General features: G+C 41.6%; 72 protein-coding genes and 6 pseudogenes. 48 read left to right on the forward strand and 30 right to left on the reverse strand.

Annotated features, from left to right (window positions below):
• A pseudogene (locus tag Q0541_RS15945) lies at positions 1 to 187 on the forward strand (hypothetical protein); the annotation flags it as partial.
• A 26-nt stretch (positions 188 to 213) separates the two neighbouring features.
• Here Q0541_RS15945 and Q0541_RS15950 read toward each other — a convergent pair.
• A complete protein-coding gene (locus Q0541_RS15950; RefSeq protein ID WP_298911722.1) occupies positions 214 to 465 on the reverse strand; it encodes a hypothetical protein in 252 nt (83 codons plus the stop codon).
• A 247-nt stretch (positions 466 to 712) separates the two neighbouring features.
• Here Q0541_RS15950 and Q0541_RS15955 point away from each other — a divergent pair, with 247 nt between their 5' ends.
• Together Q0541_RS15955 and Q0541_RS15960 are read left to right on the forward strand one after the other, a co-directional pair.
• Entirely contained in the window at positions 713 to 937 is a 225-nt protein-coding gene (locus Q0541_RS15955) for a ferredoxin family protein (protein ID WP_298911724.1), read from the forward strand.
• 77 nt (positions 938 to 1,014) lie between these two features.
• Positions 1,015 to 1,743 (forward strand): ABC transporter ATP-binding protein, encoded by a 729-nt coding sequence (locus Q0541_RS15960; RefSeq protein WP_298911726.1) that lies wholly within the window; start codon positions 1,015 to 1,017, stop codon positions 1,741 to 1,743.
• Positions 1,744 to 3,913: 2,170 nt separating this feature from the next.
• Here Q0541_RS15960 and Q0541_RS15965 read toward each other — a convergent pair.
• Positions 3,914 to 5,236: a hypothetical protein gene (locus Q0541_RS15965; protein ID WP_298911728.1), complete on the reverse strand. Its 1,323-nt coding sequence runs from the start codon at positions 5,234 to 5,236 to the stop codon at positions 3,914 to 3,916.
• 759 nt (positions 5,237 to 5,995) lie between these two features.
• On the opposite strand from Q0541_RS15965, the gene Q0541_RS15970 reads away from it, so the two are divergent.
• Both Q0541_RS15970 and Q0541_RS15975 read left to right on the forward strand, forming a co-directional pair.
• The gene (locus Q0541_RS15970; protein ID WP_298911730.1) at positions 5,996 to 6,718 is read left to right on the forward strand and encodes a carbonic anhydrase; all 723 of its coding nucleotides are present in this window, start codon (positions 5,996 to 5,998) and stop codon (positions 6,716 to 6,718) included.
• A gap of 607 nt (positions 6,719 to 7,325) precedes the next feature.
• Positions 7,326 to 8,834 (forward strand): UbiD family decarboxylase, encoded by a 1,509-nt coding sequence (locus Q0541_RS15975; protein WP_298911732.1) that lies wholly within the window; start codon positions 7,326 to 7,328, stop codon positions 8,832 to 8,834.
• Between the two features lie 88 nt (positions 8,835 to 8,922).
• On the opposite strand, the gene Q0541_RS15980 is transcribed toward Q0541_RS15975, so the two are convergent.
• Positions 8,923 to 9,804 (reverse strand): TauD/TfdA family dioxygenase, encoded by an 882-nt coding sequence (locus Q0541_RS15980; RefSeq protein WP_298911734.1) that lies wholly within the window; start codon positions 9,802 to 9,804, stop codon positions 8,923 to 8,925.
• Between the two features lie 287 nt (positions 9,805 to 10,091).
• Between Q0541_RS15980 and Q0541_RS15985 the strand changes: the two genes are divergently transcribed.
• The 7 genes and pseudogenes from Q0541_RS15985 (at position 10,092) to Q0541_RS16015 (ending at position 15,934) form a co-directional block, all read left to right on the forward strand.
• Positions 10,092 to 10,631 carry an SH3 domain-containing protein gene (locus tag Q0541_RS15985; RefSeq protein WP_298911736.1) on the forward strand — a complete coding sequence of 180 codons (540 nt, stop codon included), beginning with the start codon at positions 10,092 to 10,094 and terminating at the stop codon, positions 10,629 to 10,631.
• Positions 10,632 to 10,701: 70 nt separating this feature from the next.
• Entirely contained in the window at positions 10,702 to 11,487 is a 786-nt protein-coding gene (locus Q0541_RS15990) for a DUF4058 family protein (RefSeq protein ID WP_298911738.1), read from the forward strand.
• A gap of 15 nt (positions 11,488 to 11,502) precedes the next feature.
• Positions 11,503 to 11,766, forward strand: a pseudogene (locus Q0541_RS15995) (DUF4058 family protein); the annotation flags it as partial.
• Positions 11,767 to 12,120: 354 nt separating this feature from the next.
• The gene (locus Q0541_RS16000; RefSeq protein WP_298911740.1) at positions 12,121 to 12,264 is read left to right on the forward strand and encodes a hypothetical protein; all 144 of its coding nucleotides are present in this window, start codon (positions 12,121 to 12,123) and stop codon (positions 12,262 to 12,264) included.
• A 102-nt stretch (positions 12,265 to 12,366) separates the two neighbouring features.
• Positions 12,367 to 13,467, forward strand: coding sequence for a tetratricopeptide repeat protein (locus Q0541_RS16005; protein WP_298911743.1), 1,101 nt, complete (start codon positions 12,367 to 12,369; stop codon positions 13,465 to 13,467).
• 164 nt (positions 13,468 to 13,631) lie between these two features.
• Positions 13,632 to 14,075, forward strand: coding sequence for a hypothetical protein (locus Q0541_RS16010; RefSeq protein WP_298911746.1), 444 nt, complete (start codon positions 13,632 to 13,634; stop codon positions 14,073 to 14,075).
• A 221-nt stretch (positions 14,076 to 14,296) separates the two neighbouring features.
• Positions 14,297 to 15,934 (forward strand): tetratricopeptide repeat protein, encoded by a 1,638-nt coding sequence (locus tag Q0541_RS16015; protein ID WP_298911749.1) that lies wholly within the window; start codon positions 14,297 to 14,299, stop codon positions 15,932 to 15,934.
• Between the two features lie 129 nt (positions 15,935 to 16,063).
• Here the strand turns inward: Q0541_RS16015 and Q0541_RS16020 are convergent, their stop codons facing one another.
• Positions 16,064 to 17,974 carry an acetate--CoA ligase family protein gene (locus tag Q0541_RS16020; protein ID WP_298911752.1) on the reverse strand — a complete coding sequence of 637 codons (1,911 nt, stop codon included), beginning with the start codon at positions 17,972 to 17,974 and terminating at the stop codon, positions 16,064 to 16,066.
• Between the two features lie 316 nt (positions 17,975 to 18,290).
• On the opposite strand from Q0541_RS16020, the gene Q0541_RS16025 reads away from it, so the two are divergent.
• The 4 genes and pseudogenes from Q0541_RS16025 (at position 18,291) to Q0541_RS16040 (ending at position 22,109) form a co-directional block, all read left to right on the forward strand.
• Positions 18,291 to 18,494 carry a hypothetical protein gene (locus Q0541_RS16025; protein WP_229483945.1) on the forward strand — a complete coding sequence of 68 codons (204 nt, stop codon included), beginning with the start codon at positions 18,291 to 18,293 and terminating at the stop codon, positions 18,492 to 18,494.
• A 333-nt stretch (positions 18,495 to 18,827) separates the two neighbouring features.
• Positions 18,828 to 19,682, forward strand: a complete 855-nt coding sequence (locus tag Q0541_RS16030; protein ID WP_298911761.1) for a cyanophycinase — start codon at positions 18,828 to 18,830, stop codon at positions 19,680 to 19,682.
• Positions 19,683 to 19,975: 293 nt separating this feature from the next.
• Positions 19,976 to 20,450: pseudogene (locus Q0541_RS16035) on the forward strand (NADAR family protein).
• Between the two features lie 576 nt (positions 20,451 to 21,026).
• Positions 21,027 to 22,109, forward strand: coding sequence for a tetratricopeptide repeat protein (locus Q0541_RS16040; protein WP_298911764.1), 1,083 nt, complete (start codon positions 21,027 to 21,029; stop codon positions 22,107 to 22,109).
• 278 nt (positions 22,110 to 22,387) lie between these two features.
• Here the strand turns inward: Q0541_RS16040 and Q0541_RS16045 are convergent, their stop codons facing one another.
• A complete protein-coding gene (locus Q0541_RS16045; protein WP_298911769.1) occupies positions 22,388 to 23,086 on the reverse strand; it encodes a phosphoribosyltransferase in 699 nt (232 codons plus the stop codon).
• A gap of 188 nt (positions 23,087 to 23,274) precedes the next feature.
• Between Q0541_RS16045 and Q0541_RS16050 the strand changes: the two genes are divergently transcribed.
• Together Q0541_RS16050 and Q0541_RS16055 are read left to right on the forward strand one after the other, a co-directional pair.
• Positions 23,275 to 23,955 carry a uracil-DNA glycosylase gene (locus tag Q0541_RS16050; protein WP_298911914.1) on the forward strand — a complete coding sequence of 227 codons (681 nt, stop codon included), beginning with the start codon at positions 23,275 to 23,277 and terminating at the stop codon, positions 23,953 to 23,955.
• Positions 23,956 to 24,145: 190 nt separating this feature from the next.
• Positions 24,146 to 24,280 (forward strand): hypothetical protein, encoded by a 135-nt coding sequence (locus Q0541_RS16055; RefSeq protein ID WP_298911772.1) that lies wholly within the window; start codon positions 24,146 to 24,148, stop codon positions 24,278 to 24,280.
• Between the two features lie 133 nt (positions 24,281 to 24,413).
• Here the strand turns inward: Q0541_RS16055 and Q0541_RS16060 are convergent, their stop codons facing one another.
• From Q0541_RS16060 to hetZ, 3 genes are all read right to left on the reverse strand, one after another.
• Entirely contained in the window at positions 24,414 to 26,813 is a 2,400-nt protein-coding gene (locus tag Q0541_RS16060; RefSeq protein ID WP_298911775.1) for a DUF3488 and DUF4129 domain-containing transglutaminase family protein, read from the reverse strand.
• A 314-nt stretch (positions 26,814 to 27,127) separates the two neighbouring features.
• Entirely contained in the window at positions 27,128 to 28,099 is a 972-nt protein-coding gene (locus Q0541_RS16065) for a PatU (protein ID WP_298911777.1), read from the reverse strand.
• On the reverse strand, positions 28,092 to 29,297 hold the full coding sequence (hetZ, locus tag Q0541_RS16070) for a heterocyst differentiation protein HetZ (protein ID WP_273768474.1): 1,206 nt from the start codon (positions 29,295 to 29,297) through the stop codon (positions 28,092 to 28,094). The genes Q0541_RS16065 and hetZ overlap by 8 nt, the downstream gene beginning before the upstream one ends.
• A gap of 205 nt (positions 29,298 to 29,502) precedes the next feature.
• On the opposite strand from hetZ, the gene Q0541_RS16075 reads away from it, so the two are divergent.
• Entirely contained in the window at positions 29,503 to 29,976 is a 474-nt protein-coding gene (locus tag Q0541_RS16075; RefSeq protein WP_298911791.1) for a hypothetical protein, read from the forward strand.
• 303 nt (positions 29,977 to 30,279) lie between these two features.
• Here Q0541_RS16075 and sds read toward each other — a convergent pair whose 3' ends face one another.
• A complete protein-coding gene (gene sds, locus Q0541_RS16080; RefSeq protein WP_298911794.1) occupies positions 30,280 to 31,251 on the reverse strand; it encodes a solanesyl diphosphate synthase in 972 nt (323 codons plus the stop codon).
• 947 nt (positions 31,252 to 32,198) lie between these two features.
• On the opposite strand from sds, the gene Q0541_RS16085 reads away from it, so the two are divergent.
• On the forward strand, positions 32,199 to 32,396 hold the full coding sequence (locus Q0541_RS16085) for a hypothetical protein (protein WP_298911797.1): 198 nt from the start codon (positions 32,199 to 32,201) through the stop codon (positions 32,394 to 32,396).
• A 315-nt stretch (positions 32,397 to 32,711) separates the two neighbouring features.
• On the opposite strand, the gene murI is transcribed toward Q0541_RS16085, so the two are convergent.
• The 5 genes from murI to Q0541_RS16110 all read right to left on the reverse strand — a co-directional run bounded on the left by murI (position 32,712) and on the right by Q0541_RS16110 (position 40,790).
• On the reverse strand, positions 32,712 to 33,578 hold the full coding sequence (gene murI, locus Q0541_RS16090; protein WP_298911916.1) for a glutamate racemase: 867 nt from the start codon (positions 33,576 to 33,578) through the stop codon (positions 32,712 to 32,714).
• Positions 33,579 to 33,707: 129 nt separating this feature from the next.
• Positions 33,708 to 35,609 (reverse strand): N-acetylmuramoyl-L-alanine amidase, encoded by a 1,902-nt coding sequence (locus Q0541_RS16095; RefSeq protein ID WP_298911800.1) that lies wholly within the window; start codon positions 35,607 to 35,609, stop codon positions 33,708 to 33,710.
• 733 nt (positions 35,610 to 36,342) lie between these two features.
• On the reverse strand, positions 36,343 to 38,220 hold the full coding sequence (locus tag Q0541_RS16100; RefSeq protein ID WP_298911803.1) for an N-acetylmuramoyl-L-alanine amidase: 1,878 nt from the start codon (positions 38,218 to 38,220) through the stop codon (positions 36,343 to 36,345).
• A gap of 594 nt (positions 38,221 to 38,814) precedes the next feature.
• Positions 38,815 to 40,293 (reverse strand): cation:proton antiporter, encoded by a 1,479-nt coding sequence (locus Q0541_RS16105; protein WP_298911806.1) that lies wholly within the window; start codon positions 40,291 to 40,293, stop codon positions 38,815 to 38,817.
• 83 nt (positions 40,294 to 40,376) lie between these two features.
• Positions 40,377 to 40,790, reverse strand: coding sequence for an EVE domain-containing protein (locus Q0541_RS16110; protein ID WP_298911809.1), 414 nt, complete (start codon positions 40,788 to 40,790; stop codon positions 40,377 to 40,379).
• A 377-nt stretch (positions 40,791 to 41,167) separates the two neighbouring features.
• Here Q0541_RS16110 and Q0541_RS16115 point away from each other — a divergent pair, with 377 nt between their 5' ends.
• A complete protein-coding gene (locus Q0541_RS16115; RefSeq protein WP_298911812.1) occupies positions 41,168 to 41,908 on the forward strand; it encodes an SIMPL domain-containing protein in 741 nt (246 codons plus the stop codon).
• A gap of 105 nt (positions 41,909 to 42,013) precedes the next feature.
• Here the strand turns inward: Q0541_RS16115 and Q0541_RS16120 are convergent, their stop codons facing one another.
• On the reverse strand, positions 42,014 to 42,376 hold the full coding sequence (locus Q0541_RS16120) for a single-stranded DNA-binding protein (protein ID WP_298911815.1): 363 nt from the start codon (positions 42,374 to 42,376) through the stop codon (positions 42,014 to 42,016).
• Positions 42,377 to 42,748: 372 nt separating this feature from the next.
• On the opposite strand from Q0541_RS16120, the gene Q0541_RS16125 reads away from it, so the two are divergent.
• The 4 genes from Q0541_RS16125 (at position 42,749) to Q0541_RS16140 (ending at position 48,466) form a co-directional block, all read left to right on the forward strand.
• Positions 42,749 to 43,756: a rod shape-determining protein gene (locus Q0541_RS16125; protein ID WP_273769527.1), complete on the forward strand. Its 1,008-nt coding sequence runs from the start codon at positions 42,749 to 42,751 to the stop codon at positions 43,754 to 43,756.
• Between the two features lie 100 nt (positions 43,757 to 43,856).
• Complete coding sequence (gene mreC / locus Q0541_RS16130) at positions 43,857 to 44,666, forward strand: rod shape-determining protein MreC (protein ID WP_273768485.1); 810 nt, start codon at positions 43,857 to 43,859, stop codon at positions 44,664 to 44,666.
• Positions 44,667 to 44,692: 26 nt separating this feature from the next.
• A complete protein-coding gene (gene mreD / locus Q0541_RS16135) occupies positions 44,693 to 45,310 on the forward strand; it encodes a rod shape-determining protein MreD (protein ID WP_298911819.1) in 618 nt (205 codons plus the stop codon).
• A 603-nt stretch (positions 45,311 to 45,913) separates the two neighbouring features.
• Positions 45,914 to 48,466 carry a calcium-binding protein gene (locus Q0541_RS16140; RefSeq protein ID WP_366941888.1) on the forward strand — a complete coding sequence of 851 codons (2,553 nt, stop codon included), beginning with the start codon at positions 45,914 to 45,916 and terminating at the stop codon, positions 48,464 to 48,466.
• Positions 48,467 to 49,405: 939 nt separating this feature from the next.
• Here Q0541_RS16140 and msrB read toward each other — a convergent pair.
• Positions 49,406 to 49,900, reverse strand: a complete 495-nt coding sequence (gene msrB / locus Q0541_RS16145) for a peptide-methionine (R)-S-oxide reductase MsrB (RefSeq protein WP_298911822.1) — start codon at positions 49,898 to 49,900, stop codon at positions 49,406 to 49,408.
• Between the two features lie 97 nt (positions 49,901 to 49,997).
• Between msrB and Q0541_RS16150 the strand changes: the two genes are divergently transcribed.
• Positions 49,998 to 50,165 (forward strand): hypothetical protein, encoded by a 168-nt coding sequence (locus Q0541_RS16150; protein ID WP_298911825.1) that lies wholly within the window; start codon positions 49,998 to 50,000, stop codon positions 50,163 to 50,165.
• Here Q0541_RS16150 and Q0541_RS16155 read toward each other — a convergent pair.
• Positions 50,125 to 51,394: pseudogene (locus Q0541_RS16155) on the reverse strand (FAD/NAD(P)-binding protein). The gene Q0541_RS16150 and the pseudogene Q0541_RS16155 overlap by 41 nt on opposite strands.
• A 302-nt stretch (positions 51,395 to 51,696) precedes the next feature.
• Between Q0541_RS16155 and ssuD the strand changes: the two are divergent.
• Genes ssuD through ssuE form a run of 3 tightly spaced genes read left to right on the forward strand, consistent with a single transcriptional unit; the run spans position 51,697 to position 54,086 of the window.
• Positions 51,697 to 52,857 (forward strand): FMNH2-dependent alkanesulfonate monooxygenase, encoded by a 1,161-nt coding sequence (gene ssuD, locus Q0541_RS16160; RefSeq protein ID WP_298911827.1) that lies wholly within the window; start codon positions 51,697 to 51,699, stop codon positions 52,855 to 52,857.
• Between the two features lie 27 nt (positions 52,858 to 52,884).
• Positions 52,885 to 53,502, forward strand: a complete 618-nt coding sequence (locus Q0541_RS16165; protein ID WP_298911830.1) for a carbonic anhydrase — start codon at positions 52,885 to 52,887, stop codon at positions 53,500 to 53,502.
• Positions 53,503 to 53,519: 17 nt separating this feature from the next.
• Positions 53,520 to 54,086, forward strand: a complete 567-nt coding sequence (gene ssuE / locus Q0541_RS16170) for an NADPH-dependent FMN reductase (RefSeq protein ID WP_298911833.1) — start codon at positions 53,520 to 53,522, stop codon at positions 54,084 to 54,086.
• 499 nt (positions 54,087 to 54,585) lie between these two features.
• Here the strand turns inward: ssuE and Q0541_RS16175 are convergent, their stop codons facing one another.
• Together Q0541_RS16175 and Q0541_RS16180 are read right to left on the reverse strand one after the other, a co-directional pair.
• On the reverse strand, positions 54,586 to 55,206 hold the full coding sequence (locus Q0541_RS16175) for a TenA family protein (RefSeq protein ID WP_298911836.1): 621 nt from the start codon (positions 55,204 to 55,206) through the stop codon (positions 54,586 to 54,588).
• A 56-nt stretch (positions 55,207 to 55,262) separates the two neighbouring features.
• Positions 55,263 to 56,033 (reverse strand): pentapeptide repeat-containing protein, encoded by a 771-nt coding sequence (locus Q0541_RS16180; protein ID WP_298911838.1) that lies wholly within the window; start codon positions 56,031 to 56,033, stop codon positions 55,263 to 55,265.
• Positions 56,034 to 56,490: 457 nt separating this feature from the next.
• Between Q0541_RS16180 and Q0541_RS16185 the strand changes: the two genes are divergently transcribed.
• The gene (locus tag Q0541_RS16185) at positions 56,491 to 56,757 is read left to right on the forward strand and encodes a type II toxin-antitoxin system HicA family toxin (protein WP_298911840.1); all 267 of its coding nucleotides are present in this window, start codon (positions 56,491 to 56,493) and stop codon (positions 56,755 to 56,757) included.
• On the forward strand, positions 56,741 to 56,953 hold the full coding sequence (locus Q0541_RS16190; RefSeq protein ID WP_298911843.1) for a type II toxin-antitoxin system HicB family antitoxin: 213 nt from the start codon (positions 56,741 to 56,743) through the stop codon (positions 56,951 to 56,953). Before Q0541_RS16185 ends, Q0541_RS16190 begins: the two co-directional genes overlap by 17 nt.
• 303 nt (positions 56,954 to 57,256) lie before the next feature.
• On the opposite strand, the gene Q0541_RS16195 is transcribed toward Q0541_RS16190, so the two are convergent.
• Together Q0541_RS16195 and Q0541_RS16200 are read right to left on the reverse strand one after the other, a co-directional pair.
• A complete protein-coding gene (locus tag Q0541_RS16195; protein ID WP_298911846.1) occupies positions 57,257 to 57,427 on the reverse strand; it encodes an NblA/ycf18 family protein in 171 nt (56 codons plus the stop codon).
• A gap of 980 nt (positions 57,428 to 58,407) precedes the next feature.
• A complete protein-coding gene (locus Q0541_RS16200; RefSeq protein ID WP_298911849.1) occupies positions 58,408 to 59,469 on the reverse strand; it encodes an L-histidine N(alpha)-methyltransferase in 1,062 nt (353 codons plus the stop codon).
• Positions 59,470 to 59,815: 346 nt separating this feature from the next.
• Between Q0541_RS16200 and Q0541_RS16205 the strand changes: the two genes are divergently transcribed.
• From Q0541_RS16205 to Q0541_RS16220, 4 genes are all read left to right on the forward strand, one after another.
• Positions 59,816 to 61,603, forward strand: a complete 1,788-nt coding sequence (locus Q0541_RS16205) for an ABC transporter ATP-binding protein (protein WP_298911852.1) — start codon at positions 59,816 to 59,818, stop codon at positions 61,601 to 61,603.
• A 395-nt stretch (positions 61,604 to 61,998) separates the two neighbouring features.
• Positions 61,999 to 63,792 (forward strand): ABC transporter ATP-binding protein, encoded by a 1,794-nt coding sequence (locus Q0541_RS16210; protein WP_298911855.1) that lies wholly within the window; start codon positions 61,999 to 62,001, stop codon positions 63,790 to 63,792.
• A gap of 45 nt (positions 63,793 to 63,837) precedes the next feature.
• Entirely contained in the window at positions 63,838 to 64,092 is a 255-nt protein-coding gene (locus tag Q0541_RS16215; RefSeq protein ID WP_298911858.1) for a TIGR03643 family protein, read from the forward strand.
• A gap of 167 nt (positions 64,093 to 64,259) precedes the next feature.
• Positions 64,260 to 64,793, forward strand: a complete 534-nt coding sequence (locus Q0541_RS16220; RefSeq protein ID WP_298911861.1) for a dihydrofolate reductase family protein — start codon at positions 64,260 to 64,262, stop codon at positions 64,791 to 64,793.
• Between the two features lie 144 nt (positions 64,794 to 64,937).
• Here the strand turns inward: Q0541_RS16220 and trxA are convergent, their stop codons facing one another.
• Positions 64,938 to 65,291 (reverse strand): thioredoxin, encoded by a 354-nt coding sequence (gene trxA / locus Q0541_RS16225; protein ID WP_298911864.1) that lies wholly within the window; start codon positions 65,289 to 65,291, stop codon positions 64,938 to 64,940.
• A gap of 241 nt (positions 65,292 to 65,532) precedes the next feature.
• Positions 65,533 to 65,844, reverse strand: coding sequence for a hypothetical protein (locus tag Q0541_RS16230; RefSeq protein ID WP_298911867.1), 312 nt, complete (start codon positions 65,842 to 65,844; stop codon positions 65,533 to 65,535).
• A gap of 727 nt (positions 65,845 to 66,571) precedes the next feature.
• Between Q0541_RS16230 and Q0541_RS16235 the strand changes: the two genes are divergently transcribed.
• The gene (locus Q0541_RS16235) at positions 66,572 to 66,784 is read left to right on the forward strand and encodes a hypothetical protein (RefSeq protein WP_298911870.1); all 213 of its coding nucleotides are present in this window, start codon (positions 66,572 to 66,574) and stop codon (positions 66,782 to 66,784) included.
• 775 nt (positions 66,785 to 67,559) lie between these two features.
• Here Q0541_RS16235 and Q0541_RS16240 read toward each other — a convergent pair.
• Entirely contained in the window at positions 67,560 to 67,883 is a 324-nt protein-coding gene (locus Q0541_RS16240) for a hypothetical protein (RefSeq protein ID WP_298911873.1), read from the reverse strand.
• 566 nt (positions 67,884 to 68,449) lie between these two features.
• On the opposite strand from Q0541_RS16240, the gene Q0541_RS16245 reads away from it, so the two are divergent.
• Positions 68,450 to 70,120, forward strand: coding sequence for an ABC transporter ATP-binding protein (locus Q0541_RS16245; RefSeq protein ID WP_298911876.1), 1,671 nt, complete (start codon positions 68,450 to 68,452; stop codon positions 70,118 to 70,120).
• Between the two features lie 82 nt (positions 70,121 to 70,202).
• On the opposite strand, the gene Q0541_RS16250 is transcribed toward Q0541_RS16245, so the two are convergent.
• Positions 70,203 to 71,144 carry a hypothetical protein gene (locus Q0541_RS16250; RefSeq protein ID WP_298911879.1) on the reverse strand — a complete coding sequence of 314 codons (942 nt, stop codon included), beginning with the start codon at positions 71,142 to 71,144 and terminating at the stop codon, positions 70,203 to 70,205.
• Positions 71,145 to 72,160: 1,016 nt separating this feature from the next.
• Between Q0541_RS16250 and Q0541_RS16255 the strand changes: the two genes are divergently transcribed.
• The 4 genes from Q0541_RS16255 to Q0541_RS16270 all read left to right on the forward strand — a co-directional run bounded on the left by Q0541_RS16255 (position 72,161) and on the right by Q0541_RS16270 (position 76,247).
• Positions 72,161 to 72,892, forward strand: coding sequence for an alpha/beta hydrolase (locus tag Q0541_RS16255; RefSeq protein ID WP_298911881.1), 732 nt, complete (start codon positions 72,161 to 72,163; stop codon positions 72,890 to 72,892).
• 94 nt (positions 72,893 to 72,986) lie between these two features.
• Entirely contained in the window at positions 72,987 to 73,565 is a 579-nt protein-coding gene (locus Q0541_RS16260; protein ID WP_298911884.1) for a hemerythrin HHE cation-binding protein, read from the forward strand.
• A 475-nt stretch (positions 73,566 to 74,040) separates the two neighbouring features.
• Positions 74,041 to 75,897: an FAD-dependent oxidoreductase gene (locus Q0541_RS16265; RefSeq protein WP_298911887.1), complete on the forward strand. Its 1,857-nt coding sequence runs from the start codon at positions 74,041 to 74,043 to the stop codon at positions 75,895 to 75,897.
• Between the two features lie 107 nt (positions 75,898 to 76,004).
• Complete coding sequence (locus Q0541_RS16270) at positions 76,005 to 76,247, forward strand: hypothetical protein (protein WP_298911892.1); 243 nt, start codon at positions 76,005 to 76,007, stop codon at positions 76,245 to 76,247.
• An 822-nt stretch (positions 76,248 to 77,069) separates the two neighbouring features.
• Here Q0541_RS16270 and Q0541_RS16275 read toward each other — a convergent pair.
• Positions 77,070 to 77,969, reverse strand: a complete 900-nt coding sequence (locus tag Q0541_RS16275; RefSeq protein WP_298911894.1) for a ferritin-like domain-containing protein — start codon at positions 77,967 to 77,969, stop codon at positions 77,070 to 77,072.
• Between the two features lie 376 nt (positions 77,970 to 78,345).
• Between Q0541_RS16275 and Q0541_RS16280 the strand changes: the two genes are divergently transcribed.
• The gene (locus tag Q0541_RS16280; protein ID WP_298911897.1) at positions 78,346 to 78,546 is read left to right on the forward strand and encodes a hypothetical protein; all 201 of its coding nucleotides are present in this window, start codon (positions 78,346 to 78,348) and stop codon (positions 78,544 to 78,546) included.
• A gap of 121 nt (positions 78,547 to 78,667) precedes the next feature.
• On the opposite strand, the gene glnA is transcribed toward Q0541_RS16280, so the two are convergent.
• Positions 78,668 to 80,089, reverse strand: a complete 1,422-nt coding sequence (gene glnA, locus Q0541_RS16285) for a type I glutamate--ammonia ligase (RefSeq protein WP_298911900.1) — start codon at positions 80,087 to 80,089, stop codon at positions 78,668 to 78,670.
• Between the two features lie 359 nt (positions 80,090 to 80,448).
• Here glnA and apcB point away from each other — a divergent pair, with 359 nt between their 5' ends.
• From apcB to Q0541_RS16315, 6 genes and pseudogenes are all read left to right on the forward strand, one after another.
• Positions 80,449 to 80,958, forward strand: coding sequence for an allophycocyanin subunit beta (gene apcB / locus Q0541_RS16290; RefSeq protein ID WP_298911902.1), 510 nt, complete (start codon positions 80,449 to 80,451; stop codon positions 80,956 to 80,958).
• Positions 80,959 to 81,354: 396 nt separating this feature from the next.
• Complete coding sequence (locus Q0541_RS16295; protein WP_298911904.1) at positions 81,355 to 81,573, forward strand: hypothetical protein; 219 nt, start codon at positions 81,355 to 81,357, stop codon at positions 81,571 to 81,573.
• 83 nt (positions 81,574 to 81,656) lie between these two features.
• Positions 81,657 to 82,076: pseudogene (locus tag Q0541_RS16300) on the forward strand (element excision factor XisH family protein).
• Positions 82,064 to 82,399, forward strand: a pseudogene (locus tag Q0541_RS16305) (XisI protein). Before Q0541_RS16300 ends, Q0541_RS16305 begins: the two co-directional pseudogenes overlap by 13 nt.
• A 141-nt stretch (positions 82,400 to 82,540) precedes the next feature.
• Positions 82,541 to 82,975 (forward strand): DUF29 family protein, encoded by a 435-nt coding sequence (locus Q0541_RS16310; protein WP_298911906.1) that lies wholly within the window; start codon positions 82,541 to 82,543, stop codon positions 82,973 to 82,975.
• On the forward strand, positions 82,976 to 83,794 hold the full coding sequence (locus Q0541_RS16315; RefSeq protein ID WP_298911908.1) for a TlyA family RNA methyltransferase: 819 nt from the start codon (positions 82,976 to 82,978) through the stop codon (positions 83,792 to 83,794). It begins immediately after the preceding gene.
• Here the strand turns inward: Q0541_RS16315 and Q0541_RS16320 are convergent.
• The 3 genes from Q0541_RS16320 to Q0541_RS16330 all read right to left on the reverse strand — a co-directional run bounded on the left by Q0541_RS16320 (position 83,791) and on the right by Q0541_RS16330 (position 86,281).
• The gene (locus Q0541_RS16320) at positions 83,791 to 84,051 is read right to left on the reverse strand and encodes a Calvin cycle protein CP12 (RefSeq protein ID WP_298911910.1); all 261 of its coding nucleotides are present in this window, start codon (positions 84,049 to 84,051) and stop codon (positions 83,791 to 83,793) included. The genes Q0541_RS16315 and Q0541_RS16320 overlap by 4 nt on opposite strands.
• Before the next feature lie 460 nt (positions 84,052 to 84,511).
• A complete protein-coding gene (locus Q0541_RS16325) occupies positions 84,512 to 85,930 on the reverse strand; it encodes a GTP-binding protein (protein ID WP_298911921.1) in 1,419 nt (472 codons plus the stop codon).
• A 99-nt stretch (positions 85,931 to 86,029) separates the two neighbouring features.
• Positions 86,030 to 86,281, reverse strand: coding sequence for a hypothetical protein (locus Q0541_RS16330; RefSeq protein ID WP_298911912.1), 252 nt, complete (start codon positions 86,279 to 86,281; stop codon positions 86,030 to 86,032).
• Positions 86,282 to 86,431 lie beyond the last annotated feature (150 nt).

Raw genomic sequence — 86,431 nt, forward strand, 5'->3', positions numbered from 1 at the left:
TCGTCCCCCTCATCTCCCCCGGCCTCCCTCACTCCTAAATCCCCAGCTACGCGACTCAGAAAATACGATAATTTTAGAAACTGCTATAGCAGCTAATGCCGAAGTTATTGTAACTGGCGATTTAGATTTATTGATGCTGACAGAATTTAACAAAATTCCCATTTTGACATTTTGGCTAATAAGCTAGCTATCCGAATACTTTATTGATTTATCCTAAGCAGCAAAATCATACACTGGCGTTTCAACAATGCAGACAGGCTCTTGTTGGTTGTAAATAATCTGCTGCAACCGTTCTACCGTAGACGGTGAGAAAAATTGTTCTCCTGTCTCTGGATTTACTCGTGCAGGTACATTTTCAATTAAGTAAAATTTGCCATTCATCTGTAGTGTGTAGGTTACTGTTTGCTCTATTAGTGTCTCATTGGAGTTACTGCTCATCATTGCTTCTCCTTCGGGTAAAGTCATTGTTCCATAGGTTTGAGTTAGGCTCGTAAACGGTAATAATTTTGATTAAGGAGCGAGACGGATAGCTACATTGAACGTGAAGAGGTCGGTTTGCTTGCGTCAATTTGAAAATTCCGAGTTCTGAGCTAGTAATGAATAAAAATTGCAGTCTCATCCAGACTCACCTTGACAGCGGTATCTCCAATCTCCAGTCCCACTCCCCTGCTAGGCTAGAAATAGCCGATACAGAAAAGAGGGAATCGAGAACATGCCGCATACAATTGTTACAGAAGTCTGTGAAGGCGTAGCTGACTGCGTAGATGCCTGTCCAGTAGCTTGTATTCATGATGGCCCAGGCAAAAATGCCAAGGGAACTGATTGGTACTGGATTGACTTTGCCACTTGCATCGACTGTGGCATATGTCTCCAAGTTTGCCCAGTAGAAGGGGCGATTGTTGCAGAAGAACGACCAGAGTTGCAAAAAACTCCGTAATAGTCCATAGTCAACAGTCAATAGTCAATAGTTATGTTTGACTTGACTGTTGACCAATGACAAATGATAAATGACAAATGATAAATGACTATTTACTAGATATTCAAAATGTCCACGCTGGATACATCAAAGATGTAGATATTCTGCAAGGTGTAAATTTCCGGGTTGCACCAGGGGAATTGGTAACAGTGATTGGCCCCAATGGTGCGGGTAAATCTACTTTAGCAAAAGCAATTTTTGGGCTTTTAATCCCCCACACAGGCACAATTACCTTCAAAGGTGAAAACATCGTGGGGCTAAAGTCCAATCAAATCGTCCAACGAGGAATGTGCTACGTACCGCAAATCACCAATGTCTTCCCCTCTCTCAGTGTTGAAGAGAACTTGGAAATGGGTGCTTTTGTGCTTAACGTTCCCCTGAAACCAATCAAAGATAAAATATTTACTATGTTCCCCAGACTGAGCGATCGCCGTCGTCAACGCGCTGGTACTCTCTCTGGAGGAGAACGCCAGATGCTAGCGATGGGCAAAGCTTTGATGTTGGAACCTACTTTGCTGATTTTGGATGAACCATCTGCTGCTTTATCCCCTATGTTGGTGACACAAGTCTTTGAGCAGATTAAACAAATTAATCAGGCGGGTACTGCGATCGTACTAGTGGAACAAAATGCCCGTAAGGCTTTAGAGATGGCTAATCGTGGCTATATACTGGAGTCGGGACGCGATGCGATCTCCGGTTTTGGTCAAGAACTGTTGAATGACCCGAAAGTGGGTGAGCTATATCTGGGAGCAGGTAAGAGACATTAAATTGTTAGAGTGAACCAAAAAGCATGTTGACAGTAGTGCTTTCAGGTGTGCCGTCAGTGGCTGTAAGAGTAAATACCCGTAACTGGAATGTCCGAATGTCAATTTTACCGTTAACAATTTGACCATAACACCAGTTTAATAAGGGAACTTCACCAAGCGATAGCGATCGCTATCTATAACTTATTACCCAAGTTGCTAGTTATCGGACTCCAGGGTGCAAAGAGTCGAATGCGATGCCTGCGGTGGTCACTGAGCGGCTGGTGAGCGCACTTGTACTGAGCTTGTCCTGAGCGTAGTCGTAAAGCCTACGGCATAGCTACGCCCTAAGCGCCAGCCTCTTCAAGAGTTGGGCGCAGCCGAAGTAGTCGAACCATGCCCAAGTGCGGGCTGTTCGGTATCGCACGCAACTAGATGTACAGTTAGCGCTACGCACAACTGCAAATCAGACTCAATCAAACACTCCAGTAATGAATTATTAATTAGCATTGAGATACCGTGTAATCTGTGAGTAAATTATGATTTATCTCACACATGAGGGCTAAAATTGTAGTCTTTTAGATAGCAGCAAGCCTTATCATGGTTACCATCAAAGAACATTGCAGCACAAACAGCCGTTGTAATAATTTCTGCATTGCTCATCTCTATAAGACAATCTTCATGATCAGCGACGCCGAATAGCCCGCTGTAGGCATCGCCTTCTCTTCTCTACGAGAGGCTACGCCCTAAGCGAAGCTATGCCGCAGGCTTTACGAGACGCTACGCGAACAAGAGATCATCAGTAATAGCATAGACAGTAATTATTTCATTTAACATATGCCCCTCCTAATTTTCTGACTGGAGGGGATTTTATTACTTAAGTGACCTGAAGTGATCGCTTGGCAGCATAACTAGCATACTTGGGTTAATGCAAAAGCTATAATAATTCCTGCCACTGCCGCGACCGTCGTTTTCGATGCTCAAAGAATTCTCCCCAATAATCCTTGCGTTTCTAATCACATCTACAGCGAGTAAAAAGGTAAAACAGGACATTCATTCAGGAAAAAGTGACCAGAACGTGAATTATCGGGATCTGCCAAAACCCTCATTAAAGAAAAATGCATAGTGAGCTTCCTATATATAAATAGGACTTATGCAGAAGAGATCCCCTAACCCCCTTAAGGGACTTCCAAATAAAAAAATAATCAATCGTTTTGGTAAGCAGGGGGAGCAGGGGGAGCAGGGGGAGAAGAAATCGGATAGTCGTATTGGATTTCTTACATGAATCAAAAGCCCTCACCCTAAATCCCTCTCCCAAGCTTGGGAGAAGGACTTTGAAATTGGCTCCCCTTCTCCCAATTTTGGGAGAAGGGGTTGGGGGATGAGGGCGAATTTTGCATTTATGCAAGAGGTCTATTGGATTACAGGAATTGAGTAATTTAATTTTTGGAAGTCCCTAAAAAGTTGGCTTTTAAGATCCCCCTTTTTAACGGGAGCCACTTACTCAGAGGGGTTTCCTCAAGTGGACGATCGCGTGGGCGGGTCTTTTGACTTAAGCGGACTGGCATCAGAGTGCGCGAAGCGCACGCTACGCGAACGAGGTTTCAGGTTTTCAATGCGTAAGTTTTGATAAAGCTCTGCATCAATTTTTGATGTACTGCTGAGTCACAACAACTCCTGCAAAGCTGCGCTAGAGGAAACCTTGGGCGTTTTTGCATGGGATAAAAACGCCTATATTTCCTCTAATCAAAATTGATTGAGTGCTTTTGGCAATTTGGCATCCAAAATTTTTCTATTGCAGTTTTAATTGAGATATCAGCAGGGTTACTGGGACATTGAGAAAGTTCTACAAGGGATCGATTCCCGTCTCAAAAATCCCACCCAATGGCCAGTTGTTGACTTTTGCGCTCTGTGAACTACCCTTTTAGGGTGGATGCAGTAAACAAGCAGAGCGAACGTCACCGCTTCACCACAACTGGCTAGAAATCAAACAGAAAACACATAGTTAGGCAATCAGATCATACCAATACCGCAAGGCGGAAGTCAAAAATCAAAAGGAGCCAGTGCGTTGGGCGGCTCTGCCGACTTGAAGCAACTGGCGTTCAAAAGTCAAAAGTATTATGGAATAAGCTCTTTAGAGATTTTAAATGGTTGCTCTATTTACGCCGTAGCATACCAAAGCGATCGCCACCATTTATTGAGCCTCAAGCTGCCTTAGTTTATTATTTGCCGACACTAATAGCTTTTGAGCTTTCAGATAGGCTGTTGTGCCATTTTGCACCTTTTCTAATTGATTAATAATACTTTGCAATTGGCTCAACCCACGATTGCGCTCTCCATTATCAGCATTAGCAGGAATTGAAGCCAGCAAACTTTCGATTTCTCGTTGCGCTAATTCCATTGCCTCCACAGCATCTGCCTCAGATTGCCGCCTAACCTTAACTTGACCTAAATTAGCCTGATAAATTGCTAGTAATTTCTGTGCCTCGGTATAACCCGCCACGTCTTTTGCAGGAATCTCTTTAAGCCGCTCAATTGCCTCTATCCACAAATTTTCTATCTGTTGCCATTCAGTTACGGTGTGCGGCGGATTTTGACCAGCTTTGGCAGCTTGCCAGGAAAACTGCCGGGCTGCGGTGATTAAGGCACTGATGCGATCGTTCCCAGCTGCCAATCCAACAACTTCCTGAAACTCATGCTTATAAGTATCTAGTTGATTTTGTACAGTTTTTCCTGCTAGGGTTTGACCAGGAATCTGCTCTAATTGATTAAGCGCCGTCTGCCAAGCAACTGTTGCAGTCTGTTTATCAGTTGCTGTTGCAGCCCGTTCATATTGCTGTTTTGCATTTAAGAGGGTCTGCATATTATCGGTAAGCAAGGACTGAGCATTCTTTTCCTGAAAAACCTTAGCTTCTAGCTGCCCAACTTTACTCCGAAATGCATTAAAACCGTAGATACTAAAGCGCGAGTCGTACCACCAATATCTGTATTCTGACCAATCGTTGACAAAGGAAGTTGGCAACTGATCTAGATGTTTTTGTGTTTCTTGTAGCTTCTGTTCTCCCAAAGCCAAATCTGCTGGACTAGTAGCTTTTTCAATCAATTGTTCAGCTTGCTCGACTGATACCAACGCCTGTCGATAGTGATTATCCATGCTGATGTAGCTGGGTAGCAACAAAAAAGGCGCATGGAGCATCACCGGACGGCGAATTACCGGGTAAGGCTGGTTCGCCATCCAAATTACACCAACGGGAATGCCTATAAGTATTGCTATCCAAATAAGTCTACTACCTATACCTCGCTTGGCTTTGGTATGCAGTTGCTGAGGGGAGGTTTTGAGAACCCGCCTCTCTAACTCCATTTCATGCTCTAATTCAGCAAGGTTTTTGGGGGTTGATGGTGTTGTAGGTTTCTTCTGCACTACAGGTTGAAGGCTTGGGGCAGACGGATCTATCCCAGAGCTATTTTGAGAATTTTTACGTAGTAAATTCCAGTTTATTTTGTTTAAAAAAGTCATATCTATAGCCAGTACTATGTTAAGTATTCCCAAAAAATATAGGAAATACAAACAATAGCTCGTTTTGGCTTTTGACACGAATTATACTCTTTCGTAACCAGAAGATAATGTGTTGGAAAAACTATCTTAGTTATGACTCAATACCTTAGGTTAGTGATACTTTGCCCAGGAAGATCCCCCCAATCCACGCCACTTGCTCATGAGGGAAACCCTCTTCTCTACGAGACGCTCCGCGTTGGCGCTAGTACGCTACGGCGTAAATAGAGCAACCATTTAAAATCCCTAAAAAGTCCATTCCATAATACTTTTGACTTTTGAACGCCAGTTGCTACCCTGCGGGAACGCTAAGAGCGAACAAGTCGGCACCGGACGCCAGTCGCTCATGGGGGAAACCCCCTTGGCGCTAGCCTCTCCCTTTGGGAGAAGACCGCGCTGGCTCCCCAACGCACTGGCTCCTTTTGAATGCATGACTTCCGCCTTGCGGTACTAGCCTCTCCCTTTGGGAGAAGACCGTAGTGGCTCCCCTTAAAAAGGCTTGCTCTAATTTAAGGAGGGTTAGGCTAACTCTAGCTTTAAATTTGACAGATGATATCGAATTTACTTGATACACATAATAGTCAATATGTACAGTGTATAACTTCTAAATTCTGATGCAAGGTGAAGATTAAATGACTCTTAAATCGTGTAAAAGAGTACTCTTACATCTTGCTTAAGTCTGATATCTTCCGGAGAACAGCTTTGTTGTTGTCAGGTAGATTGATGAGTCGAATTAATGGATTTGTAGGGCGACGTGATTTCTTAAAATTCGCAAGTGTGGTAGGTATTGCGGCTACTGCTTTTGGTGATAGTTTTGGGAATACAGAGCAAACTGCTGTTGCTGATATTCATCTAGTTAACCCTAATCTAATCAGTCCTAATGAAGCTATCAGACGCTTGCTTGATGGTAATCAAAGATTTATCCATCAAAAACGTAAATACCCCGATCAATCATTAGAACATCTGCGATTAGTTGCTAAAGCTCAGTATCCCTTTGCCGCTATATTGGGCTGTGCAGATTCCAGAGTACCAGCAGAAATCGTCTTTGATCAAGGACTTGGAGATTTATTTGTCGTGCGAGTTGCTGGTAATGTCGTCAGTGATACGGTTATAGGTAGTCTGGAATACTCTACAGCAGTATTGGGTTCGCAGTTGATTGTGGTTTTGGGTCATAAAAGATGCGGTGCAGTAGCAGAAGCAATCAAAAATGAACCACTTCCTGGCAGAATTGGTTTGATTATTGAGGGCATTAAACCATCTGTAGAAAGAGTAAAGTTAAGAACGGGTGATAATATGCAAAATGCGGTTATAGCTAATATTCAATATCAGACTGAAAAATTGCAGGAAAGCTCAACGATTTTAGCTAGATTGCTCCGTGAAGATAAACTAAAAATTGTTGGCGCTTGTTACGATATTGACACTGGTAAAGTCAACATTATTACTTGAACATCTCACACTTTTTGAGCGTAGTATTCTGAATTTAATGATGTTGCAAAAAATTATTATTTATTATCAAATATTTTTTATTAATAATCTTGAAAAATAATCAAATTAATTGCTCAACTTAAAAGACTATTTCTTATACCATTTTACAAAATACCTGTAACATATACATTGGTAAGGGTGTACAACTGTACGCTCCTACACTTAGGCTACGCCAACGCAAACTCACAAAAATCCAGAAAAATCTAAAAGCAAAATACAGATCAAACTTGTAACAAATAAACCCAGCAGGGGACATATAACAAGCCCGCCTGCCAGGAAGGTATAGTATATTCTGGCCATGTTTGATCAGGTTAACGCTTATTTGTAAAAATAATTGCGTATCCCTAGATACAATAACTAAATACTTTGGAAAACACAGTTAAGAAAAGTTACTAAATAGGTTAATTTCCAATTAAAACCAACAATTTCCCAAATGGGAAGATGAGGGGACAAGGGGGACAAGAGAGAATTATTGAATAAGTTTCTTCCTTATCTCTTCCCAATACCCAATGCCCCATAATATAAGAAAGCGCTTCACACTTCTTAAATAATCAGCTTTATTAGAACAATGGCGAGAGACTTGCGGGGATTCATTAAAATTTTGGAAGAAAGAGGACAATTACGGCGGATTTCAGCTTTAGTTGACCCAGATTTAGAAATTGCTGAGATTTCCAACCGAATGCTACAAAAAGGTGGTCCAGGGTTGTTGTTTGAAAACGTCAAAGGCGCTTCCTTCCCGGTGGCGGTGAATTTGATGGGAACTGTGGAAAGGATTTGCTGGGCGATGAATATGCAGCATCCAGAGGAGTTGGAAACTCTGGGGAAAAAACTGGGTATGCTGCAACAACCAAAACCGCCGAAGAAGATTTCCCAGGCGATAGATTTTGGAAAAGTACTGTTTGACGTGGTAAAGGCGAAACCAGGACGGGACTTTTTCCCTGCTTGTCAGCAAGTTGTGCTTCAAGGTAATAATTTAGATTTACATAAGTTGCCCTTGATACGTCCTTATTCTGGTGATGCTGGCAAGATTATCACGCTGGGACTGGTAATTACCAAAGATTGTGAGACGGGTACTCCAAATGTAGGTGTGTATCGCTTGCAACTACAATCTCAGAAGACGATGACGGTTCACTGGTTATCGGTGCGGGGTGGGGCGAGGCATTTGCTAAAAGCGGCCGAACGTGGGAAGAAATTAGAAGTTGCGATCGCACTTGGTGTAGATCCTCTAATTATCATGGCAGCTGCCACACCCATTCCTGTAGATTTATCAGAATGGTTGTTTGCTGGACTTTACGGCGGTTCGGGTGTGCAGTTGGCAAAATGTAAAACCGTAGATTTGGAAGTTCCCGCAGATTCCGAATTTGTCTTGGAAGGAACGATTACACCAGGGGAAGTTTTGCCAGATGGGCCTTTTGGCGACCATATGGGTTATTACGGCGGCGTGGAGGATTCGCCGTTGATCCGCTTTGAGTGTATGACGCACCGCAAAAATCCGATTTACTTAACAACATTTAGCGGCCGTCCACCTAAAGAAGAAGCGATGATGGCGATCGCACTAAATCGTATTTATACGCCCATTCTGCGGCAACAAGTATCAGAAATTGTCGATTTCTTCCTCCCAATGGAAGCTTTGAGTTACAAAGCGGCGATTATTTCTATTGATAAAGCATATCCAGGACAAGCGCGACGGGCAGCTTTAGCGTTTTGGAGTGCTTTACCACAATTTACATATACCAAATTTGTCATTGTTGTGGATAAAGACATAAATATTCGCGATCCGCGTCAAGTTGTGTGGGCGATTAGTTCCAAAGTTGACCCAGTGCGGGATGTCTTTATATTGCCGAATACACCTTTTGATACGTTGGATTTTGCCAGTGAAAAGATTGGCTTAGGTGGACGCATGGGAATTGATGCGACTACAAAAATTCCGCCGGAAACAGACCATGAATGGGGTTCACCTTTAGAATCTGACCCAGATGTGGCGGCGATGGTAGAGAGGCGATGGGCGGAATATGGTTTGGCAGAATTACAGTTGGGAGAAGTAGACCCGAATTTGTTTGGCTATGATATGAGGTAACGTGTTAGATAGAAACTGGTAAAAATCTCTGCTGGCTATCAACTTAACTGATTTTTATCAGTCAAACTTACCCAAAAGTAACAAAATATTATAATGAAAAAGCTGGAGAACATAGCCTGATATAAATATCTCTTTGATCATCAGCAAAACCTCTTCTACCATGAAGTATTCTTGTATTATCAATCATTAAAATATCCCCTTTTTGCCACGAAATTTCCGTGGTTATTTTTTCAGCAATTTCATTAAGTTCAGAGACAACCTCTTCAGGAATTTCTGAATCATCCTCAAACTTAAGTATTTTTGGACTTAACTGCTTTGTGGGCAATAGACTATTAATAAATACTTGATACTTTCCACATCTGCTGGGGATAATGGCTGAAGAAATGTATTCAAGTATAATTGATTGATCATTATTTACTGTCAGATGTGTATTATTCTTCTGACACATCTCTTGTAATGTATTCAAGTTATTGGTTTGGTATTTTTTCTGCCAATCCTCTTTAGATATCCGAACAGTAAATTTTAACTTCTTTTTGCTGAATAACTCTTTGGTTGAACTACTAATTTCATTAAAAAATTGTCTGCCATCACATACCGTAGTTTCACCATCTTTTAATGGGGGATTAGCACAAAAAAACCACAGCATAAGTGGGATATTCTGCTGATAATACATTTCTCCGTGCAACTTAATTTCAGACTTAAAATCATTTACGCTTAAAAGAGTCTGATCTCCATTAATTACCCTTCTAGTGAATGCACCACCAGCAGAATTTATAAAATCGATACTCAAGAGATTAGTAAATGCTTTAAAAGTGTCAGTATCAACATCAAACCCTCTAAAAAGTAAAATCCCATTAGCTTTAAATAGGCTAATAATTTCTTGTTTGTCTAATTCTAAAATACTGACATTATCGAGATTAATAATCTCTTGACCTATGGCATCTGATATAGGCTGTATCTTGGTATTCATATAACTTAATAAAAGTTTGTCTAAATTTGAACTCCCTGTTGGCGTTAACTACACCATATACTGACATTTTAATACTCAATATGTTATTGTGTTGCATCCATCTGCGTAGGCGTAGCCCGTCGTAGACATCGCAATACTAAATTTTGTAACATTAAAAATGTTATTACAGTACTAAAATCCCTTTTAAAGAATTACGTTACAAAGTTAATCCTAATTTCTTTGGGTAGATTCTGAGAGAGAAATAAGACTACAGCCTTAGTTACTGATGCCAAAAAATTAGAGAAATTATGACAAAAAAAGTGAAAAATCCAGCATCAAAGTTAGTGATAAGATTAACATTCAGTTGTATTAGTGTGATACTCAATACAGGCATAGCTCATCAAATAGGTTTAGCAAAATCAACTAATCCTCAAAAGTGCAATATTCTTGCCTACGTCACCGATACAGATCCGCAAGGTTTAAATGTGCGGAGTGGTGCAAGTACAGATAACACAATTATAGGGCAAATACCCATCAACGAAACAGTTCAGGTTATTGGTGCTGCTGGAGATTGGGTACAGATTACTAATGCTAGTGATGGTTTTCAAGGAACTGGATGGGTATTTGTGCCAAAATTAGGCTTAACAACGCGGGGCTATGGTACTAATGGCGTGGATTTATATGCTAGTACCAGTCAACAAAGTCTAAAAGTGCGAAGAATTCCTGCTAATACGGCTGTCAAATTGTTAGGCTGTCAGAAAGATTGGGCGCAGGTAGAATATCAAGGTGTTAAGGGTTGGTTAACAAGGGAAGATCAATGTGGTGCAGCCCTTACCAGTTGTTCTTAGAACCCCACCCCGCTCTTCGAGAGGGGGCTATGAGAATTACTTTTAAAATTTTGGTTTTGAGATGTTTGTTATGGCTTATCCATTTCCAGGAATGAACCCGTATTTAGAAGATCCTGAATTATGGCCAGGAGTACATGGGAGACTAATAGTAGCGATCACAGATTATCTTTCTCCTCAACTACGTCCCAAATATTTTGTCGCCATTGAAGAACGAATTTATCAAACTACTGGCAATGATAAACTCTTGATTGGTATTCCTGATGTAATAGTACAAAATTCACAGACAACAATAAATTCTAAGATACCGAATATAGCTGTAGCTACACCTGCCGTTCAACCTAAAACGGTGACAGTTCCCATATCTGAGATAGTGAAGGAGAGATATTTAGAGGTGCGAAAGGTAGGAACAAAAGAAGTAGTGACAGTGATTGAAATTCTCTCACCTAAAAATAAACGTACAGGAGAAGGACGCAACGCATACGAAACTAAGCGACAACGAGTATTGGGAAGTTCAACACATCTGGTTGAAATCGATTTCTTGCGTGCTGGGGAACCAATGTTAGTTTTTGGAGATGGTACGCAAAATGATAATCGGATTTTGGTTAGTCGGGCAGAAAATCGCCCCCAATCTGATTTATATTCCTTTGATTTGCAAGATGTAATTCCCTCATTTCTTTTACCTTTACAAACTGGTGATAGTGAACCCTTAGTAGATTTGCAGAGTTTATTAGCTGGGATTTATGACCGTGCCAGTTATGATTTGGTAATAGATTACAGTCAAGAGCCAGTGTCACAATTGTCAGAAGAGAATGCAGTTTGGGCAAACGCTTTGTTACGGGAGAAAGGACTCCGTTAAAAAAGAAGTCACTATCAAATTGTAGTTTGTCGTGGCGATCGCCGTCCTTATGCTGACTTATATGCTTTTAATTTACAAGATATAATTTCATCTTTTCCCATACCTTTGCGTTCTGGAGATACGGAACCAGCTATAAGTTTGCAGACATTGTTAAATGAGGTATATGACATCTACGGCTATGATTTGGTAGTAGATTACAGTCAACAACCAGTATCAGGTTTGTCAGAAGCTGATGCAGCTTGGGTGGATGCGCTATTGCGGGAGAAGGATTTACGGTAGTGCGATCGTTTATAGGAATTTGTAGATTTATGTTGATTGATTGGGAATACTAACTTTGGATTCCTAATTAGATAAAATCAAATTCCTACAAAAATGGACTGGATAACTACACTTAGGGCACAACAAGCTGACTTTATCGAAAGACTAAAATCTGGTTGCTTATTATATTGTGACAAGGAAGGTCAACACAGTGAATTAACTGTCATCTCCGGGGAGAGATTAGAGAGACTACGGCATTTTTGCTGGCAGATGGCTGAAAAGTATAAGAAAACCTCTTCAGTCCGTAATGTTTTTATTAATAACTTAAAAGGAAAACTGGGTGAATAAGTTGTTAAAGACCGTTTAGGAAAGTTGGTGACAGAAATTGATTATGAAAAAAGACTTAGTGGAGATGGCAAAGTAGATTTTACTCTAAATTATAACCCATCTGTGGGTATTCAAGTAAAAGCTCGTCATGGCAGTATTGACAAGGTGAAATGGTGGATTAGCAAAGAGTAAATTGAGAAAAATACCATTTTAGTATGTATTTAAATTCGAGAATCAGTCAATGAAGCGCAGCCTAAGTATAATTTGGTATCGGCTGGTTTTTTGCCTACCACTATGATTGATGTTACTAATGATACAGCTTCATTAGGAATAGATGCATTGCTATATATTAGTGGTTTACACAGTTATATATCAAGCTTGAATTCTCCTAAAGATAAAGTTATTTTGCCAGCCAATAAATTCACAAAAGACAAAAGTGAAAAGGAGCAGACTGAGGATCAAAAAAATATCAATAAAAAATATATAGAATATCAAACTATTAGCTTAGTAATTGATTACTTGCTGCTTGGCAATTCATGTTTAGAACAATATGATTATCAAGGTGCATTAGTTAACTATAATCAAGTTTTACAACTTAATCCAAATATAGCTGATGCTTATCTAGGTCGTGCTTGTACTCGTTGTAGGATAGGTGATATTCAAGGTGCTAAAGATGATTTTGAGCAGGCAATTTTAATTAATCCGGTTGATGCTCAATTGTACTTTAATAGAGGAAGTTTTCACTATGATACAGGAAACATTAATGATGCTATTGAAGATTATAATCAAGGTATAAAAATTAACAATAATAATTTTTATGCTTTTTTTATGCGTGGTAATATATATTACGAGCTAGGAAATAAAAAAGCAGCTATTGAAGATTATACTCAGTCACTAAGAATTAATCCCAAATCGGCCGAAGCTTACTTTAATCGAGGGTTCCTCCATTATCAGACTAGAGATACACAAAAGGCAATTGAAGATTTTACTGAAGCAATAAGCATTGACAATAAGAAAATTGAAGCTTACTTTTGGCGTGGAATTGCTCGTTATGATAGACGAATAGATAAAGGAGCTATTATAGACTTTACTCAAGTAATAAAGCTAGACCCTAATCAAGCTTCGGCATATGTGAGAAGAGGTATTGTTTTTGATCAGATAAGGGAATACGAAAAGGCTATTGAGGATTTTGATTCAGCACTGATAATTAATCCTAACTTTGCTGAAGCATATGAAAATCGAGGGGCTGTTTATCGTCAGTTAGGGCATATGCCATATGCAATTAGAAATTTGCAAAAAGCTGCTAATTTTTACGACAAACAAGGTAAGGACGAAGCTTATCAAAGAGTACTAGATATGCTGAGGCAAGTTTATGAATTACAAAATTTCTTATAATTAATCATTACAGTTTTGATCACCCCACATGGAAATCAAATCAGTTCAGCGATGAACTATGGGGTTGCGAAGTCAAATTCAAGTTTCCCATTGTAAAATTACTTGAATATAGCCAAGAATGGACAGAATTAGAAGCAAGTTATAACCCATTTGCTACAGTAGTTATGGCTCATTTGAAGGCAAAGGAAACACGCCAAGATGACCAAGGGCGCAAACGGTGGAAGCTTGATTTAACAAAACGACTTTACGAAAAAGGTTATCAGCGCGAAGATATAATCAACCTATTTCGGTTTATCGATTGGGTGATGAAATTACCTGAAGAATTAGATAACAGTTTTTGGCAAGAAGTAACTCAATATGAGGAGGAAAAGAAAATGCCGTATATTACCAGCGTAGAAAGAAGGGGTATTGAACAAGGTATTGAACAGGGAAAAAGAGAAGGACTCCTTGAAGGTATTGAAATAAGTTTAGAACTAAAATTTGGCAGAGAAGGGTTAACAATATTACCAGAAATTGTCCAAATACAGAACGTAGAGATATTAAGGGCTATTCTCACTAGTATCAAAACTGTGAATTCTCTAGAAGAACTCCGGCAAATCTATCAATAATTTACTACTCATATTCAACCGTAAAAAGTAGCGATGTCTGACGAGAGGCTACTATGTCCTAATACACTGCCTTTCTGCAAAAGTAATTGCGTTAATTTAAATTAAGATATAATATATAATATTAAGCAACTTTTGGGAATATCACCCAAGCTAATTAAAAGGTTTACGCCGAATGGATATTTTAATAGAATAATCTCATCAAAAGATTCGCAGAAACATAAATGGACTGGATTACACTACTGCGATCGCTACAGTCTGATTTTATTAAAAGGTTAACATCTGGTTGTCTGCTTCATTGTGAAACAGAAGGTCAATATAGTGAATTAACTATAATCTCTGGAGAGAGATTAAAGGCACTACGGGAATTTTGCTGGCTGATGGCTGAGAAATATAAGCGTGTTTCGCCAGTGCGTGACGTTTTTATTAGCTATCTCAAAGGGAAGTTGGGTGAGGAAGTTGTCAAAGAACGTTTAGCTGATTTTATTACCGAAGTCGATTATGAAAAGCGATTCGGCGGCGATGGTAATATAGATTTTACCTTGACTTCTGACCCATCTATTGGTATAGAAGTTAAATCTCGTCATGGTCAGATTGATAGAGTTAGATGGTCAATTAGTTCTGAAGAGGTTGAAAAAAATGCAGTTGTAGTTTGCATTTTGATTCAAGAAGATGTGAGTGAAGCACAATCTGAGTATCACCTTTTTTTGGCTGGCTTTCTGCCAACCCAGATGATTAAGTTGAAGACTGGTAAAATTTCATTTGGGATAGAACAATTACTGTATGGTGGTGGTTTATGGTGCTATCTAGAACAGTTGCAATCTTCTATAAATAATTCTTCTAAGCAACAACCATCAATTTACAAATATCTCCCGAAGCCGGAAATTGCATTTAAGCCAACTAATAATCAGTTGCTCAAATCTTCCTTTCAACCTGAATTAGAGAACTCTTTACAATATCGTGATGAAGATTTAAATATACTTTATGTAAAATTAGGTGATGAATGTTTTGAAAAAGGAGAATATCCGAATGCGATCGCCAACTATAATCAAGCCTTACAAGTTAAATCTAGCGATGTTGATTTATATTATAAACGAGGTTTAGCTCACTATCAAATAGGAGATTATGAAGCTGCGATCGCAGATTATTCTCAGGCAATTCAGATGAATCTTCATGATGCTAAATCTTATAATAAACGAGGTTTAGCTCTATCTCAACTGGGGCGATTAGAAGAAGCAATTCATGATTATACTCAGGCCATCAGAATTAATCCTAACGTTGCCGTAGCTTATAAAAACAGGGCTGAAGCTCGTTCTCATGTAGGAGATAACCAAGGAGCAATTGAAGATTATACCGAGGCTATTAAAATTAATCCCGATTATGCTGATGCTTATAAAAACCGTGGAATTGCTCGTTATTTATTAGGCTCTCAACCGGGATTTCCTCAAGCAATCAAGATTAATCCTAAAGATGCCATCGCTTATAAAAAACGTGGTAATGCTCGTTCTGATTTAGGAGATTTTGAAGGAGCAATTGAAGATTATACTCAGGCAATACAGATTAATCGTAATTATGCCGATGCTTATTACAACTGTGGGAATGCTCGTTCTGATTTAGGAGATTTTCAGGGAGCAATTGAAGATTATACTCAAGCAATACAGATTAATTTAAATTATGCAGATGCTTATTACAATCGTGGCAATATCCGTTTAGAAATAGCAGATAAACAGGGAGCAATTGAAGATTTTCAAAAAGCGGCAGATATCTATCGTCAAGAAGGTAAACTAGAAGCACTCAAAGATACACGAGAAAGAATATTAGATTTAGAAATAGAAGAATCATTAGATATTTTAAAGTTTTAGAAAATCGATGAATTCAGATAATTAGCAATTTTTAGGTAGACTCAAGATCCCCGACTTCGTAAAAGTTATCGGGGATCTAACTTTTCAGTTAAATTCAGAAATATTGGGTTGAGCGCCTATTTACTTAGCTTACAAAATCGCTCCACTTTCTTTCAAATAAACCCGTGTAAATGGTTCATCTTCAGCCAAAGTATAATCTTCAATCAACCCTTTACGACGCACAGAAATGTCGTTGCCTTTTCTAATCACCACAGTAGAACCATCGAAGACATCCCGCACTAGGATCATCTCAGTTTCGGTGGGATTATCCAAAACTACGATATTACTACTCCGGTAAAACATGCCCTCTTCATTTAGGATGTCTTCCGCATACTCAGCAATCAGCAAATCAAGTTTTGGATGACGCAGCAAAGTTTGGACGTTGCTGTTGTAATTTTTGCTTAATACTTTTTTCGAGCGATTTACAAAAACTGCATCACGACAAACAGCGCCTATTGTCCAGTCAGGATGTTGTAAAAGGATATGGTCAATCGTTGCTTGCAGTTCTTCAACCGAGATTTTATTAAAGGTAATAATTGGTATCCTAGCATCTGTACCCGACTCAAAAAAGGTTTCTAAGATATGGGAAGGCACATCAACGCTTTCACCAACAGAAGGTTTTAGATGCATTAAAACGCCTGGTGCAGCGTTGATTTCCAAGATGGCAAAGTTACTGGACTTCCAAGATTCTGAGAGACTTTTGGTAATCACATCAATACCAAGGCAAGTCAGCTGGAAATATTGGGCAATATCTTGCGCCAAGATAATATTGTCATCATGAACTGTCTGGGTTGCATCGATGCTTATACCTCCGGCTGAAAGATTGGCGACTTTACGCAAGTAAACAGTGCGTCCCTTCTCAATCACACTGTCTAATGATAAGCGCTGTTCGTTTAGGTAGAGTTCCATCGCTTCATCTATCTGAATTTTACTCATCGGCGAGGTGGGTGAGTCTAAACGTGCAGGTTTGCGGTTCTCTTGGCGAATTAATTCTGCAAGCGTTAAATACCCATCACCGACAACCGATGCTGGACGGCGTTCTGTGGCGGCGACGAATCTACCATTGACACACAACAAGCGAAAATCTGATCCGGAAATACTTTTCTCAACAATTATCCGAGTTAGCTGGTCTTCGGGAATCGCTGCCAGTGCTCTATTATAAGCAGATAGCAGTTCTTTTGAGTCTTGTATGTCAGCCGTAACACCAATTCCTTTGTGACCAACCACTGGCTTAACTGCCACTGGGTAACCAATTTGTCTTGCTGCCGCCAAGGCTTCCTTTTCAGAAAAGACGATATTGCCTTCAGGGACTGGGAAACCCAAAGTTTTTAAAAATGCCTTGCAGTCATCTTTGCGGGTGGTAAACTCCGAATCTAGATGACTATCACAGTTAAATGTTGTTGCTACCCCCCGGACATGTTTTTTTCCCAAGCCGTACTGCATCAATCCTTCTTCCCACAAATAAAAGGCCGGAATACCTTTTTCGTAGGCTGTTCGCAATAGAGCGTAAACCGTGGGGCCACCATAGACAGATGCGCGAAATCTATTTTGCAGCTTCACTAACTGCTCATCAAAGGTAAAGTCTTCGTCTTGAGTAATGGCTTCAAACCAATCCCAAACAAAATAAGCTACTTCTCTAGTTGTGCGTTCATGTAGTGATTGGACACTAATCCGCACCAAATCTGGATATGGCTTAACACTCCAATGGTTAAGGTGCAAATCCATGTCCAGTTTTCCAACTTCGGATACAACTTGGGCAAATAAATGAGCATAAGATTCATAGGTTTGGCTGCCCAAGTGTGGATAGCGATCGCCAATCCTTGTAATATAATCTTCAATGGGCAAAGGCTCTCTAGAGTCAATTAGAGCAAAGTCAAATACCAGCGCCCCTGTATCTAAATAGGGGTTGGGCCCAACATAATGCTTGAAGTTGAAAATATCGAATACATCCGTTCTTCTAGCATTAATGCGGACTAAATCACTGCTTTTTTGTAGAACCATTGATTACGAACCTTTGGCTAAACACCCTGAAATTTAGATGCTGAGTTATGGTTACTCAGACTTATTGATTGTAGATTGATTCAGATTAATTTTGAAGAGTGATGGCAAAGCCATTGATCTAATCAGAACCCACCCTAACCCTATCAGTAAGCATTTTCAACTATCCCAAGGCATAATTAAACCCCCGTTCCTCAGTAAAGAATAAAGAACAGTCTATTCATCCTCATGATGAGTCAAAAATATAACCTTTGAAAGGTGCAACACTCACCAAATTATTTGTATAATTAAATCTGCGGTATCGAAAAGACAGCAAAGTATGAATAGCACACAAGCTGCTCTAAGAGATGAAATTCGAGAACTTGCTGAGGAAGCTTTTCACCAAAAGCTGATCTCTGGGCATGGTGATGGCCCGGACATGAATGAGTATCAAATTGTCTACCAAGGCAAACCCAGGCATCTCCCACTAGAACAAGCACGTTTTTTCTTAACTAACTTGCTTTACAGAAGTCGCATTCATTAGGACTTGTCATTAGATATCTAATTGTACCCAGCTAGAGTTAATACCAAATACTCATAATTGCACGATAAATTTCCAATCGGCAATTAGCAGAATAGTCAACAATGCCTCTAGAAGATTTCTCTAGAGGCAGTTGGTGTTCTGGGTTTTATTTAGTAAGGGAAAATTAATTTTGATGATAGTTATTTTTTAGGTAATTTTCCGGAAAAATCTTTTGGTCTAATTGCGCTTGCAAATTTTAATACTACTTCTATCAGCTAATCTACCAAAGGGATACTTGTATAATTTTAATTGTCATGGTTTAGTGAGATTTATTAACTCAAATCAGGGGGCATTATGGTACAGAGTAATATCAAACGGCAGTTGGTAATTATTGGGGGAGCTGAAGACAAAGAAGGAGATTCCATAATTCTGCGAGACTTTGTGCGACGCTCTGGGGGTATCAAGGCGCACATTGTGATTATCACGGCGGCGACAGAATTACCAAAAGAAGTGGGAGAAAATTATATTAGAGTATTTGAGCGGCTGGGAGCCGAGAATGTTCGCATTATTGATACAGAAACGCGCGAAGATGCATCTTCATCTACCGCATTAGAAGCAATTAATAAAGCAACTGGGGTATTTTTTACTGGGGGAGACCAAGCTCGGATTACCAGTATCCTCAAAGATACCGAAATTGATGCAGCGATTCACAAACGGTTCTCTGAAGGTGTAGTTATCGCAGGCACCAGCGCGGGTGCTGCCGTGATGCCAGATGTAATGATTGTGGAAGGCGACTCAGAAACACATCCAAGGATTGAAGCTGTTGAAATGGGTCCTGGTCTAGGCTTTTTACCAGGGGTGGTAATTGACCAGCATTTTTCCCAGCGCGGACGCTTGGGACGCTTAATTTCAGCTTTGATACTACAGCCTGCTGTTTTGGGATTTGGTATTGACGAGAATACCGCTATGGTAGTGATAGATAACCAAATTGAAGTGATTGGCCAAGGCGCTGTCACTATTGTTGATGAATCAGAAGCTACATACAACAATATGGGCGAAATTTTGAAGGATGAGTCTTTGGCGATTTGCGGAGCAAAGCTTCATATTTTGCCACATGGCTTCAAATTTGACTTGAAAACTCGCCAGCCCATCCTAAATAATGGCTCTGTTGCAAATCTCTCTGTACCTGTTGGTGCAACCAACACTTAACTTTTAGCAAGTGCATTTAAATTGAGTAAGTAATTAAGACTTGAAGATTAGTGACATTTATCTCTTGAATATCCTCCCAATTACTCTCAGAAATAGCGGACATAGCGCCGCTTTTTCTGGAGGAAAGGGGGGATTAATTATTAATACTATTTATCTTAACTTCAGCAAACTTTTACAACTAAGCAAGCAAGAATTAATTAAACTATGTGACGAATGTAAAATTACCTAAACTTGCTTGTAGTAAGGGCTGAAGCTCTTACAAATTAAGTAAATTCAAAGTGGTATCAACTTCTATGACAATCTATTTTTATAGCACTCGTGAAGAATATGGCTGTTTCTCTAACTTTTCGCCCCACGGCTTTGAATTAGATCGATTGTATTGGCCAACTAGCGAACACTACTTTCAAGCGCAAAAGTTTGTTTGTGGGTACACCTCATATAGAACAAATCCGCCTAGTTAAAACACCTAAAGATGCGGCAAGAATGGGGCGTGAGAAAACCCGTCCCTTACGTAAAGATTGGGAACAAGTTAAAGACGACATCATGCGGCAAGCTGTGCTATGTAAATTTAAAACTCATAGAGATATCAGGGATATCTTACTTTCCACAGGCAATGCAGAAATTGTTGAAAACTCGCCGATCGATTTTTACTGGGGTTGCGGGGCCGATGGTAGTGGTAAAAACATGCTAGGAAAAATTTTAATGGAGGTGCGAGAAATCCTGCACCATACATACAGCGCAGATGTTGATAATAGAACTGTTAAATAATATTGTTGCTATGAATGCTTGCCCCAGTATCGACTCCTATAATCCAAATTGAAGGAGAGATAGGCAATTAAAGGCGTGAAACTAAGATTACTAGGCTCAAACTTTTAGTAGTACATTGCGTTGAAAAAATATTTTTATATCTTCTAGTTTTAAAGACACTAAAGACACACTCGCCTAAACTTCTGAAATGTAGATTATTGTTGAATAGGTTACAGCAGTTTTCATGTATTTGAACCACATCTGTCGTAAGGGCACAGCAATGCTGTGCCCCTACCGCGTGGTCTATTTACCTGAAAATAGCTGTAAAAGCAGCATTTCTTCACAGGATTGACACTCTGCGGTCTAAAGACGTATTTATCTTTAAAAGTTGCCTATTGGCTAACTGACAACTATAGTTATTACTCTTCATGAGTCGTAATCTCAAAGCCTCGATCAACGATTCAATAGCAAAGCGATCGCTTCATTGATCAACTCTCACCCCTGCTTAACCTACGCTGTGCTAAACCAACCTGATGAAAGATGCCTTCTGGTTTTGGGAACACTAGATTTACCAGCAGACTTAACAGGAAGGGGTTGATGTCTAAAGGCGAATGGAATAACAGATCGAAAAATATAGTTCCCCTGCAATTACCTACAACATACCTAAAATCAGTGAAGCGTAATACAATTACCCATGAATTTGACTCTGGTTCACAAGCAGAAATACTACCTTCACAGGAAAGTGACGACAATTTATCGGAAGCGTCCAAGCTACTACGGCAAGGAATGCAACAGCAGCAAGCTGGTGAATTCCTTACGGCGATAAAATCTTTACAACAATCCTTGGGGTTGTTTCAGGCAATTGGGGATTTGCAAAAACAGGCACAGGTGCTTTGTTTTTTAGGATTGGTAACTTACAGCGCCGGAGACTACAGGGGTGCTATCTCTCACTCCCAACAGTGTTTGTCTTTGCTCAACAACACCTCAGATTTAGCATTGCAAATGCAAGCACTTTCCCATTTAGGCAATTCATACCGCCACCTAAATGACCATAACAAGGCTATTGAGTTTCTGGAAAAGTGTTTGAAAATAACGCAACAGCTGCAAGATAAACGGAGTCAATTGGCTGCACTGAATAATTTGGGATTGGTTTATAAAGCTTTAGGTAACTTTATACAGGCAATTGAGTATCAGCAACAAAGCCTAGAAATTGTACGGGAACTCAAAGATAATTGGGGTGAGGAACAGGTACTCAAGAATTTGGGTAATGCTTGGTATGCTTTGGACAATTACCCAAAAGCGATCGCCTGCTATGAGCAATGTTTAATAATAGCACGCTCCTTAAAAAATGTTCGTAGTGCTTCTCAGGTGCTAAAGAATCTAGGTAATGCTTGTTATGCCTTATATGATTATGTCAAAGCCATTAAGTATTATGAAGAGCGGTTGCAATTAGCTAGAGAAATTCAAGACAACCGTAGCGAGGAACAGTCTTTAGGTAGTTTAGGAGTTGCTTGTGAAGCTTTGGGTGACTATAACAAAGCAATTACATATTATGAAGAACGTTTACTGTTAGCTAGGAGTATGAAAGATCGGCGCAGTGAAGAAGAAGCTCTTGCTCGTTTGAAAGCTGCTTGCTATGCCTTGGGCGATTACGCCAAAGCTATGCAATACCCTGGTTGACTGACAAATATGAATGTGTTGCACCCTAACTCGCCCTGCAATCAATTAATTGCTTATAGCTCCAGTCCACTAAAGTGGACTAGATATGCTTTTGAGTCTACTAAAGTAGACTTAAGCTATTAACTTGGGAATTGATTCCAAGCTGGATGAAAGCGAAAGGACAAAACTTTGAGGACTTTTGTCAGTCAACCAGATGCAATACCAGTAAGGAAAATCTCCAAATAATTAAAAAGGAAGAAAGGGAAACAATTTAAAGTTTACTCATTTAAAATTTAAAATTACTCGCACAGATCCATTCCCCCCATTGTCTTTTGTTGCTGGAGATATCGGATAACTTCTAATGTATCTACTTGAGGAAATTGGGCGTAAAAATTACTCACACTCCAGAAGGGTTCCGGTGTTTCCAAGACAATTGTGCGATCGCCCCACTGTTCTAACCAGGGTAGCAATTTTTGTGGCGCTACTGGAGTACATAGCCAAACTGCTGCTGGAGAAAGCGCTTTCATGGCAGTTGCCGCTACCGCTATTGTCATACCTGTGGCAATGCCATCATCAACTAAAATGAGCGTAGCATTCTCGGCATTCACCTGCGGACAAGCAGGAATTAATTGAGCTTCAAGAGATTTAGCTTGATTGATGGCTTTATTTAAAGCTACTTCCCGCCACCGCGCATCATGTTTAGGGCGAAATAGCTTTTGATCAGTCCAAAGAACATTTCCAGAAGTAGTTACTGCACCAATTGCTAACTCTGGATTTTCTGGATGGCTAATCTTTTTCGCCACAATGATTGTCAACGGACAATCCAAAAGACGGGCTATTGGTGCTGCTAATGGGACACCCCCTCTTGGCAAAGCATAAACAATTGGTACAGGCTTTACCCCAGAATCAATAGTTTGCTGAGTTAAAACATCATGAATCACTCGCGCCAATTTCTCACCCGCATGGGTGCGATCGGCAAAAAGTGGGGTATGTGACATGGTTTCCCCCAGCATCTTAGGACGGCACTACTTTTATCATGACTGAATTTTGTCTCAAATTAACTGATACAATAAGATTTGTATAAATAATAAGTAATCAGCAAAAGTCTATTTATTCTGATAAATCTGCAACAAAAGCGGTATTTAACTCAGATATGACAGGTGCTAATACCAAAATCCTGATTTTCATGAGCAGCGAAACACAACTCAGCCTCTTCGACGACTCAACCTTTAGCCAGCAAGAACTGATTCCCACGGACGCTAAAATTCCGATCGCTCCGGGAACATATTCTGGCATCACGGAGTTGACACAGGATTGCGATCGCTGCCACCGTTGTGCATTGGGAGACACTCGGACTCATGCTGTTGTCGGACGCGGTAATCTCAAAGCACCAATCATGGTTATAGGAGAAGCGCCTGGTCAAAATGAAGATGAAACGGGTTTACCATTTGTAGGCAGATCAGGGCAGTTGCTAGAGAAAATTTTGGCATCTGTAAATCTGATTATTGAGCAGGATGTATACATTGCCAATATCAATAAATGTCGCCCACCAGATAATAGAGTTCCTACTCCTGTAGAAGTGGCGGCTTGTCTACCCTATTTACTAGAACAAATTCGCCTAGTTGACCCCAAAATAATTCTGTTAACCGGTGCAACTGCTGTCAAAGGGATCACTGGCGATAAGCGGGGAATTACGAAAATTCGCGGCCAGTGGCTGGAGTGGGAAGGGCGTTTATGTATGCCAATTTTTCATCCTTCCTACTTGCTGCGTAATCCTTCCAAGGAAAGAGGCGCGCCAAAATGGTTGATGTGGCAGGATATCCAGGCAGTGCGGGCCAAGTTAGACGAAATCCAAAACAACAGCTAATATTTAATTTCCTCCTTTTAAGGCTTGTCATTAGCAGCATCTTTTCAATTACTCGCTTCGTTGCTATCCTGCTTGGGAATAAATTCCAAAGCTAATAGCTAAAGTCCTGTCAATAGGACTAAATACAAGATTTGAAGCGATGTAGATGACTAGACTCTGTGAAAGAAAAGAGAAAATTTCAGTCCACTAATTGCGATCGCTATCTTTGATTTATGCTGTGCTAGCAGTGGCTGGATTAACTACCGTGCTATTGGTTGGTGCAGGTGTGTTCAACCACGGTTTGCGTCGCTACTCCTCAGGAAATTTGATGCAGATGCCAGGTTAGATTAAATGTTGGCAAACCTTCAACATTCCAAGAAGTTGTCGTTGGTAAGGTTCGTTTGTATTTTTCAGCGACGGTAAGATTCAGTAACGCCAGTAATTTATGCGAAGTCTTAGAATCTACTTAGCAGTTTTTTTCATCCCTTGCCATCGGGAGCATCCCAATTGTGCAAAAATAAAGAAAGGAAAATCATTCGCGAGATTTCATCGCGAATATTTTTGGCTTCTCCCCCTCTTTTTGCACAATTGGGATGCTCCCCTTGCCATCTTTCTCGCAATCGCTTCAAGTTAGGAACATGACCACCATAACGCCAACTAACATAGGCTTGGCTAATCTCATCTATTACCTCAGCAGTTGCTGGGGCATGATGCTGGTATGATCCTCTGGCATACTCTAAAGGTGTTTGTGCTGGATGTTTGCCTAAACCTTTTTGAGTTGTCCATTGCAGCATTTGTTGATAAAGGCTTTCCATTGCTGGCAATTTCTTTAACCATCGGCGGTTGCGCCACTCTCGCCACTGACCCCAACCCAGCCAACCGAAGAAAGCTGCTGTAGTTGTCAAGATTAAGCCAATTAATACACCAAACCAACCTTGAGAGAATAAAGCTAGAAACCAAGCAATCGCTCTAATCACCCACCTAAATATTGTCTCAAATACATTATTCAACAAACCTGTCACTGGAGAAGGTAACCATCCAGCAACCCAGTGCCACAACTGGCGCAAGACACTAAAAGTCTGAGTATCTTCTACTGATGGAGGTATCAGGGGATGATTGGGAATGGGGTCAAAGGCAAACCAGCCATATTTCGGAAAATATACTTCCGTCATCGCATAAGCGTCAGTATTACGGACAACATATAACCCTGTAAATGGATTAAATTCTCCTGCACTAAACCCCGCTACTAACCGCGCTGGGATACCAATGGAACGTAGCATTACCGTAAGAACTGTTGAGAAGTGGTCTGGATAACCACCTTTATATTTGAATAAAAAAGCCTCTACTAAGTCATCTTTTTCTCCCAAATAAGGCAAATCTAAGGGATTTTGGGGAATAGAATAGTGTTGCTTCAGGTATTGAGCTAAGTAGAGAGCCTTTTCATAAGGTGAATCCAAACTTTTAAAAGACTTTGATACCCCTTCCCGATTGTAGTTAGCGAGAATCTCTTCGGTACGTTGTCGGACTTTTTCGGCAATTTCGGGAGGGATTTGCAGATAATGCTTCTTAATCTGTTGTGGATATTTAGTAGAAGCTTCACCTAACAAAGTGCGATCACGGTATGGTACTCCAGAAATTACTGTGTAGGTGAATCCTTCTGATAATTCCACAGGCGATCGCAATCCATTTTCTGTATCAACCGCGATTATTGGTGTCGGAAAATAAATCTCTTTAGGATAAGCCATCGCCGGAATTAGGTTAGGCAAATCCGCCACTACTGTATAAGTTTGTACTATCTCTTGGGTTTTACCTCTAATCAGAGGTTGGTTCAGGAAAATTTGGTAAGACCAAGGCGATCGCTTCATGGTCATAACATCTTCATTACGAGAAACTTCCCATCCCTTACCTGTATAACGGTCAAATCCTAGCACTCGCCAAAAACCCTCAGCTTGCGATCGCACCCGCATCACAACTTTAGGTTTCATCTCGCCCCGCAGGTTTTGGTTAATCTGACTATTAAAACCGTAATAAAAGTTATTATCTAATTTCCCTGGTTGACCAGTTTGGTTTTGTCCCGTACCACCGCTACCACTACCTTGATTATTACCTTTACCTTGGCGGGCATAACCAGGATTGATGATACTACGACCTGTAAAATTGCCTTTTAACTCGATAGGAGAACTTACAGGAAAATTCCGTAATTGATAGCCAGGGAATCTGGGTAAAAGTGCAAAAATTGCCAGCCCCAGACCGACAATTAGCAAAAAATTCAGAATTAAAAATTTAAAATTAAGAGTTGAGGAATTCTGATTGAGTTTTTCCTTTTGAGTTTTTAATGGCTGCAAACCCAAGCGTGAGCGATAATCTAATACTAAAGTTGGCAGAGCGATCGCTAAAAATAACAGCAACACAGGTGCAAATGCTAAAGTCTGACTTAGCGTTGCCGCTACACCCAATAAAATCAGTCCTATGACAATCGAATAGCCCAAATTTTTGCGGCGGGGTGTATCAAAGCTGTGCAACACCTGGAGTTGAATTAATAACTCCGCCAAACCCAACCGCGTATCATTCAACTCTCCCACTAACCGCCCAAAGAAAGCACCCAGTGCTACTAACATTCCGATAGCGATGCAAAACTTAACTGCAACATTGGCATCATGGCGACGATAGTAACTCCAAATTCCACCCAATCCACTCAGGGGTAACGCCCAAAAACTGAATGAAGTCTCGGCGGCGATATCCGTCGCCACAATTCCCAAAATAACCAACGCTAGCACCAGCACCCGCAAGGAAATTGAATCTTCTACTTCTATTAAAGGCGACCCCTGCATATTTTGCCGCCAGAAATTACCTACAGGGAGACGCCAAAACCGATTCATCCTGGATAAGTTAAACATTTGAGTTTAAGCGAAGCAATGATGTAGATGCAACGAACACAATCGGGGGGATGTAATTAACTACCCTACTACTGTGTCAAAGAAATAATCGATAGCGGAAGATGCGGCCAGAGACGTAAAGACACGGAGAAATTATCAAATACTTTCTCCGTGTCCCCGTATCTTTGTAATAACTGCTTCTCGTAGACACCCTAATGACCACTTGTTGAAAAATAGGATAAGCTTCAAAACCAGGAAAATCCTCTTAATATATATCGGCGTTGATCGACGTAGTGTCCTAGCGCTGGCAATTTAAACTAAATCGTGGGACTAATCACGAACAACAATGGCTGTTGGTCTATTTCTGTAAACTCAACTTCCAGGGTATAAGTTGGGTTAAGTTGTTCGCAGCCTAACTCTACACTTAAATATCCCGAAGTCGAAGATGTTGCCATTGCTAAGGTGCCAGTTCCGCGAAGTGTCAAAGTTCCTTTAATGGGTAACTCAGCCTGAACAAGTAACCTCGTAATACCTACAGACTGATACTCTACTCTAATGTTCAAATTACCGACACTGGTTAGCCATTGTCTTTCTACCACTGGACTGGTTGCTGAAAGTGGTAGAGTCAGATTTTCCAGCAGTTGTTTAGCTGCTAGCAACGACAAAGCCATCTGTTGACGTGGTTGTAAATCTGAGTAATCGCTCTGAATATTGGGTATTGTTTCCAGAGTATTTACAGACCGATAGGTGCTTCTTAGCACCAATCCAGCTATATCGTTTAATGCTTGAGATTCGTTGGGAAAAAAGTTCTCCACCACTTGAACTAATTTTGCCCCCAGAGGCACCGAAGATGTCACCAACGCCTGACATTGTTCCAGCAATTGCCGGAAAACTTTTTCTGGCAAGGGACGTGGCAGATTTAGCTTCGACTGTTGTACCATCCACCCCCAGGTAGGAACGAGCGTCATTGACGGCTCATCAACAAAATCGGGATAGTCGATTAATTGTGTTTCCCAGGGAAACAAAGGTGGGTGGTCTTGGACTTGGATTTGTAACCGACGCTTAAGGACGGCTTGGAAACGATCTTGCACAGTAGGAATTTCTCCCAATTGAAAGGCCTGGGGCGTTCCTCCCAATTTTGGCTCACTGCTTTTTGAAGCAGTGGCTTCCTTGAGGAGGTTTTCTACCCCGTCATTTTCCTCACATACCGATTGCTCGTTATTTTTGACATTATCTGTCAATAACCAATCGAGACACTGGTGTTGTAAGGATTCTGAGTCACTATTCATGAGTAGATGCACCTGATCCGGACACTAATGAGTTACGAATTTCCCAAGCTTGCTCAAGAATCTTAAACCACCGTTTTTGAAGTTGTGCCATTGACAGCCCTAAAGTTTTTGCTATTTTTTCATCGGCTTGTCCTTGTTGCTTCAACTCTAGTAAAGACCGTTGCTTATTGTCCAGCTGTGCTGTGTATACTTGCCATTGCTGGGGAGTTAAGCCCAAATTGGTGTGTAAAGAAGCTTCCAGCCACTCGTGAACTAATTCCCAACGGTGTAACAAGGCAAACCGAATCAAATGATACTTAAAGCGCTGCTGCAAGTAATCTCTCTGACGAGGGGTTAAACCTAAAATCGACTCAATTTCCTGTGCTGATAGATCCTGGAGGCGGAGGGAAAAGTAATCAGCGCAGTCAGATTGTTGCCGTTGTTCGAGATAATTCATTAATTCCGTAACCACAACGGAGCGCAAGGTATCTTCTTCGGGTTCAGGTTCGGCTTGCGTTGCCATTGTGGAGCGCAATTGCTGCACTGCTGGCTCTTCCCAAGAACCATCGGCTTCACTATTGCTGCCTTCTGCGGCTTGTTCTATATCTACACTGGTTTCTGGGGGCTGCTGTTGGGAAAAAGTTTGCGCCCGCAGGATAATTAGCTGCTGCTGACGGCCTGGTAAGGGAATGCGTCGCTTGCCGTAGCGCTCGGTAAATGCCATGTACTCGGACAATTCTAGAAGCGTCTGAGGGCGATAAGTGGGACCAAGTTGATTTTCTCGCCGGAAAGCGTTTAATGCCTCCAGATAAAAACTCTGTAAGAAATCTTCAATTATAGTCAGCCGCCCTTGATAACTCAATTGCTTCTGAGGAGGATTAATGTATCGATAAATAATTGCACTCAGAGTGCTGTGTAATTCTACCCTGCCCCGATTTGAACCCAACTGATAATACCTGAGACACTGTTGTAGCCGATGCCGAGCTAGGGTCATCGCCGAGCTTTCTACAGAGCCAGAAGCTTGGATACGTTTGCTTTCATGGCAAATTCGATATACTTCGGTGGTAATACGTGTTGCTACATCGTGGCAATTCTGTTCCGAAGCTTTGGTTGACTGCTGAAACTCCCTGGACAGGAGTTGAAAGATCACCTCCACGCCTTTAGAATTTTCTCCCAGAATAGTTACAGATGGAATAGTTGCGGTTGCGGCTGAATTCATAGTCTCGGTTTTCAAAAGACCCTAACTTACTTAAATACAACCTGTATGACTGTGGGTATTGGTTTTTTCCGTTTTATGTATAAGCTAAACGCAGACCAATCCTACATTTAGGATGTGGCTGATTTTATTATTCCCAACTTTGATGGGATTGTTCACACTTTGATAGATGTTATTGCCATTACCCAGGAGCCGTATACAAGTCATTATGGATTTAGAAGCACAAATTCAATTGCTGATTGACAATGCGCCCCGCGATGGGATGACACCACATCTTGTTGCAGCAATTGCTCCTGCCCTTAGAGCGATCGCTCAAAAATTACGTTACTCCCAGTACTATATTCTCCAAAATTCAGAGGCAAGCTGGGTTTTAACTACATTGAGCAATCGTGCTAATCCAGGATTGGAAAAGCGTGTGATTTACGCTTTTCCTACCATACAGGATGTCTCTCTAATTTCCCCTGCTGGGCTTGACCCTCAAATGCTAGCTAAAATTATTCCTGTCACCCATATTTTGTTCCAATTGGTGGCATTGGAACCCGTAGATAGTATCGTTTTTTTGGAAACGCCGGGTAAGACCACTCATACCGTTGAAATTCGGCGAGCTGACCTAGAAAAACTCATGCAACAACAGTTGCAACAACAGCGATCGCCTAAACAGATACCCCCTGATATTGCATAGAAAAATTTTGGATGTTGGATTGCTTCTATACAATCCAACATCCAAAATTTTAAATCTCAAATTCGTTTGAAAAAGTTTATGATGAAGAAAAATTAATGCCAGTTACTACCCTTTTAGTCTTTTAAACAACCAGGCGATCGGCTTAACTTTCCCTTTAATCTAAAATTGGTTAGCAAACAGTTATCAGTGAACATTTTTTAAATTTGAGTTTACCGTTGAGCCAGATTCCCCCACCTAAAAACAGGTGAAAGGTTTAACTTAGGGTCTAAATTATCATTTTGTACCTGTTAACTGATAACTGATTTAATAGAGACGACTAAGTGTGTACTCAGCTATGTTAATCAATGCCTGGTGGGATTCTGAAGGTGGGAGAACTGCAAGATGTTCAATTGCTAACTTAGCATGATGAGCAGCTAACTCTCGCGCCTGTTGTATACCTTGACTATCTTGAATTAGTTCCAGTGCTTGCTCTAAATCCCCTTCTTGAGCAAACTCTCTTTCAATCAGCACTTCCAAGGATGGTTTTTCTGCTAAAGCAAATAAAACGGGTGCAGTCAGATTACCACTTTTGAGATCCGACCCCACTGGTTTACCCAAGGTATCTGTTGTACTGGTGAAATCTAGAATGTCGTCAACAATTTGAAATGCTATCCCAAAATGACGACCGTAGCTATATATATGCTCAACAGTTTCTCCGGAGACTTCACTCAGTAACCCAGCAGCTTTAGAACTGTTGGCGATTAACGAAGCTGTTTTGTAATAACTCTTCTGGAGATAAGTTTCAATAGAGATCCCAGTATCAAAACGATTCAGTCCTTGCTGGATTTCCCCAGTAGCCAGATCCATAATGACTTCTGAGAGGAGTTTCACCACTTCCAAATTGTCTAAGTTTGCTAAATACCAGGACGATTGAGCAAAAAGAAAATCTCCTGCTAATATGGCAATGCGATTACCGAACAAACTATGAACGGTAGGAACGCCTCGCCGCACGTCTGATTCATCTACCACATCGTCATGTACCAAGCTTGCTGTGTGAATCATTTCTGTAATCTCAGCTAGGCGGCGGTGACGCGGCGTAATGTCTTGATCTAACATTGTTGCCCGCGATATTAGCAGGACGATTGCTGGTCTGATACGCTTTCCCCCAGCTCCGAATAAATGTTCGGCTGCTGCAAACAGAATGGGGTGACGATTTCCAACTAGCTGTTTTAGGTTATCTGCTAGTAGTCGCAGGTCTGCTTCCACAGGGGTAAACATGGAGGTGGCTGGGGTCATGGATGGGCGGACTCTGACTTAGGTTACGAAAGTTTACATATCCTCTACTCATTTTAAGATAACCCTGTGCCAGCGCAAAGTTTTCATAAAGTAATCCCATATTCATGAGTCTATCGGGGATTGCTTTGGTTAGTAATACATTTGTCAATAAGCAATTATGCTTAATTTGTGGAAATTTAGGTTTTAAACTAACTTAGAACCGGAATTATCAGTATATGGGAATAAATATCAGCTTAAATTGTGTTAAGTAGTTTCCCAGTAGATGTTTCCTACCACAGATAAAAAGACAATTTAAGCAATATTACTTATTGACAAAATTGATGTAATTTAAAATGGTCACTAATAGGTAAGAAGGAATTTTTCAGGACTGAAGTGTAGCTATTCAAAAAATTTGAAATTTAGCACTCAAGTGGGCTTAAAATTCAGGGTGGTTGTGTTAGGCTAAAATATAGGAATTTTAAATTTTTCAGATATTCACACTCCAAAAGGAAGTCACGTACTAGTTGATTTTACTGGCTTGGTGAGGTGAGTCTAAAATAATTAGTCGTAGCCTAGATTAAAGGAATAATTCCTTTGATTTTTCCTGCGAATCCGCGAAACTCCTGGTTTGGAGCTATGCGATATCCCTTAGGGAAGCCGCTACACGTCTTCAGCGCAGGTTGAGCGCAAGCATTGCTCATTTAGCAGCAGTGTGAGCAAAAAGAACGCAGATCAAGTAGATCGCAAAGAATCGTAGTTTTAGATTGCTAAAGGGCAATCTAACTGCTGTGGGATCTATGGTCTGCGAAAAGTCGCATTAGATAATAAATTCTTTGTCCGTAAAGAATTTTATCCCTACAGCTAATTTTACCATAGGAAACTATAGCCATCAAGAATGCACTTGGTTGGCTGAGGTTCTACTAATTTTGTGGAATTTTATATTCGTTTAGAAAGGTGCTGGTAGAACAATGATTTACGGAAGTATACCTATGATGATTTTTATTTTAGCGTCTGGATATTTGTTCACAGTGTACCTGTTATTAGCACTGGCAAAGCGAACGGGTGCAAAGACTGTTCTTACAAGTTTCCCTTCATCTGTCGAAGGAAAACACAAGCAGGAGATATCAGTAAGGACAAAGGTGACTCAAGCAGTTAATAGTCAGTAGTGAGGAGTTATTAATTCAAAACTTTTAACACCTAGTACCGATTACCTAAGCAATCGGAGAGAATTAATTGCACAATGTTCAGTGTGAATGGAGCGTACTCCAACTCTACCAGACGCTCCGCGATATAAAGAAGCAAGTTACGCAAAGCGTCTGATAGAGTTGCACAAATGTTGTAATCGCAAGAACTATAAATATTTTTATCCAACTACTTATGAGATTGCTCTAAAACTTGGGGATTTTGCCCTAAGTCTGAGCAAGCTTGATTTTGTGCAGTTTAACAAAGAATTGGTATAACTTCTCATTTTTTAAATAGTTTTATTGGAGTTGGGAAATAGCGGTATCAGTGAAGCAAACCTCTTCAACCATTGGGGTATATCCTAGCCACTGCACTCCTGACTGGGAAAACTGTTGCGGACAACCGCTGACGGCGAAGCGAGTTGGCAGTGGGAAGTGAGTATTTCTTAAGCCTAGCAAGTCTAGCTCTTGGGCACAAGCTGCGGCAACATGAACAGCCGGGTCAACTAATTGGATTTCGGAGGGGAGGAACGATCGCAATACTGGTGTAAGGTGAGGATAATGGGTACAGCCGTGAACTAAGGTGTCAATTTCCTGCTCTAGTAAAGGCTTTAGGTAGGCTCGTGCAACTTCAGCGGTGTAGGGGTCGTGAATGCGGTTTTGCTCAATCAGTGGCACAAACTCTGGACATCCGACTTGCCAGACTTGGACATCAGGAGCAATTTCGAGTATAGCGTGCTTATAAGCATTACTCTTAGCTGTAGCTGGAGTGGCAATCACACCAATCCGCTTTCCTTGCTGCACCGCTGCTTTTGCACCCGGTAGGATCACTCCCAAAATGGGTATGCTGAATTCATGACGCACTGTTTCTAGGGCTAGAGCAGAACTGGTGTTGCAAGCCATAATCACCATTTTTACCCGCTGCTGTTGTAGCCAGGTAAGAATTTCCCGCGTAAATTGTAAAATTTCTGCTTGTGAACGAATTCCGTAAGGAAGTCGAGCTGTATCCCCAAAGTAAACAATTGATTCATTGGGGAGTTGCCGATATAGTTGTCGCAGTACCGTCAGTCCACCCACACCACTATCAAAGATGCCAATTGGGGCCCGTTGGGGTTCAAGAGCCGAAAAATCGTCAAGATTCCCTTCAAAGATGGAAGATGAATACACAGGCAGATGTTGATTTAGGTTTTTGGATTTCAAATACAGAATTTAGCAGACAATCTCCAAATTGACTACTAAATTCTGCACGTAAAAGAAGTTTAAATACCACCTCTTTAATTAGTAATTTGTACTATATTACCTCTGCTGTAAGTATTTGAGGATGCCACGAGCGATCGCTTCTGCCATCCGATTTTGATACTCTGGCGTTCCCAATCTAGGATTATCCTCGTAACCAGTCATATAGCCTGTTTCCACTAAAATCGAGGGCATAGAGCTTTTCCTGAGAACGTAGAATCTGGCTTTGCGAGTTCCTCGGTTTTTGATAGTACCGATGTTCTGGAGGATGGTATTGCGAACTACTTCAGCCAGAGTATAACCGCTGTCGTAATAATATACTTCTAACCCATTCACATCAGGGCGATTATCAACGGAATTAGCGTGAATGCTGACAAACGCAGTCGCATTAACTCGCTCGGCAATTTCTACCCGTCCCTGAAGTTCTACAAAAAAGTCAGCATCCCGCGTTAATACCGCTTGCACACCATTTTGCTCTAAAATTGCTGCTACCCTTTTACCAATAGGCAGGATTACATCCTTTTCTAAAAGTCCGCCCAGACCTGGGGCACCTGAATCTTTTCCACCATGTCCTGGGTCAATAACTACTAGCAATTTCCCTCTGGGAACCGAGGCGTGTGGCCGTGGCTGCGAAATTGTCCGGGGAATATCTGTAGGGTTTGGGAATTGACCTTGGTTTGGCGATGGCAGAGGAGGTAAAGCAATGGGCGCTGTGACGCTACCAGAGCGTTGTAATTCTAGAGCCAAAAGCTCGTCGCCAACCTGGTTGAGTTCCCCAATTTGCACTCCGGCTGCTGGTTGAACCAAGACGATGACAGTATTCGATTCTTGTGGTTGCAGGCGGACTCGCAGGATAGGGCTGTTAGGATTAAAAGTCGGGCCTGTGACTTTGGGAGCTAACCGAGCATTGTTGATAGTTATGCGGAACAGACCAGAGCTTCTATCCCAGCCTCCTGTAGCAGATAAAGTTTGGTCGCCTCTAATCAGCAATTGTGTGCCATTATTAGCCAGTTGCACAGACTCAATAGTAGCAGGTGAGGTATTAGTAGATGGTATAGGGCGTGGATTGTTACCTCCAGGCAACTGGGCAACGCCACGACTGGGCAGAACGACAAAACCACCAAGACTACTAGTGGTTGCTCGCCAATTGGGACTATTTTCCTCTACCTGTAAAGTCAGGCGAACAACAGATGGGCTTGTTTGCAGTTGGCTGAACTGAATCCGGCTGACACCATAGCGATTAATCGACAAATCCCGCTGCTTTAGAATTGGTGATAAAGTTGCGCCAGCAATATCGATGTTAATTGCCCTCTGATTGTTGCTACGATTAACCTGAATCTGAGGATTACCACCATTGGTACGGATGAAAAAACCATCGCCTGTGACTTGTAAGTCCTCAATTTGAGTAACCCTGGCGACAAGCATTCCGTTTTTAGGTGGATTGACAGGACCTGTTGTCACCACGTTGTAAATATCTCTTTGGGAGAAGACTGGTGGAGATGTTCTCGGTGAAGTTTCTGTTGCTATAGCTTGTTCTTGTTGCCCCACAGTATTTCTTAAGGGTACATTTTCGGCTTCTGGCGTAGGTAATTGCACTGTCCAGCGATCACCAGTTCTACCAACAAATTGTACTCGTTTGGGGTCTAAAGTATAACCAGGAGTAACTTCAACGACTATGCGTGTTGTTTGTTCGTCAAACTGCCCAACACGGATAGAACGAATTGCACCACCCACGTGTTGGGTTAGCTGCGGACGCCCAAATGTGGTTCCTGGCAAATCAATTACCAAACGAGTCGGGTTAAAAATTAATTGTGCTTGGGGTTGAACATCCCCTAAAGTATTAATTTCCAGCCTGTTTTGATTGGCATCAAAACGCCAAGATTCAAGTTTCGCGGCCATTGCTGGCGACGATAGCATGAAGATAGTTCCAATAGTACTGGATAGTAACCAGTGTAATTTCACAGTCCTTTCTCCTGATTCACATTCATGGGAGCCGTCAACATCTCAACATATTGGCAAATCCTCACACCATCACCGCGCCCACTTGAGTTTTGCGCTGTTATTAAGACACAGCTAATGGGGTAAAATATAGCACGCTCTTGTGAATTTGCCATGCCATTAGCTCAGATAAATTTGACTGTCAATTTTAGATTTTAGATTCCCAATTTTAGATTTTTTGATTTTTGGTTCATGCCAGACTAACGTCTTGCTACACTAACACCCCTTGTGATCTGAAATAATTCCATTATCTAAAATTTAAAATTCTCAAGCCCCATCCGTTTATCAGTGGGATCAATCCCTTCTCCCAAGGGGAGACGCTGCGCGAACGGCTTGGTACAGTCGCTCATGGGGAGCCACTGCGGTGGACGGGTTAGGAGGCATAAAGGAGGCAGTGCGCCCTTGCGCGTCTCCTGTCTTGAGAAGCAACTGCCGTCAAGTAGCGTGGAAACCCTTATCGCCCCTGGCGTCTCCCCTTCTCATATTGCCAGAGGCTAACGCTAAGGGAGAAGACCGCGCTGCTTCACCAAATTCCATTATCCAAAATCCTAAATTGGGTGGCTTGCAAAGCATCAGATGACAATAATAAAGAAGCTACTTCTGTCCCACCGCAAGAATACTTAAATTGTTTTACTACTAAATTGGATAAAAATGGTAAAGATTAGATGTATTTACTCAATAATTTCGACTAAATTACTTATCTTCTCTTTAGATACTGAAGAACACCACGAGCGATCGCTTCTGCCATTTTATTTTGGTAAGCTGAGGTTCTCAGCCTAGCCATATCCTCTCGACCAGTCATATAACCCGTTTCCACGAGAATGGAGGGCATAGAACTTTTTCTGAGAACATAAAATCTGGCTCGCCGCACTCCCCTGTCTTTGATAGTCCCAATACTTTGGAGAATGCTACTGCGGACAATGCGAGCTAGACCCAGACCGCTGTCGTAATAATAGACTTCTAAGCCATTAACATCGGGACGACTCGCACCTGCTGAATTAGCGTGGATGCTAACAAACACATCAGCATTAGCTCGCTCTGCTAATAGCACCCGTCCCGGAAGGGTAACAAAATAGTCAGAATCCCTGGTCATAATTACTTGTACACCATTTTGCTGCAAAATCTCTGCCAGCCTTCTACCGATAGGCAAGATAACATCCTTTTCGCGTGCCCCCCCAATCCCAAGCGCTCCAGAGTCTTTGCCACCATGTCCGGGGTCAATAATGACTACCACTCGCCCATTGGTAACTCGGCGCTGTGGTTGTGATCGGAACTGGGGATTTGGATTGTTTGGGTCTGGGAATGGTCCCCGGTTTGGCGGTGGTAGCCCAGGTAAGGCAAAGGGGGGTCTTCCGGGGAGTGCGACAACCCGACGAGAACTTTGTATTGGTACCAAAAGCTGGTCGCCAATTTGCCTGGGTTGCCCAAGTTGCACTCCGGCTGCTGGTTGAACTAAAACAACAACTGTGTTGGGTGCTTGCGGTTGCAGCCTGACTCGGAGAATGGGGCTATTGGCAGCAAAAGTAGGGCCTGTAACTCTGGCAGCTAACTTGGCATTAGTAATTGTGACGCGGAACACACCTGATGATCTATCCCAGATTCCCCTAGCAGATAAAGTTTGGTCGGCTTTAATTAGCAGTTGTGTACCATTATTAGCCAGTTGTACAGACTCAATTGTTGCTGGTGAGTTGTTAGCAGATAGTCTGCTGGGAAAAGAAACGCGTTCTGACTGATTGTCCGAATTATTATTTCCAGGCAATTTGACAACACGACTAGGTAGAACCACCAAACCACCGCTGTTACTATTAGTTGCTTGCCAGTCTGGGCTATTTTTATCTACCCGCAAAGTCAAACGGACACCAGGAGGTCGAGTTTGTAATCGGGTGAATTCGACGCGGCTAACACCATATTTATTAACGGGTATATTATTCTGTTGCGTCAGACGTGGTGATAAGGATGCGTCAGAGATATCCATGAAGATGGTAGCGCGATCGCGGCTGCGAATTATCCGAATCGGAGGATTACCACCACTGGTACGAATGAACAACCCATCGCCTGTTACTTGTAAGTGCTCAAGTTGAGTCGCTCCTTGTGTAGTAGTGGCAACCCTTGAAATACCAGGTTGAGGCTCAGAGTCTGGGGTAACAACACTGTAAGCACTTCTAGGAGATGAGGCAATTTTATCGACTTCTGGTTTAGGTAATTGCACTGTCCAGCGATCGCCAGTTGTGCCCACAAATTGTACTCGCTTAGGGTCTAAAGTATAACCAGGAGTCAGTTCGACAACTATCCGCGTCGTTTCTGCATCAAACTGCCCAACACGGATCGAGCGAATTCCACTGCCCACCTGTTGGGTTAGCTGCGGACGACCAAATGTAGTTCCTGGCAAATCAATTACCAGCCGAGTCGGGTTAAAAATTAGTTGTGCTTGGGGTTGAACTGCTCCCACAGTATTAATTTCCAGCCTGTTTTGATTAGCATCAAAGCGCCAAGATTCAAGTCTCGCAGCCATTGCCGGCGACGATAGCATGAAGATAGTTCCAATAGTACTGGGTAGTAACCAGTGTAATTTCACAGTCCTTTCTCCTAATTCACGTTCATGGGAGCCGTCAATATCTCAACTCATTGGTAAATCATCACATCGTCACCACCTAAACTTGACCTCTGATGCCTTTTTTGATTTTTTAAGCTGGTATAAAGACGCGCTTAAATCAGTTATCAAGTTTCATATTGGGTTTAAATCTCCATGTAAAATCTTCCACCTTTAGAGGTGGGGGACTCTGACTCCCAAGCAAGCTAAAAAACTAAAAACTGATAACTGTTCACTGATAACTGTTTTTTGTTTGTTGCCATCAATGCACTAAGTAAATAATTCCCATTACTGTGAGATGATCTAGCAAGATTTATGGATGTTACTCCCAATTACCTGGAAAATATTCAGATAAAGGCTTACAAACCAAGGGAGACTGGAAATAAATAACATTCCGAATGCTGGTATAAATTAGAAACAAACGATTATTCTACAATCCCACGGGACGGAAATTTGGGGAGAGAAGTTTCCACTGCACAATCGTAAAATCTTCAAAGCCCGGTGATAGTACTGAATTCAGAGTCCTGAGTTCCGAGCAAAATCACTCAGAACTCAGCAAGAATTTACCCAAGACTTTAATTAGCGATCGCCTGATTCTGGAGTTACTTCCAAATTGCCACTATCATTTGATGCTGGCATCCTTGATGCAGGTGGTTCAATTACCAACGAAGTTCCAGAGGAACCGTCTAAAATCAGTTGCTCTGAGCCTGCATCCACAGTTTTTGGATCTGGAAATACAAATCGTAACAAAGGAGGAGCTAAAAAGGTTGTCAAGATAACCATCATGATAATTGCTGCTCCTAATGGTTTCGAGAGAGCGCCACTGGCTGCGCCGACACCAGCAAACACTAAACCGACTTCCCCTCTGGGAATCATCCCCACACCGATCGCTAAACGGTTGATTTCCGGTTGACCAAACACGCTTAAGCCTGTGATTACTTTACCGAGAATGGCTACTGTGATCAGGAAAGTTGCCATAATTAGACCTTCCCGATTGTCGGGAATTGCTGGGTTTAAAACTCCCAAATCGGTTTTTGCCCCAACAGTCACAAAGAAAATTGGCACTAACATATCGGCAATGGGTATGACTTGCGTTTGCAGTTCTTTGCGCTTATCTGTCTCCTCCAGGACTAAACCAGCTGCAAAAGCTCCCAGAATTGCTTCTAACTGGATGACGGCAGCAAGGTATGCCATCGCAAAGGCGAAGATGAATGCTGGGATTACCAGTCCACCGCGTGTTTTGAGTTTATCAGCGATCGCCACAAAGGACTTATTGAAAACATTGCCCAGTAATATTGCTCCCAAAATAAAACCAGTGGCGCTGATAATCAAATAAATGACTTTGCTCACATCTACCACGCCATCTTTAGCTAGGCTGGCAACTACCGCTAAAACGATGATTCCCAGTACATCGTCAATTACAGCAGCACCCAAAATAATCTGTCCTTCTTTAGAATTGAGTCGCCCCAATTCTGACAACACCTTGGAAGTCATCCCAATACTAGTGGCAGTTAAAGCCGCCCCGGCAAAAATTGCAGGTACAGCATCGATACCAAATAAAGTCATCAATCCCACAGTACCAGCGGCAAAGGGTACTGCTACCCCCACTACTGCTACGACGGTGGCTTGGATACCAACTGCCATTAAATCTTTTAAGTTCGACTCCAAGCCGATTTCAAACAGCAGGATGATCACACCCAATTCTGCCAAAACAGAAACGACCTCAGACTGCGCTGCAAACACCGCTGGAGTGGCTTCAGGCGTTAAACCAGCAGTGGTTTGAAGGAATGAGATGATCAAAGAGCTAGAACTGTCTGTGCCGCCTTCTGGAAAGACTAAAAGGTGGAGAACAGAGATGCCCACTACCACACCACCTACTAGTTCGCCTAAGACAGGCGGGAAACCCACTTGGTTTGATAACTCTCCACCAACTTTGCTGGCGAGATAAATGACTACTAAGCTTAGTAGCACTGCTGCTACTACCATTGAACTGTCTGCGGCTTGTGTTGCGCTGGCCAGCAGAGGAAAAGAGTAGCTGATTGGATCTAACAAATGCATGGGTTCTGTGAAAATCCTTCTCTTTGATTTTGACGCGTTTCTGAAAAACATCCTATAGAGATGCAAGTGGCAGCTGACATAAATTAATTTGTACCACCTGTCAACTCGATCAAGTATTGCCAGTAGACTTCCCAAACTGGGACTACAGAAAGTCTAGGAAGTCGCAGCAAGTCAAAATCTGTGAATTTACCATCCTGTTTTATTTGGGCTAGGGTAACGGGTTGGTGTACTCTTTGTAATGCCCGCACATCCACAACTGTCCGTTTGCTGTCATTAAGTGCTGGATCGATATAGGGTTGACTAACTATCTCTGCTAAACCTATGACTTGCCGTTCTTTGCCTGTGTGATAAATGAACGCCAAGTCACCAAGAAGCATGGTACGTAGATGTTTGAGCGCTAGGGAATTGTTGACTCCATCCCAAACTGTACTGCCGTCCCGTTCCAAATCGAAGTAGGAATAATTTTCCGGTTCAGTTTTCAGCAGCCAATATGCCACGACAAATCTCCAAAAAGGCTAGTACCGCAAGGCGGAAGTCAAAAATCAAAAGGAGCCAGTGCGTTGGGCGGCTCTGCCGACTTGAAGCAACTGGCGTTCAAAAGTCAAAAGTATTATGGAATAAGCTCTGTAGGGCTTTTAAATGATTGCTCTATTTACGCCGTAGCGTACTAGTGTAATTTTTTTAGTATCCAAAAATGTAACCATTTCAGCTTTTGATTATGGCAGTGTCAAAGTGAGAACATACAAATCGGATCTAGCGATCGCACTTAAGTTGTGAAAAACTTGTGGTGACTGTTGACTTTTAACAGCCACCAGAAGATTGCTATATACGCTTATTAAAAACATCTGTGGATACTTTGAGGAGTGCAAATCTTATGACTAGAGCCGCTTTACCTGGTTCTCAGTTTCTTAATGGGAACTTGTGGAAAATACTGCCTTTAGCTTTGCTCTTATGTACAACTTTTGTATTACCTGCGTTAGCACAAGAAAAGGATAAATTGTGGCGAACCCTTAGCGTGACTGGTCGCGGAGTGGAAACAACTCCTGCAACCTTGGCACAAGTCAGTTTAGGAGTAGAAATTCAGGGGAAAACAGCACAGGAGGTACAGCAAGAAGCCGCCCGGAGGTCATCGGCTGTAGTTGCGTTCCTTAAGAGCCAAAATGTCGAAAAATTACAAACTACTGGTATTCAACTTAACCCAGTTTATAGCTACACTAATAATGTGCAGCGGATTACAGGCTATGCTGCCACTAACACCGTGAGTTTTCGCATTCCCACTGAGAAAGCTGGTACATTATTGGATGATGCAGTGAAAGCGGGTGCGACACAAATTAACGGCATTAGTTTTGTTGCGAATGATCAAGCGATCGCATCTGCTCAAAAACAAGCATTAAAAGAAGCTACCCAAGACGCCCAGCAGCAAGCTGATGCTGTTTTCAGTGCCTTAGGTTTCAAACCCAAAGAAGTGGTGAGCGTTCAAGTTAATAATGCCAGTCCACCTCCACCACCCATGTTTTTACGGGCTGAGGCTGCCAAGGTAGCTGATGCTTCCACCCCTGTCGTTGGTGGTGAGCAGCAAGTAGAAGCATCAGTAACGCTGCAAATTAGTTATTAGTTATTAGTCATTAGTCCTCTCTGACAAAGTCTGATCGCCGGAAGCCGGCGCTCAGACTTTGCGCTTTGTCATTTGTGAGGACAAAGGACATTGCCCAATGCCCAATTAAAAATGTTCTGAAGACATATTTTCTGTACCGCCTTCTCCATCTCGCTTAGAGCCTAATAAATCCAGTTGGTCTACTTGGATAACTGGTGATGATCGGTTTGCTCCTGTTTGGCGATCGCTCCATGTGTCAAACTTCAAGGAACCTTTGACGGCAATTTGTTTGCCTTTACGTACATAATTACCTGCTACCTCCGCCGTTTTTCCCCATAGTTCTAAATTAAACCAGTCGGTATGTTCGCCTTCTTTAGTGCGGCGATTAACTGCTAGTGTCAATCTACACTTAACACTACCAGACTCAAAATACTTAATCTCTGGGTCGCCGCCTACGCGACCAATGAGGGTGACAACATTTATACTCATGTGTGTTACCTTTTAGTACATACGTACTTAGTAATTCCGACTTTCATCATAGCGAATTGTGAAACTCTTGAAAATAATGTGTTAAACAGTTAACAATATAGTTGAATTGAAAAATTATACATATTACTTGGAGAAACACATAAAAGTATACGAATATACTAAGTTAACCAAAAAATATCAAAAAATAGAGGACTCAGACATAGTAAATATTCCTGGGAATCAGATAAAAATATAGTCTAGTTTACTCAACTCAGGATATAAACGTAATCTAATTCAGCACGATTAATTCTTATCGTTGTAGTCAAAAAGTATCGCACATAGGGGGCTTAGAGACGCGTGAGTATTTTTAGGAACTTTCGCACATCATGGGATATGGGTATCGACCTCGGTACTGCTAACACTCTCGTTTATGTATCTGGTAAAGGTATTGTACTGCAAGAGCCTTCTGTAGTTGCGATCGATGTCAACCAAAAGGTAGCGCTGGCAGTAGGAGAAGAAGCTAAAAAAATGCTCGGTCGCACACCTGGAAATGTGATTGCCCTCCGCCCTTTGCGAGATGGTGTAATCGCTGATTTCGATATAGCCGAGCTAATGCTGAAAAGCTTTATTCAGCGTGTAAATGAAGGTAGGTCTTTGATTTTACCCCGGATTGTCATTGGTATTCCCAGTGGCGTCACAGGAGTAGAAAGGCGAGCTGTGATGGATGCAGCTCATCAAGCAGGAGCAAGAAAAGTATATTTAATCGATGAACCTGTAGCTGCGGCCATTGGTGCAGGACTACCTGTTGCCGAACCCACTGGTAACATGATCATCGATATTGGTGGTGGTACAACAGAAGTTGCAGTGCTGAGTCTTCAGGGTACGGTGATTAGCGAATCAGTACGCATTGCTGGAGATGAACTGACTGAAGCGATCATTCAGTATATTAAGAAAGTTCATAACTTAGTCATTGGTGAACGGACTGCCGAGGATATCAAGATTCGGATTGGTTCTGCCTATCCTACTAATGATGATAATGACGCGATTATGGAAGTCCGAGGCTTACACCTGCTTTCTGGTCTACCGCGAACTGTAACGATCAAAGGCCCAGAAATCCGTGAAAGCATGTTGGAACCGCTATCAGTAATTATAGAAGCTGTGAAGCGGACACTGGAACGTACACCTCCAGAACTAGCAGCAGACATTATTGACAGAGGTATTATGTTAGCTGGCGGCGGTGCTTTGCTCAAAGGCATAGATACCCTCATTAGCCATGAAACAGGGATTGTAACTCACATTGCCGCCGATCCTCTCTGCTGTGTTGTGCTGGGAACAGGTCGTGTGTTAGAAAACTTCAAACAGTTGGAACGAGTTGTCACAGAAAGCTCTCGCAATATGTAGCAAAAAAATATCAGACTTGAGTTCTATTTGAGTTCTATTTGGGTTCTATATAAATAGAATCCAAGTAGAACTTAATTTATATAAGTATGTAAAGGTATATATGGTGACAATACGACGTTGGTGGGATCGTAAAGGGTTACAAATCGGGTTGTTAACTCTAGTAGTTGGTAGTGCTTGCATATTGCGACAGACTCAAGGTGAATTGGTGCTTGAGACATACCAAGCAATTACCCGTCCGTTAGAGATGTTGCAGTCAGGGCCAACTCCAGAAGAACGTCTTAGAGATGCCCGGATATTGGAATTGCAAACCCGTATAGTAGATTTAGAAAGTCAAAAGACAAAGCTACAAGATTTATTAGGCTATGTAGAAAAAGAGCCACTGGCATCACGGCCAATTCCAGCACGGGTAGTAGGACGTAGTGCTGACCAATGGTGGCAACAAGTATTTCTAAATCGTGGTGCGAATGCAGGGATTCAGGAAGGCTTCATAGTCAAGGCAGATGGCGGATTGGTGGGTCTGGTGGAGAGTGTAACTCCTAATACTAGCCGCGTGTTGTTAATCAGTGACCTCAAGAGTCAAGTGGGTGTATCAGTTAGCCGCACGGCAGCTAAAGGCGTTTTGCGAGGAGATTCTTCAGCAGAAGCTGTGCTGGAGTTTTATGAAAAAGTCCCAAATGTCAAGGTAGGAGATTTAGTTTCCACATCTACTTATAGCCAGAAATTTCCATCTGGCTTGGCAGTAGGACGGATAAAGTCGCTGGATTTAAAGAAACTTCCGGCATCAGTGGCGAAAATTGAGCTTTTTCCGCCAATCCGCTCTCTCGATTGGGTAGCTGTTTATCCAAAGCTAGAAAACCAAGAGCTGGAAACCCAAAAGTCAGTAAATCAAGTGCCGCAAAAGTCTAAGTAAATTGTCCCTTGAAAATCCATAGAAAAATGAAGATTCCTGCATTTGGTGGCAGCAGGCAGAAAAAGCCAAAATCCTCAGAGCGAAAATCGAAATTCCAAATCCAGCCGCTTTCTCGTTGGCATCCCGGTATCCGTCAGTTGTTGGGTTGGATAGTGACGGCTGGATCTGTAGTGTTATGTTTACTATTATTGCCAACTCGCTTGCCAGGGATGGAATTATTAGGAATTGGCCCTAACTGGCTGTTAATTTGGGTGGTAGCTTGGAGTGTGAAGCGCACAGTGTTTTCCGGGGCATTGGCAGGTATAGTTCTGGGGCTACTTCAAGATTCCATGACATCACCTAACCCTACTCATGCCCTCAGTTTAGGTATAGTGGGAATTCTAACTGGTCTGCTCCAGAAACAGCGTTTTATGGAAGAAGATTTTATTTCGATTGCTGTAATTGTCTTTGGTATGGCAGTTTTGGCAGAAACTATCTTTGGATTGCAATTAACTTTAATCGGCGATGAGCGCAAAATAACAGATATTTGGACATATTACCAGCGTGTCGCCCTAGCCTCTGCCATTCTTAGTAGTCTGTGGGCACCTGTGGTCTATTATCCCCTGAATCGTTGGTGGCAGCGGATGAAACTGTTGGAACAATAGTAAAGGAGTACATATAAAGTTCAGTACTTAATATATACATATATGCAAAGATATTTGTCTAAATCTAGACATGTAAGTAAATATTTTGTACTAAGCGTAGTATGATGTGATTTAGATACTTAACATTTTGAAGCCAAATACCTACAGGCAATAGTCCACGGCCCGGGCATAAAGATCCCTTCTCCTATGCTCTATCAAGTGTTCCCTATTTTCAAGCCAGTAAGACTTATGCCTTGACAAAAAAACTAAATAATGGTGCATGGATTTGGAGCATCCAAGCTCGATTTTTGTAACTCTTTTTCAGCGATGTCTATGGTAAATGGTTGCCTATGCTACTGCTGGAGGATGATTGAAATCAGCCTGAAACTACTATTTTTGTGAATCCACACACTGATGAATTTGTAGAATGCTTAAAATTTAGATAGTCCTCAATACTTGCAAATCAATCAAAAAGAGAATTTTAATCAAAAATTCCTAATCCCCAAGGGTGACATTGATCTGTGTCGAAAGCGTCAACTTTCGGCGAATTTTTCTGCCCTCAAACAGCAGTAATAACTGAGAACTCAAAGTTACTCCAAAAATCAATTTAGGTAGGAAAAAGTAATGGTAAACATCATTGGAACCAAAGCAAATGATACCCTACAAGGCACTAACAGTGACGATACGATTAACGGCAAAGCCGGCAATGATACCATCACAGCTTATGAGGGCAAGGACACCCTGACTGGTGGCGGTGGCAACGATACATTTGTTTTCAATATAGGTGACGGCACTGATACCATCACTGATTTTAGTGGTGTCGGTAAAAAAATAAACCCAACACCAGCAGTCATTGGCGAAATTGATATCATCAAATTTCTTGGTGCTGGGTTGATTCCCCAAAATCTGCTACTTACGCAGAATGGCACAAGTTTGGAAATTAGCTTTGAAGGGCTAGTTCGCACAAAAGTTATCTTGAAAAACTTTAAACTAGAAGACTTGAATAACCTTAAAGCTTCTGGAACAAAACCAGCCATTGGTAATATCCTGTTTAATGGGCAAACTAGTATCACCGATAGTTTTAATGTCTTGGATGCTAACTCTGCTGCTACAAGCATCGGCATTAAGAACACAGTGACCTTCGCCAATGACCTAAATAACAATATTACGGGTTTAGATGACTCAAATGATGTGGTGAATGGTCAGGGGGGTAACGACATCATCAACGGGTTAAGTGGTGACGACTTGCTGCGGGGTGGTACGGGCAACGATACTCTCATTGGTGGTATCGGCAATGATACTCTTGTTGCTGGTACGAGGAATTACAGCCTTGATAGTACTGATGAGGATAACTCGAATGTTAACTATTCATTAGGTGATAACCTACTTGATGGTGGTGATGGCAATGATTTTCTCTCTGCCTCTGGTTACGTTGACTACTATACAAATGATGTTTATTATACTTCAGGCAATAATACCTTCAATGGTGGTGCTGGTAAGGATATTTTGAATGTTGACTCTTCAATAGGCAATAACACCCTTAACGGTGGCGCTGGTGCCGATATTTTGTATGCTCACGGTTCACAAGGCAAGAACTTACTCTCTGGGGGTGAAGGCAATGATCGTCTTGACACCTCTTACCTTACTATTAAATCGGGACACGGCTTTATTGGCTCCTCAGGCAATAATACGCTCAACGGTGGTGCTGGTGACGATACTTTGCTTGCTGAGTCTCCATTGGGCAATAACTTACTCTCTGGGGATGATGGCAATGATTATCTCTCCAGTTCTGGCGTTGATTATTATAGATCATTTTTCTCTTTTAGCTCTTCAGGTAATAACACGCTCAACGGTGGCGCTGGTAACGATACTTTGCGTGCTGAGTATTCAACAGGCAATAACCTCCTCTCTGGTGGCAATGGCAATGACTATCTCTCCATCTCTGGGTATTTGATCGAGTACTTCAACGGTGAAATTTTTGATGCCTCCTCAGGCAATAACACGCTCAACGGTGGCGCAGGTAACGATACCTTGCGTGCTGAGTATTCAACAGGTAATAACCTACTCTCTGGTGGCGATGGCAATGACTCCTTCTATGTAAATGCTAAATCTTCAGATACTGCCCCCTCTAATTTAGTGACTCAAACGGTAGATGGGGGTAAGGGTGACGATTTGTTGAGAGTCGATTACAGCAATGCTACAGGGGGGATCACAACAACATTCAATCCCACTACTAAAATTAGCTCTATTACGGCGGGCATCTCTTGCGTTAGCTACAAGAATATCGAACGATTAAATATCTCAGGTACAGCCTATGATGACAATATTGTGGGGAGCAATGCCAACGATACGCTCTCTGGGGGAGTTAGTGGCAAAGATACGATAAATGGAGGTAAGGGTGACGATTTATTGTCCGTCGATTACACTAATGCTACAGGGGGGATTATAACAACATTCAATCCCACTACTAACATTGGCTCAATTACGGCGGGCACGAATCTGGTTAGCTACAAGAATATCGAAGGATTAAATATTATAGGTACAGGCTACGCTGATAACATTGTGGGGAGCAATGGTAACGATACGATCAAAGACAGCTATGATGGCAATGATACGATTATTGGCGGTGCAGGTAATGATAGCTTGAGTGCTAGTGGTTCATACGACAATAACACCCTTAACGGTGGCACTGGTAATGATCACTTAGATATTGGAGATTCATCAGGTGATAATTTTTTGGATGGAGGCGATGGCAATGATACTCTTTCCGCTACAGATGCCTCTGGTAAAAATACTCTCGAAGGTGGTAATGGCAATGATATCCTCATAGGTGGCTACGGTAATGATAGTCTCTATGGAGGATCTGGTATTGATACCTTTGTTTTTAATACTTACGATCTACGTTCCAATACTGGTAATAGAGTTTATGACTTCAACGCCACTAATGACGTGATTTGGATATCGTTTGGTAGGGGGTTATCAACCGGTTCACTTTCAGCTAATCAGTTTCAGATCGGAGCATCTGCAACTACTAGCGATCAAAAATTTATTTACAACAACATTACTGGTGCATTGTTCTTTGATGAAGATGGGACTGGTGGGGGGTTCAGTCAGGTACAATTTGCACAATTATCTCCTGGGTTGCCACTAACCAACAACAACTTTGTAATTGTTTAAAACTGAGATCGAAATAAGCGAACGGAGAGTTATAACTTTTTACTTTTCACGTCATCTGGAAAACCTGACTTCCTATTCCTCTGAGGCCACATGCTACCCTGCGGGAACGCTAAGAGCGAATCAGTCGAGAAACCGCAGACGCTCTCTACGAGACGCTGCGCGAACGCAGGCTCGCTACCGCTGCGCTATGCGCGGCATCGTCTCCCCTTCTCCCAAAGGGAGAGGCTAACGCCTGCCGTAGGATGCCCAAAGGGGTGTAGGGAGAAGGGCGCAGTGGCTTTCCTAAAAAGAGAGAGGCTTTGATTTTTCCCCCTTCCCTACTATGGAAGCTTGCTCAAGGGTTAGGTTTGGCGTTGGTTTTTCCACATGAGGTGAAAAGTCAGATCATAACTTTTTCTAAAGGAGACGCAGAGAGTTTTGAATTATAAATAATTAGGCGGACGTGATATAACCTAAATCTTCATGGAATTTGGGCAACCTCTGGCAATATAAATTCAAGCTACATTAAATCAAACAACACCTTATCATGGTAGTTAGTAGTATTGATGTCTGATGTTTTCTTTTTTTGCCTTAAAAAAATATCAGATAAGTCATCTACTGCTTTGCTGACGGCAGAATCTGGAAGCTTGCACTGATTAATCTAATTGGAGAACGCTGATGTCAAAGGAAAGAAAAAGTAATAAAGAAGTTAAAAAACCTAAAAAAGATCCGAAAGACAAAAAGGATAAAAAAGACCCAAATAAATAGGACGATTTAAGTAAATACATTTAACGAAGACCAAGAGTTCATTTCCTAAAATTGACAATACTTCGTCCAGTAGCATTGAGTAGGATAAATTATTGTCAAAAATTTATTCACTCTTGGTCAAATCTTAAAATATGATAATTTAGGTTGGCAGCGCGTGCAATGTCTACGACGCGCTACTTCTGGGCAACTAAATTAGGCAGGAGTAAACTTCAGCGAAACACCATTCATGCAATAGCGCTTACCAGTGGGTGCAGGGCCGTCATCAAAAACATGACCCAAATGACCACCACAGCGACTACAATGTACTTCAGTTCTGGTCATAAACAACGACTTATCTTCAGTAATAGCGATCGCACCTTCAATTGGATTAAAAAAGCTAGGCCAGCCAGTACCACTGTTAAATTTGGTATCAGATGTAAACAGTGGCTGTTCACACGCAGCACAATAATAAGTGCCTTGGTCGTATTCCTTATCCAATGAACTGGTGTGAGGGCGTTCAGTCCCATGTTTACGCAATACATTAAACTGTTCTGGCGTTAAAATCGTGCGCCACTCTTGCTCAGGTTTGGTAACTTCAAATCCACTCTTAGAAGTTGTCATCTCTTTTGACCCCCAATTAATATACCTTGATAACAATGCGGTGCCGACTATTACTGCACTAGCCTGTAAAAAATAGCGTTTGTCCATATATCTATTATTTTCTATTTTCCGGTTAACTGGCCAATCAACTCCAGTACGGAATTCCCTACATTAATAACTATAATGGGTTAAGTAAACAGAAGATATGAGCATCATTCAGTACATTATTGGATGGTTGCAATGGAAAATGGTCAGCGATGAAATTCACGTTCCTCAAGAAGCGGCGTTGCTGATTGAGAAAAATTCTTCCACTCCCGATTCCTGGTGTGGGTTTAATGTAGAGTCTTTGGTGAGCCTGCTTGTACTTCCTTGAGCCTATGGGAAAGAGCTATACTTGGCTTGACAATAGCAGGGACAATTTTCTCACAAGCCATTCTTGCGCCCGATAAATTCCGTGCTGTTGGCCCGACCAGCATTGCAGCCAAGCCACCCATGATAAATAATTCACAACCAGGCCAACGCAGACAAGTATCTAAAACAGGCAAACCTTTAACAATCTTGATGGGATAAGTCTCTAAAATATCTTTTAACAAGGGTTCAAGTCGTGGCATCGAATTTAGTGCCAGTCGATAGCCAAATATAATCGCACTCATGTTGATTACCATCGCTACATTCCACGCGCCAATTTTCACCTAACCATTGGGCTTTTACTACTTGACAGTTTTCATCAATTCTGATTTTACCATGACGCACTTGTTTCCGTAGTTGTGTGGCGAGCGCAGGTGTCATGGAACCGCCATTTCTAGCTTGCTGAATCATCATTACTCGTTGCTCCCAATCTGATTGGGCAAAAAATCCCTTTAGGTACTTTGGCCCTAACCAACCTGGTTCAGCATCGAATAATTTTTCTGATAACTGACGCCGAATCATCAAATGAACCTCTGTACCGCGAGAAATAGCACCCACTGCCAAATGTCCACTCGTCAAGCCACCACCCACAATCAATACTCTCTTACCCATCAACTGCAATTTTCGTAAATCAATAGTTTGTGAGTGGCAAAGTCTATCTTGTGGCTAGGCTGTCTGAATCTGGTTTACCCAATCAGGTATTTGAATTTGAGCGCTACTCATTGTCAACACTACCCGCCGTGCAATGACTTCTTGTCCGTCTTGCAAGCAGAGGCAAAATCGGAAACGCAAATGATCTCTTAAGGGTTCAATACTCTTGACTGCTAATGGAATAACTTGCTCTTGCAACTGCCGAACTCGAATTACATCCTGACAAAAATCCTCAAATAATTGCGTTCCTGGTAAATCATAAGGGGGAAATAACTCATTAGGACGAGATTGAGCAAATTTCCTTAAAGCAAAAGGGTTTGGGTCGGGATGGTGGACGGCAGGGGAGCGTAAATTAGGGATTTCCAAAGCTCTAAATTGGTGTTCCCATTGACTCATCCATCTGCCACTAGGGTCAAATACTAAAAATTTCCCCCTGATTCTTTGCCGTTTTTGCAGCAGATGGGTAGTCAAGGTCAGAGCATGAGGCCCAGCACCAATAATCGCCAGGTCAATTGTTGCGGGAACAGTGGTCGTAAATTCCATTGCTGGAGAAACAATCTAGTTTTGGTGATAATAGTTATCATTCTCTCTTGGTCAGATCAGACCAGCAACGTGATTCTGAAAATAGGGGATTGGGACTGGAAGTGGGACAAGCAGAATAACCAATGCCCAATTTTTTTGATCGCCACCTGAGCGAACACGGCTTAATATACATTGGTTTCATAGGAATACCGTAGTTTTATAAAAAACTTCTTGCTTGCTGAAGTGGAATATGTGATACTTTAAAGCGAGAAACAAAGCACGGTATTTCTATCGAATTACCGTAGTTTAAAAGGACAAGACTCATGCAGCTACTATGGTTCATCCCAACCCACGGCGACGGACGTTACCTTGCAACTGCTACAGGCGGACGGGCAGTAAGCTTTGCTTATCTGCGACAGATTGCCCAAGCGGTGGATGACCTTGGTTATACAGGGGCATTGTTGCCTACTGGCCGCTCTTGCGAAGATGCTTGGATTGTAGCGTCAACGCTGGTATCACTGACACGACAGATGCGTTTTTTGGTGGCGATTCGTCCCGGCTTGGTATCACCTGGAGTGGCAGCGCGGATGGCGGCGACCTTTGATCGCCTCTCTGGTGGACGGTTGCTGATTAATGTCGTCACAGGGGGCGATCCCGTGGAGTTGGCGGGAGATGGCTTGCATTTGGATCACGATCAGCGCTATGAATTAACAGATGAATTTTTGACAGTATGGCGAGCGATCGCCAGTGGTGAACAAGTTAATCTTCAGGGCGACTATCTCAATATTCAGGATGGTAAGCTGCTGTTTCCACCCGTCCAGAAGCCATATCCGCCCTTGTGGTTTGGCGGTTCCTCTGCGATCGCTCAAAAAATCGCTGCCAAGCATGTAGATGTCTATCTAACTTGGGGCGAACCACCGGCGCAAGTAGCCGAGAAGATTGCATCGGCTCGCAGACTTGCTTTATCAGAAGGTCGGACTTTGCGGTTTGGGATTCGCCTACATGTGATTGTGCGCGAAACCGAGAGTGAAGCTTGGGATGCGGCAAATCAATTGATTAAGTATGTAGATGACGAGGCGATCGCTAAAGCCCAAAAAGCTTATGCTCGGATGGATTCAGTTGGACAACAGCGGATGACCCAATTACACCACGGTAATCGTGAGGCATTAGAGATTAGCCCGAACTTGTGGGCAGGAGTCGGTTTGGTACGGGGTGGTGCGGGAACGGCCTTAGTAGGCGATCCCCAAACCGTAGCTGCCAGAATGTTGGAATATGCAGATTTAGGCATTGAGTCCTTTATCCTCTCTGGCTATCCCCACTTAGAGGAAGCTTATCGAGTTGCAGAACTTCTATTTCCCCATTTGCCCTTAGAGAATTTGCCAGCAGTGGAGAAACAACATGTATTAAGTCCATTTGGTGAAATTGTCGCAAATGAAGATTTCCCTAAGCAACAGCCTCAGCAAAGAGCAACGTCCATATCCTAGTAGATAAGAATTAGGAAATTACCAACCATGTTGCACCAACAAATTGACCAAAAGATTTCTGAAACACAAGCGTGGGCATTGCGTCGTCAGTTGGGGATACCTAATAATAAACGCTTGTGGGTGCTAGCTTGCATGGACGAACGTTTACCTGTGGACAAAGCATTAGGAATTGGTGAAGGAGATGCTCATATTTTCCGTAATGCCGGGGGGTTAGTTACGGATGATGCTATTCGGTCAGCGATGTTAACTACACAGTTTTTTGGCACAAGAGAAATCATCGTCATTAACCATACCGAATGTGGCATGATGACAGCATCAGGAGACTTTCTCAGTGAGGTATTGCGAAACCAAGGTATTGACGTGGATCAAGTTACGATCGATCCTGCTTTGCCAGAGTTGAAGCTAGCAAAAGGCGTTTTTTCCAAATGGATTAAAACGTTTACTGATGTGGACAAAATCTGCACACAGCAGGTGGAATTGCTGCGTAATTCTCCTTTAATTCCCCAGGATGTAGTTATTCATGGTTACATCTGGGAAGTAGAGAGTATGACTTTGCGCCGTCCCTACAAACGTCTGAGTGAAAAGGTCAACACAGCAGAAGCTATGAAGACCGAAACCACAAAACACACTGAACCCGTTTTATAAATTGGGAGTTCAATTGAATGACAAATATTTTAGCGATCGCTGGTAGTCCAACTCATCCCTCTAGAACCTATGGTGTTGTCGAATACACTGCCAAGCTTTTACAACAAGAAGGCTTGCATGTAGACATTATTTCAGTTCGGGATTTGCCTGCTGAAGATTTAGTTTTTGGACGATACGACAGCCCTGCTTTGGAACAGCCAAAAGCTTTGCTAGCAAAGGCAGATGGTGTGATTATTGCCACCCCAATCTACAAAGCTGCTTACACAGGAGTGCTCAAAACATTTCTAGATTTGCTGCCACAAAAATCATTGACAGGTAAACCCGTGTTACCAATTGCCCTTGGTGGGACGCTCGCTCACTTATTGGCAATTGAATATGCTCTTAAACCTGTCTTATCTGAATTAGGAGCGCGGCATATCCTAGCTACTGTTTATGCGGTAGACAAACAAATTCAACGACAAGCTGATAACAGTGTCGTATTAGATGAGGAAATTGAGCAAAGACTCAAAGACGTTCTCAAAGAATTTGTTAAAGCTGTAGAATATGATGCCGCAGCGCCTCAAGAATTGGTTCATGCCAATTAACTAATCAAGTTTATACCTCCGTTTACTTGTAGCAGAGGGGTAGTTTTACCCATCTGCTACCTTTCTTTAAAATTACTCTCAGAAATTACACTTTTATAAAGATATTTAAATGAATAGACTACGCCTAAACCTCGCTTCCATTCCTCTCTAGTCTATTCAACTAATACCAATTCAATTAATGATTGCAACACATCCTTGGGTGAAGTGAAGACGCGATGAATCGCGTCTCTACAAATGGTCTATTTGTCGCATTCTTTTTTTAAATTGGTATAACACCGCTATAATTTTTGATTTTTCCCATATATAGCGATTCTCATTTAAATGAGATCCAAAGTAGGACATGGCAATGCCGTGTCTTACCTTGTATCTGTATTTATCTGTGGTTAATTATTTTTTCTATACCTTATGCTGGCGGGAACCCATAGTGGCGGAACGTTCCTCTGGAAGAGTTGGGAGGAATTTATCTAGGCTATTTTTGAGCAAATGATCACAGCAGTTTTTAACACTCCCACGCAGCCTGAAAAAAGTCGCGTTCGCAAAACATAGCATAACGATAGGTTGAATGCACAACAGAATTAGTAGTGGCATAATTGTCAACCAAACTTTCTAATTGTTGTGTTGGTTGTTGAAAGTCTGCACTGCTATAAGTACGAATCCAGTCTGCATATTGATGATTAGGAATGCCGTTATCAGCTAATTGTTCTCCCAAAAAGGCATACAAACGCATACACGGAGACATCGCCGCAGCAGTTAAACCCACATCTCTACCCCAAGCAGTTGCTAACAAAAAGTCAGTATAGCGGCGGGTGGTGGCTCCTGGTTCCACAGAATCCAAATTAATTCCCCACTGGGAAGCATAGCCACTATGCATCCGCAGTTCTTCTAAAGCTTCACTAGCTAGGTTATGAAATGTGGTGAAACCTAACCAGTCTGGTGCTTTAGCTGCGGCGATACTATACGCACGGGCAAAAGCTTCTAAGAAAAAAGCATCTTGCCCTACGTAGTAAGCAAATTTCGCCTGCTCAAGAGTACCATCGCCAATGCCTTGAACGAAAGGATGCTTTAGGCAAGCTTGGGCTAAGTCTTGATTTGCTGCCCATAATTCGTTAGATAAAGTCATTTGTCATTTATTATTTGTCATCTGTTATTATCCCTCTGTTCTGTGAACTCTCCCCCTCAAAAAGGTAAGAACTGAAGCAAGACTGAGCCAAGACTTCCCAAAAAGTCAACAAAACTGGGTTTACCAGCGCTTACCTTCTCATTTACAGGTGTTTGCAGTTCTTTAATAAAAGCCTGGGCTGTTTGCGTTCCAGCGGTATTGTTTTGGGATGTAAACAATTTTTCAGCAACTTGGGCATCTTTGAATGCACCTTGTCTATCCAGTATTTGGTAACAGGCAACACCACGAGCTAAATAAGCACCGGCATATTCTGGTTTAATAGCGATCGCCTGATTAAAGTAACTGATTGCTTGCTGTTGGTTACCTTTTTGTGCTTCTGCTACACCCAAAGCATAAAATTCTTCTGGTGAAGCAATTTGTGATGGTATACCAACTGCGCCTTGGAAGTTAGCGCCATTTAAGTAAGCACCAGTCAATTCTGCATTTGCTAGATAGGTATTTCTTAAATCAGCACCCGCCAAATTTGCCCCACTAAACTTAGTTTGGCTTAGGTTAACACCAAATAAACTCGCGCCACTCAAGTTTGCACCCCGTAAATCAGCACCGCTCAAGTTTGCCCGGCTGAGGTTAGCACCTGTGAGATTAGCACCACTCAAATTGGCTCCAGATAAGTCAGCCATCACTAAACCTGCACTGGTTAAATCACAGTTTTGACATTGTTTGGTTGCCAATAACTGTCTAACGTGTTCAGAATTTGCTGCTTGTACGGTTGTTGTCAAACTAATCGTGGTTAAAAAGGCAGCTATGACTAAAATTTGGTTTTTCATATTCGCGTAATATTTATTACTCAATATTCAACATTAACTGAGACGGATTTATACCTCAGCCTATGATATGAGCAATCTGAACAGTTTGCCCTCTGTAGTTGCCTATATCACTTGTAAATTTGAGTAAACACTCACTGGTTGTGCAAGTTGACTATCTTCTAATTATTTATGCCTAGCTACTTATTTGTTCTTCAAGGGTCAGACCTTGACCTTGCTGTAGTACTTTTTGATAATTAGACATAAAATTTACACTTCTACTTCTTTGGACTTTAAGTCAAATATACACAGATTGCATTTCTTGATTCTACAAAGAAGCCATGTCTAACGACAAGCCGCTATGCGTCTGTGCCTGGTGCTAATGTGATCTCACTCAGGAGTAAAAACAGAGATTTGCTCGTGTATGCCCTGATTTTAAATATATATGAGACTATAGAAACATTAAGACAGTCAGAAAAACGTGAGTCAGCAAGACAAACTCTTAGAAAAAATCCTCTCTGGGACTTCTGATACAGACATCCCTTTCGCACAACTGTGGCAACTCTTATATACACTAGGCTTTGATGAACGGATTCGTGGCGATCATCGGATTTTTGTCAAAGCCGATGTTCAGGAAATATTGAACCTGCAACATAAAAGAGGAAAAGCCAAAAGCTATCAAATCAAACAAGTTCGTGCAGTAATTATCAAGTATAAGCTAGGAAGTAAAAATGATATTTCGTTATGAAATTATTCTCTACTGGAGTGAATTAGATCAAGCCTTTATTGCTGAAGTACCAGAATTATCAGGCTGTACTGCTGACGGCGAGACTTATCAAGAAGCCCTACACAATGTAGAAGTAGTTGTGCAGGAATGGATAGAAATAGCTAAGGATTTAGGGCGTCCAGTTCCTGAACCTAGACCGCGTTTGATGTACATCTAATTGATACACAAGCCAAGGGCAACTGATTTTTTAGCATCATCATAAATGTATGACTCCTATTTGATTTTTGAACAAGACTACGAGAAAATACGTAGGAGTATAAATGATACAATTGGGTTAATCGTCCATCTTGGCATATGCGTAAAACCATTTGAGTGAAGCGGTGTTACCAGCAAATAGAAAGCTACGACAACAATTAAAAGCAGATTTAGATGGACTGACAAAAATTCCAGATTACTCTGAAAGATATTAAAGCCAGACAGTACACCCTTTTTTTAGCCTTGCTCCCTCTACTCTCTTTCTTCACAACTTAGACTTTAGTAATTGCTGGTACATCACTTCCCGAATGAGCATTTCCTTATACAGCATGAGTAAAGACTGCTTGGCTTCTTCACAAGACAACGTCTGCACTTTGTCGCTAAAGCTTCGGATCGTAAATTCTTGCTCTAAAGATAATTTAAATGATTGATTCATTCTTGGCTCCTATGCCTAATTAAGTCGAAAACTATAAGGTTAATGAGAATAGGCTTGTTACATCGGTTGTAGTAAAAAATTATTTGAGATATGAAATGTAAATAAGTTTTCAATCTCTAGTAATCTAGCATTACAGATATTTGTTTAAAATCATGTTTTAGCTAAGGTTTGAGATGTATAAGATGAGTGTATAAGTAGTTTATTTTTCCAAAAATTAGTAAATTTAGAGTAAAGTCTGACATTTTGTATAACTTTTAGTGAACAGCATAGTAATTACATATAAAAGATAAAAATTAATAAATAGTAATAAAACTTTAATATCTGAGATTAAAAGCGGGTTTTTGTCTGATGGTGAAGCGATCGCTTCACGGATCACTCGCCAGGATTCAAGGAGTTAAAAAGCTTTCGCTCATAAGGGGTGGACACAAGAAAATTTGGCTTTTGAAGTCAACTTCAAAAGCCAAATTGGTTGGCTGTTTTTTAGTAGGCATTCGGTTGAGCGTCATATCTTTATAGAAATTTGTTCTGTGTTGCTGTTGAATTGGTGAGAGATTGCTACCAATCCGCCGACAGAATTCTTGGAACTAGAAGAATACGCCCCAATACGCTTGGGTTAAGGAGAATTGTAGGTTGGGTTGAGGAACGAAAACCAACATTTTCAGTGGTTTGTTGGGTTTCACTTCGTTCAACCCAACCTACGCGGTTTATGGTTTTTGACGCTAACCCAAGCGTATTGGAATACGCCCAGCCCCCTGTCCTAGATATTGACACCTTAGTACAACAGGTGCGATGTCTACGAGGGGCTATTCGGCGTCGCAACGCTTTGAAAAAATTCAAAACCAGTGCAGCACCTTGCAGTTATTAGATATTAGCCACCCCGTTAGAATCGATAGCAGTCCTAAATCATTCGTGAAAAGTTAGATCCCCAACAGCTTTTACGAAGTCGGGGATGTGGACAGCGCTAAATCTAATTGAAAAGGTTAGTTACTGGCAACCTTACAAATCACCATAAGATGTGATTTGTATTTGTCAGTATTATATTGAATAAGTTGTAATCCAGAAGATTCTATTTCTTGCAAAAGTTTAGGAATTTCATACTTATGATGTCGCCAAATAGTAATTTCTTCACCTTCAGATATTTCTATTTTCTTATCTATCCCCATCTGACTGAAATTTATAATATAATTATGACGAAATTTCATATTAGCAACTATACTATCTGTTTTTAAATCATATTTTCTCACCAATTCACAATCTTCAGATTTAATCCCAATATTATTTTTAACCCATCCATATATTTCCTCTACATGATACTTGCAGCCACCTCTGACGTTTCCATCCCATTGAGAGTTAGAACCAGTTTCATTAGTGAACACCAGAAAATCATTTTTTCCCATGCTATCTCTAAAGTTTTTGAGTACCTCATCTCTATTTTGATGATTCCCAATAGTAACACCTAAGTGGAAAAATATTTTTGCTGTGTCATCCATTTCAAGGCCAGCTTGATTTTGAAATAAAACTTTAGGTATACTACTATTTTCTATGTCAATCGTCGAACTGATAAATTCAATGAGAGGAAACCATTTTCTAAAATTATTTTTGGATAAATGAAGCAATTCATCGCTAATATCTAAGGCAATATATTTATTAACCTTTCCCAATTTATTAAGTCTTTGAATAAAATTTTTAACTGGATATGAATTTCCTGCACCAACGTCTACAATATTTACTTTTTCGCCACTTTTAATATTGTCATTAAAGTATTTAAAGTTCTTCTTTAAAAGGTCAACTTCTACACTTGATGTCCGATACCATGTAGGAATAATATATTTTAGATAAAAATCATTCCAGATTTTTGCGCCTCTACCTTTATAAGAATACTTTAGAGGTATTTCTCGTCTGATTTCTAATGCATGAATTATCCCTATAACTTCTTCCTCAGAAAAAAGAGAGTAGAACTCAGAACTTGGCTTTGCTGTGCGACTGATAGCAGTTGAGATATCCGATGGAAGTTGGGAATTGCTATGAAAATTTTGAGCCATTATTCTTGTTCTTTGCTTTTCTGAGGTATTTAAATGGATTAAGGCGTATTTTGAAACTACTCGTTTAGACTCTTAACTTTTTAAATCCTTCTTAAAAAGGAGGACTTTAAGAGACTCTGAGCAAGCCTTTTAAAGGGAGGTTAGGGGAATCTAAGACTTTGAAAACACCCCCTAGCCACAATGCTTGCTAAAGAGGTATTTTCCCATGCCACTGTCCCAAAATTCGGAATTTCTACCACAAATAGGAGAGTTGCTCTCTATCCTACATTCCCCACTGTCAACTGGCGGATTGGTTTTTACAATCAAAATAGGAGATAATTTTTCAATGATACAGGGGTAAATACCATTGGTTCAGCAACCAGAACTCCAGGAAACTTCGTCGATACGGTCAATCCAGCGGGTGCTTGAGAGTTTAAGCACTTACCGATGGACTTCGCTAGGAGCATTGGCCAGCCTGTTGCTGTTGACGATCGCAAACGCAGTTACCCCACAACTATTTCGGTGGGGAATTGATCAGGGCATCATCAAACAAAATTTACAAATTGTGCTATACAGCGCCGCCTGGATGGTACTCGCCGCGATCGCTCGTGGTTTATTTAACTTTGGACAAAGCTATTTGGCAGAAGCGATGTCTCAGGGTGTGGCCTATGACCTGCGAAACAAAATTTTTAGCAAAATTCAAAATCTCAGTTTCAGTTATCATGACCAGGCGCAGACTTCCCAACTGCTAACTCGTGTCACCAGCGACATTGAGCAGATCCGCACCTTTGTTGGCACTAGCTTAATTCAGGTCATCGGTTCAGTTGTGACATTGGTGAGTATTTCAGTGATTTTGCTGGTGATGAACTGGCGATTAGCATTGATTACCCTGACAGTAGTGCCCCTATGCGGATGGTTGATGGCGCAATTTATTACCCGGAATGATAAACTTTTTCGGCAAGTACAAGAGCAACTGAGCGACCTCAATGCTGTATTGCAAGAAAACTTACTAGGAATACGGGTAGTGAAAGCCTTTGTGCGGGAGTCAACTGAAAGGTCGCGTTACACGACCCTGAATGATGGTCTAGTCAGGGCAAACATGAAGACCATTAGCGCCATCCGTAATACCTTTCCGTTAATATTTTTACTGAGTAATTTGGTAACACTGGCAGTTTTCGGCTACGGAGGAGCGCAGGTGATTGGGCGCAGATTTTCCATTGGCGAACTGGTGGCGTTTAACTCCTACCTAGCGTTAATTCTCCAACCTATTTTGTTGATTGGATTTGCTGCACCTGCGATCGCTCAATCAGCTGCTTCTGCGGAACGGGTTTATGAAGTTGTAGATGCAGAGATAGAAATTCGTGATCGCCCCGGTGCTGTCCCATTTGACACCACCGCTGGGAGAATCACCTTTGAAAATGTTTCGTTTCGCTATCCAGGAGCGACAACCGAAGCTCTTAAAGAAGTTTCCTTTGAAACGAAGCCTAACGAGTTGATCGCCGTTCTAGGGATGACTGCTTCGGGAAAAAGTACAATCATGAACTTAATTCCCCGCTTTTACGATGTCACAGGGGGAGCAGTTCGCATTGACGGACGAGATGTAAAAGATTTGACGCTCAAAAGCCTTAGATCGCGTATTGGCATTGTATTTCAGGAAACCACCCTCTTCTCTGGCACAATCCGCGAAAATATTGCCTACGCAAAACCCAATGCAACTCTAGAGCAGGTGATTGAGGTTGCAAAAACCGCACAAATGCACGATTTTATCAGTAGTCTACCCGATGGCTACGAGACGATCGTGGGTGAACGGGGCGTGGGCTTATCTGGTGGACAAAAACAACGAATTGCGATCGCTCGGACTTTACTTACCGATTACAGCATTCTGATTTTGGATGATAGTACCTCGGCAGTCGATGCCAAGACTGCTGCCCAGATTCAAGCCGAACTGGATAAGTTAATCCACCAAAAAGCTTGTACAACTTTTGTAGTAGCTCAACGTATTAGCACCGTCAAGAATGCCGATCGGATTTTTCTTATAGATAAAGGACGATTAGTGGCACAAGGCACCCATGAGGAATTGATGCAAACCAGCCCGCTCTACGGTGTGATTTTGGAATCTCAGGTTAAGGTGAAGAAACAAATGATCTTAAATTAGCACAAGTAGTCCAATACAGTTCAGTTAAGCATTTCTTCCTTCTCTTCCTTCTCTTCTCTACGAGAGGCTACGCCCTAAGCGAAGCTATGCCGCAGGCTTTACGAGACGCTACGCAAATGCGTTCTTTTCTACTAGACCAGAGACGAATGCGTCCTTCTGGTGCGGACGCTGTGTGTACCCCTACGGTGATCTTGCTACAGGTAGTGTCTGTCTGCGACACGCTGCGCGAACGTAGAGATGGCAGTAGCCTGGGCGTCTACGTTAAAAAAATTGACGAGGAGGAATTAAGCCTTAACCCAACGTATTGATAAATAGTCTTGCTTAAGATTTTTATAACAGCGAATAAAGACAAAGACTTTTAATCCAAAATCCAAAATCTAAAATCCAAAATTGGTATGAGAGGCACAGTTACCGTTGTTGCATCTGAGCAGGCGAGTCAGCAATTTTCCACCCTGCGGCGCTTTTTGCAATACCTGCTACTTTATCGCAAAGATATTCCCATCGCCTTGACATTAGTATTTATTGGTGCTTTAACCCAGGCAATTGGGCCGTTTTTCATCGGTTGGTCGATTGATCACCTAATTGCCCAAGGCAATTTGCAAGGACTGCTGGTGTTATTAGGACTACTAGCGCTGAACTATGGACTTGGAATCTTGGCAATCCGGGGTCAAATTATTCGAGTCGGCTGGATTATGCAGCGATTGCTGGCTCAACTGAGGCAAGATATTTTCACTAAAATCCAAAGTCTGCCACTCAGCTTTTTCGATCGCAGCGAAGCAGGCGATTTAATGAGCCGCCTGCTGAATGATGTCAATACTGTAAATCAGGCATTTGGACTGACGATCGCCCAAATGCTGGGCAACACTTTCAGTTTGGTCGGCATAATCATTGCTATGCTCTCAATCAACCTGCAACTCGGTTTGTTAAGCAATCTGGTTGTGCCACTGATGATTTTTACCACAAGCTTGTTTGCGCGTTGGGCAAGAGCCAGGTTTCGTGTTACGCGACAGACTATTGGGGAGCTTTCCGCCAAGTTAGAAGAAGATATTGGTAGCGTCAGAGAAGCACAGGCATTTAATCGTGTACAGATGAACATCGCAGAATTTGACATTCTCAACGCTGCCAATCGTGATGCTAACGTCGATGCTGTAGCAATTACTTCGGCCTTTTTGCCCTCGATCGATTTTCTCAACACACTAGCAACGGCAGCCGTGCTGGCCTATGGTGGCTATCTTGCGGTCACTGGAGGTGCAACCGTGGGTGTGGTGACATCTTTTTTACTTTATGTCCAGCAATTCTTCCGCCCGATCCAAATTCTCAGCCAGTTTTACACCCAAGCTCAATCTGCCTTCGCCGGATTAGAGCGAATCTTTCTATTGCTAGATGAACCGTCAGAACTCAAAGACGCACCCGATGCGACAGAAATGCTGCCTATTCAGGGTGAAGTGACATTTGAAAATGTCAAGTTTGGCTACAACCCAGATCAATTGGTTCTCAAAGGGGTGAATTTGCACGCCTATCCAGGGCAGATGGTTGCGTTAGTAGGGCCGACAGGTTCGGGAAAAAGTACGATCATTAACTTGATTTTGCGCTTCTACGATGTATCTGGCGGTGCAGTGAAAATTGATGATGTTGATGTGCGTAGCGTGACTCAAGCAAGTCTGCGGCGTCAAATTGGCATCGTCCTGCAAGACAATATTCTGTTCAGCGGTACCGTTGCCGAAAACATTGCTTTTGGCGTTCCTTACGCCACCCAAGCTGATATCGAAGAGGCTGCACAACTAGCAAATGTGCATGAGTTCATTACCTCACTGCCACAGGGTTATACAACTCAATTGGGTGAACGGGGCGCTCCCCTGAGCCAAGGACAACGACAACTGATCAGTATTGCCCGTGCGGTGTTGATTAACCCCCAAATTCTGATTCTTGATGAAGCCACCAGCAGCATCGATACCCGCACAGAAGCGCTAGTACAAACTGCGATCGCCCGCTTGCTGCAAGGTCGTACCAGCTTCGTGATTGCTCACCGCCTCAGTACAGTTACTCTGGCAGATCAGGTATTAGTAATTCAGCAGGGACAAATTGTAGAGCAGGGTACTCACGCCGAACTCATCGATCAGCAGGGTGTCTATGCGAATCTCTATGCCCTACAACTGGGTGCAGCAGACACAATGGTTCTCCAAAACTGAAAGTAAAATATATATAGCTCGAATTTCTCAATTGCCAGCAAAGAAATGAACCTACCTAACCTCGATTCACAAACCATCGATCGCATTATTGAAATGGCATGGGAAGATAGAACATCTTTTGATGCCATTGAGGCTCAGTTTGGGCTGCTGGAGAAACAGGTAATTGCCTTAATGAGGCGGGAAATGAAAGAATCTAGTTTCAAGATGTGGCGAGAGCGAGTCACCAAACGCAATACAAAGCATTTATCTAAGCGAGAATTTATTGCAGGTCGGTTTAAATCGTCCAATCAAAAAACGTAAGTAATTGGGTAAGTGATCGCTTTTTTATGATGTGTTCAATCAAAATATCGTCCAGAACCATCAGAAGCTAAAATACTTTAAAAGAAATAAGCCTGCGGCAACGCGAAGCGTGAACGCAGGCATCGCTTGCACCAATTGAGTGAAAACTACCAAATTCACCAAGCACAATGACGAAAGTTACACTTTACATCGCAGCTAGTTTGGATGGCTACATTGCTCGTAGCGATGGTGGAATTGATTGGCTATCAATCCTTGATACAGAAGGAGAAGACTACGGTTACGCTGCTTTCTACGAATCTATTGATGCTATTGTCTTGGGCAGCAATACATATGAAGTAGGACTTAGTTTCGATCAATGGCCTTATCCGGGGAAAAAATCCTTCGTTTTCACCCAGCGCCATCTCCTATCTGACCGCGAGGACGTTGTGTTTGTTTCGGACACAGTAAAGCATGTCTTAGCAAATATGGAGGCTCAAGGTTTGGAAAATATCTGGCTAGTTGGTGGCGGAGCATTAATCAATTCGTTTCTTCAGCACAGCTTGATTGACGAATATATTATTTCAACTATTCCAATTATCTTAGGTGGTGGTATACACCTTTTCCCACCAGCTAGCCCTGAAGAAAAATTGGAGCTGATTGACTCAAAACAATATCCTAGTGGTTTACTCCAATCACATTATAGGCAAAAAGGAAAGGGTTAAAAATTTATAATTGTGTTTCAAATGGTAAGAAGTCCGAGGGTCGGCTTGCGAGGCTCGGAACTTCGGGGAAGTTAAACTCCACCTGAAACGTGACTGCCGTTATTAGGCATCAGGTATAAACCCTGTTTAATTATGAATTACCATTTACGTTGAAGCAACCTCAAGAAGCTTCTGAACAGCGTTGCTGAAGTCTTCGTAAGGAGAAACTCCCACGATGGTTTCTGCTAAAGTACCATCTTTGAAAATTAAAACTGCTGGAATACTGCGAAGACCGAATTTTTTGAAAATCGGCTTGTTGCTGTCAACGTCTACCTTAACGACTTTGGCGCGACCTTTGTATTCCTGGGCAAGTTGATCCATTAACGGACTGATCAGGCGACAGGGGCCACACCAAGTAGCAGTAAAATCAACAACAACGACTTTCTCTTCACTTCCAGTTAAAACAGTATCAAATTCACTTTCTTCAACGTAAGCAACTATCTGAGTATCAGTAGACATTTTTTTATTCCTTAGTGTCAAACTAAAATTTCAGCAAAAAGCTAACTATACAAACTATACTCCTTTCTGGCTGTCAGATTTACCAGTCACCTAGATTGGGAAACCCGCGCAACTGACTTTTGCTTGGTAGCGTGGATTTAATAACCTACAATTTTTTTACGTAGGGTACGTTAGCGATCGCATAACCCACCCTCACAACCTACCTAATTCAAAAATCTCATACCTTCAAGGCGTGGAGGTATCAATAGTCATCCTGCTGATCAAACAGTTCTAACAACCCAATTGTGCCTACAAAAAAAGTATAAGTAGCATATTTTATTGGCATCTTTTTTCTTGAAGATGCATAAAAAGCTGCTATAATGCTTTCTATAAAATGGCTCGTCATCGCAAAACGCTCAATCCAAAAAATTGGATTAAGACTGCTTGGTAAATGACTATTAGTTATTACTGCATAAATATTCCACGATTCCAATCCAATTGCGCTTGTTATAAGCACTGTAGATATAATTTTTACAAAGGTAAAAATGTTTCTCTTTATAAACTTTAAGTCCATTCTATTAACAAAAAAATGTTTAACATATCTATAAGACTTGGTGAAGTAACAGATAAGTTAATGCGTCTTATCTAAAAATTCTCCCGAAATCAACCAATCTTATATCATAATTTACATTTTTGTAAAAGCCTGTAAATATATCGATATGGTGTATTAAGCCAATATTCCCAAACTATTGAGAATGGATTTGTGGAAAAAACTATGCAATTTTGCCGTTTGAGGATTTCTCATGAAAAGTCGGGAGCATCCCAAATGTGTAAAAATATAATTTGTCATTGCGAGCAAAACACAGTGTTCGCAAAGCGTCTTGTAGAGTTAGAGTACGCTTCATTCGCAATTGACTTTTAACGATTTTGGTAAATTTGCTTGCTATTGGGATGCTCCCTAAAAGTCTCTTGCTTCGCAGAATATAACGGTTCCCACATGGGTAAGGTACAGAAAAAATAATTAACCACAGATGAACACAGATACAAGGTAGGGACACGGCAATGCCGTGTCCCTCATTAAAATGAAAATCGCTATAGAGCAAAATTGCATTAAGCGTCCGATTCAATGCCCTAAAGACCCCGAAAAAATCAACTACTCAGGCAAGGAGAAATGCCATACCCCTAAACACTACTAGTCAAAAGATTAAATCACCAGATATTTAAAAAATCATAAAAGTGTGGAACAATACATAGGTGGTAAATTTAATTGCACTCTATAGATTGATAGGAAATGTAAAGCTATGATTGCTCAACATTACAATAATTCAATTCATGTTGAAAACAACTTGCTTAAACAAATCAAAATTAAAGAAAATCAGCTAAAAATTGCCCAAGAATCTAATCTGCTCTATGTAGCAGAAGGATTACAAGATGAATTATTAAAGTTACAGCGTCAATTATCAGAGCCGCAAGACGCTGAAATCCAAGCGTTGATGAGTTTACTAGACGATTAAGATTGTAAATTTGTGTTGCAAAGTTTATTCAAAACATAAAATCTCTGTTAATAGAAAGCAGAGCATAGTGATTGTGATGCCTGGGGGTGGGTTTAGGCAAACGTTTTTTTAACAATCGATGCCTTGGGATTAGTACTGAGAGTTTTGGTTACTGTTACCAGTATGGTGAGGGTGTTCGTGTTAGCGTCCCGTAGGGAAGGAACATCCGCGAAAAATTATCAAGCATCAAGTTACACCAAAGCTGCTGAACCTGTATATTCTTTGAGAATTCCCAAAGAATTACTACTCGAACTGATCAGCGTGTCACAAACTATATAGCAATCCTAAATGAGTTGTGAAAATGAACGAACCGCTAACGCGCAGCGTCTCCAAGAGTTGCCGCCAAGAGCGCCAAAAAAAGAAAAAGAAGTTTTCACATATGATTTAGGACTGCTATATAAGGAACGAACCGCAAAGGGCGCATACTCCTACGGAGAAGCAAGCTACGCGCAGCGTCTCGTAGAGAAGGACACAAAGAAAGAAAGAAAGAAAATTTGGCGCACCCTCACAAAGAAATGGTATAAGTCCAAATGTAGCCTAAACTGGCGATATTCGCAGTAAATAGTCACGATTAAGAGCCAGCCAATCAAAAAATCGAAAAGACATAGCTGTTCTTTCTTTTGAAGTGGATGGAAAAAGTGGTTTATTCAACACACTACTTTTGATTTCCGCACTCTTCAGATGTACAGAGTTTTTTCAAAAATCAAATAGAAGTCCTATAGAAGAATGATAATTATTACTTAGATAAGATGTTAGGGTTTTGCTGGGTCTGTGGTATTTTTGTCTGTGGTACTAAATCAATCTTAAGAACAGGTTTAATTGAGCGCAGTTGCCCTTGCCTAAGAATTTGAATTTCTCTCTCAAGAGAATCTTTTCCTTGCCTAAAAAAGTCTTGAGAATTATATGGAACCAAGTCACGGGATAAATGTTGAGCTTGTGCTGGAGTCAAACTAGGGAGGGGTTGTTGAGCATTGGCAGAAGTTTGTACAACCAGCAAAAAAGCTGTTGAAACTACCAAGGGTTTTATTTTTATAGAGCCGATGAATATCGAATTCAACATGATTGATACATTTATTGGATGAATGCTGATTCAAACCATCTTGTGTTGGTCTGCCTATTAGCAAAGTACACTTATTGGCTTACTAATTACCTCCCACAATTGGATGAATTAATTACTAGAAACTGAGCAAGGTACAAATGATATCAAGCTGATGAAGATTAATTAGCTCAATAGTAAAAATGCTTGCTTGTCTCTTAACATAAACAGAGAAAACTTGAGACCAGCGGTATAAATCAGTATGATAGAAGATTGGCGGATCTCGTCACTACCTTTGGATTGGTTGTCGGTAGATCCATTAGGTTGATCCAACCTCAACGTCTCTGTTGTAGAACTGTTATTCATCGAAAGTCGGCAGGAAACTCCATCTCCTTGTGGGTGGAGTTTTTTATAAAGGTGATGCCAACTCTTGGAGACGCTATGCGTAGCAAGATCCCCGTAGGGGTACGGCGGCTACGCCTACGCTAAGACAATAAAGATGTTCGCACAACGGAGGTCTAATACTAATCTGATAGACTATCTTAAATTTGAAATTATAAAAGCTGGTAGCCCAGGGCTAATAACTAACTATGAGTAAAGCCTTATTCTGTATCGAAAATCTGCGAGTTGCTTATCCTCACAGAAATGGAGAAGAAGCAAGCTGGGCGGTTGATGATGTATCTTTGAGCTTGCAACCAGGTGAAAGAATGGGATTGGTGGGAGAATCTGGTTGTGGTAAGTCAACTATAGGACGGGCAGTAATGCGTTTACTACCAGCCTCTAGTCGTATTCAGGGACAGGTGACATTTCAAGAACAGTCAGTGTTTGACTTGACGCCTAACCAGTTGCGGAAATTTCGGGGAGAGGCGATCGCCTTAATTTTTCAAGATCCGATGACACGCCTCGATCCGCTGATGACGATTGGTAAGCATTGTATCGAAACCCTTCAGGCGCACTCACCAGAATTATCAACGCGATCAGCCAAAAAAAAAGCACTTGCTACCTTGGAAAAGGTGAATATTCCGGCTAGTCGCTGGAATCAGTATCCCCATGAGTTTAGCGGTGGAATGCGCCAACGGGTAGCGATCGCCTTAGCTTTACTCCTCAACCCCAAGTTAATTGTTGCCGATGAACCCACCACCAGCTTAGATGTCACAGTTTCCGCGCAGATATTGAAAGAATTAACTCGTCTGTGCGGTGAAGAAAACATGGGATTGTTGCTGATTTCTCACGATTTAGCAATGGTGGCTGAGTATTGCGATCGCATTGGCGTTATGTACAACGGCAAGATGGTGGAAATGGGTTCTACAGAAACTGTATTTAGACATCCTCAACATGAGTACACGCGATCGCTCTTAAAAGCAGCTTTACACATTCAAGCAGTAAATGATAGTGGAGAATTGATAATTGTCAATGATGAACAAAAGCAATTACCAATTATTAATAAGCAATCCCCAATTTTGAGTCTGACTGAACTCAAGCAATATTACACCATCGAACCTAACTTTATCGAACGACTATTGAACACACAAACACAGACAATTAAAGCAGTAGATGGTATCAACCTGGATCTTTATTCAAAAGAAATTCTCGGCTTAGTCGGGGAATCAGGTTGTGGTAAAAGTACGCTCTCACGAACAATCTTGCAACTAATTCGTCCCACGAGTGGCAAAGTTGAGTTTTTAGGACAGGATTTAACTAGACTGTCGCGCCAAGAAATTCGCTCCTCACGGCGACAAATACAAATGGTTTTTCAAGACCCCCATGCTTGTCTCAATCCAGCGATGACAGTGGGACAAAGTATTGCTGACCCTTTATTTATCCACAATCTTGCCGATCCCGTTAAGGCAAAAGAACAGGTTTTGTGGATGCTAGAGAAAGTCGGGTTAACACCGCCAAAAGTCTATTATGAGCGTTATCCATCAGATTTGTCTGGTGGACAACAGCAAAGAGTTGCGATCGCTCGTGCTTTGATTACTCACCCTAAACTTTTAATCTGCGATGAACCTGTGAGTATGTTAGATGCTAGTGTGCAGTCGCAAGTGCTGGATTTGATGTTGCAATTAAAGGAAGAGTTTGAGTTAACTTATCTGTTCATCACTCATGACCTTTGTTTAGCTCGATTTTTGTGCGATCGGATTGCCGTGATGAATAGCGGTAAAATTGTGGAACTCGGTCTGACAAAAAATATTTTTGCTAATCCTCAGCATCCTTATACCAAAACCTTACTAGCTGCTGCTCCATTACTAGCACGCGCTTAACTAAATTAAGATGAGGAGTTATAAGTTTTAAATTCCTAACTCCTAACCGGAGGCGGAGCGTCTCCGGCTCCGCTCCTAACTGTTAATTATCTTCCCTTCCCTCAAGTAATTTAGTTGTTTCTCCACTCGAACCATATAGCTCAACGAATCTTTTAAACAGCAATGCTGTCTCGTGATTTGAAGTCCTGCTTAAGTTGAATAAACGCTCTATCTTTTTCTCACCTAAAGCTCTTAGATACGGCAAATCTTCAAAGAGTGTTAAACAAGAAGCAAAATGCAATATTATTTGTAATAATGGTTTTGGCCACTCTAGGTCACTATAAATGTCTATAAATAGCTGATGTTCTGAGTCATTTAAGGGGAAAGCATTAAATATAACAATTATTCTTTTCTGATTATAGACTGGAATACTCAGTTCAATAGTGTAGGGAGTATGTAATATTAAATCCACCTCCACAGTCGGTTGTCGCCAAATCCTCAGAGGATTACCTGGCGAATCTAATATTGTTTTAAACTTGATTATCCCACCGCTATTTGTGGTTTCAAAATGGCTAATATTAATAATTTTAAGATTATTAAGGCTAAATCTATGAACTGTTTCTAAATGTTTTAAATTCAAGAGATGATAGATTTGGCAAATATAAGGAAACGGTAAAATGTACTCCTGACTAATCATGTGAAGCTTTTTTAATTGAAGCTTGTTAGCTTGCGTCCGATCGAGATATTCTTGATATTGGCTGGGCGCTAAATCATTGCTATTGAAGCTTTCCTCAGGCTTAAGATATAGCCAACTAATAAAAAAGAAAGAGGCTGTAAATAGCTGAAATATTTCTAAAGGAGATAAATAACCATCAGCAAATGCAGCTATGCTTCTATCGGTTATTCCGAAAAGCCAAGATGGAATACCAAATACCCAGATATTACTTTTAATTTTATCTATAAAAAGTGCTATATCGACATTTGAGACATTGCTATCTTGATTTATACTTAATTCATCAGTTTTTTTCAAACAATTAGTAAACATAATATGGAAGTTTTACTTGATACTAGTAATTCATAAAGTTAAGATTTGTATTAATTCTAAATACCAATATATAGTTATAACCTCTGTCTTTAGATGTATATACGAATTGGATTGATTCATATCGACTGAAAATAAATTCTCATGAGTCTGGCTAAAAAATTCAAGCCATTGTTTGATGTAATCCTAAATCCTATGTATATCCAGCCAGAATAAAATTATTTGTAACTCTTGCTCTTATAAGGATTCGACATTGTATTCTCTAATGAATAAATTCAAAGTAACAACTTTGCTAATATATTTCTGCTAGCTGAGATCAAAAATTGAAATTATTTCACCTTTACAAAAGCGGTATATAGATATTTAGACAGGACTTACGCAAAGATAGCCAAAAAGCTTAATTTCTCGTAGACACGTAGTGACTTGCCGCAGGCTACCACGAACGCCAACGCGCAGCGTCTCATTGAGTTGAGAAGCATTCGTAGAGTGTGCGTAAGTCCTATTAGAGAAAAAAGTTTATTTTTCCTGATATGAGAAAATTTTCTAAGTAATTAATGTAAAAATATACTTATATAAATAAATACACGAACTAACTGAGATATGGGCGCTCGTATATAGCGCTTCCTATTCAGATTATATTGCGGTAGGGGCACGGCAGTGCCGTGCCCCTACACGTATACCTCACGTAAACGGGAACCACTATATCAAAAGGGTATTTCTAACTCGTCAGCAAGACAAAATCCTATTAAACCCTAGACGGGGGAAATTTTTGTATAACTTCACAGAGAAACGGTATTGAAGGACTAACAATAATTATTTGCAATAATTCCTCTGATATTGTAAGCTTTTCTATAAATATATTGAATATATTTATCAATAACTTTTTACAGGAGGTTTGACACACTGGTAAGCCTGACTGGAAAAATCAGCTGTAATCAGATATAGGAACTTGAGATTATTCGTTACAAAAATTCTTAATTAGTGAATTGAGAGTTTATTCTATTTACAGGAAAATCAGGATGTCTAAACTACCGGATGTTCTTTGGTTAAATACAAGCCCTAGTTTGCAATACTTTGCTCAACCACTACTTTGTTACTTATCATCTCAAGTGACAATCCAAGAGTGGAAACATCGCCAAAGTCAAGATGAAGCAAGTTCACTAGATGCTGCTTTTGTTCTGCTTCACGACTACCTCAAATCTTGCAATCGACCTGTTCATTTGATTGGTCATAGTACAGCAGGATTATTAGGTCTACTCTATAGCCGTCGCTATCCAGAAACAGTTAAGTCTTTGACGCTATTAGCTGTGGGTGTTGATCCAGCAGTTAATTGGCAAGCTCATTACTATATTCACCGTCAGTTTTTAAGTCGCCAAAAGCTTTTGACTGATATGGTTTATAACTTGTTTGGTTATCAGGATAAATGCACTCTCAAAAGTCTGACACATCTTCTGGAGCAAGACTTAGATTGTTCGCTCTCTCCTCATTCTCTGTTTGAGAGCGTGAGTATGACTCCAAACAGAGTTTCAGTACCTTTGATGGTTTGTGGTAGCTTAAACGATATTGTGATCACACCTGATGCACTGCAAGGATGGCGATCGCATTTCAAGGAAGGCGATCGCCTATGGTCATGTTTTGAAGGAGGGCATTTTTTTCACTTTTCCCAGTATCAGTTTGTAGGAGAACAGCTACTCGACTTCTGGAAGTTTATCCGTGTGTCAGATTCGCTGTATGCCTGTTTGCAACTTTAAGTATTAGATGATAATACATCTCACGAAAGATGCGCCGAGTCAAACAATTGTGAGAGGTTAATCGTGTCCTAAATTATTTCAGGAAAGTCTAGAAATGGTTGTAGCTTTAGATGATACCAAGCGGAGCGCGATCGCTACAGAGCTAGCAGATTTGAAAGCTATACAAGAGTTGCTAATTGCTAATGAACAAAAAGTACTACCTGCTGTAAGCAACGATCAAGAAATTAGCAAGCGCCTAAACGACTTTCTCAAAGATGATCAAGAAAATCTCACAATAATTGAGCAAGTCATCTCTAAATTTGGTGGTGGTTCAGCCCAGCCTAGAGACACTATAGGGCAGTACGTCGAGCAAGTAAACCGGATAATAGATGGGAATGAGCTAACACTGTACCAAAAGTTTTCTATTCACGAAAGGATTAAGCACCAAGCCGTAATGACTGGTTTAATTATCCATAAGGCTGCACAGGTGGTTGGTGATGATGTCAAAGAAGCTATTGGGCCACTCAACCAAGTGAACTTTGAAAATCGTGCCCATCAAGAACAATTGAAAGGTGTGTTGGAAGTGTTGGGTACAAGAGAACTTACAGGTCAAGACCCAGATCAAGGTGTTTGGGCGCGGACTCAAGATGCTGTTGCAGCTTTGAGAGGTGTGTTTGAGGGTTTGACAAAGTAAATACAACTGAAGACCGCCTCGACTTCGAGTTGGGTAAGTGCCAATTGATAAAAATCGTAATAATCTTTTTTGATTTAGGGAATCTGATCGCGATCGCACTCAGTTTGAGATAAAAACTGGAATGCGATCGCTTTTTTTTAGGAGAATATAGCAGTTCTCGTTTGGATGCAACACATAGTAGGGGCACAGAAAAAGCTTATAGGTGTTGACTTAACGTAAAAACCTGTCTAGATAGACCTTTCAGAGATTGCCTCCTTGCCTCGTCAAGAGTCTCTGACTGGGAATGCCTAATGAGAGGCTCCGCCTCAAGACTAGCGGCACTGCAATTGAAGAGCATTTCTAGCCAGAGGCTGGAAACGAGGTTTTAAACGGTTTTGCGCTTAAGTTGACACCAATGAGCATTGCTGTGCCCCTACAAGTCGTCTGTATTCGATGCAATTGAGAACTGCTGTCGGAACTCCAATGAGGTTAAGCAATGGTTAATCAGACATACACAGCTGATGTCTTAGTTGTTGGCGGGGGAACGGGAGGCACTGCTGCTGCTATCCAAGCAGCGCGACGGGGAGCCAAAACGATTCTAATAAGCGAATTTCCTTGGTTAGGGGGAATGCTAACTTCAGCTGGGGTGTCTGCACCCGATGGCAACGAATTAGAAGCTTTTCAAACGGGGTTATGGGGTGCGTTTTTGCAAGAATTGCGACAACGACAGCCTGGAGGATTAGATAACAGCTGGGTAAGCTTTTTTAGTTACGATCCTCAGATTGGGGCAGAGATTTTTGCCGATTGGGTGCAGGAATTGCCAAATCTGTACTGGATTTCTGGACAAGTGCCAATAGAAGTGTTCCGCCAAGGTGATTCTATTACTAGTGTCCGCTTTGCTGATTTTGCTGTCACAGCCAAGATTATTCTCGACGCTACAGAATTAGGAGATTTATTAGCTTTAGCTGAAATACCTTACCGCTGGAGTTGGGAATTGCAATCTGAGTGGGGAGAACCCAGCGCCCCAGTGACTTTTAACCCTTTAACCAAGAGATATCCAGTGCAAGCGCCCACTTGGGTAGTGATTATGCAAGACTTTGGTGAAGCCTACGCCCCAGAAATTCCGGCTGCCCCTAACTATAATCCATCCCAGTTTACAGGTGCTTGGGATAGCTATGGAGCAGAGACATTTTTGAATTATGGACGCTTACCTGATGGCCGATTCATGATCAATTGGCCAATCTGTGGTAATGACTACGGCGAAGGAGTAGGGCGGCTGATAGAGTCAGATGTGTCCAGAGGTGAATTCATCCAAGAATCTCGCTGGCATAGCCAAAATTTTGCCCATTTTATCCAAAATCAGCTTGGTCTTCGCTATGGTTTAGCAAAAAAAGTATTTCCTCACGCCCCTACAGCTTTTGCACTGCATCCCTATTACCGGGAAAGCCGCCGCTTAGTGGGGCTAACTACTGTCCGAGAACAGGATATTTTGCCGATTGCTGGAGGGAGAGTTGCATCTATATTTAATGATCGGAATTTTTGCGCTCGCAAAGCGTCTTTGATAGGAGAAGCGATCGCCCTACAGCCCTTTGGGCATCCTACGGCAGGCGTTTGCGAAGCGATCGCTATTGGTAACTACGCCAATGACCATCATTATCCTGGTGTTCAATTCCCACTGCAACCTAAATCTATTCGCTGGGGAGGACGCTGGACGGGAACTCCCTTTACAATTCCCTACAGTTCCCTAATTCCAGCCACAACAGATGGTTTCTTAGTTTGTGAAAAAAATATTTCTGTCTCCCACATTGCCAATGGAGCCACCAGATTACAACCTGTGGTTATGGGCATTGGTCAAGCAGCGGGGATGGCAGCGGCGATGTGTGTTGAGTTAAACTGCCAGCCAAGAGATTTACCTGTTAGGGCGCTGCAAACGGCTTTATTGTCAGATAATCGCTCAAAAGCAGCAATTATTCCTTTGTTTAATCTTCCACCCAATCATTCGGATTGGCTGCACTGGCAACTGTATTACTTAAATAACCCACAAGCCTATCCAGCTAATGGTTATTGCCCTTGCCTACCGGGGAATGAGTACCCTGACTCTGCTTTTGACAAGGCATTAATTTGGGAAAGTAACTGTTTCAAAGGCATTTTCTACCGCTTGGATCAGCAGGAATACAGATTCACTGTCACAGCACCAGCCGCATATCAAGGTCAAAATTGGCAGCTTGTGACTTTGCGATCGCATATCGACGAGCAATTACGCGCTTATCCCCACGAACAATTAGTTACATTGTGGGGTCGTCAGAATCACTTTGGTAATTGGTTATTAGTCGAACATTTAAACAAAGGATAAGAAGAGTTTATTTTCAGTAAAACAGAATACTTTTTGATTAATTGTCCGGATATTCATGAAAAAGCTAAGTATCAGTGAAGTGGAGAGTTCCAAAATAGACATCTGCTATGCGTGCTGCCATTTCACTTTTAGTCTCGAGTCTGGTGTTAGGCCCCTTAGCTTTTAACTGCCAAGCAATGGTCAATCACTTATCCTATGCGCTGCCTTCTACGCCTGCTTCGGAACAGTGGCTATCGGCGGCATCTGAACAAAATTCAGATGATGCGCCACGTCATCGCGGTAGTGGGCGCAGAGAAGTGACGCAAAAATTCGGAATATATCTATGCTGTGGTTTAACTACTGTAGGGTAATGCCTCTTTTTCCAAAGCAACCAAAGTACCAGAAAACAGGATGTTGTGCTAATATCTTTTACACAAGTTTTCTGGCAGAGATATATACAGTTGACACCCGAAAATCTTCAGCGATCGCTTAGTATTTCAACTGCAAGCTTTGTGATATCATAAGTTGGCCTCAATCCTGGCGATCAAAACGCAAATCAAGTTAAGTGCTTTGATCAACAGCATTACCAACTCCTCAAAAGCTGCACAACTGTTGCTCATATTCCTGGGAAACTCTGCGTCTCAATCCTCCTCAACTGCTCTATAAATAGATAGGCTATCAGTTAATCTAAAGCACATCTAATTCAGATATTTTGCTTGTTGAGGAAACAGTCTTAAGGCAACTTCACTTTATTCCCGAATAGGTCTTCTCATACATTGAGTAGCTGGCTATCTAGATCAGGAAATAATTGATCTTCGCTCCGACACCTATTTAGCATCCTTTGCCGAAGCATAAAATCCCTTTCGTTTCATCTGAATTTATGTAGGGCATAAATTTGCACAAGTAGTATACGTTTATTACACTTGGCAACAAATCTTACTATTCCTCACCTACTGTTGCACTCTGGATCGTTCTCCTCACAGATGGCTCCCGGCGAGATAAATATTAAGAAGGATCTGCTAGTTCATCTTAGTGATTTAATTATTCTACACCCAAGGACAGATGCAATATATTGCATCTGTCCTTTTTAGGTAAAGTTTACTTAAAGAAAAGGGGATAGCGAGTGGAGAGTGGGGAAGATGAGGGTACAAGGGGACAAGGGAGACTACTAAATCTAGTGCCCCATGCCGCTTTTACACTGTTGTTTTCTTGCGGTTATTTTCTCTTCCCTGGATGCCATTGAGGAACATTGGCACAAACTTCTCGATAAACATCTGTGGATCGCGCTGCCAAGCCTTTTGTGCAGCCTGAATCCTAGTAAATTGCAACTCAGGCGCTAGCAAAGTCTGGGGTAAGCGTTCCATCAGATACTGGGGACGTTGCCAAAGCGGCATGGTATTTGCCACTTCCACCAGGTTGGCAACTCCCCGTAATTCTGCACCCAAGGTGATATCCATTCCAGATTCAAACGCTGCCTGTTCAATTGCAGCATATTTAAGTTTAGCTTGCTCTACCTTTTGCCGATGTTCTGGACTCTTATCTGCTATTTGTGCCAGCCAACGGTTACCCCAACGAACATGTCCTGCTTCCTCTGGCAGAATTTTTTCAATAGTCTCCCGAATTTTGATGTTTTCTTCTGTCTGCGGTGCTTGTTTGAGAGCGTGAATGTGGGCAGAAAAATACTCACAACCCCGCTTTTCAGTAATGTTAATTGCTGCTAAAGCAGCTATCACACCGTCCTCTAGGTTGCGTTTTGGGTCATAGGTGTCTTTGTCTAGCAGCCGATCAAATTCATCGATATAGGAAGTTCCAAGAGGAGTTCCTACATTGCTTCCTAGATCGATCAGCAAATCAGTTAGCCACATGGCATGACGAGCTTCATCCGAGATGTGATGAGACAAATCCCGCACCAGTTCCGGTGGCTGTCCATTCAGTTGTTCAATTACCTCAGTCAGGTCTTTGCAACTGCGTTGTTCGCTGTAACGGTAGCGGTTAAGGGTAATTAGATGGATTTCGCGATCGCATACCACCCGTTTCAATATCTCTCTGGCACCCAAAACATTCTGAAATTTACGTGGGTAGGTAACTGTCATAAGTTATGTAAATTTTTGTAAATCTGTATTGTGATGTTAACTTAGTTTTTTGCAACTGCTGTATCTGTGCCGCTTTACTGAAAAAAAAGAGTAAAAGTTACAAAAATTAATCACCTGGGTTTAACTTAGTGTAAATAAAAGTAACGAATAAATGTTCAGTCTTGGGAAAGGTGTGTTTTTCAGGTCAGACCAATCTGAAGCTAGATGATTTTAGTTGTCAAAAATGGATTGGAGAGATTTTCCCCCAAAGCCGGAAAATTATAGGCAATAAAATATAAGTTTTTGTAAAAAGTAGCTTATGCTACAGAATTTTTGTTATATTAGTCTTGTCAAGAAAGAAAAATTATATATTCACAAAATAGAGAGGACTATGGTTATGTCTATCGCAGATAAATCTCGTGCGTTAATGGTGCGTGAACATCAGCAAGTTAAGAATCGCCAACAATCAATACTGATGCGGGCTGCACAAGAACTTGGTCTTCCTGAAGAAGCATCTCACTACTGGAATCCGATTCAAGGCAAGGTAGATGCTAACACTCGAATGATTTATGGGTCTAGTCATGCTTCCATGAGCTAAGTTTTAAGAGTTTTAAGGTTGATTTTTGAGTGAATGTCTCAACTGACAACTCTAGAAAAAAAAGCCACCCTCTACTCTAGGGTGGCAAAACTTGTTATTTTTAGTTAGAGACAACTCTTAATTAAGCATCGTAGTAGAGGTAAAACTCGTAAGGATGAGGACGCAGCTGCAACTGCTTGACTTCGTTACCTAGCTTGTAATCAATCCAATTTTCGATAAAATCTTCCGTGAAGACGCCTGATTCTGTCAAGAAGGCGTGATCTTTTTCCAGTGCTTGCAACGCTAGTTCTAAAGAACCTGGAGTTGAAGGAACCTTTGCCAGTTCTTCTGGAGAAAGTTCATAGATATTCTTATCTAAGGGTTCACCAGGATGGATTTTGTTCTTAATGCCATCAAGACCAGCACAAAGCATTGCAGCAAATGCCAAGTATGGGTTAGAAGTAGCATCTGGACAACGGAATTCTAAACGCTTGGCTTTGGGGTTAGTTCCAGATAGAGGAATACGAATAGAAGCAGAACGGTTCCCTTGGGAGTAAGCCAAGTTTACAGGAGCTTCATAACCAGGTACTAGGCGCTTGTAAGAGTTGGTACTGGGATTGGTAATTGCCAATAGCGCTGGTGCGTGTTTCAGAAGACCACCAATGTAGTACAACCCCATATCGCTCAAACCAGCATACTTATCACCTGCAAACAGAGGTTGGCCGTCTCTCCAGATGGATTGGTGACAGTGCATTCCCGAACCGTTATCGCCAAAAATCGGTTTTGGCATGAAGGTGACGGTTTTACCGTATTTCTTAGCAACATTCTTGATGACATATTTGTAAATCATCAACCAGTCAGCCGCTTCGATCAACTTCCCAAACTTGAAACCAAGTTCGCACTGACCACCAGTGGCAACTTCGTGGTGATGTTTTTCAATGGGTACACCTAATTGTGCCATCGTCAACAGCATTTCTGTGCGGATATCTTGGAAAGAATCCGTAGGTGAAACTGGGAAGTAACCTTCTTTGAAGCGTGGTTTATAACCTAAGTTGGGTTTTCCTTTTTCGAGTTTACCGGAATTCCAAGCACCTTCTTCGGAGTCTATGAAATAATAGCCTTCGTTGGCGGTTTGGGCAAACCTAGCACTGTCAAAAATAAAGAACTCAGCTTCAGGGCCAAAGAAGGCTGTGTCACCAAGACCAGTGGAAACCAGGTAATCTATTGCTTTTTGGGCAATAACGCGTGGGCAACGATTGTACCATTCACCCGTGCGGGGTTCTTTAATACTACAAATTATACTTAGCGTTGGGACTTCCATAAATGGGTCGATCCAAGCAGTGTTGGGGTCGAGTACCATCGTCATGTCCGATTCGTTGATCGCTTTCCAACCCCGGATGCTGGAACCGTCAAAAGGTACGCCATCAGTGAATGCAGTTTCATCGATTTGGTTTTGGTACAGTGTGAGATGCTGCCAAGTCCCTACTGTATCGATGAATTTGAGATCAATCAGTTGAATTTTATCATCTTGAATTCTCTTCAAGACTTCTTGCGGTGTTGTCATTGTTACTCCTTCTCTACCAATTTCCTAAAGTAATACCAGAATCTTCTAAAGCATCCTAACCCTGCTGATCTCAATCAAGCCGTGACACACCAGAAATATCTTAAATACTAGCCATTCGCAGATTATGTAGCTTATGTTACAGATGTCTGGATTCTCAAGTTATATTAACCTTTCGGTGATCATCTGTACAAAACTGGAAAGTTCATCACATAGGGGTCAACTTTGGCATAGAATCCTTAAATAGTGGATAGATTGTTTTTGTGCCGAATCTATTTTTAATAGCACAAAAATTTAATGGTGCATAAGTGCAGCCAAAATAAATATCAAACCATAAATAGCAATGATTGGGAGAAAAAGGAATGCGCGATGCGGTAACAAGTTTAATTAAGAATTATGACCTAGCTGGTCGATATTTTGACCGGAATGCGATCGATAGTCTGAAGTCTTACTTTGACAGTGGTACAGCAAGAGTACAAGCTGCGGCAGCAATCAATACCAATGCGGCTGCACTTGTCAAGCAGGCTGGTTTACAGTTATTTGAAGAACTGCCAGAATTGATTCGCCCCGGTGGAAATGCTTATACAACTCGTCGTTATGCAGCTTGTCTAAGGGATATGGACTACTATCTGCGCTATGCCACCTATGCGCTGGTTGCTGGAAACACGAATGTGTTGGATGAACGAGTGCTACAAGGGCTGCGGGAAACTTACAATTCTCTAGGAGTGCCTATTGGGCCTACGGTTCGCGGTATCCAAATTCTCAAGGATCTGATTAAAGAACAGGTGACAGCCGCAGGTGTGATTAATTCTAGCTTTGTGGATGAACCATTTGATCACATCACACGCGAGTTGAGCGAGCAGGATATTTAGCATCTATTTCTAGTGACTAGAAATCGCAGAACTATACAAATAAAGTTCGCGTAAGCGAGCTTAATGTATATCGCACTTTGGCTTGATTGGCAAGGTGCGTTTACTTTTATTAATGCAAAAATTTTTTGTCTGACAAATTAATTAGTAGTACTGAAAAATTTTTATATTCAAAGAAATTAAGAACCTTTTAATAAATTACCAAGAAAATAATCAATATTATGAAATATAGAATTTATCATTAAAACACTCAATCATACAAAAAGTCATTATGTTCTATCGGAAAAATGGGAAGATAAACGTATTATCAAAGGATTAACAGATATAAAATCAAAGGGTATGACAAAGGGTCGTTTAAATGTTCGTAAAGGTGAAAGAAATAACAATCAGTGATTAGATATGGCGAGAAAAGACCTTTTTAAGTGGATGTTTGGCTTCGGATCAGGTAGGTGGTCATTAGAGGCTAAAGAAAAATATCCTGATGTCCCAACATTAATTATTTGTTATCAAAGAGGTGAAAAAAGTAAGAAATGGGATGGTCATCCTATATATTTACCTATGTTAGTTTTACATAAACAAAAATTTGTTTTAATGTTTAATTATGATGAGGATGAATAGGTGATATTTTGAATTAGCGATCACGTCTCTGTAAAATAATTTTGCCAGATGAAAACTATATTTTTGGAGTTATCTTTCGACTAATGCCAGCCAGAGATATCTATCATACCGCAGTCATTAAAGCACTTATCGCAGATGGTTGGACAATAACCAACGATCCCTTATACCTGGCATACGGAGGTAGAGAACTTTACGTAGATATTGGAGCAGAAAGAGTTACCATTGCTGCTGAGAGAGACGATCAAAAAATAGCTGTCGAAATCAAAAGTTTTTTGAGCCCTTCTCCCGTGAATGACCTCTAGGAAGCTGTAGGACAGTATGAAGTTTATCGTAGCGTGCTTAAAGAACTACAACCAAAACGCCAACTTTATTTAGCAGTTCCCAAGCGAGTTTACGAAGGTCTATTTTCCGAACGCTTTGGTCAGCTAATTCTTAATAGTATAGGAATAAACCTAATTGTCTTTGACGAGCAACTAGAAAGGATTATTAGATGGATAAGCTAACTCGGTATCGTGAAATTATTCGTCAGTTGATATTTGATTACGCTAGTCACAAGCTTGCTAACGGTCAAATAGAGACAGAAGCAGTCATTGACTCGGAGCGAGGCCACTACGAAGTGTTACACATTGGCTGGGATGGAGTGCGCCGCGTACATGGTTCGGTGGTACATATAGATATTATTAATGATAAAGTGTGAATTCAATATGATGGTACTTCCCAGCCAGTAGCAGAGGCATTATTAGAAGTGGGTATTTTGCACAAAGATATTGTCTTGGGTTTCCATCCTGCTGAACTACGGCAATACACGGATTTTGCTGTATCTTAATTATTTTGATGTCGTGCATTCCAAAAGAATAATACTATTTAAGTTGCGATCGCTCATAAATTAAACGCATTAGCTTATCTTATCTGAACTTGAACCGCTATAAGCCACAACAGAAGTTGCCGATGTTTGAGGCACTGATATATGGAAGAATTATTAACCCTGAAAGACTTGCTTGTTAAAGGCGATGTTCAAAGAGCATTGCTGATAGTCGAAGAATTAACAGAAATGAGTCGAAATGACATAATCAAGACGATTCGTAGCTATGCAGTGATTTTGCTATTGCATCTGATTAAACAACAAGCTGAAAATCGCACGACTCGCTTTTGGGAAGTCTCAATTCGGAATTCGGTTCGGGAAATTCAGCGGGAAAATAAGCGGCGTAAAGTAGAGGGCTATTATCTCACACCAGAAGAATTGTTAGAAATCTTAGTAGAAGCTTATTTAAATGCCATTGATGAGGCAACGCTTGAAGTAGAAGAAGGTCGTTATGAGCCAGAAGAATTAGAAAAGCTGATTAACCGAGAAGAAATTATCAATCGTGCTTTGACTTTAATTTTACCAGGAGAGTCTAGTTAATTGGCTAAACAGCGACTCGACACACTATTAGTAGAGCTAAATTTATGTTCTTCTCGCGCCTTAGCACAGCGGTTAATTCAGGCGGGGGAAGTTACTGTTAATCAGCAGTTAGTTGATAAACCTGGTACTGAAGTTGATATTTCTGCTCAAATAAATATTAAGGAGCGATCGCCTTTTGTTTCTAGAGGCGGTGAAAAACTCTCCAAAGCTTTATCAGTATTTGCCATTCCCGTAGCAGAGCGCATTTGTTTAGATGGTGGGATTTCTACTGGTGGTTTTACTGATTGTCTCTTGCAAGCTGGAGCAAAAAAAGTTTACGGAATTGATGTTGGTTACGGACAAGTTGACTGGCGGTTGCGAAATGATTCGCGGGTAATTTTGCGGGAACGCACTAATTTACGGCAACTACGACCAGATAACTTATATGGGGAGAATGACCCGATTCCTGATTTGGCTGTGGTCGATGTATCGTTTATTTCTTTAACTAAGATTTTGCCTGCTTTGTGGCAACTAACTCAAGCTAACCGAGAAGCTGTACTGTTAGTCAAGCCACAGTTTGAAGTCGGCAGATCCCGTGTAGGTAAAAAAGGTGTTGTGCGTGATCCAAACGACCAAGCTGATGCCATTTTCCAGGTGTTGCAAACAGCCCACCTATTAGGATGGAAATACAAAGGCTTAACTTGGTCGCCGATCACTGGCCCTGCTGGGAATATCGAATATCTTTTGTGGTTGGGAATGGAAAGTGAAACACCATCGCCTGATTTAGAGGCAATTAAGCAAATAACGCAATCAGCAACAACTGATTTACGGAAGAGTTAAACGTCGTATATTAGACACTCTACAGAATCAGGATGGGTATCGCAATAATTTTCTAGAGAGGTTTTCTTTTGTTTTGCTTGGTGTTGATCAGCTTTCTCAGCTTGCAATTCTTCCACAATGTCCCAGGCTACGGCACAACCAGCAGAATCACTGCCATCTTGCTCACAAGTTGTGCGGGCTTCAGTAATGGCTTCAGTAATCGCTTCTTCAATATTTGCCTTCCCAGCAGTTTCAAATGAGTTTAGGCTAGTTGTCATGATCCTTTCACCTTTAGTTTACAGAGATAGATATTAACTGCAAGCTTTCAATGATCTCAGAAAGCTCACTCTCCGGGTGACGCTCCTGCGTCGCTCTAAGCGTTCGCGTAGCGTCTCGTAGAGAAGCCATGCCGCAGGCTTTACGCTGCGCTAACGCCAGTCCCTCTTTGTTGGAGCAACAAAGAGGGATTGGCTTACATTTACAGTTTAGATAAACTGACTACAAGAGGCGGTAGTAAACACCGTCATCTTTTTCGCAAAATTGAGTGGGAATTACCCTATTGTCATCTTTGATTCAAAAAGGTAAGGAAATTCCACTAGTTGTGGTCACTAATAGAGATGGTCATGTTTTCAATCTTGCATCCAAAATTGGGAATGTCAGTCAATTGTCATAAGAGCTTGATAGAAGTTGATAAACGCTTATAAACAGCAACAAACGGGAAACAATTTTTATTTATTCTCAATACTTTATGCCTAATTCTTGTCGCAGACGATACAGAATTGTATTCTGGTCAACTTGAGAGAGAATTTCTTGAATGACGCTGCTAGCGCCCAACTGTCCCCAAGTGCAGCCTTTTTCGAGATAGACTTGGGCAGCTTTGCCAACAGAGTATGCTCCATAACCGGCGATACCAGCTTGAGCGATCGCACTGCCAGCAAAGGCAGTAATATTGCTGGGATTGTCACCACTGGTGATTGCAGCCGTACTTTTACCCAAACCCAAAAGAAAACTACTACCTAATTCTCCCAGCAGCAAGCCACCGGAACTAAATAAAATTGTTTTTAAAATTTTTCCGGCTTCATAGCTAGTCATCGGCAAACCATACAATCTAGCTAGAGCGCGAATTAAAGCTAAATCGGCAACAGTTCCGCCAAGGATATCTAAGAAGGCGATGGGATTGAGCATTACTGCCAAAGCTTTGTATTTGGTAAATTGCCAGATGATATCTTCGGCTTCTTGTTCGCGTAAGTCGATGGTTTTTTGAGCGATCGCGGTTTCTGCGTCCCGTGCTTGGATCAGTGCATTTAAAGCGAGAAGCGATCGCCCTTCTCGATTGAGAATATTCAGAATAGTCTCTTTTAGTTTGTCTACTTGCGGTGGTGGTGTCTCCCATTCATAACTGACACGTCCATCAGGCCACTCAACCCTTACTTCCATTGGTGCTGGTTCTGCCGCCACCATCACAATTTCATCAGGTAGTAGAGGCTTTGCTTGGGGAGCCACTGCGGTCTTCTCCCAAGGGGAGACGCCAAGGGCGATGGGGTTTCCCCAAGTGGAGCACGTGGCGTGATGTCCTGCACCGAGTTGTTGTAAATTTTGGTAAATCGCTCCCTGGTCTGTATCTGGATAAAGGTCTATCTTGTTAAACACCAAAATCAAGGGTTTTTGTGCTTGCCGCAATTCTAGCAGTGCCTGATACTCAGTGCGTGTGATATCACCAGACACGACAAACAAAATCAAATCCGCCTGATGTACCACAACTCGTGCCATGTCCCCCCGTGACTCACCCTCAATTTCCTCTAATCCAGGGGTATCAATTAACTCTACCAGTACCTTACCCCCTGGCTGCCAACGCACGGAACGCGGCCATTGAGTGACACCGTTCAGGGGCCCAGTTTGCAGAATCTTGTCTCCCAGCAAGGCATTTAAAACTGCTGACTTACCACGACTCACCAAACCAAAAGCCGCAATTCTAATAACGCTAGAGTCCAGCTTGTTGAGTGTAGAGTTCAAAGCTTCCAATTCCGGTTTCACTAAACCTGCCAATTCTGGGTTAGATGAAAGCTGTCCTGACTTGCGAAGATATCCATACCAAGACAGCACTTGCCTGAGACTGGCGCGGGCACGATTTAAGTGAGTTTCTTGCAGATTACGCACGAAGTTAGGTTGATTCAAGGTTGGACAAACAACAGGCTACATATCCATTTTGATCTAATTCCACCAGATGCTCAAAAAATGCTCAAACTGATCAGGGAATCAAGGTACTATCCTCAGCATAAACCCCTCCACAAGTGTTCTACTTACAAAAGGGAACACCTTATTTAGTTTACAGACCTCTCCTGGGCCTCCCAGAAGAGTACTGTTATTTGGATCACTCACTATCTTGTTTTTGTTCTTTTTTTCCTTTTCCAAATCTTTTTCAACTTTAGATTTCAAATCATTCAACTCTAAAAGAACCAGTGGTTTTATAAAGTCTATAGCTTTTAGGGCAAGCTCTCTACCTTTCACTGGATCTTCTACATTGGTTATACTTAACTATGTCTGCCCTGAAAGAAGCTTATTGATTAATTCCTGCTGTTGCTGTAGCTGCTCTTTCAGTAGGTTTACAGCAGATTGCAGGTAACTGAGGTACAGTGATATCAGTACATTAACGGGTGA

Source organism: uncultured Nostoc sp., from assembly GCF_937863485.1.
In the GTDB taxonomy this organism is placed as follows: Bacteria; Cyanobacteriota; Cyanobacteriia; order Cyanobacteriales; family Nostocaceae; genus Nostoc.

What these genes read in the sequence shown, in the direction of transcription:
- Q0541_RS15950 (WP_298911722.1), bottom strand. Translation starts at nt 465, where the DNA reads ATGACTTTACCCGAAGGAGAAGCAATGATGAGCAGTAACTCCAATGAG.
- Q0541_RS15955 (WP_298911724.1), top strand. Translation starts at nt 713, where the DNA reads ATGCCGCATACAATTGTTACAGAAGTCTGTGAAGGCGTAGCTGACTGC.
- Q0541_RS15960 (WP_298911726.1), top strand. Translation starts at nt 1,015, where the DNA reads ATGATAAATGACTATTTACTAGATATTCAAAATGTCCACGCTGGATAC.
- Q0541_RS15965 (WP_298911728.1), bottom strand. Translation starts at nt 5,236, where the DNA reads ATGACTTTTTTAAACAAAATAAACTGGAATTTACTACGTAAAAATTCT.
- Q0541_RS15970 (WP_298911730.1), top strand. Translation starts at nt 5,996, where the DNA reads ATGAGTCGAATTAATGGATTTGTAGGGCGACGTGATTTCTTAAAATTC.
- Q0541_RS15975 (WP_298911732.1), top strand. Translation starts at nt 7,326, where the DNA reads ATGGCGAGAGACTTGCGGGGATTCATTAAAATTTTGGAAGAAAGAGGA.
- Q0541_RS15980 (WP_298911734.1), bottom strand. Translation starts at nt 9,804, where the DNA reads ATGAATACCAAGATACAGCCTATATCAGATGCCATAGGTCAAGAGATT.
- Q0541_RS15985 (WP_298911736.1), top strand. Translation starts at nt 10,092, where the DNA reads ATGACAAAAAAAGTGAAAAATCCAGCATCAAAGTTAGTGATAAGATTA.
- Q0541_RS15990 (WP_298911738.1), top strand. Translation starts at nt 10,702, where the DNA reads ATGGCTTATCCATTTCCAGGAATGAACCCGTATTTAGAAGATCCTGAA.
- Q0541_RS16005 (WP_298911743.1), top strand. Translation starts at nt 12,367, where the DNA reads ATGATTGATGTTACTAATGATACAGCTTCATTAGGAATAGATGCATTG.
- Q0541_RS16010 (WP_298911746.1), top strand. Translation starts at nt 13,632, where the DNA reads ATGGCTCATTTGAAGGCAAAGGAAACACGCCAAGATGACCAAGGGCGC.
- Q0541_RS16015 (WP_298911749.1), top strand. Translation starts at nt 14,297, where the DNA reads ATGGACTGGATTACACTACTGCGATCGCTACAGTCTGATTTTATTAAA.
- Q0541_RS16020 (WP_298911752.1), bottom strand. Translation starts at nt 17,974, where the DNA reads ATGGTTCTACAAAAAAGCAGTGATTTAGTCCGCATTAATGCTAGAAGA.
- Q0541_RS16025 (WP_229483945.1), top strand. Translation starts at nt 18,291, where the DNA reads ATGAATAGCACACAAGCTGCTCTAAGAGATGAAATTCGAGAACTTGCT.
- Q0541_RS16030 (WP_298911761.1), top strand. Translation starts at nt 18,828, where the DNA reads ATGGTACAGAGTAATATCAAACGGCAGTTGGTAATTATTGGGGGAGCT.
- Q0541_RS16040 (WP_298911764.1), top strand. Translation starts at nt 21,027, where the DNA reads ATGTCTAAAGGCGAATGGAATAACAGATCGAAAAATATAGTTCCCCTG.
- Q0541_RS16045 (WP_298911769.1), bottom strand. Translation starts at nt 23,086, where the DNA reads ATGTCACATACCCCACTTTTTGCCGATCGCACCCATGCGGGTGAGAAA.
- Q0541_RS16050 (WP_298911914.1), top strand. Translation starts at nt 23,275, where the DNA reads ATGAGCAGCGAAACACAACTCAGCCTCTTCGACGACTCAACCTTTAGC.
- Q0541_RS16060 (WP_298911775.1), bottom strand. Translation starts at nt 26,813, where the DNA reads ATGAATCGGTTTTGGCGTCTCCCTGTAGGTAATTTCTGGCGGCAAAAT.
- Q0541_RS16065 (WP_298911777.1), bottom strand. Translation starts at nt 28,099, where the DNA reads ATGAATAGTGACTCAGAATCCTTACAACACCAGTGTCTCGATTGGTTA.
- hetZ (WP_273768474.1), bottom strand. Translation starts at nt 29,297, where the DNA reads ATGAATTCAGCCGCAACCGCAACTATTCCATCTGTAACTATTCTGGGA.
- Q0541_RS16075 (WP_298911791.1), top strand. Translation starts at nt 29,503, where the DNA reads ATGGATTTAGAAGCACAAATTCAATTGCTGATTGACAATGCGCCCCGC.
- sds (WP_298911794.1), bottom strand. Translation starts at nt 31,251, where the DNA reads ATGACCCCAGCCACCTCCATGTTTACCCCTGTGGAAGCAGACCTGCGA.
- Q0541_RS16085 (WP_298911797.1), top strand. Translation starts at nt 32,199, where the DNA reads ATGATTTACGGAAGTATACCTATGATGATTTTTATTTTAGCGTCTGGA.
- Q0541_RS16105 (WP_298911806.1), bottom strand. Translation starts at nt 40,293, where the DNA reads ATGCATTTGTTAGATCCAATCAGCTACTCTTTTCCTCTGCTGGCCAGC.
- Q0541_RS16115 (WP_298911812.1), top strand. Translation starts at nt 41,168, where the DNA reads ATGACTAGAGCCGCTTTACCTGGTTCTCAGTTTCTTAATGGGAACTTG.
- Q0541_RS16120 (WP_298911815.1), bottom strand. Translation starts at nt 42,376, where the DNA reads ATGAGTATAAATGTTGTCACCCTCATTGGTCGCGTAGGCGGCGACCCA.
- Q0541_RS16125 (WP_273769527.1), top strand. Translation starts at nt 42,749, where the DNA reads ATGGGTATCGACCTCGGTACTGCTAACACTCTCGTTTATGTATCTGGT.
- mreC (WP_273768485.1), top strand. Translation starts at nt 43,857, where the DNA reads ATGGTGACAATACGACGTTGGTGGGATCGTAAAGGGTTACAAATCGGG.
- mreD (WP_298911819.1), top strand. Translation starts at nt 44,693, where the DNA reads ATGAAGATTCCTGCATTTGGTGGCAGCAGGCAGAAAAAGCCAAAATCC.
- Q0541_RS16140 (WP_366941888.1), top strand. Translation starts at nt 45,914, where the DNA reads ATGGTAAACATCATTGGAACCAAAGCAAATGATACCCTACAAGGCACT.
- msrB (WP_298911822.1), bottom strand. Translation starts at nt 49,900, where the DNA reads ATGGACAAACGCTATTTTTTACAGGCTAGTGCAGTAATAGTCGGCACC.
- Q0541_RS16150 (WP_298911825.1), top strand. Translation starts at nt 49,998, where the DNA reads ATGAGCATCATTCAGTACATTATTGGATGGTTGCAATGGAAAATGGTC.
- ssuD (WP_298911827.1), top strand. Translation starts at nt 51,697, where the DNA reads ATGCAGCTACTATGGTTCATCCCAACCCACGGCGACGGACGTTACCTT.
- Q0541_RS16165 (WP_298911830.1), top strand. Translation starts at nt 52,885, where the DNA reads ATGTTGCACCAACAAATTGACCAAAAGATTTCTGAAACACAAGCGTGG.
- ssuE (WP_298911833.1), top strand. Translation starts at nt 53,520, where the DNA reads ATGACAAATATTTTAGCGATCGCTGGTAGTCCAACTCATCCCTCTAGA.
- Q0541_RS16175 (WP_298911836.1), bottom strand. Translation starts at nt 55,206, where the DNA reads ATGACTTTATCTAACGAATTATGGGCAGCAAATCAAGACTTAGCCCAA.
- Q0541_RS16180 (WP_298911838.1), bottom strand. Translation starts at nt 56,033, where the DNA reads ATGAAAAACCAAATTTTAGTCATAGCTGCCTTTTTAACCACGATTAGT.
- Q0541_RS16190 (WP_298911843.1), top strand. Translation starts at nt 56,741, where the DNA reads ATGATATTTCGTTATGAAATTATTCTCTACTGGAGTGAATTAGATCAA.
- Q0541_RS16195 (WP_298911846.1), bottom strand. Translation starts at nt 57,427, where the DNA reads ATGAATCAATCATTTAAATTATCTTTAGAGCAAGAATTTACGATCCGA.
- Q0541_RS16200 (WP_298911849.1), bottom strand. Translation starts at nt 59,469, where the DNA reads ATGGCTCAAAATTTTCATAGCAATTCCCAACTTCCATCGGATATCTCA.
- Q0541_RS16210 (WP_298911855.1), top strand. Translation starts at nt 61,999, where the DNA reads ATGAGAGGCACAGTTACCGTTGTTGCATCTGAGCAGGCGAGTCAGCAA.
- Q0541_RS16215 (WP_298911858.1), top strand. Translation starts at nt 63,838, where the DNA reads ATGAACCTACCTAACCTCGATTCACAAACCATCGATCGCATTATTGAA.
- Q0541_RS16220 (WP_298911861.1), top strand. Translation starts at nt 64,260, where the DNA reads ATGACGAAAGTTACACTTTACATCGCAGCTAGTTTGGATGGCTACATT.
- trxA (WP_298911864.1), bottom strand. Translation starts at nt 65,291, where the DNA reads ATGTCTACTGATACTCAGATAGTTGCTTACGTTGAAGAAAGTGAATTT.
- Q0541_RS16230 (WP_298911867.1), bottom strand. Translation starts at nt 65,844, where the DNA reads ATGGACTTAAAGTTTATAAAGAGAAACATTTTTACCTTTGTAAAAATT.
- Q0541_RS16235 (WP_298911870.1), top strand. Translation starts at nt 66,572, where the DNA reads ATGATTGCTCAACATTACAATAATTCAATTCATGTTGAAAACAACTTG.
- Q0541_RS16240 (WP_298911873.1), bottom strand. Translation starts at nt 67,883, where the DNA reads ATGTTGAATTCGATATTCATCGGCTCTATAAAAATAAAACCCTTGGTA.
- Q0541_RS16245 (WP_298911876.1), top strand. Translation starts at nt 68,450, where the DNA reads ATGAGTAAAGCCTTATTCTGTATCGAAAATCTGCGAGTTGCTTATCCT.
- Q0541_RS16250 (WP_298911879.1), bottom strand. Translation starts at nt 71,144, where the DNA reads ATGTTTACTAATTGTTTGAAAAAAACTGATGAATTAAGTATAAATCAA.
- Q0541_RS16255 (WP_298911881.1), top strand. Translation starts at nt 72,161, where the DNA reads ATGTCTAAACTACCGGATGTTCTTTGGTTAAATACAAGCCCTAGTTTG.
- Q0541_RS16260 (WP_298911884.1), top strand. Translation starts at nt 72,987, where the DNA reads ATGGTTGTAGCTTTAGATGATACCAAGCGGAGCGCGATCGCTACAGAG.
- Q0541_RS16265 (WP_298911887.1), top strand. Translation starts at nt 74,041, where the DNA reads ATGGTTAATCAGACATACACAGCTGATGTCTTAGTTGTTGGCGGGGGA.
- Q0541_RS16270 (WP_298911892.1), top strand. Translation starts at nt 76,005, where the DNA reads ATGCGTGCTGCCATTTCACTTTTAGTCTCGAGTCTGGTGTTAGGCCCC.
- Q0541_RS16275 (WP_298911894.1), bottom strand. Translation starts at nt 77,969, where the DNA reads ATGACAGTTACCTACCCACGTAAATTTCAGAATGTTTTGGGTGCCAGA.
- Q0541_RS16280 (WP_298911897.1), top strand. Translation starts at nt 78,346, where the DNA reads ATGTCTATCGCAGATAAATCTCGTGCGTTAATGGTGCGTGAACATCAG.
- glnA (WP_298911900.1), bottom strand. Translation starts at nt 80,089, where the DNA reads ATGACAACACCGCAAGAAGTCTTGAAGAGAATTCAAGATGATAAAATT.
- apcB (WP_298911902.1), top strand. Translation starts at nt 80,449, where the DNA reads ATGCGCGATGCGGTAACAAGTTTAATTAAGAATTATGACCTAGCTGGT.
- Q0541_RS16295 (WP_298911904.1), top strand. Translation starts at nt 81,355, where the DNA reads ATGGCGAGAAAAGACCTTTTTAAGTGGATGTTTGGCTTCGGATCAGGT.
- Q0541_RS16310 (WP_298911906.1), top strand. Translation starts at nt 82,541, where the DNA reads ATGGAAGAATTATTAACCCTGAAAGACTTGCTTGTTAAAGGCGATGTT.
- Q0541_RS16320 (WP_298911910.1), bottom strand. Translation starts at nt 84,051, where the DNA reads ATGACAACTAGCCTAAACTCATTTGAAACTGCTGGGAAGGCAAATATT.